Here is a 97,388-nt window from a genome sequence, read left to right as displayed (position 1 = left end):
CGCCCGGAGTCATTCCGGGCGCCCCCACTCACGTAGCGGCAGGTGTCGTCAGACCCGGACCTCGACCGTGCGGGCCAGCCGGTCGTGCAGGCCGCGGCCGTCGCGGTCCCAGATCAGCGCGGGGATCGCGACGCACAGCAGCACCGAGCGCAGCAGCACCCGCAGCGGGCTGACCCGGCCGGTGCCCAGCTCCACGACGCGCAGCCCGAAGATCCGCTTGCCGGGGGTGAAGCCGAGGGTGCCGACGGTCAGGACGCTCAGGGCGAAGAAGATGAGCAGCGCCCAGTTCGAGGTGGCCTGTCCATAGCCGTCGGTGAGCAGGCCGTATGCGATCAGCAGACACAGCGCCCAGTCGACGACCAGCGCGCCGAGCCGCCGTCCGGGACCGGCGATCGAGCCCGGCCCCTCCTGTGGCAGGCCGAGGTCCTTGCCCCGGTAGCCGAAGTCGGCGCCCGCGTCCTCCATGGCCGCGCGGGGCCCGGACAGCCATGATCCGATTGCTTGCCTCTTGTCCACGCGTACACGGTACTGCGCACGTTTCGGACCGGTGTCGGCCGGGGTGGGACGGTACTACGGTGGAAGGAGGCCGGTTAACTTCTGCGAAACAAATGGGTCACGCCCGAGAAACCACCCGTCCCTAGGGTCGGGTGCAGCGTGTGCCACCCGCACTGGCCGCACGAACGATCTACCACCCCGGCGGGACGGTCGGGAGTAGGAGGAGCTGGATGTTCCAGAACGCCGACGAGGCCAAGAAGTTCATCGCGGACGAGGACGTCAAGTTCGTCGACGTCCGCTTCTGCGACCTGCCGGGCGTGATGCAGCACTTCACGATCCCGGCCTCGGCCTTCGACCCGGCCGAGGAGCTGGCCTTCGACGGCTCCTCGATCCGCGGCTTCCAGGCCATCCACGAGTCGGACATGGCACTGCGCGCCGACCTGTCGACCGCGCGGGTGGACCCGTTCCGCCGGGACAAGACGGTCAACATCAACTTCTTCATCCACGACCCGATCACGGGCGAGCAGTACTCTCGCGACCCGCGGAACGTGGCGAAGAAGGCCGAGGCGTACCTCGCCTCCACCGGCATCGCCGACACCGCGTTCTTCGGCCCCGAGGCCGAGTTCTACGTGTTCGACTCGGTCCGCTTCGCCACCGGCGCGAACGAGTCCTTCTACCACATCGACTCCGAGGCCGGCGCCTGGAACACCGGTGCGGTGGAGAACAACCGCGGCTACAAGGTCCGCTACAAGGGCGGTTACTTCCCGGTCCCGCCGGTCGACCACTTCGCCGACCTGCGCGCCGAGATCTCCCTGGAGCTGGAGCGGTCCGGTCTCCAGCTGGAGCGCCAGCACCACGAGGTGGGCACGGCCGGCCAGGCGGAGATCAACTACAAGTACAACACGCTGCTCGCCGCCGCCGACGACCTCCAGCTCTTCAAGTACATCGTGAAGAACGTGGCCTGGAAGAACGGCAAGACGGCGACCTTCATGCCGAAGCCGATCTTCGGTGACAACGGCTCGGGCATGCACGTCCACCAGTCGCTGTGGAGCAACGGCGACCCGCTGTTCTACGACGAGCAGGGCTACGCGGGCCTCTCCGACACCGCCCGCTACTACATCGGCGGCATCCTCAAGCACGCCCCGTCGCTGCTGGCCTTCACCAACCCGACGGTGAACTCCTACCACCGTCTGGTGCCGGGCTTCGAGGCGCCGATCAACCTGGTGTACTCGCAGCGCAACCGCTCCGCCGCGATGCGCATCCCGATCACCGGTTCGAACCCGAAGGCCAAGCGCGTCGAGTTCCGCGCGCCGGACTCCTCCGGCAACCCGTACCTGGCCTTCTCCGCGCTGCTCATGGCGGGCCTGGACGGCATCAAGAACAAGATCGAGCCGGCCGAGCCGATCGACAAGGACCTCTACGAGCTGGCGCCCGACGAGCACGCGAGCGTGGCCCAGGTCCCGACCTCGCTGGGCGCGGTCCTGGACCGCCTGGAGGCCGACCACGAGTTCCTGCTCCAGGGCGACGTCTTCACGTCCGACCTGATCGAGACGTGGATCGACCTCAAGCGCACCAACGAGATCGCCCCGCTCCAGCTGCGTCCGCACCCGCACGAGTTCGAGCTGTACTTCGACGTGTGACCGGACCCCGCCTGCTCCAGGCGGCGATCCAGGCGTGACCCTTTCGGCGCCCCCGTCCCCGGTTTCCGGCGGCGGGGGCGTCGTCGTAGGGTGCCTGGCACTGTTGTTCGAGATACGGGGAGAGACGGGGATGGCCGAACAGGACGGACAGGAACGTGAGTTCGACCTGAGATGGGCGGCCGAGGCCGAGCACAAGGAGCCGTCCGCGCGGGCCCGGATGCTCGCCGCGCGCTGGAAGGAGAATCCGCCCGGACCGGTTCCGTTCCGGGCCGATCCGGGTCCGGTGCGGCGCGGGCGGCGGTCTTCGTGGGCGTCGACGGCCGTGGTGCTGGGGTGTGTCGCCGCGGTGATCCTGCTGCTCGGGTACGTCAATTTCCGGGCACCGTACTGATCGATTTTGCCGTTCTCGGGGCTGGTTTTGCCGCCTTCTGAACTGATCGCGACCTGTTCGCGGGGTGGCCCGGGTGCACACTGGACAGCGGGACGAGTGCCTGACTGCGGGGTGGTGCAGATGCCCAGTCGGTTCCGGAGCGACCGGCGGTTGACCGTGCGCATGGGGCTCACGCTGTTCCTGCTCGGACTGCTGTACGTGGCCTTCGTGGCCGCGCTGATCGCGCTGCTGAAGTCCTGGGTGCTGGTCGTGGTGATCGCGGCGCTGGTGCTCGGGGCGCAGTACTGGTTCTCCGACCGGATCGCGCTGTTCGCGATGCGCGGGCGGGTGGTGGAGCGGGACGAGTATCCGGAGCTGCACGGGGTGGTCGACCGGCTGAGCGCGCTGGCCGACCTGCCGAAGCCGGTGGTCGCCGTGTCGGACATGGACATGCCGAACGCGTTCGCGACCGGGCGGACCGCGGACCACGCGGTGGTGTGCGTGACCTCCGGGCTGCTGCGGCGGCTGGAGCCGGCCGAGCTGGAGGGCGTGCTCGCGCACGAGCTGTCGCACGTGGCGCACAAGGACGTCGCGGTGATGACGGTCGCCTCGTTCCTCGGCGTGATCGCCGGGCTGATCGTCCGGTTCGCGTTCTACTCGCAGCTGTTCGGCGGGCGGCGGGACCAGAACACGGCGGTGGTGCTGGCCGGGGTGATGGGGGTGTCGGCGGCGGTGTACGCGCTCAGCTTCCTGCTGATCCGGACGCTGTCCCGGTACCGGGAGCTGGCGGCGGACCGGTCGGCGGCGCTGCTCACCGGGCGGCCCTCGGCGCTGGCGGCGGCGCTCACCAAGGTCTCCGGCGACATCGCCCGCATCCCGACCAGGGATCTGCGGACCGCGCAGGCGTTCAACGCCTTCTACTTCACCCCGGCGCTCGGGTCGAAGCCCGGTCTGTCGCGGTTCTTCGCCACCCACCCGAGCCTGGCGGAGCGGCTGGCGCAACTGGGCCGGATCTCCGCCGAGCTGGGTGGGCCGACGCCGCCCGGAGGGGCCTGAGCATGGGGCTGCTGGACATCCTGCTCGGCCGTACCAAACCGGTCGCGCCCGACCTGGACCGGCTGTTCGCGCTGCCGTCGGCGGCGGTGACCCTCCAGGCCGCGACCGGGTTCGCGCCGACCGGGCAGGGCGCGGTGTGCTTCGCCACCGTGGAGGGCGCGGCGTTCGAGCAGACGCACCGCGAGGTGCGGGCGCTGCTGGCCGCGGACGCCGGCCGCGCGGGTCCGCCGGTGGACCTGCGCCGGGACGAGTACGGCTACTCCTGGCTGGTCTCCGAGCGCTCCCCCGAGCAGCTGCCGGACCTGGTGAACGACCTGCACGCGGTGAACACTTCGATGGAGGTCAACGGGTTCGGCCCGCAGCTGCTGTGCTCGCTGGCGGGCTTCGGGCATCCGGACGGGCGGCGGCTGGCGCTGGTCTACCTCTACAAGCGCGGCACGTTCTACCCGTTCGCGCCGCTGCCCGGTGCGGGGCAGCGGCGCGACAACCCGCTGGAGCTGCGGGTGCGGGCGGTGCTGGGCGGGGAGCTGCCCGTCGAGCGGGAGCTCGGCCGGTGGTTCCCCCTGTGGGGCGCGCCCGGCCTGTGACCGGACGCGGTCGCTCACTTGCCCTTGCTCCGGCCCGCGCTCTTGTGCCGCTCCTGCCGGCGGCTCTCGAGCGGACGCTCGCGGCGGTACCGGCGCTCCCAGCGGGCCTGCTGGTCACGGCGGTCCCGGTAGGCCTGGTACGAGGAGGGCGAACCGCCCCCGCCGGCGCTGCCGCCGGAGGGTGTCGTGGACGTCCCCCTCCGGCCGCCCGCCTGGCTCACGTACAGGATGAGCAGCGCGACGGCGGCCAGCCACCAGACCGGGTTGTCGAATCCCAGAACCACCAGGACGACGGTCCCGGACAGCACGAGGGTGGCCATCACCTGCCTCCAGGGGGTTGGTCGGGTAAACGCCGCCGTTCGCGGCGCGCGTCCAGACTAGGGATCCGGCCACCCGGTGTGCATGCGCATTTCGGGGTTTTGTGACAAGGGACCGGTTGTCAGTGGGGTGCGGGAGGATGGCAGGGACGGGAGCCGACCGGAGGGAGCCGGGCATGGGCGGGGGACGGTACATCGGGGTGGCCGAACGGCGGGCCCGGCTGGGGCTGCGGCACCGGCTCACGGCCGCGGCGCGGGCGCACGGCCCGGTCGAGGTCGCGGACTCGCTGGTGGCGCTGCACGGCACCGACCCGGCGACGGTGCACCTGGCGGTGGGCGCGCGGCTGGCGGACCCGTCCGGCACGGTGCGGCTGACCGAGCGGGCGCTGTACGAGGACCGTGCGCTGGTGCGGATGCACGGCATGCGGCACACGGTGTTCGTCTTCCCGGCGGACCTCACGGCGGTGGTGCACGCCTCCACGGGGCTGACCGTCGCCGCCCGGGAGCGGGCCGCGCTGCTGAAGCACATGGCGGTGGCCGGGGCGCCGGACGCGGTCTGGCTGAAGGAGGTCGAGGACGCGGCGCTGGCCGCGCTGGCCCGGCGCGGCCAGGCGACGGCGGCCGAACTGGCCGAGGACGAGCCCCGGTTGAAGGAGCGGTTCGTATACGCGGCCGGGAAGCGCTACGAGGGCGTGCACACCGTCTCCACCCGGCTGCTGAAGGTGCTCGGCGTGGAGGGCAAGGTGGTGCGGGGGCGGCCGCTGGGGTCGTGGACGTCGAGCCAGTTCCGCTGGGCCGTCGCCCCCGCCCACCCCGAGCTGGAACCGGCCGCCGCGCAGGCCGGGTTGCTGCGCCGCTGGCTCACCGCGTGCGGTCCGGCCACCGAGGCGGACCTGAAGTGGTGGACGGGGTGGCGGGTGACGGAGGTGCGGCGGGCGCTCGCCGCGATCGGGGCGGAGGAGGTGTCGCTGGACGAGGGGACCGGCCGCGGCACGGGGTACGTGGCCGAGGGCGACGCCGGTCCGGTGGCCGACCCCGGCCGGCCCTGGGCCGCGCTGCTGCCCGGTCTGGACCCGACGGCGATGGGCTGGCAGCAGCGGGACTGGTATCTCGCGCCCGAGCTGCGCCCGGCGCTGTTCGACGGCAGCGGCAACGTGGGGCCGACGGTGTGGTGGAACGGCCGGGTGATCGGCGGCTGGGCCCAGCGCCCGGACGGCGAGATCGTCTGGCGCGTCCTCGACGGTTCGGGGGTGGGGCGCGAGGCGGAGGCGGCGATCGCGGCGGAGGCGGAGCGACTGCGCGGCTGGGTGGGCACGACGCGGGTGACGCCTAGATTCCGGACTCCGCTGGAGAAGGAGTTGGCGGGGTGATCTCGCCGGTGACGGCTGCCGGCTTCCTGCGACTCCTGCGACTCCTGCGACTCCTGCGACTCCTGCGAGGTGATCTTGCCAGTGATGGCGGCTGGCTTCCTGCGTCGCCGGCGGGGTGCTCTTGCCCCTTCGGGGCCCGCGTCGCCTACTCGATTCGGAGCCGGGGGACGGCCTCGCCGGTAACGGCCGCCGGCGGGCCCGCGTCGGCCCATCTGTCCGGAGCCGACAGGGCGCCCCCGGCGGCGGCAGCAGCGGGTGGCCCACGTCGCCTACTGGGGCCCCGAGCCGGCGGGGCCGCCCCGCCCGTGCCGGCCCTGCCCACCCGGGCCGGCCGCTCGGTCTCGGGCCGGGGGGCTGACCCCGGGGGCGGGTTCGTGGGCTGACCCCGGCGGCGGCCGTCCGGGGGCGGTGGGCTGATCCCGGGGGCGGCCGCCAGGGGTCGGTGGCTACTCGGTGCGGGCGGCGGCGGGCGGCGCACCGGCGCCGGGGCCCTCGTGGATCGAGGGTCCCGGTGTCGGTGCCGGGCTCAGCGGTGGTAGCGCATGAACGCGCGCACCATGTGGCAGGTGGTGTCCGACGGCGGGTGGACGCCGATCAGCTGCGCCGCCGTACGGATCCGGTCGTCGCGGGCCTGGTTCGGCAGGTACACACCGGAGTCGAGCAGGGCGATGGCGAGCCGCATCGCCTTGAGCCGGCGGTTGTGCGTGATGTACCACTCGCGGGGGCGGCCCGCGGGCAGCGGGCTCTTCTCGACGGGGTCGTACGGCAGATCGAGCTGGACGGGCCGCTTGGCGGTCGACTGGGTGGGCAACGGCTTGCGGGCCGGCTTCGGCTTCGACGTGGGCTTCGACTTCGGCTTCACTGCGGCAGCGGGCACGGGCATCCTCCTGTCGCGATCAGGGTCGCGCACGGGGGCTTCGGCACCCCCGGCAACACCCTCGAACACTGCTTCTATTCTACTGCTCGGCACTGACAAAACCCCCTGGCCAGCAGGGCTTTAGGGGGTGCAGGGACAGGTGGGGAAGACGGGTTTGCGGAGCCCTCCGGCTACCGTGACGGCATGGAGATCTGGATCAACCCGGCCTGTTCGAAGTGCCGCAGCGCGATCGGCCTGCTCGACGCGGAGGGGGCCGAGTACACCGTCCGCCGTTACCTGGAGGACGTACCGAGCGCGGCCGAGATCCGCGACGTCCTGGCCCGCCTCGGTCTCGAACCCTGGGACATCACCCGCACCCAGGAGGCGGCCGCGAAGGAACTCGGGCTGGCGGAGTGGCCCCGCGACGCCGCGGCCCGGGACCGCTGGATCGCGGCGCTGGCCGCGCGTCCCAAGCTGATCCAGCGGCCGATCATCACCGCGGACGACGGCACGGCGGTCGTCGCCCGCACCGACGAGGCGGTCCGGACCGCGATCTCCCGCTAGCCGGGGCCGTCCGGGGTGCCGGCGGCCACCGGCACCCCGGACGGGCAAGTCGGACGGCAACCACCGGAACCCCCCGAACCGGGCAGACGACAGCGACCACCCTTCCCGGCGGCCGAGACGGGCAGCGGCCACCGTCCCCCGGCGGCCGAGACGGACAGCGGCCACCGTCCCCCGGCGGCCGAGACGGACAGCGCCCGGTGGTGGTGGCGCCTCGGCCTCGGATGCTCAGGTCAGGAAGTCGGTGAGGCGGTCGGTCAGTTCGGCCGGGGCGGCCTGCGGCAGGGCGTGGTGCGAGACGGCCGGGAGGACGGCCGTCGTCACCCGGGGCAGCAGCGCCTGGGCGCGGGCCGTCACCTCGGCCGGGTCGTGGGTCCGGCCGGCCCCCGCCGCCAGCAGCAGAACCGGCGTCTCCAGGCCGCGCAGCGCGTCCGGCGCCGGGCGCGGGCCGGTCACCGGACGGCGGGCGGGGAACCCGGCGCCGGCCTCCTGGAGCGCGAGCCAGTCGGCGTCGAGCGGGACGCCCCCGGTCTCCCACTCCAGGAAGGCCCGGACTCGGCGCGGTGTGGGCCGCAGCAGCATCGGCAGGGCGTGCAGCAGGTACGCCGCCCGGAACCCGGTGAAGCACTGGGTCGGGTCCAGCAGGACCAGGCGGCGCACCCGGCCGGGTACGGCCCGCAGGGCGTAGTGCAGCGCGATCCAGGCGCCGTAGGAGTGGCCGCCCAGGCCGGTCTCCGTGACCCCGAGTCCGTCGAGCAGCGCGTCCAGCCAGGCCGTCAGGTCGGCGACCGTACCCAGCGGGCGGTCGGCGGCGACCGTGCTGCGGCCCGGGGCGCCGATCAGGTCGACGGCGTACAGACGGTGGCCGCGGCCGAGGCGGGCGGCCTGCGCGTACCAGGACGCCGAGGTCGCTCCCCCGCCGCCGGGCAGCAGGACCAGCGGCGGGGCGTCGGCCGACCCGCACGCGGTGACGTGCGTCGCGCCGAACGGCGTGGGCACGGTCAGCGTCTCGCGCCCGGCCGGCCACTTGGCCATGACCTTGTCGTAGGCGGCGAGGAAGCCGTCGAGGTCGTACGGATGACTCGTGCGGGCGGAAGATCCAGCGGAAGACCCGGCAGAAGACCCAGTGGAAGACACGAAAGAAGACGCCCCCTATTATCTCGTTGAGCGAGATACTTGTCCGGCGAGATGATAGCGGAGGTGCGGCGCATGACCGGTGCGGGGCGGGAGGAGCCGGCCGGGATGGAGACCGTCCATCTGCTGCGCGCGGTGGTCGTCGAACTCGGCTCGCACAGCGCCCGGTTCGCCCGGGACAACGGCATGCACCCCACCGACGTACGCGCGCTGATCGCCCTGCTGGACGCGGCCCGCGCGGGCCGGGAGACCACCGCCGGACAGCTCGGCGCCGCGCTCGGACTGAACTCGGCGGGCACCACGGCGCTGGTCGACCGGCTGGAGCGGGCCGGTCACGTGCGCCGGGTGCGCGGCGCGCGGGACCGCCGCAAGGTCACCGTCGAGGTGGACGAGCGGGCGGTGGCCCTCGGCACCGCCCACTTCGGCCCGCTGATCGGCCGGACGGTGGAGCTGCTGCGAGGGTACGACGAGCGGGAACTGGCCGCGATCAAGAGCTTCCTGACCGGCGTACGGGACGCGGCGGCCGGACCCTGACGCACCCGGCGGGGTTCCGTTCGAGGCACACCCGGCGGCGTCACGTACCCGGGCCGCGCCCTCACACCGTGAATCCCGCCACACCACCCCCAGGTAACACGGGGTTCACAAACGGGCAATGGCCGGGAAATCGCCCGTTGACAAGCTGCCGGGCATCACCCGCGGCGCTCCGGTGCAGTAGCGCCGCAGCACCCGCAAGTGCGCCCAGACCCACCCCGAAGGATGTGTCCCCGTGACCTTCAAGGCCGAGTACATCTGGATCGACGGCACCGCGCCGACGGCCAAGCTCCGTTCCAAGACGAAGATCATCACGGGCACGCCCGGCGGCCTCGACGCGCTGCCGATCTGGGGCTTCGACGGGTCCTCGACCAACCAGGCCGAGGGCCACTCCTCGGACTGCGTGCTCAAGCCGGTCTTCACCTGCCCGGACCCGATCCGCGGCGGCGACGACGTGCTCGTGCTGTGCGAGGTCCTGGACACCGACATGACCCCGCACGCGACCAACACCCGCGCCGCGCTGGCCGAGGTCGCCGAGCGGTACGCCGCGCAGGAGCCGATCTTCGGCATCGAGCAGGAGTACACCTTCTTCAAGGACGGCTACCCGCTCGGCTTCCCCAAGGGCGGCTTCCCGGCCCCCCAGGGCGGCTACTACTGCGGTGTCGGCGCCGACGAGATCTTCGGCCGCGACGTCGTCGAGGCGCACCTGGAGAACTGCCTGAAGGCGGGCCTGGCCATCTCCGGCATCAACGCCGAAGTGATGCCCGGCCAGTGGGAGTTCCAGGTCGGCCCGGTCTCCCCGCTGGAGGTCTCCGACCACCTGTGGGTGGCCCGCTGGCTGCTCTACCGCACCGCCGAGGACTTCGACGTGGCCGCCACCCTCGACCCCAAGCCGGTCAAGGGCGACTGGAACGGCGCGGGCGCGCACACCAACTTCTCCACCAAGGCGATGCGCGAGGGCTACGACGCGATCGTGACCGCCGCCGAGTCGCTCGGCGAGGGCTCCAAGCCGCTGGACCACGTCAAGAACTACGGCGCCGGCATCGACGACCGCCTCACCGGCCTGCACGAGACCGCCCCGTGGAACGAGTACAGCTACGGCGTCTCCGACCGCGGCGCCTCGGTCCGCATCCCGTGGCAGGTCGAGAAGGACGGCAAGGGCTACATCGAGGACCGCCGTCCCAACGCCAACGTCGACCCGTACGTGGTGACCCGGCTGCTCGTCGACACCTGCTGCGCGGCGCTGGAGAAGGCCGGCCAGGTCTGACCGGTCCCGTGCCCGACCGCTCCCAGGGGCGTCCACCGTCGCGGTGGGCGCCCCTTCGGTGGTTCAATGGAGACATGGCCAGCCTCCAGAAGCACCACGCGCCGGGTCGCCACGACCTGGAGCCCTTCTGGCCTTCCCGTCAGCACCACGACTTCGACCGGGTGTGTTGTCGCGCGTCCCTCGCGCGGGCCCTGTGAAGCCGTAACCCGGCCTTCCGAGCCGTACTTCCGGTCTTCGAGCCGTATTTCCGGTCTTCGAGCCGTATTTCCGGCCTGCGGCCCGCGCGCACGACGTACGTCCGCGACGCGCGCCACCACGAACTCGCGCCCGTCGCCCTTTCCGACGAACCCTCGCGCGAAAGAGCTGACCTCTCATGGCGACCACCTCACCCTCCCTCGCTTCCGTCCCGAACGGCTCCCGGTACCGGCTGCGGGCCGTCGACCGGGACGAGACGATCGACGTCGCGGCGCTGCTGCCGCCCGGCGCCACCTGGCTGCCCGCCCCGCCGCACACCCTGCCCGCGCTGCCGGGCCGGCCGCCGATGGTCGGGTACCTGGTGCTGGTCCCGGCCGACCGGCAGCCGCCGTTCCCGGCACCGGGCCACCCGGACCACGACCCCGCACACGACCCCGACCCCGACCCGGAGACCGCCGCGGAGACCGCCACGGACGGCGCCCTGGTCCGCGTCGACCCCGCGCGCCGCACCGCCACCGTGGCCGGCCGCCGGCTCGATCTGACGTACCTGGAGTTCGAGCTGCTCGCCCACCTCGTCGCCCACCCGCACCGGGTGCACACCCGGGACCAGTTGGTCTCCACGGTGTGGGGGTACGGCCACGTCGGCGACGGCCGTACCGTCGACGTGCACGTCGCCCGGCTGCGCCGCAAGCTCGGCGCCGAACACCGCGGCGCCATCCAGACCGTCCGCCGCGTCGGCTACAAGTACACGCCCCCGACCGCGCGTTGAAGCACGGCGGTCCCGGACCGGGGGTGTACCTGGCACCACCCCCGGCCGGGGGCCCGGCCCAGTGACCGGGCGCGGCCGGCTCGGCCAGACTGCCGGTATGACCACAGCAACGGAGTACGGCGGGCAGCGGAGCAAGGTGTACGGGGCCGGGCGGGCCGCGGCGCGGGGACTGGCACTGGCGCTGATCGCGCTCCCCGGGTCGGTGCTGTGCTTCGTGCTGACCGCGGTGTCCCTCGCGCTGATCCCGGTCGGCGTCGGCCTGGTCACCACCCCCCACGTGCTGGCCGGGGTGCGGACGTACGCGAACCGGCGCCGGGTGCTGGCCGCCGAGTGGGGCGGGGTGCGCGTCCCGCCCGCCTACCGGCCGCTGCCGCCCGGCGCGAACCCGTGGACCCGCACCGTCGCGCTGCTGCGCGACCCGGCGACCTGGCGGGACCTGCGCTGGCTGCCGGTGGACATGACGGCGGGCTTCGTCACCGCGCTGCTGCCGGCCGCGCTGTTCCTCTACCCGCTGGAGGGGCTCGCGCTCGCGGCCGGGCTGTGGCGGGTCTTCCCCGACGGGTACTGGTACGGGTTCGTGCCGGTGGCCGGACAGGCGTCCGCGTTCGGCGCCGGGGCGCTCGCCCTCGCCCTGCTGCTGCTCGGCCACTTCTGCGCCGCGCGCCTGCTGGGCGCCCACTTCCTGCTGACCCGGGCGGTCCTCGGCTCCGACCAGGAGGCGCTGGCCGAACGGGTCCGGGTGCTGACCGAGACCCGGCGCGACGCGGTCGACACCTCCGCCGCCGAACTGCGCCGCATCGAACGGGACCTGCACGACGGGGCGCAGGCCCGGCTGGTCGCGATGGGCATGGACCTGGGCACCGTCGAGGCGCTGCTCGACACCGACCCCGAGCAGGCCCGTGAGCTGCTGGCCCGGACCCGCCGATCCTCCGTCGACGCCCTCGGCGAACTGCGCGACCTGGTACGCGGCATCCACCCGCCGGTGCTGGCCGAACGCGGCCTGGGCGACGCGGTGCGGGCCCTGGCGCTGCGGCTGCCGGTCGCCACCGAGGTCGGCGTGGAGCTGCCGGGGCGGGCCGAGGCACCGGTGGAGTCGGCCGCGTACTTCGCGGTGAGCGAGCTGCTCACCAACGCCGTCAAGCACTCCGGCGCCGACCGGATCTGGGTCGACCTGCACCACACGGACGGCTTCCTGCGGATGACGGTCACCGACAACGGCAAGGGCGGCGCGGCGCTCGGCGCGGGGTCCGGGCTGCGCGGCGTGGAGCGGCGGCTCGCTGCCTTCGACGGTGTCCTGGCCGTCAGCTCCCCGGCGGGCGGCCCCACCCTGGTCACCCTGGAGCTGCCGTGCGCGTTGTCCTAGCCGAAGACCTGTTCCTGCTGCGCGACGGCCTGGTCCGGCTCCTTCAGGCGTACGGCTTCGAGATCGCGGCGGCGGTCGAGAGCGGCCCCGAGCTGACCCGGGCGCTGGCCGAACTCGACCCGGACGTCGCCGTGGTCGACGTACGCCTGCCGCCCACGCACACCGACGAGGGGCTCCAGTGCGCGCTGGCCGCCCGCCGCGCCCGGCCCGGACTGCCGGTACTGGTCCTCTCGCAGCACGTGGAGCAGCTCTACGCCCGGGAGCTGCTGGCGGACGGGACCGGCGGGGTCGGCTATCTGCTGAAGGACCGGGTGTTCGACGCGGCGCAGTTCACGGACGCGGTACGGCAGGTGGCGGCCGGGGGTACGGCGATGGATCCGCAGGTCATCCAGCAGTTGCTCAGCCGGCGGGCGGCCGACGCGGGGCCGCTGTCGCGGCTGACGCCCCGGGAGCGGGAGGTGCTGGAGCTGATGGCGCAGGGCCGGACCAACGCGGCCATCGCGGGCCGGCTGGTGGTCACCGAGCGGGCGGTCGCCAAGCACACCGCCAACATCTTCGCCAAGCTCGGCCTGGAGGTCTCCGACGACGACAACCGGCGGGTCCTGGCGGTACTGGCGTTCCTCGACCACGATCACTGACCTCGCCCGTGCCGGTATTTCCTGGGACGGCTGAACACCCGTGGGACGCCCTGCGTATGGAAGGGCGCCGCTTCACTCCTGTCGGGCGCCTCGATGCCCCGCAAGGAAGCCAAGAGGAGTCTCATGGGACGCAATACAAGAAAACGCCGTATGCCGCTGGCCACCAAGGTCATGGCCGGGACAGCGGCCCTGGCACTCGGTGGGGGCGGGCTGGTCTGGGCCAACTTCTACGCCTCGGCGCACGAGAAGAACAGCGGTCACAACCGGACGCGGGCCGCGGCCGCCCAGGTCGCCACCATCAAGTGCCCGGACGTCGGCCAGAAACTGCGCAACGTGCCGAGGGGGGCGCGCGCCGGTGTCGACAAGGAACTGGCCCGGCTCGACCAGCAGATCACTGAGGCGTACGCCCGCCTCGCCGCCACCCGCCAGGCCCAGGAGGGCGACCCCGGCTATGTGCAGAACGCGATCCTCGGGCCGCTGAAGTCCAAGCGGACCGCGGCGCTGGACCGGATCGGCACCAACATCCGCCGGGGCGGCGGCAACGCCCCCGGCGGACTCGGCCGGTTCGCCGGCTGCAAGGGCATGAACGCCGACCAGCCGGACGACAACGGCGGCGGCCAGGGCGGCGGCGGCCAGACCGAGGACCCGGAGGAGAGCCAGGACCCGGCGGAGACCCAGGATCCCGGCGAGGGCCAGGACCCCGGTGACAACGGCAACGGCGCGGCCGGCCCGGTCGCCGACGACTTCGTCGACATCACCACCGTGGAGCCGAACGGCATCCAGGGCCCGAACGGCCTCGCCGCCAACGGGGACACCGGCTCCACCGGCACCTTCACCACCGCCTGCGGGGTCAACGAGAACGACCTGCACAACAGCGACAACCTGATCGTCGCCCCGGGCGTGGACAACGGCGCCCACCACACCCACGACTACGTCGGCAACCAGGACAACGACGCCTTCTCCAGCGACGACGACCTGGCCGCCGCCGACACCTCGTGCCAGAACCAGGGCGACAAATCGACCTACTACTGGCCGGTGCTGCGGCTCCAGGACGGCACCGCGGAGTTCGACGCCGGCGACCTGGGCGGTGGCGCCGAAGGGAACGTCGGCACGATCCTCAAGGCCCAGCAGGCCGAGATCAAGTTCGTCGGCAACAAGCAGGGCGACGTCGTGGCGATGCCGAAGTTCCTGCGCGTCATCACCGGCGACGCCAAGGCGTTCACCAACGGTCTGGCCAACGCCAACACGGCGTGGAGCTGCACCGGCTTCGAGGACCGCCAGCTGACCGACAAGTACCCGCTGTGCCCGGACGACAGCCAGGTGGTGCGCACGGCCAACTTCCAGAGCTGCTGGGACGGCCAGAACATCGACAGCGCCAACCACCGCGACCACGTCGCCTTCGTCCAGGCCGACGGCAGCTGCCCGAGCGGCTTCCAGGCCATCCCGCAGCTCCAGGTCCGCCTGGTGTACGACGTGCCCACCCCGACCGTGGAGAACGGGCAGGTGCAGAACCCGTACGCGGTGGACGGCTTCCCGGAGCAGTTGCACAAGCCGATCACCGACCACAACGACTTCATCAACGTCATGGACGAGGACCTGATGAACGAGGTCGTGCGGTGCGTCAACAGCGGCGAGGACTGCGAATAGCGGCTCCTCCGCCCTGCGCGGGCCGGTGGCGGGTTCCCCCGTCACCGGCCCGCCCGGCGTTCAGTCCCCGTGTCCGGTGTGCCCGGCAGCGTGTCCGCCGTGGCTCGCGCCCTGCTCCAGGGTGCCGCCGAGGGCGGCGCGCAGGCCGGCCACCACGTCCTGGTGGCCGACCGCCACCCACTTGCGGCCGACGAGGTAGTAACCGCCGTAGTCCTTGGCCGTGTTGATCCACTCCCGCTGGCCGCGGTCGGTGGCGAAGGTGGCGAGGACGTACCGCTCCTCGCCCTGCTCGCAGATGGCCTGCCGGATCTCGTCGGCGTCGGTCTGGAGATCGGGTTCGCAGCGCGCCTCGGCGGCCAGGTGCTCCAGGCTCCCCGTCGCCGTCGGTGGCACGGCCGCCGCGTCGTCCGTGCCTTCGCCACAGCCGGCCAGCGCCAGCAGCGCCACCGCTCCGGCGCACGCGAGCACCGGTCGTCGGGTCAGCCTCATGTGTTCCTCCGGTCCCTTCCGGCGACATGCCGCACGGAGCCCCCGGCCGGGGCTCTCGCCATCGGTACGGCCGCACGGCCCGAAGTACTCAAGGGGCGCGGGCGACTTCGTGCGGGGGTGGGGCCATGAACGCCGACTGGGACGACCGCACCACCGCCGCCTGGGCCGCCTTCGACGCCGACCCCGGCCAGGACCCGGCCGCCTTCCGCGCGGTGATCGAGGCGCTGGTGTGCGAACTGCCCGCGGACAGCCCGCTGGTCCCGTTCGAGCGGGCCTGCGCCTGGGACTCGACCGGCCACTCCGACCGGGCGGTAGCGCTGTACCGGGAGGCACTGGCCGGCGGCCTGAGCGAGCTGAGCCCCTACCGGGGCCGCCGGGCGAAGATCCAGCTGTCCAGCTCGCTGCGGAACACCGGCCGGGCGGCGGCGGCCGTGGCGCTGCTGACCCCCGAACTGGACGCTCCCCACGACGAGTTGAACGACGCGGTACGGGCCGTCCTGGCCCTGTGCCTGTCCGCCCTGGGCCGCGACCGCGAGGGCCTGGCGCTGGTACTGGGCGCCCTCGCCCCCCATCTGCCGCGCTACCGCCGCTCGATGGCGAACTACGCGCGACAGCTCACGGAGCCGGCGGCCCCGTAGCCCCTCCGGCCCCCGGTGATCCGGTGCCCCGGTGACCATCCGCCGGATCGCTCGTTGCGCTGGGTGTGCCGTCACAGGATCTCGCCCCGCGCCCCGCACCGTCCGCCGACGACCCGGTCGTCGGCGTCGAACAGGCCGAGGCCGCGCTCGTCGAGCACTATCCCCGGCTGGTCCGGCTCGCCTACCTGGTGCTGCCGCCCGGCCTGAACCGCACCCGGCGGGTCCTGACCGCGCACGCCCTGGTCCAGCGCGCGCTGCCGCGCGGCCGTACCGCGGCCCCCGCGATCCCGGCGCAGGCCGACGGCCGGGCCGGCGACCCCGGGTACGCCCTGGTCCGGCTGCGGGTGGTGACCACGGCGCTGGCCGCGGGCCGGCCACTGCGCCGCCGGGCCTGGCCCAGCCGCTCCCAGCTGCCGCCACTGCTCCCCCGGGTCTGGGGCCTGCGGGTCTTCCCGCGCCCCGGCGGCGCCGACGAACTCGCCCTGGACCGGGCCCTGTCCGCGCTCACCGGCCCGGGCCGGGCCGCGTACACCCTGCGCGGTCTGGAGGGACTGTCCGACCCCGAGGTACGGCAGGTGCTCACCGACTCGGACGTGACCGACCCGTCGGCGGCCCTCACCGAGGCCGACTCGGTCCCGGCCGGCCCGGAGCGGCACGCGCTGCTCTCCTCCCCCGAGTTCGACCCCTGTTCCCTCCAGGCCCGGCCGACCGATCTGATGCGGCGCCGGCAGCGGCTGCGGGTCGCGCTGGCCGCCGGCGCGGTGCTGGCGGCGGGCGGGGCGCTGCTCGCCCTGCCCGGTGCCGGCTGGGGCCCGGACGGCGCCGCCGCCCCGCCGTACGCGCAGAACGAGTCGGCGCGGGCCGCCCTCGACCCCGCCCGGCTGACCACGGTCTCCGCCACCGCCTGGCGGACCTCCGCCCGCACCGACTTCTCGGTGTGGCCGGCGCGCGGCGACCGCACCGGCGACCGCGCCCTGCTGCGCCGCGCCCTGGCCGTCTGGGCCCGCCCCGGCGCGAAGGTACGCGTCTCCGCCACGCCGGGCACCCCCACCGGCGGCCCGGCCGGCCCGCCCCAACTCCTCTACGCCGGCACCGTGGACGCCGCCCGGGTGGTGATCCTCCACGACGGTCTGCGCGTCGTCCGCTACGCCGAGCCGAAGGACGGCACCGCCGGCGCCGCCCTCGACCTGGCGCGCACCGACGCGGCCGGACGGGACGCGGCGACCGCGGTGGTGCTGGGCCGGGCGGACGGCAACGTGCGCTATCTGACCGCGCCCTGGGTGACGAAGGCCGCCGAGCGGGACCTGACCGAGCCGGACTCCGGCGCGCGCGGTCTGGCCCTGACCGACGGTGTGACCGCACCGCTGGCCAGCCCGGTCCAGCGGCCCGGCGACTGCGGCTCCTGGACCGCCCTGGAGCTGACCGACGACGCCACCACCCGGCTGCTCAGCGACCTGGGCGAACTGGTCCCGGCCCGCCTCACCACCGGCCGGCCCGGCGCCGAGCGGGACGTGTCCGACGCGAAGGCGCGCGGCGCCTGGTCGCCGTACGCCTGCTCGCTGGGGACGGTGCGCGGGCAGGGGGTGCGGGCGGTGAACGCCTGGGAGTTCGCCGCGCAGCCGCTGCCGCACGCGACCGGGACGGCGACGTGGGTGTGCACCCGGGCGGAGACCTGGCGGGGTACCGGGGCGCGGGTGCTGGCCCAGTTCCACACGCCGGGCGGCCGGTACGGGACGGTCGTGGCGAAGGCCCAGGACGTCCCGGCGTGCGGCGAGCGCGCGCCGCAGGTGCTGGCCGGGGTGCTGTGGAAGTCGGCGAAGCACGGCTGGTACCTGCTCTCCGCCGGCAGCGACGACCTGACCTCGGTCCGGGCGTCGGGCGGCATCGACGCCGAGGCCGAGGGCCACGTACTGGAGACCGAGGCGGAGCAGGGGGCGCATGCCGAGCTGACGGGCACGCTGGAGGACGGCCGGACGGTGAAGGGGCTGCGCTAGGGCCTGTTCGCGAACGTGGCGCTTTGCTGACAACCACGTCAACAAGTCTTGCCGCAGGGGTTCCCCGATCCCCTACCCGTCAGTACATTGACGCAATGTCCAACAAGCGGATGACGATGACGGTCATGGCCGCCGCGGCCGGTGCCGGTGCCGCGCTGCTGCTGCGGCGCCGGGTACGGAAAGCACCCACCGCCGCGCCGGCCCCGAAGCCCGCCCCCGCGGCCGGTGAACTGCCCCTGCTGGTCACGGCGCACGAGCGGATCGCCGCCGGGGTGGCGCTGCTGCGCCTGGAGGGGCACGATCTGCCCCGCTGGACCCCCGGGGCCCACCTCGACCTGGTCCTGCCGTCCGGGCTGGTACGGCAGTACTCGCTGTGCGGCGACCCGGAGGACACCTCCTCCTACACGGTGGCCACCCGGCTGGTGGCGGACGGGCGCGGCGGCTCGCGCGAGGTGCACGAGCAGGTGCAGGAGGGCACCGAACTGCGGGTGCGCGGGCCCCGGAACCGCTTCCCGCTGGTCGAGGCGGCCTCGTACGTGTTCGTGGCGGGCGGGATCGGCATCACCCCGCTGCTGCCGATGGTGCGGTCGCTGCCCGAGGGGACCAAGTGGCGGCTGCTGTACGGCGGCCGGTCGCGGGCCGCGATGCCGTTCCTGGAGGAACTGGCCAAGCTGGACCCGGACGGCGACCGGATCACGGTGGTCGCCGAGGACGAGGCGGGACTCCCCGACCTCGACGCGTTCCTCACCGGCCTGCCCGAGGACACCGAGGTCTACTGCTGCGGCCCCGAGCCGATGATGGCGGCCGTCGCCGAGCGGATGCCGCCCGGCCGGGTCCCGCACCTGGAACGGTTCGCGCCACGCGGCGCGGCGGGCGGCGCCGGGGAGTTCGAGGTGGAGCTGCGCCGCAGCGGCCAGGTCCTGACGGTGGGCCCCGACACCTCGATCCTGACCGCCGTGCGCGCGGAGCTGCCGCGCACCCCCTACTCCTGCGAGCAGGGCTGGTGCGGGACCTGCCAACAGCGGGTGCTGGCGGGGGAGATCGACCACCGGGACGAGCTGCTGACGGACGCGGAGCGCGGTGACTCGATGTTGATCTGTGTCTCGCGCGCCCGAGGTGAGCGACTCGTGCTGGACATGTGAACACCGCTGTCCGGTCCGGCCCGTATCTCGGCCGGATCCGATCGGTAAGGTGTTCGTATGACTACCGGGGTACGCCGCAGGATGGGCGTGGAGGAGCGGCGGCAGCAGTTGATCGGGGTCGCCCTCGAACTCTTCAGCCGCCGCTCTCCCGACGAGGTCTCGATCGACGAGATAGCGTCGGCCGCGGGCATCTCGCGCCCGCTCGTCTACCACTACTTCCCCGGCAAACTCAGCCTGTACGAGGCCGCGTTGCGACGCGCCGCCGATGACCTGGCGGGCCGGTTCACGGAACCGCCCGAGGGCCCGCTGGGCGCCCGGCTGCTGCGGGTGATGGGCCGCTTCTTCGACTTCGTGGCGGAACACGGTCCGGGCTTCTCGGCCCTGATGCGCGGCGGCCCGGCCGCCCCCACGGGCGCGGCCTGCGCCATGACCACCGCGTCGAGCACCAACGCCCTGATCGACTCGGTACGGCAGGCCGCGTACGAGCAGATCATCGCCCACCTGCGGGTCCCCGAGCCCCCCGCCCGGCTGGAACTGGTGGTCCGGTCCTGGATCTCGCTGGCCGAGTCGACGGCGCTGCTGTGGCTGGACGGGCGGCGGGTGCCGCGGGCCGAACTGGAGGTGCAGCTCGTCCACGACTTCGGCGCCCTGCTGGCGGTGAGCGCCGTCCACGACGAGGCGACGGCCGCGCTGCTGCGCCGCGTCCTGGAGAGCGAGCCGGCCGACGGCCCGTTCGCGGAACTCGTCGGCCGGCTGGCCGGGCTGATCGCCTAGAGCCTGTCGTCCGACCAGGTCAGGCTCTAGACCACGGCCTTCTGGTAGGACGCGTCCAGCTCCCGCACCTCGGCGGACAGGTGCAGGGTGTCCCCGGTCGTCGACCGCGCGTGCTTGCGCAGCAGTTCCACGACCCGTTCGGTGAGCAGCGCCTTGGTCTCCTCGGTGCGTCCCGGGAGCAGGGCGATCGTGACGTTCACGATGGCGTGGTGCTCGCGCTCGCCGCCGACCACCTCGTCCTCGGTGCGCAGCACCCGGGTCTTGCACGCCTCCGGACGGGCCGCCGCCGTCTCGACGACCACCGTGTGCAGGTCGAGCGCGAACTCCGCCCAGTCGACGTGGTCGAGGCCCGGGGAACGCTCGACGGTGATCTGCGGCATGGGTGCTCCTGTTCTGGCGTACGGGACAGGAGCACCCTAACCGCAGGACCGGTCAGCCGGCCCGGGTGAAGACGGCCACCGTGCGGGCCGGGACGGTGAAGGTGCCCGCGGCGTAGGTGGCGTCCTTCACCACCGCGTCCGACCCGGCCGCCTGCACCGGGTGCAGGCGGTAGTCGGTGCCGGCCGCCGCGTCGATCCGCTGGTCCTGGGTGTCCGGGGTGGCGTTGAAGACCACGACGAGGTCACCGAGGGTCATGGTGAGCACGCCCGGGGTCTCGGCCGTACCGGACAGCGGGAAGGCGAGGCGGGACTGGACCTGCTCGGTGGAGGCGAGGGAGAAGTCCGCCTCCGTCGTACGGATGGTCAGCAGGTCCCGGTAGGCCGCCGAGGTGCCCTCGATCCCCGGGCAGCCGACCCGGACCGAGCTGAGCAGCGGTCCGGCGTACGGCCACTTGGACTCGTTGTCGGCGGCCATCGGCAGGCCGCGGCCGAAGCCGTTGCCGTCGGCGCAGTTCCAGTGGATGGCGTTGAACCAGTCGCCGCTGTCGTAGGAGTTGCGGTCCAGCGACTTGGAGCGCAGCAGGTCGGTGCCGGCCTGGGAGAGCGCCGGGCCCTGCGAGAGGGCGGCGGTGGCCAGCGCGAGGATTTGCATCCGGGCCCGGTCGTCGGCCGAGGTGCCGGCCGGCAGTTTGTAGGTGAGGGCGTCGAACAGGGACTCGTTGTCGTGCGCGTCGGCGTAGGCGAGGGCGTCGCCGGGGGCCGCCGCGTAGCCGGCGGGGGCGCCGTTGTAGTCGACGTCGGAGCCCTTGACCTGCTCGCCGGCGGTGTCGGTGAAGGTGTAGTCGGCCAGGTTGCCGGTCAGACCGACCTTGATCAGGTCCTGGTAGTGCAGGAGGCGGGCCTTCTGCTCGGCCGGGGTGCCGTTCGCCGCCGAGCCGTTGGGGTCGGTGTACAGACCGGAGGCGAAGCCCTGCACGCCCGGGTCCTCGTCGAAGGGTCCGCCGCCGCGTACGGCGTCGCGGGCCCGGTCGGAGAAGGTGGCGATGCCGGTGCCGGCCATGTTCGCCTGCGTGGCCTGTACGAAGCGGGCGTCGTCGGCGACCTCGCCGAAGTTCCAGCCCTCGCCGTACAGGATGATCTTCTTGCCGTCCACGCCGTCCTCGGCGAGGGTGAGCGCGTCGAGGGCCTCGCGGACCGCCAGGATGTTGGCCTTGGGGTGGTGGCCCATGAGGTCGAAGCGGAAGCCGTCGACCTTGTACTGCTTGGCCCAGGTGACGATCGAGTCGACGACGAGCTTGCCCATCATGGCGTTCTCGGTGGCGGTGCCCGCACAGCACGTGCTGTTCGCCACCGAGCCGTCGGCGAGCAGCCGCTGATAGTAGCCGGGCACGATCCGGTCCAGGACGCTCGTCCCGGCCTGCCCACTGGCCGCCGTGTGGTTGTAGACGACGTCCATGACGACCCGCAGCCCGTCCTCGTTCAGCGCCTTGACCATCTCGCGGAACTCGACGGTCCGGGCCGTGCCGTCCGGGTCGGTGGCGTAGGAGCCCTCGGGGACCGTGTAGTGGTACGGGTCGTACCCCCAGTTGTAGGCGTCCCGCGCGGCGGCCTTCGCCACGCACTCCTGCTGCTTCGCCGAGTCGGCGGGCAGGGCGGCGAGGTCGCAGTCGACGGTGGCCTGGTCGGCGGTCCGCTCCGGGATCGTCGCGATGTCGAAGACGGGCAGGAGGTGCACGTACGAGGTGCCGGCCTTCGCCAACTCGCGCAAGTGCTTCGAGCCGTCGCTGTCCTGGTCGGTGAAGGCCAGGTAGGTGCCGGGGTCCGAGGCCGTCCGGTCCGCGACGGAGAAGTCCCGGACGTGCAGTTCCTGGATCTGGGCGTCGCGCAGGGCGACGGCCTTCGGCTTCGTGTACGTGGTCCAGTCGGCGGGGGCCAGGGACTTGTCGGCGAGGTCGACGACGAGGCTGCGCTTCGAGTCGGCGGTGAGGGCGACGGAGTACGGGTCGGTCACCTTGTTGGTGACGACCGCGCCCGCGTCGGGTGCCCAGACCGTCACGGCGTACCGGTAGGGCTTGTGCTGCCAGGACTTGGGGCCGGTGACGGACCAGACGCCGGTCCGGTCGTCCCGGTGCATGCGGGCGGTGCCGCCGCCGATCTCGAGGGAGACGTGCTGGGCCGTCGGGGCCCAGACGGAGAGGGTGGGGCGGCCCTCGCGGTCGAAGACCGGACCGAGGTCCGCGTCGGTGGCCTCGGGGTAGAGGTCGTCGAGGGCGCCGGCGATCTGTACCCCGGTCGCCGCGAGCACCGCCCCGTTGGCGGCCAGCTGCGAGGCGACGACCTGGCCACGCAGGGCCTCGCGGACCCGGCCCTGGTCACGGGGGTCGACGGACCAGGCGGTGTACTCCTTCAGGTGCGGGTACTTCGCCTGCTGGGCGTCGGTGAGGGTGGTTTTGGTCAGCCGGAGCCAGCGCTCGTCGGTGCTGGTCAGCACGCCGCCCTCGGCCTTGAGGGAGCCGGTGGCGGAGTAGCGGAGCTGGGTGGAGGCGGCGGCGTCCGAGCCGGTCCAGGCGACGGTGTTCCGGTCGATCCAGACCGCCTTGGACGTGGTCAGGTCGACGGCCGCGGCCGAGCCGGCCGGCTGCGGCAGCAGGTACTTCTCCGCGCCGCCCATCAGCCACACCTCGTGGCCGTTGGCCGTGAGGTCCAGGGTCTGGTCGGTGGGGAGGTCCTTCTCGTCGCCGTTGTGCAGGATGTAGCTGAGGCTGGTGGCACCCTCGGTGAGCGGTACCTCGTAGACCGCGCCATAGGAGTCAGTGTCCACCGGCTGAAGGGGCTTCGACCAGTCGGTGGGGTTCGCGGCGCCGGACCAGACGTGCAGTCCCCAGCCGGCGTAGTCGCCGTCGGCGCGGTGGTAGTGGAGTACGGCCTTGGTGGTGTCCTGGGCCGGGTAGTCCGGCCGTTCGGTGATGACCTTCTCCTCGCCCTGCTTGATCCACACCTCGCCGGTCGCCGTGACGTCGATGGTGCGGTCGGCGGCGACGTCCTTGGTGCCGTCCTTGTCGACGACGAGGAAGGAGACGTTCGAGGCGCCCGGCTTCAGCTTGACGTAGGCGAAGGCGCCGTAGGCGTCCCGGCCGGTGAAGGGGTGGCCGGCCGGCCAGGTGGTCGCCTCGCCGTCGGACAGGTCGCCCCAGGCGTACAGGTTCCAGTCGGCGTAGTTCCCGTCCGGGCGCTGGTAGTGGACGATCGCGTAGTCCCGGGAGGCGGCGGTGGGGACCTCCGCGGCGGGCGGGGTGCCGGTGGTGGAGGCGGCCGTCGCGCTCGCGGTGCGGCCGGCCGAGTCGACGACGACCGCCTTGTAGCGCAGGGCGGTACCGGCCGGGGTGTCCGCGTCGATGGTGTCGGTGACCCGGTAGGGGGCGTGGTCGGCGGAGCCGAGGGTGCGCCACTGGCCGTCGCCGGTCTGGGCGGCGAAGACGACCCGGTTCAGCTGACCGCCGGTGACGTCCGCCGTCAGCTCCACGGTGCCGGTGGCGCCGGGGTCGGGGGCGGTGAGGGTGACGGTGGGCTTGGTGGCGGGGGCGGCGAGCTTGCCGGTGGCCTTCAGGACGACGGCGGAACCGGCCGGGACGGTGACGGTGAGCTTGTTGTCGGCGTCGGTGCGGGCGGTGGCGTCGGTGCCGTAGACGCCCCGGAAGGACATCCGGGGGGAGCCGGTGGCGAAGGTGGCCGTCTTCTCCCGCGCCGCGTTGTTGAAGGCGACGACGTACTCGGTGCCGGTGCCGGGGTCCGTGCGGGACACCGCGTAGACACCGGCGCCCTCGGCCGCGTACCGCTCGGTCTGGACGCCGTCGGTGAGCGCCGGGTTGGCCTTCCGGAGCTTGGCGAGGGCGCTGATCTGCCGGTAGAGCGGGGCGCTGGTGTCGTAGGCGTCCTCGGCGTGGGTGCGGTCGGTGCCGAGCTGGTCGTCGTCGAGGTAGTCGGCGGTGCGGGAGGCGAACATCGGCTGGCGGGCGTCCTTGTCGCCGCCCGCCCCGGTGAAGCCCTGCTCGTCGCCGTAGTAGACGACCGGGTTGCCGCGGCTGAGGAACATCAGCTCGTTGGCGAGCTTCGCCTTCCTCAGCAGTTCGGCGTCGGTGGCGTCGGGGTCGTCCTGCTTGAGGAAGGAGCCGATCCGGCCCATGTCGTGGTTGCCGAGGAAGGTGACCTGTTCGTAGGCGTTGGCCTTGTCGGTCGTGTACGCGTAGTCGTCGGCGAAGACCGAGGCGAGCTTCTGGGCGCTGCCGCCCTGCGAGGCGTAGGCGCGGGCGGCGTCCTGGAAGGGGAAGTCGAGGGTGGCGTCGAGGCGGCCCTCGGTGACGTACGGGGCGGTGACGGAGGTGTCGGCGGAGTAGACCTCGCCGAACATGAAGAAGTCGTCCCGGCCCCGCTTGGCGGCGTAGGCGTCGAGCGCGGTGGCCCACTGGGTCCAGAACTCCATGTCGACGTGTTTCACGGTGTCGATCCGGAAGCCGTCGATGTCGAAGTCCCGCACCCAGCGCTGGTAGATCTTCTCCATGCCGCTGACCACCTCGGGACGCTCGGTCCACAGGTCGTCCAGGCCGTTGAAGTCGCCGTACTCGGCGGACTCGCCGGCCCAGGTGGAGTCGCCGCGGTTGTGGTACATCGTGGGGTCGTTGAGCCAGGCGGGGACCTTGGCGTCGCTGGTGACCTGGGGCGTGTACGGGAAGGAGTCGGCGTCGACGGCGGGGAAGTCCGCGGAGGTGTCGGCGTCGTCGAAGGGCTCGCCGTCCTCCGTCAGGTACGGGAACGCGCCCTTGGAGAGGTAGCCGTAGGACTTCTCCGCGTAGTCGACGACGTCGGCGGTGTGGTTGGTGATGACGTCGAAGAAGACCTTCATGCCCTTGGCGTGCGCCTTGGCGATGAGGGTCTCCAGGTCCTTGTTGGTGCCGAAGTGCGGGTCGACCTGGGTGAAGTCGGTGATCCAGTAACCGTGGTAGCCGGCGGAGGCTCCCCCAGTGCTTAATGCCTGGGAGGTACCCCCGGCTCCCGTGCCCTGCACGGGACGGTTCTTGAAGATCGGCGCCATCCAGATGGCGGTGGTGCCCAGGTCCTTGATGTAGTCGAGCTTCCGGGTCAGGCCCTTGAGATCGCCGCCCTGGTAGAAGCCCTTGTCGGTGGGGTCGTAGCCGGTGGCCAGGCGGGAGCCGGTGAGGCCGCCCTTGTCGTTGCCGGTGTCACCGTTGGCGAAACGGTCCGGCAGGACGAAGTAGAACTGCTCGCGGGTGAGGTCGTTGCGGGCCGCCGTCTTTACGAGCTTCGCGTCCGACGGGGGCGGCGGCGGACTCGCGGCGGTGGCGGCGAGGGGCTGGACCAGCGTCGCCACGAGGGCGGCGACGGTGAGGGCCGCGACCCGCCGGGCACGGGTGGTGGTGCGGCGCCTGCTCGGCGCCGGGCGTCTCGGTATCACCGGTGGAACTCCTTGCTGCTGGCGGCTCGTTCACGGGTCCGACCCCGGCGAGACGGTAGCGCCGCCGCAAGGCTTGCAGCAAGGGCCGTGAAAGTAACGGAAAGACATTTCACGGCCCTTGCGTCGGAGGGGTGCTCAGCAGCTGGACTTACCGGCGTACAGAGCCAGCGCGGTGTTGGCGCCCAGGGTGGCGGTGAACTGGCCGGAGCCGTTCACGCTCACCGTCGTACCGCTCTGGACGTCGCAGTACGTCCCGGCGGGCAGGGAGGTCTGGTAGGTCCGGGACAGCGAGCCGCTCTCGTGGTTGAGGGCGACGAAGCCCTTGGCGCCCCGGCCGAAGGCGATGGCGTCGCCCCCGTTGTCCCACCAGTTGGTGACCGACTCGCCGCGCACGGCGTTGCGGAACGCCACCATCGACTTGATCTCCGGCCAGGCGTGCTGGCACTTCCAGCCGTCCTGCCAGCAGGCGTTCACCGTGCCGCCGCCCGGCGGCCCGGCGTCCGTGCTGGACCACTCGTAGCCGGAGTTGACGTCCGGGGCACCGTAGGGCCAGGCCAGCATGAAGACGTTGGCGAGGGTGTAGTTGGCGCCGTCCTTGTAGTTGAGGGTGGAGCCGCCCCGCTCGGTGTCGTGGTTGTCGACGAAGACACCGGAGACGGAGCTGCTCATGTACCCCCAGCCCTCGCCGTAGTTCTTCAGGTAGGCGAGGTTCTCGTTGTTGAAGACCCGCTTGAGGTCGTAGGCGTACCGGAACTCCTGCACGTCCCCGTTGCCGGTGTACTCGGTGGGCTGGACGGCCTCGCCGGCGCCGTAGATGACCTCCTGCTTCCAGTACACGGACGGGTTGCTGAGCCGGGACTTGATGTTGGCGAGGTCGGCGGCCGGGATGTGCTTGGCGGCGTCGATCCGGAAGCCGTCCACGCCGAGGGAGAGCAGGTCGTTGAGGTACCCGGCGATGGCGCCGCGCACATAGCTCTCGCCGGTGTCGAGGTCGGCGAGGCCGACCAGTTCGCAGTTCTGGACGTTGGCGCGGTCGGCGTAGTTGCTGATCTGCGCGGTGCAGTCGTCGAAGTCGGCCGCCGAGTACAGCCCGGGGTAGTCGTACTTCGTGTACGCCGAGCCGCCGGTGCCGGTGCCGCTGCCCGCGGACATGTGGTTGACGACCGCGTCGGCGACCACCTTCACACCGGCCGCGTGGCAGGTGTTCACCATGGACTGGAAGGCGGCCCGGTCCCCGAGCCGGCCGGCGATCTTGTAACTGACGGGCTGGTACGAGGTCCACCACTGGGACCCCTGTATGTGCTCGGCGGGCGGGGAGACCTGCACATAGCCGTAGCCGGCCGGGCCGAGGGTGTTCGTGCACTCCTTGGCGACCGAGGCGAAGCTCCACTCGAAGAGGACGGCGGTGACGTCCTTGGTGCCGGGGGGCGACGCCTGGGCCGGAGTGGACGGGTTCATGACAAGGGCGGCCGCGGTGAGCGCGGCGGCGCCGAGGAGGAGGGATTTGCGTGCCATGTGGGGGCCCTTCTTCGTTGAAGGCTCTTGCTGCAAGGTTTCTGAAACCTTGCGGTGACGCAGATGTTAAGGGCCCGCCGCCGGAAAGGGCAGTGCTCGGGCGGAAGTTGCGGCGGGATTTCAGTCCGTGCCGTCGCCGAGGCGCCGTGCCAGCCCGATCAGGTCGTCGAGCCGCAGCACACGCCCGCCGAAACCCGGCAGCGGCACATGCAGCGGCTCGGTCCAGCGGGCGGGGATCGCGGCCGGCCCGTGGACGGCTCCGGCCAGTCCGCCCGTCACCGCGGCGACGGTGTCCGTGTCACCGCCGAGGTCGATCGCCGCGCGGACCACCGCCACGAAGCCGGAGGTGGTGTGCACCGCCCAGACGGCCGACCCCAGGCAGGGCCAGACGGCACCGTTGAACTCGGTCGCCTCGTCGGGGTGCCAGCCGGGGTCCAGGACGGTGGCGTAGCGCGGGCGGTGGTCGGGGTGGACCAGGGCCAACGCCTCGGGAACGGCGGCGAGCGGGTCGCCGCCCGCCAGGGCCTGCCGGACCAGTTCGTGGTAGACGGCGGTGCCTTCCCAGGCGGCGCGGTCGCCGTGGGTGAGGGCGGCGATGCGCCGGGCGGCGTCCATGGTGGCCGCCTGCCCGGCCCGCGCGAAGTACACGGCGGAGGTGGCCGCCCGCATGAGCGCGCCGTTGCCCGCCGCGCGCTGGTTGACCCGGAAGTGCGCCGCCGCGGCCGTGTCCCAGGGCATGCCGTTGGTCAGCACGTCCTCGGTCTGGAGCCCGATGTCCTTGGGGTCGGCCGCCGCCCAGCGCCGGAAGCGGTCGAAGACGTCCGGCAGGTCGAGCCCGCCGCGCGCCAGCAGCGACTCCCCCACCAGGACGGCCATCTGCGTGTCGTCGGTGGCCTCCCCGGGGTCCCAGCCACCGCCGCCGCACATCTCGCCGGCCCCCGGCTCGGGGAACCGCCCGGAGAAGGCACCCGCGGGGCCGAACTCGAACGGGGCGCCCAGCGCGTCGCCCACCGCCGCGCCCACGACGGTCGCGACCGCCCGCTCCCCTGCTGTCACCGTCTCCCCTGATCTCACCGTCAGATCGTAGGCCGAAGGGCCCGCCGCCCCGCGAGGAGCGACGGGCCCCGGACCGGGCAGGCCGCGAGGAGCGACGGGCCCGCGACCGGGCAGGCCGTCAGGCCCGGGTCCACCACACCGTGGTGTCCGCCGGCACCTTCGCCTCGCCGTCCGCCTCGGTCACCTCGCCGCTGGCCAGCAGCACCCGCCCGTGCACCGGCACCGTGACCGACTCACCGGTGGTGTTGGCCACGCAGACGAACTCGCCGCGCCGGAAGGCCAGTACGCCCTCCGGGGCGCGCAGCCACTCCACCGCGTCGCCCGCGCCCAGGTCGGGCTGTGCGCGGCGGACGGCCAGGGCCGCGCGGTACAGCTCCAGGGTGGAGCCGGCCACCCCGGTCTGCGCCTCGACGCTCAGCTCGCCCCAGCCGGCCGGCTGCGGCAGCCAGCTCCCGCCGTCCCCGAAGCCGTACGACGATCCGGTACGGGTCCACGGGATCGGCACCCGGCAGCCGTCGCGGAAACCGTCCTGGCCGGCGCCCCGGAAGTAGGCGGGGTCCTGGCGCACCTCGTCGGGCAGGTCGGTGACGTCCGGGAGGCCGAGTTCCTCGCCCTGGTAGACGTACGCCGAACCGGGCAGCGCCAGCATCAGCAGGGTGGCGGCGCGGGCCCGGCGCAGGCCCAGTGCGCGGTCGCCGGGCAGCCGGATCTGCGTACCCAGCCCGGCCGGGTTGGCGAAGCGGGTGGTGTGCCGGGTGACGTCGTGGTTGGAGAGGACCCAGGTGGAGGGGGCGCCGACCGGGCGCATCGCCTCCAGGGTGCGGTCGATGACGCCGCGCAGTTCCTCGGCGTCCCAATGGGTGCTCAGGTACTGGAAGTTGAACGCCTGGTGCAGCTCGTCCGGGCGGACGTAGTGGGCGGTGCGCTCGACCGTCGGCGTCCACGCCTCCGCGACGAAGATGCGTTCGCCGGAGTACTCGTCGAGGATCAGGCGCCACTGGCGGTACACCTCGTGCACGCCGTCCTGGTCGAAGAACGGCATGACATCGTTGCCCAGCAGTTTCAGCTGCTCGTGGTTCCCCAGGTCGGGCAGGCCCGCCGCCTTCACCAGGCCGTGCGCGACGTCGATGCGGAAGCCGTCGACGCCGATGTCCAGCCAGAAGCGCAGGATCGAGCGGAACTCGTCGCCGACCGCCGGGTGCTCCCAGTTGAAGTCGGGCTGCTCGGGGGCGAACAGGTGCAGGTACCACTCGCCGTCCGGGACCCGGGTCCAGGCCGGGCCGCCGAAGATGGACTCCCAGTCGTTGGGCGGCAGTTCGCCGTGCTCGCCCTTGCCGGGGCGGAAGTGGTAGCGGTCCCGCAGCGGGGAGCCGGGGCCCTCGGCGAGGGCCCGCTTGAACCACTCGTGCTGGTCGGAGGAGTGGTTCGGCACCAGGTCGACGATGATCCGCAGGCCCAGCTGGTGGGCGTCGCGGATCAGCGCGTCGGCGTCCAGCAGGGTGCCGAACATGGGGTCGACGGCCCGGTAGTCGGCCACGTCGTAGCCGCCGTCGGCCTGCGGCGAGGCGTAGAAGGGGCTGAGCCACACCGCGTCCACCCCGAGGTCGCGGAGGTAGGGCAGACGGGTGCGGACGCCTTCCAGGTCGCCCATGCCGTCACCGTTGCTGTCGGCGAAGCTGCGCGGATACACCTGGTAGATGACGGCGTCCCGCCACCAGTCGCGGCGCCGGGCGACGGTGGCGACGGCCGATGCGGTCCGGGAAGTGGGGGCCTGGGCTGCGGAGTGCTGCTGGCTCATGTCGTCCTTGGGGCGTGACGGGAACAGGGAAGCGTGGGCGGGGGACGGAAGGAGGCGGTCGCGGGGCTGCGGGGTCGGATGGGCACCGCGACCGCCACCAGTAGGTGGGGCCCGTAGGCCAAGGCCCGCAGGAGGGGCAGCGGGCTCAGCCCTTGGTGCCGCCCGCCGTGAGGCCGGTGACCAGGTTCTTCTGCACGAGGTAGAAGAAGCCGGACACGGGTATGGCGATCAGCACGGCGGTCGCGGCCATCAGGTTGCGCTGCGCGTCGTGCTCGCTGACGAAGCTCTGCAGCCCGACCGCGAAGGTGTACTTGGTGTCGGACAGCATGAACGTCGAGGCGAACGCGACCTCGCCGAAGGCCGTGATGAAGCTGTAGAAGCCGGCCACCGCGAGGCCCGGCCGGGCCAGCGGCAGGATCAGCCGGAAGAAGGTGCCGAACGGCGACAGCCCGTCGACCCGCCCCGCCTCGTCGATCTCGAACGGGATGGTGTCGAAGTACCCCTTGAGCAGCCAGGCGCAGTACGGCACCGCGGTCGAGCAGTAGACCAGGACCAGGCCGAGATAGCTGTCGATCAGCTGGAGCTCGGACAGGATCTGGTACATCGGCACGATGAGCACGGCGATGGGGAACATCTGCGTCAGCAGCAGCACCCACATCAGCTTCCGGTAACCGGGGAACCGCATCCGGGAGACGGCGTACCCGGTGGTCGCGGCGACCATCACGCCGATGACCGTGGTGCCCAGCGAGACGATCAGCGAACTCTTCAGCCACTCCCAGAAGTTGGTGTTCTGGAGGACGAACGAGTAGTTGTCGAACGTCATCTTCCCCCAGATCTCGCCGGGGTGCAGATAGTCGTCCTTGTCCGGGCCGAGGGACAGGAAGACCAGCCAGGCGATGGGGAACAGGGCGATCAGCGAGGCGACGATCAGGACGCCGTGCGAGGCGAGGGCGTTGCCCGCACCGCGCCGGCCGCGCCGCGCCGTGCCGCGCGGGGCGTCGGCCTGCTCCGCCGGACCGGTCGCCGGGGTGACGGTGGTGGTGGTCATGGTGGATGCCTCAGATCGCGAGCTGCTGGTCATCGCGGTTCAGCCAGCGGCGGTAGAAGGAGGTGAAGACGATCAGGACGGCCAGCAGCAGGATGCCGTAGGCGGCGGACTGCGCGAACTCGCGCGGCTGCTGCCCGAAGCCGAGCTGGTAGGCCCAGGTGACCAGGATCTGCGCGTCCGGCGCGGTGTTGCCGAACAGCAGGAAGATGATGGCGAACTGGTTGAAGGTCCAGATGATGCCCAGCAGCACCACCGTCGAACTGACCGACCTGAGCCCCGGCAGCGTCACGTGCCGGAACCGCTGCCAGGCGTTCGCGCCGTCCATCTCGGCGGCCTCGTACAGCGAGGCGTCGATCGACTGGAGCCCGCCGAGCAGCGAGACCATCATGAACGGCACCCCGCACCAGGTGTTGACCATGATGGCGGCGAACCGCTGCCAGAAGGTGTCCTCCAGCCACAGCGGCGTCGGCAGGTGCAGTGCCTCCAGCGCGCTGTTGATGATCCCGCTGTCCGCGAGCATGAACCGCCAGCCGAACACGGTCACGAAGGTCGGCACGGCCCAGGGCAGCACCAGGATCAGCCGGTAGAAGGTGCGCCCGCGCAGGTGCTTCTGGTTGAGCAGCAGGGCCAGGCCCAGGCCGATGCAGTAGTGCAGGGTGACACAGGCGGCCGTCCACACCACCGTCCAGACGAAGTGCGACCAGAAGCGGTCGTAGGCCGTCTCGCCCCACAGGATGTCGGCGTAGTTGTCGAGCCCGACGAACTTGTAGGTGGCCTCGATCTCGTTGACGCCGATGGTGCGCGCCGAGTTGAGGCTGTCGGCGTCGGTGAGGGTGAGGTAGAAGCCGTAGGCCAGCGGGTACAGCACCAGGACGCCGAGCACGACGACGACCGGGGCGATCATGGCGTAGGCGTACCAGTGTTTCTGGTATCCGTATCTCAGACGCGTGCCCCAGCCGGGGCGCGGCGCCTGGTCACCGCGGCGCCTGCCGGTGGCGCGGTCGATGGTGACTGTCATGGTTCGACAACCTTCTCGGAATCCTGCGGATCAAGCGGATCAAGGGGTTCGGCACCTGGGCCGGTGACCGCCGGGTCCCCGTTCCCCCCTGGGACGGGTGGTCCGGCGGTCACCCGGGCTCACTTGCTGAAGTCGGGCACCAGCTTGGTGAACGCGGTCTCGGCGTCGCCCAGCCCCTCGTCCAGGGACTTCTTGCCGCTGGCGATCAGCGGCAGTTCGTCGTCGAGCGGGGTCCACAGGGAGCTGTACTCGGGCAGCGCCGGGCGCGGCTGGGCGGCGGCCAGCACCCCCTGGTAGCCGGCGATGCCCGGGTCGGCCTTCACCTCGTCCGTGTAGGCGTCGTCGCGCGTCGGCAGCGTGGAGTTCTTCAGCGCGACGGTCTCCTGCGACTTCGCGGAGGTCATGAAGTTGACGAACTTCAGCGCGGCCGCCTGGTGCGCCTGGTCGGAGCCGGCGTACACGGACAGGTTGTGCCCGCCGGTCGGCGCCCCCGCCTTGCCCGTCGACCCGGCCGGGACGGTGGCGATCCCCAGGTTGCTCTTGTCCTTGAAGGCGGAGCCCTTGTAGAAGTTGGTGATCTCCCAGGGACCTTCGATGATCGAGGCGACCTCGCCGTTGACGAAGGCGTCCTGCTTGTGCGCGTAGGCGTCGGCGGTGGTGTCGGCCTTGCCCAGGCCCTTGCCGTCGAACAGCCCCAGCCAGGTCTGGTACGCCTTCTTCGCCGCCGCCGAGGCGATGGTGATCTTCTTGCCCGCGGCGTCCACGGTGTCGGTGCCCTCGCCGTACAGGAACGGCTGGCCGTAGTACCCGGCGGTCGAGCCGAGGTACCCGTCGACGCCGGTCTTCGCCTTGATCGTGGCGGCGGCCTGCTTCAGGTCGTCCCAGGTCTTCGGCGCCTCGACCCCGGCCTTGTCGAACAGCTCCTTGTTGTACACGAGCGCGAGGGTGTCGGTGACCAGCGGAACGCCGTACGTCTTGCCCTCGTACTGGGCCTGCTCGATCAGGCTGCTCTGGAACTCGTCCTGGTCGGCGAGGGCCTCGGTGCCGTCCAGCGGCAGGAAGAAGCCCTTCTTGGCGAAGGCGGGCGTCCACCCGACCTCGGCGCGCAGCACATCGGGCGCGCCCTTGCTGCCGGCGGCGGTGTCGAACTTGTTCTGCGCCTGGTCGAAGGGGACGTTGACGAAGTTGACCTTGATGTCCTTGTTGGCCGCCTCGAACTCCTTGACCAGGGCCTGGTACGTCGGCGCCTCGTTGGTCGCGTTGGAGGTGTCCCAGTAGGTGATGGTCACCGGTCCGTCGGCCGAGTCGCCGCTGTCGCTCCCGCCGCAGGCCGTCGCCGCGAGGGCGAGGGACGCCACCAGCGCGGTGGCCGCTATGCCACGCCGCATGAGTTCTCCTTGAGGGTGAAAGCCCGGGTACGCAGGGGCGGTCCCGTCCGCCGCCCCTGTCGACTTGCCGACCGCGCCATCGCCGCCGCCGGGCGACGAGAACGTAACAGCGCTGAAAGCGTTTCGAAAGACCTTGCAGAAAAAAAGTGCAAGAAGTCTCCGACGTTATGCGGGTGTGACCTGCCGGCGACCGTCATGAGACGCTTGTTTGCGGGGGTCGACCGCTCAGCGGCCGGTTGTGCAAGACTCTGCAAGTTCTTGCCGTCAACATCTTGAGGGAGCGCGATGACGCAGCAGCCCGCGCGGGGGCGTCCGACAAGTCGCCCACGGCGACCGATCGGTGGGCAAGCGGCGCACCGCCCGGTACAGTCCACCCCTGTGACCACACGGCTTGCCGACATCGCCGCCCAGGCGGGGGTGAGCGAGGCGACCGTCAGCCGCGTCCTCAACGGCAAGCCGGGCGTCGCCGCCACCACCCGTCAGTCCGTACTCGCCGCGCTGGACGTCCTCGGCTACGAGCGCCCGGTACGCCTGCGCCAGCGCAGCGAGGGCCTGGTCGGCCTGATCACGCCGGAACTGGAGAACCCGATCTTCCCGGCCCTGGCCCAGGTCATCGGCCAGGCCCTGACCCGGCAGGGCTACACCCCGGTGCTCGCCACCCAGACCCCCGGCGGCTCCACCGAGGACGAGCTGACGGAGATGCTGGTCGACCGCGGCGTGGCCGGCATCATCTACGTCTCGGGCCTGCACGCCGACACCAACGCGGACATGCAGCGCTACGAACGGCTGCGCGCGCAGGGCGTGCCCTTCGTCCTGGTGGACGGCTTCTCCCCGAAGGTGCAGGCGCCGTTCATCTCGCCCGACGACCGCGCCGCGATGAACCTGGCCGTCACGCACCTGGCCTCCCTCGGCCACACCCGCATCGGCCTGGCGCTCGGCCCCAAGCGCTTCGTCCCGGTGCAGCGCAAGATCGAGGGCTTCATCCGGGCCGTACAGGACCTGCTGGACCTCCCGCCCGCCCAGATCGAGTCCGAACTCGTCCAGCACTCCCTCTACACCCTGGAGGGCGGCCAGGCCGCCGCCCTCGCCCTGATCGAACGGGACTGCACCGCCGTGGTCTGCGCCAGCGACATGATGGCGCTGGGCGCGATACGGGCGGCCCGGCAGCGCGGCCTGGACGTCCCGAAGGACATCTCGGTCGTCGGCTTCGACGACTCCCCGCTGATCGCCTTCACCGACCCGCCGCTGACCACGGTCCGCAAACCGGTCCCGGCGATGGGCCAGGCCGCGGTACGTACGCTGCTGGAGGAGATCGGCGGGACCCCGGCCCCGCACAGCGAGTTCGTGTTCATGCCGGAGCTGGTGGTCCGCGGCTCGACGGCCTCGGCGCCCCAGGGCCGCCGGCGCGACTGACTCCTTCTCAAGGGGGAGCGGGCACCCTCCGACCGTCGTAGAACATGCGTCCAGAACCCGACGGAGGGATGATCGGTCCAAGAGGGCTTTTCTGGCAGACTCTGTGCCTATGGGTGACACGACCGTGACGACGACGGAAGGCCGCGAAGAGGCCGTTCCGCAGCCGGTCACGGCCCCGGCCCGGCCCGGTCGCCGCAGCCGCCCGCGCACCCCGCGCCGGCCCCGCCTGTGGTTCGAGATCCTGCTGATCGCGCTCAGTTACTGGACGTACTCACTGGTCCGCAACGCGGTACCCGAACAACGCGGTCAGGCCCTGCGCAACGCCGACTGGATCTGGCGCCTGGAACACCAACTCGGCATCGCCGTCGAGCAGTCGGTCAACCACGCCGTGAACTCGGTGACTTGGCTGATCGTGGGCATGAACTACTACTACGCCACCCTGCACTTCGTGATCACCCTCGCCGTGCTGGTCTGGCTCTTCCGCAGCCACCCCGGCCGGTACGCGGCGACCCGGCTGGCCCTCTTCGCGACCACGGGCGTCGCGCTGGCCGGCTACTACCTGTACCCCCTCGCCCCGCCCCGCCTGATGAACGGCGGCGGCTTCATAGACACCGTCATGGTCCACCAGACATGGGGCTCGATGGCGTCCGGCGACCTGAAGAACATGTCCAACCAGTACGCCGCGATGCCGTCCATGCACATCGGGTGGTCACTGTGGTGCGGCCTGACGATCTTCGCCCTCGCCTCGGTGCCGTGGGTGCGGGTCCTGGGCCTGCTCTACCCGGCACTCACCCTGATCGTCATCGTCGCGACGGCCAACCACTTCTGGCTGGACGCGGTGGGAGGTGTGCTGTGCCTGTGCTTCGGATTCCTGGTGGCTTCGGCGTGGTACGGGAAGGTGCCGTACGCGCTGCCGCGGGTGCCGGGGGTTGTACGGGGCGCGGTGACTGTTCCGGCGCCGGGGGGTGGCGCGGCCCGGCGCTGACGGGGTGCCGCCGCGCCCACCCGTGCCGCCCCTGGGGGTACCTCCCAGGCCGTTCAGGCACTGGGGGAGGCACGACTGCCCGCGGTGATGCGGCCTGCACTCGCCGGCCGGGCGGAGTGGGCTGTGGGGGTGTGGCGCAGTCCGCCGCTTAGCTAGGCGCGAGGGACGGGACGGTCGGCCGACGGAAGCCCGCCCGTCCCGCGGCGGACTCGCCACACCCCCACACCCCCACACCCCCACACCCCCGACCCACCCCACACCTGCCGCGTCCCACCCACCCCGTCACGCCCCGTAGAACAACGCCTCCACCACCCCCCGAGCCCGCCGAGCCGACCGCCGATACGCGTCCAGCATGTCCCCGGCATGCCCGTCCCCGTACCCCAGATACCGCCCCACCGCCGCCAGTTCCCGGCTCTCGCTAGGGAACGTGTCCCCGGCCCGCCCCCGCACCAGCATCACCGCGTTCCGCACCCGCGTCGCCAGCACCCACGCCTCGTCCAGGATCCGCGCGTCCTCCTCCCCCACCAGCCCCGCCTCGCGCGCGGCGACCAGCGCCGCCCGGGTCCGCGTGGTCCGCAGCCCCGCCACCTCGTGCCCGTGCCGCAACTGCGCCAACTGCACGGTCCACTCCACGTCCGCGAGCCCTCCCGGCCCCAGCTTCACGTGCAGTTTCGGATCCGCGCCGCGAGGCATCCGCTCCGACTCCATCCGCGCCTTCAGCCGCCGGATCTCCCGCACCGCGTCCTCGCCCAGCCCCGCCCGCGGATACCGCAGCGGATCGACCAGATCGAGGAACCGCCGCCCCAGCTCCGCGTCCCCCGCCACCACCTCCGCCCGCAGCAGCGCGTGCGACTCCCACACCAGCGACCAGCGCCGGTAGTAGGCCGCGTACGACCCGAGCGTCCGCACCATCGGCCCCGACTTCCCCTCCGGCCGCAGGTCCGCGTCCACGATCAGCGGCGGATCGGCGCTCGACACCTGCAGCAGCCGTCGCATCTCCGTGACCACCCGGTTCGCGGCCTCCCCGGCCTCCCGCTCCCCGACCCCGTCCCGGGGCTCGTGCACGAACAGCACGTCCGCGTCCGACCCGTAACCCAGCTCGTGCCCCCCGAACCGCCCCATCCCGATGATCGCGAACCGGGTCGGCAGCTCATCGCCCCAGCCCTCCCGCACCACCGCCCGCAGGGTCCCCGCCAGCGTCGCCGCCGTCAGGTCCGACACCGCCGCCCCCACCCGGTCCACCAACGCCCCGGGATCGGCCACCACCGGCTGCGCCTCCGTCCCGTACGACGCCACGATGTCCGCCGCCGCCGTCCGGAACAGCTCCCGCCGCCGTACCCCGCGCGCCGCCGTCACCCCCTGCACGGCCCCCTCGGCCCGCCCGACCGCCGCGAGGATCTCCGCCTCCAACTGCTCCCGCCCGCGCGGCGCGAGCCCGCCCCCGTCGCCCTCCCCGAGCAGCGCCACCGCCTCCGGCGCCCGCATCAGCAGGTCGGGGGCGAGCCGCCCGGCCGACAGCACCCGCGCGAGGTTCTCCGCCGCCGCGCCCTCGTCCCGCAGCAGCCGCAGGTACCAGGGCGTGTTCCCGAGCGCGTCCGACACCTTCCGGAAGTTCAGCAGCCCCGTGTCCGGGTCGGCCGAGTCCGCGAACCACCCCAGCAGCACCGGCAGCAGCGTCCGCTGGATCGCCGCCTTGCGGGTCACCCCGGACGCCAGCGCCTCCAGATGCCGCAAGGCGGCCGCCGGATCGGCGTACCCGAGCGCCACCAGCCGCTCCCGCGCCGCCTCCGCGCTCAGCCGCGCCTCGCCCGGCGCCAGCGCGGCCACCGCGTCGAGCAGCGGCCGGTAGAACAGTTTCTCGTGCAGCCGCCGCACCACCGCCGCGTGCCGCCGCCACTCCCGCAGCAGCGAGCCGACCGGTTCGGTGCGCAGTCCCAGCGACCGCCCGATGCGCCGCAGGTCGGCCTCGTCCTCGGGCACCAGATGGGTCCGCCGCAGCCGGTACAGCTGGATGCGGTGCTCCAGGGACCGCAGGAACCGGTACGCCTCGTCCAGCTGAGCCGCGTCCACCCGCCCCACGTACCCGCCCGCCGCCAGCGCGTTGAGCGCGTCCAGCGTCGTACCGCTGCGCAGCGACGCATCAGCTCGCCCGTGCACCAGCTGGAGCAGCTGCACCGCGAACTCGACGTCCCGCAGCCCGCCCGGCCCCAGCTTGATCTGCCGGTCGACCTCGGCGACGGGGATGTTCTCCACCACCCTGCGCCGCATCTGCTGCACGTCCGCGACGAAGTTCTCCCGCTCGGCGGCCTGCCACACCAGCGGCTGGAGCGCGGCGACGTACTCCTGTCCCAGCGCGAGGTCGCCGGCCACCGGCCGGGCCTTGAGCAGCGCCTGGAACTCCCAGGTCTTGGCCCACCGCTGGTAGTACGCGACATGGCTGCTGAGCGTCCGCACCAGCGGCCCGTTGCGCCCCTCGGGCCGCAGATTGGCGTCGACGGGCCAGATCGACCCCTCCACCGTGGTCTCCGAGCAGACCCGCATCAGATGCGAGGCGAGCCGCGTGGCCGCCCGCACCGCCGCCGTCTCGTCGGCCCCCTCGACCGGTTCGCCGACGAAGATGACGTCGACGTCGGACACGTAGTTCAGTTCGTGGCCCCCGCACTTGCCCATCGCGATCACCGCCAGCCGGCACAGCGCGGCGTCCGCGGGCGCGGCCTCGGCGGCGATCCGCAGGGCGGCCCGCAGCGTGGCGGTGGCGAGGTCGGCCAGTTCCGCGGCGGTCTCCGCGACGTCGATCGTGCCGCACACGTCCCGGGCGGCCAGCGACAGCAGACAGCGCCGGTAGGCGACTCGCAGCGCGACCGGGTCGGCGGCCCCGCCGAGGCACTCCTCGAACTCCGCCACCCCCGGGTGCAGGTCCCGCGGCTCGTACGTCACCAGCGCCCGCCAGTCCCCGGTGTGCCGGGCGAGGTGGTCGCCGAGCGCCTCGGAGGCGCCCAGCACGCCGAGCAGCCGGTCGCGCAGCGGCTTGGACGCGGTCAGCGTGTCGAGCAGTTCGCGGCGCGCGGCGGGCGCGGGCTGCGCCTCCAGCAGCCGCACCAGGCCGAGCAGCGCGAGGTCGGGGTCGGCGGTGGCACCGAAGGCGTCGAGCAGCACCGGGTCGTTGCGTACGGGGGTCAGCTCGGCGCTGTCCAGCAGCCGCTCGGCGGCGGAGGCGTCCGTGAAGCCGTGCCGCAGCAGCCGTGTGAAGGTACTGCTCCTGCGTCCCGGCGCCGTCATCCCGGCCTCCTGTCGGTCGAGGTCGTCCTGGATCAAGGTCGTCCTGGCCAGAGCCTAACCGGACACCTCGCCCACGGGGTGGCGCCCGGCGCGGCCATCCGCTTGGCTGGACCCCAGCCACCGAAGGGAACCGCACCATGGACATGACCCTCGAAGTGATCCCGCTGCCGGTCAGCGACATCGACCGGGCCCGGGACTTCTACCGGGACAAGGTCGGCTTCCACGTCGACGTCGACCAGGAGGTCCTGCCGGGGATGCGGATCGTGCAGCTCACGCCGCCGGGCTCGGGCTGTTCGCTCGCGCTGGGCGACAGCGTCTGGGAGCTGACCGGCGGCGAACCCCCCGCCCCGGGCACCTACCAGGGGCTCCAGCTCTGCGTCGCCGACATCAAGGCGGCGCACGCGGAACTGACCGCGCGGGGACTGGAGGTCTCGGAACCCGTCCAGTACTCGCCGGACGACGGGGCGACGTTCATGTACTTCAAGGACCCGGACGGGAACGGGTGGTCGGTGCAGGAGTACCGGCGGCGGGCCACGGAGCCGTTGCACGCGCTGTTGGTGAAGCGGGCGGCGCGGCAGTAGGGGGGATCTGAGCGTTGCCGGGTGCGGGTGGGTGGGGGCTGGTAGCGCAGTTCCCCGCGCCCCTGACGCCCCTCTCCGCACCCGGCGCGACACGCTCAGGCCGTCTCCCGCCACCCGCTGGTGATCGGCAGCCGGCGGTCCTTGCCGAAGCCCTTCGGGGAGATCTTCGTGCCCGGCGGGTACTGGCGCCGCTTGTACTCCGCGGTGTCGACCATCCGCAGCGTCCTGGTCACCAGTTCCCGGTCGTACCCGGCGGCGACGATCTCGTCCGCGCCCCGGTCCCGGTCGACGTACAGCTCCAGGATCGCGTCGAGCACCGGATAGTCCGGCAGCGAGTCGGTGTCGACCTGCCCCGGCCGCAGCTCGGCGCTGGGCGGCTTGGTGATCGAGTTCTCCGGGACGGGCGGGGTCTGCCCGCGCTCGCGCGCCGCGCGGTTGCGCCACTCGGCCAGCCGGAAGACGGACGTCTTGTACACGTCCTTGATCGGCCCGTAGGCGCCCACCGAGTCGCCGTACAGCGTCGAGTAACCGACCGCCAGCTCCGACTTGTTGCCGGGGGCCAGCACGATGTGGCCCTCCTGGTTGGAGATCGCCATCAGGGCGGTGCCGCGCAGCCGGGACTGGAGGTTCTCCTCGGCGAGGCCGGTCAGCCCGAGCGCCCCCATGTACGCCTCGAACATCGGCTCGATGGGCACGGTCCGGTAGTTGAGGCCGGTGCGCCGGGCCAGTTCCGCCGCGTCGTCCCTGGAGTGCTGGGAGGAGTACTTCGACGGCATCGAGACGCCGTACACGTTCGCCGCGCCGACCGCGTCGCACGCGATGGCCGCGACCAGCGCGGAGTCGATGCCGCCGGACAGCCCGATCAGCACGGAGCGGAACCCGTTCTTCGCGACGTACGCCCGCAGTCCCACCACGAGCGCCGAGTAGACCTCCTCGTCGTCGTCGAGCCGGTCCGCGTGCCCGCCGGCCGCCCAGTCGCCGTCCGAGGGAGCCGGCGGCTCCTCGCTCAGCACCACCCGCTCGATGCGCAGCCCGTCGTCGACCACCCCGGCCGGCGCCCGGTCCACCGGCGCCGCGGCCGGCAGGTCGAGGTCGACCACCACGCACCCCTCGGTGAACTGCGGGGCCCGGGCGAGGACCGCCCCGTCCCGGTCCACCACGATGGAGTCGCCATCGAAGACCAGTTCGTCCTGGCCGCCGGTCATCGCCAGGTAGGCGGTGGTGCAGCCGGCCTCCTGGGCGCGCTTGCGGACCAGTTCGAGGCGGGTGTCGTCCTTGTCGCGCTCGTAGGGCGAGGCGTTGATGGAGAGCAGCAGCCCGGCCCCCGCCGAGCGCGCGGCCGGGACGCGGCCGCCGTCCTGCCAGAGGTCCTCGCAGATGGCGAGGGCGACGTCGACGCCGCCGACCCGCAGCACCGGCATGGTGTCGCCGGGCACGAAGTAGCGGAACTCGTCGAAGACGCCGTAGTTCGGCAGGTGGTGCTTGGCGTAGGTCAGCACCACCTCGCCGCGGTGCAGGACCGCGCCCGCGTTCTGCGGCGCGCCGGCCGGCTGGCCGTACCTGGGCCGGTCGGTCGGGCAGCGGTCGAGGTAGCCGACGATCACCGGCAGCCCGCCGAGCCCCTCGTCGGCGAGCCGGGCGGCCAGCGCGCGCAGGGCGGCCCGGGAGGCGGCCACGAAGGACGACCGCAGCGCGAGGTCCTCCACCGGGTAGCCGGTCAGCACCATCTCCGGGAACGCCACCAGGTGGGCGCCCTGCTCGGCGCTGTGCCGGGTCCAGCGCAGCACCGATTCGGCGTTCGACGCGAGGTCACCGACGGTGGAGTCGATCTGATTGAGGGCGAGTCGTAGTCGAGGCACCCGGCCAGTGTAATCGTCAATCAGACACAATGGGGGGTCTCCCGACCCAGGAATGGCCCGATCGAACACCTGGCCTCTACGCTGCGGGGAGAGCATGAAAACCGCCGGAGCGACGCAGAACCCGTACGTACGGTGTTCAGCCCCGGGCCGCCCGCCCGATCAAGGTCGGCAACGCGGACGAAACGGTGCTGTGGTGGGATGCTCAGGTGCCCGACCGCCTCCTTCGGTACCCGAGACGGTGTCGGAGACAGGCGGCCTGACCAGCAAGGATGGGGAAGCGGAAGATGGACAAGCAGCAGGAGTTCGTGATCCGGACGCTCGAGGAGCGCGACATCCGGTTCGTGCGCCTGTGGTTCACGGACGTGCTGGGCTTCCTGAAGTCCGTCGCCGTGGCCCCCGCCGAGCTGGAGCAGGCCTTCGACGAGGGCATCGGCTTCGACGGCTCCGCGATCGAGGGCTTCGCCCGGGTCTACGAGTCCGACATGATCGCCAAGCCGGACCCGTCGACGTTCCAGGTGCTGCCGTGGCGCGCGGAGGCCCCCGGCACCGCCCGGATGTTCTGCGACATCCTGATGCCGGACGGCTCGCCGTCCTTCGCGGACCCGCGCTACGTCCTCAAGCGCGCCCTGAACCGGGCCTCCGACTCGGGCTTCACCTTCTACACCCACCCGGAGATCGAGTTCTTCCTCCTGAAGAACAAGCCGGTGGACGGCTCGGTCCCCACGCCCGCCGACAACTCGGGCTACTTCGACCACACCCCGCAGAACATCGGCATGGACTTCCGCCGCCAGGCGATCACCATGCTGGAGTCGATGGGCATCTCGGTGGAGTTCTCGCACCACGAGGGCGCCCCCGGCCAGCAGGAGATCGACCTGCGCTACGCCGACGCGCTGTCCACGGCCGACAACATCATGACGTTCCGCCTGGTGATGAAGCAGGTGGCGCTGGAGCAGGGCGTGCAGGCCACGTTCATGCCGAAGCCGTTCTCCGAGCACCCCGGCTCCGGCATGCACACCCACCTCTCCCTCTTCGAGGGCGACCGCAACGCGTTCTACGAGTCGGGCTCCGAGTACCAGCTGTCCAAGGTGGGCCGCTCCTTCATCGCCGGCCTGCTGCGGCACGCCGCCGAGATCTCCGCGGTCACCAACCAGTGGGTGAACTCCTACAAGCGCATCTGGGGCGGCACCGAGCGCACGGCGGGCGCCGGCGGCGAGGCCCCGTCCTACATCTGCTGGGGCCACAACAACCGCTCGGCGCTGGTCCGCGTGCCGATGTACAAGCCCGGCAAGACCGGCTCGGCCCGGGTCGAGGTCCGCTCCATCGACTCCGGCGCCAACCCGTACCTGACCTACGCCGTCCTGCTGGCCGCCGGCCTGAAGGGCATCGAGGAGGGCTACGAGCTGCCGCCGGGCGCGGAGGACGACGTCTGGGCCCTCTCCGACGCCGAACGCCGCGCCCTGGGCATCGAACCCCTCCCCCAGAACCTCGGCGAGGCCCTGACCCTGATGGAACGCAGCGACCTGGTCGCCGAGACCCTCGGTGAGCACGTCTTCGACTTCTTCCTGCGCAACAAGCGCCAGGAGTGGGAGGAGTACCGCTCCGAGGTCACCGCGTTCGAGCTGCGGAAGAACCTGCCGGTGCTGTGACGCACAGGCCGAAGCGGATCTCCCGCTGATCCGCCTGCCGGGGCCGACGGTGATGGACCGTCGGCCCCGTTCGAGGTTGATCCCGATGTCTCCGAGCCGACCACCTGACACAGTGTGAGAGTCAAGAAGCTGTTCGGCGAGCGCAGGACAGCGCGGACGCGGGCGCGTACGGGGGATCGACAGAAATGAGCAATGGCTCCTGGCCCAGCACTATCACGGTCTCTGCTGCAGCCTTAATACTTGTACCGACCTTCTTCGCGTTACAGACGGCCAACTTACTGCAGCATATCTCGAAATCCCCACCGTGGGCCGAGGGGAAATACTTCCCGCTACTGCCTTTCAAACCTCATCCCGATGAGCGCTTCCACAGGAAGAGGAACCGGAAGGCGACAGCCGTCAGCCGCATGCACAGGAGCCCTCTGCGTACGTCACGTGAGAAGCTGCTGAGCGAGAGCATGCGAGCGGAGCAGGTCAGGCAGGCGCAACGAGGTTTCACCTACGGTTCCGCGCTCGCCATCCTGATGGCGGGCGCGGTGGAAGCGATCTACCTCGCAGTCCGCATCCCCGTCGAGGCCGGACTGACACCAGCAGTAGTGCGGACCAGCTCTTTCTATCTAGCCGTCACACTGGCGGCCGGAGTATCCGTTCAGCAAATCCAGAACTACAACAGAAAATGGCGCGAACAGAGAGCAGACCTCTCAGCCGTCGATTCCTGCCTGGACCTGCTCGGCCTCTGCGGTGAAGCCTCCCGAGGGACAATCGGACCGCTGAGCATATCCACAGAGGTAGCTCACCTGTGCGATCACCTCGGAATTTTCGCAACAGCCAATCGGTATCTTCCCGACCCGACCATGAGAGCTTCCGTGGAAGCGCATGTGGCACGTGTGCAGCGGGAATTGGTGCGCCGCTCGGAGGACTGCCTGTCCGGCGGAAATGCCGCTATGGGCGGGCTGGTGGAGGCGGTCGGCACCGTCCTGGACCGCTTGATCGAACAGCGATGGCTCGGCCTGCTCGATCTTCCGGCCTCGGATCCACCGACGAGCGTCTCCCAGTCGCCTCGTACTCATATCGACAAGCGCGATGTGCTGATCATTATGGGTGGCGCCCTCGCCGCATCCGTCGGGCTCGGGGCGGCGGCGTCCATGGGTGTACCGCTGGCCGCCGCAGTACCCGCCGCACTGTTCTTCCTACTGGGCCCGGCAACGTTGTGGGGGAGCAAACGTCTCGGCGCGTCCCCCCGGAACATGCTGGACTCCCTGCGGACACCGGTGTCGGATGCCGGCCAGCCCGATCCTGCCCAGCCGGACACCAGGCCGGACACGTCGGGCCGCGATTGATCCGTCGGCACGTACCGCCCGCCGGTGGCTGTCGGCGCCATAGGGGATCCTGGGTCCCATGGACCTGGAGGACCTCAAACGCCTGCGCCGGGCCCGGGACGTCATGGACCGTGACTACGCCGACCCGCTGGACGTCCCGGCGCTGGCGCGGGTCGCGCTGATGTCGCCGGGGCACTTCTCGCGCAGTTTCCGGGCCGCGTACGGGGAGACGCCGTACAGCTATCTGATGACCCGGCGCGTCGAGCGGGCCAAGGCGCTGCTGCGGCGCGGGGACCTGAGCGTGACGGAGGTCTGCTTCGCGGTGGGCTGTACGTCGCTGGGGTCGTTCAGCACCCGTTTCGCGGAGCTGGTCGGCGAGTCGCCGAGCGCGTACAAGGCGCGGGACCACGAGCCGGGGGCGCCGATCCCGGCCTGTGTCGCCAAGGTCCGTACCCGACCGGTCAGGAATGGAGAAGCGCCGGGCGCCGCCGGATCGTAGCGTCGGGGGCATGGACATCAGACTCGCGCAGTGTTTCATCGCCGTCGACGACCACGACAAGGCGCTCGCCTTCTACCGGGACGTCCTCGGCTTCCAGGTCCGCAACGACGTCGCCTTCGAGGGGATGCGCTGGGTGACGGTGGCCCCGGCCGGGCAGCCGGACGTGGAGATCGTCCTCGAACCGCCGCTCGCCGACCCGATGGCCCCCGAGGCCGACCGCAGGGCGATGGCGGAGCTGCTGGCCAAGGGCATGCTGCGGGGCGTCATCTTCGCCACCGACGACGTGGACGCGACGTTCGAACGCATCCGGGCGGCCGGCGGCGAGGTGCTCCAGGAGCCGATCGACCAGCCGTACGGCGTCCGGGACTGCGCCTTCCGGGACCCGGCGGGCAACATGCTCCGCTTCAACCAGCCGCGCCGGGGCCAGTAGCGGTCCACTGGAAGAGTACGTGCCGGGAGGCCCGCCCGCGTTAGGGTCTCCCGGCTCGCACGACTCACTCGCACACGCAGCGCACGGGGAGACGACGCACATGGTCACGCACGCCGCCGACAGCCACGATCTGATCCGGGTCCACGGGGCCCGCGAGAACAACCTCAAGGACATCAGCATCGAGATACCGAAACGCCGGCTGACGGTGTTCACCGGCGTCTCCGGGTCGGGCAAGAGCTCGCTGGTGTTCGACACGGTCGCGGCCGAGTCGCAACGGCTGATCAACGAGACGTACAGCGCGTTCGTGCAGGGGTTCATGCCGACGCTGGCCCGCCCTGAGGTCGACGTCCTGGACGGACTGACCACCGCCATCATCGTCGACCAGTCCCGGCTCGGCGCCGACCCGCGCTCCACGGTCGGCACGGTCACCGACACCAACGCGATGCTCCGCATCCTCTTCAGCCGGCTCGCCGAACCGCGTGTCGGCCCGCCCGGCGCGTACTCCTTCAACGTGGCCTCGGTGTCGGCCAGCGGCGGCCTCACCGTCGACCGGGGCGCGGACAGGTCGAAGACGGAGAAGGTGACCTTCTCGCGCACCGGCGGCATGTGCGTGCACTGCGAGGGCCGGGGCACGGTCTCCGACATCGACCTCTCCCAGCTCTACGACGACTCCAAGTCGATCAGCGAGGGCGCGCTGACGATCCCCGGGTACAGCGTGGACGGCTGGTACGGCCGGATCTACCGGGGCTGCGGCTTCTTCGACCCGGACAAGCCGATCGCGAAGTTCACCAAGAAGGAACGGCACGCGCTGCTGTACCAGGAGCCCACCAAGATCAAGGTGGAGGGCATCAACCTCACCTACGAGGGCCTGATCCCGAAGATCCAGAAGTCGATGCTGTCGAAGGACGTCGACTCGCTCCAGCCGCACATCCGCGCCTTCGTGCTGCGGGCGACGACGACCGGCGTCTGTCCCGACTGCGCGGGCACCCGGCTCAGCCCGGCGGTCCGGGCGTCGAAGATCGACGGCGTCTCGATCGCGGACGCCTGCGCGAAGGAGATCCGCGACCTCGCCGAGTGGGTGCGGGGGCTGACGGACCCCTCGGTGGCTCCGCTGCTGACCGCCCTCCAGCACTCCCTGGACTCCTTCACCGAGATCGGCCTCGGCTACCTCTCCCTGGACCGCCCCGCGGGCACGCTGTCCGGCGGCGAGGCGCAGCGCGTGAAGATGATCCGGCACCTGGGTTCGTCCCTCACGGATGTCACGTACGTCTTCGACGAACCGACCGTCGGCCTGCACCCGCACGACATCCAGCGGATGAACGACCTGCTGCTGCGGCTGCGCGACAAGGGCAACACGGTACTGGTCGTCGAGCACAAGCCGGAGACGATCGCCATCGCCGACCACGTGATCGACCTCGGGCCGGGCGCGGGCACCGGCGGCGGCACGGTCTGCTTCGAGGGGACGGTGGAGGGGCTCCGGGCCAGTGGCACCCGCACCGGCCGGCACCTCGACGACCGGGCGGCCGTGAAGGAGTCGGTGCGCGAGGCGCGGGGCGTGCTGGAGATCCGCGGCGCCCGCGCCCACAACCTGCGCGAGGTCGACGTGGACATCCCGCTCGGGGTGCTGTGCGTGGTCACGGGGGTCGCCGGTTCCGGCAAGAGCTCCCTGGTCCACGGCTCGATCCGGTCCGACGAGGGTGTGGTCTCCGTCGACCAGAGCCCGATCCGCGGCTCCCGCCGCAGCAACCCGGCCACGTACACCGGCCTGCTCGACCCGATCCGCAAGGCGTTCGCCAAGGCCAACGGGGTCAAGCCGGCCCTGTTCAGCGCCAACTCCGAGGGCGCCTGCCCCAACTGCAACGGCGCCGGTGTCGTCTACACCGACCTCGGCATGATGGCCGGCATCTCCACCACCTGCGAGGAGTGCGAGGGCCGCCGCTACGACGCGTCGGTGCTGGTGCACCACCTCGGCGGCCGGGACATCGCCGAGGTGCTGGCGCTGCCGGTGGCCGAGGCGCTGGAGTTCTTCGGTGCGGGCGAGGCCCGCACCCCCGCCGCGCACAAGATCCTGGCCCGCCTCGCCGACGTGGGCCTCGGCTACCTCACCCTCGGCCAGCCGCTCACCACCCTGTCCGGCGGCGAACGGCAGCGGCTGAAGCTGGCGGTGCACATGGCGGAGAAGGGCGGCGTCTACGTGCTGGACGAGCCGACGTCGGGCCTCCATCTGGCCGACGTCGAGCAACTCCTCGCCCTGCTCGACCGCCTGGTCGACGCCGGCAAGTCGGTCATCGTGGTGGAGCACCACCAGGCGGTCATGGCGCACGCGGACTGGATCATCGACCTGGGCCCCGGCGCGGGCCACGACGGCGGCCGGATCGTCTTCGAGGGAACCCCGGCGGACCTGGTGGCGGAGCGGTCCACGGTGACGGGGGAGCACTTGGCAGCGTATGTCGGGGCGTGAGCCCTGACCCGTTGCCGGTGGCTCACCGGCCGGTGCCCTCGGGCAGAATCCCGGCGGCGACGGCGGCGCTGCGGCGAACAGTCGCGATCTGCCGGGCGGGCTCGCGAGCCTCCGCCAGGTCGGTGATGACGTCGGCCCGGTCTTCCAGGGTACGCAGCCGGGCCGCGAGATCCGGGTCCCGTTCCAAGGCGGCCTCCACTGCCTGCGCCTCGGTGGCCGCTCGCGCCCGCCACGTGGACTTGGCACGTGCTGGCGTTTCCGTGCCGCCCACGTCCCGCAGCGTCGTTTCGATCTCGTCGTCGTCGAGCACGGGCCCTTCGAGGGCCGGGAAGTCCGGGTCACCGACGCCGCACGTGTCGCTGTGGGGCGCGAGCGCGTACTCCGCCCACACCGTCTTGCCCGGTCCGTCCGGGCGTGGGTGCCAGTCCCAGCGGGCGGCCAGGTGCGCCACGAGGAGCAGTCCGCGCCCGGTCTCGTCGTCACCGCCGACGTCCGCGGCGCGGCGCGGGGGGCGTTCGGCGCGGGTGTCGGTGACCTCGACGCGTACGATGCGGCCGGCGGCCGTCGCGTGGAGCCGGAGGCGGAAGTCCCGGCCGGGGACGTGGCCGTGCCGGACGGCGTTGGTGGTCAGCTCGGCGACGATCAGGACGAGGTCGTCGTGGGGGCGGGTGCCGTACGGGATGCCCCACGCGTCCAGCCGGACGGCTGTCAGACGGCGGGCGAGGCGGGCACCCCGGGGCGTCGAGGTGAAGCGCATCTCGAAGGTGGCGCCGGTGGAGCTGTCGGTTTGGGTCATCACACCGACCACGGTGCCGATGGTCGCGTAGCGTGACCAGTGGTGACGTACCGACGTCGATTCGCTGTACGCGCGGTACGGCCACGGGTACGCGGCGCGCGGCGTGACGCCGCCCCTGCGACAGGCGTTGGGCCGAGGAGGCGGTGGTCGGGTTGACGGAACATACGGATGTGGATGCCCTTCCCGAGGAGGGCGCGGGGAAAGGCGTGGTCTGCGCCTTCGGGAAGAACCTGAAGACGCTGCGGCTGCGAGCCGGCCTCGATCGCGAGGAGTTCGGCAGACGGATCGGCTACGCCGCGTCCACGGTGGCGTCGTACGAGCAGGGCCGGCGGATCCCGTCGCCCCGGACGATCGATCGCGCGGACGAGGTGGTCGGGGCGGACGGGCTGTTGAGCAACTGGAAGGAGGAGATGGAGAAGGCTCAGTATCCGGGGTTCTTCCAGGGGATGGCGCAACTGGAGAAGGAGGCCATTGAGCTGCTCGCCTACGACACGCATATGGTCAAGGGCCTGCTCCAAACCGAGGAGTACATGAGGGCCCTGCTTGCTATGCGCCGCCCGCCTCTCGACCAGGACACGATCGAGCAGCGCGTAGCCGCACGGCTGGCTCGGCGGGACATCTTCGACCGGCGCCCCTCACCGCTGTTGAGTTTCGTGATGGATGAGGCAGTGCTCCGGCACCGGTACGGCGGCAAGGATGTGCTGCGGGGCGAACTGGAGCACCTACTGCTGTTCGGCCAGAAACGGAACGTCGAGATCCAGGTCATGCCGCTTGAGTGTGAGGACAACGCAGGCGTGAACGGACCGTTCACAGTCGTCACCCGCAAGGATGGCAAAAGGTTCGTGTACTTCGAGAACCACTCGTCCAGCGCCCTCGATACCGACCCGGAACAGACGGCCCTCGCCGCCGCCCGTTATGGGATCATCCGATCACAGGCTCTCACTCCGCGAGAGTCAACGGAGTTCATCGAAGGGTTGCTGCGATCGCTATGAACAACGCCGAGTCCTCGACCGTCGCCTCCGGTCTCACCTGGTCCAAGAGCAGCTACAGCGGAACCGAGGGCGGCGACTGCGTAGAGGTAGCCGCCGGTACGACCGCCATACACATCCGCGACTCCAAGGACGTCACCGGCCCCGTCCTCACCGTGTCGCCCAAGAGCTGGTCGGAGTTCGTCCGGGGCTCGCGATGACCACCGCATCCGGCCTCACCTGGCGCAAGAGCAGCTACAGCGGAACCGAGGGCGGTCAGTGTGTGGAGACCGCCCTTGGCGCCGCCGCCGTATACGTCCGCGACTCCAAGAACACCCCCGGCCCCGTCCTCACGCTGTCCCGTGAGGCGTGGGCGGGGTTCGTCGAGTTGGTCTGACGCGCGTACGGCCACCCCAGAGCCCCACCCGCCCACGTCCGGACCGGTGGGGCTCTCGTCACTCCGCATAGACGGTGATGAACTGCTGGGCCAGCAGCAGCGCCAGTGAACCCCCCCTGAAGCAGAAGGCGCCCTTCGGCCGCGGCCCGGGAGATCTTCGGCCAGGAACAGGTGGATGCGGGCGGTGGAGTCCAGGGTGATGGCGTACGAGCCGAGGGGTTGCCGGGCTCGGGCGCCTGGAGCGTAGCCGCCTACTCCGACAGCCAGGCCGCGAACGGTACGGTCAGCACGGTCGGGTGAGCGATACCCCGTCCGTGGGACTGCCAGGGGTCGCCGCTGTCACCGGTGCAGTGACCGTGGGGAACGTGGGTGGCGGAAACGTTGATGAACAGGAACAGTGGCCGGTCGGCGTACCGGTCGGCAACGGTCAGGACGTCGTCGACCTGGTGGCGGGTGGAGTCGGGCTCCGGGGAGCAGAAGTCCGGCCGCCAGTGATCCTCGTCGAACATGTCGGGCAGCACCGCCCCGAGAGGCGTCTCCCGCGAGAAGTAGGTCACCCCGCCGATGCACACAGTGCGGTAGCCATGTCGCGCGAGCCCAGTAAGGGGGCCGCAGCTGAGGGAGCCGCCGACGTCGTGCCCTGTTCGAATGGTCGCGTTGGCCTGCGCGATCAAACGGGGCCGCTGAGAACCGGTCGGTGCGGCGGCGGCCGGCGTTCGATGAGTCATCGCACCGGCTGCGGAACGGAATGCGCTTCGCTACGGGGCATCACGCTGTGGGGTCCTCGCCGATCCGGAGCTCGTCCACCCATTCCTGGGCAGCCGCGAGGTTGGGAGCGGTGCCGACCGGCTCGTACGCGAATCCGCTCCATTCCTCCAGGGCGCGCGGCTCATCGGGCCGGAGGTGACCAGCGCCGCCGTGCACCGGCCGGTGGCGTCGGTAAATGTCCATCGGCGGGCGACGCCGCTTGTCGTACGCGGCGAACGGGTTGTCGGCGTCCACGCGCGGGACGGCGCGCGACGGTTGGTTCGACGGTCCGGGTCGACTGTGCTTGCCCATGCCTTGATGCTCTCAGGCCGCGATCGTGGTCGGCCTGGCGGCGGCGAGGTCCTTCGCTCGGGTCCGTACGTCGTCGACCGCGGCGGTCTCGTACGGGCGGGCCGCGTCGTCGAGCGCCTGATGGGCTGCGGCGGCAGCTTGCTCCGGCTCGCCCTCGTGGAAAAGTGCGGCGGCGGTCGGCCAGGGCGGCACCCACGCCGTCGAGGCGCTGTTCCGGCTCCTCGACCAGTACCCACGCCGACGCCGGACGGGAGACCGCACGGGCAGGGCGACCGGCGCAGCCCTCAGCGCCGTACCGCCTCCGCCCGCTCCGGAACATGTCCCGCGACCACGCGCCCGGCACCCGGTGCCACCGTCCGGCGGTCCACCGCCCACGCCGCCCCCGCGACGAGCAGGCCGAGGACGGCCAGCGCGGCACCGGCCAGCGCCGGAGACGTGACGCCGAGGCCCGCCGTCAGGGCGAGGCCGCCGATCCAGGCGCCGCCCGCGTTGGCCAGGTTGAAGGCGGCCTGGTTGGCGGAGGAGGCCAGGGACGGGGCCGCCGACGCCTTCTCCATGACCATCAGCTGGAGCGGGGAGCTGGTGACGAAGGCCGTGGCGCCGAGGAGCAGCACCGCCGCCGCGGCCGTGACCTGCGTGCGCATCAGGAGCGGGAACAGGGCCAGGATGACGACCAGCGAGGCCAGGCCCGCGATCAGCGTGCCGCGCAGGGAGCGGTCGGCCAGGCGGCCGCCCAGCAGGTTGCCGGCCGTCGCGCCGACGCCGAACAAGGCCAGCAGCAGCGTCACGCTGGTGTCGGCGTACCCGGCGGCGTCGGTGAGCATCGGCGTGATGTAGCTGTACGCCGAGAACAGCGCGCCGAAGCCCGCGACGGTCGTGCCGAGGGCCAGCCAGACGGGGACGGAGCGCAACGCGGCCAGCTCGCCGCGCAGGCCGCCGGCCGACGGGGCGGCGGCGTTCTCGCGCGGGATGAGCAGCAGCAGCGCCGCCATCGCGGCCACACCGATCGCGCTGACGCCGAGGAAGGTCGCCCGCCAGCCGAGGGCCTGGCCCATCGCGGTGGCCGCCGGGACGCCGATGATGTTGGCGACGGTCAGGCCGAGGAACATCAGGGAGACCGAGCGGGCCTTGCGTTCCGGCGCGACCATGCCGGTGGCGACCACCGCGCCGACGCCGAAGAAGGCGCCGTGCGGCAGACCGCTGAGGAAGCGGGCGGCGAGGAGGGAGCCCTCGCCGGGGGCCGCGGCGGACAGGGCGTTGCCGATGACGAACAGGGCCATCAGGCCGATCAGGACGGTGCGGCGGGGCATGCGGGCGGTCAGTGCCGCGAGCAGCGGGGCGCCGACGACGACACCGAGGGCGTAGGCCGAGACCAGGTGACCGGCGGCGGGCAGGGAGATGCCGAGGTCGTCCGCGACGTCGGGCAGCAGGCCCATCATCACGAACTCGGTGGTGCCGATGCCGAAGGCGCCCACGGCGAGGGCGAGCAGGGCCAGGGGCATGAAGGGGTCACCTTTCGAGAGCGCGGAACATTATGTTCCTGTACGGAACAAAGTCTCTCAGGAGGAGTATTCCGCGAGGTGACGGGCGAGTTTCGGGAAGCGGTCGGAGAAGGGGTGACCTGGACTTTCAGGACGCCGATGTGTCGACCTTCACACGGGCCGCCACCGGCAGGTGGTCGCTGCCCGTCGCCGGCAGGGTCCAGCTGCGCTCCGGCTCGACACCGCGCACCAGGATCTGGTCGATCCGGGCCATCGGGAACGCCGCCGGCCAGCTGAAGCCGAAGCCGTCGCCGGCCGCGCCCTGCGTGGAGCGCAGCTGCGAGCTGACCGCGTTCAGCGCCCGGTCGTTCATCGTGCCGTTCAGGTCGCCGAGCAGGACGACCTTCGCCAGCTTCTCCCCCTCTATGGCCGCCCCGAGCGCGTCGGCGCTGCGGTCGCGCTGGCGGGCCGTGAACCCGGCCGCCAGCTTCACCCGGACCGACGGGAGGTGGGCGACGTAGAAGGCGACCTGGCCGGCCGGGGTGGTGACGGTGGCGCGCATCGCTCGGGTCCAGCCCAGTTTGATGTCGACGGGCTGCACGTCGCTCATCGGATACTTGCTCCACAGGCCGACGGTGCCGACGACCTCGTGGTGCCGGTACACCGACTTCAGCGCCTTCTCGTACGTCGGCACCTTCGACGCCTGCAACTCCTCCAGCGCCAGCACGTCCGCGCCCGAGGCGGCGACCGCGCGGGCGGTGCCGGCCGGGTCGGCGTTGTCGGCGTTGACGTTGTGGGTGGCCACCGTCAGGTCGCCGCCGCCGTGCGACTTGGTGGTGAGCAGACCACCGAACAGGTTGGCCCAGACGATCACCGGTACCAGGAGCGCGATCAGGGCCGTCGCCGACTTGCGGACCAGCGCGATCAGCAGCAGGACCGGGATCAGCAGGCCGAACCACGGCAGGAAGGTCTCGGTCAGACTGCCCAGGTTGCCGATCGCGTTCGGAATGCGCGCGTGCCCGGCCAGCACACCGGCCAGCAGGACGGCCACCACGGCGGTCACGATGCCCCGGCGCCAGATCCGGCGGTCCCCGCGCCAGCCCCTGGTCAGCCGGTCCAGCAGGCTCCGCAGCCGGGTCTCGCCGCGCTCCGGTCCGGAGCCGCCGTTGTCCGTCTCCGTCACGTGAACCTGCTGCGCCATACCCTCGTCGCCTCACTGACTGCTGTGCCTACGGTCACCCCGTGCGACAAACCCTAGGGGATGAACCGTGCCCTTCCCGCCCTCCCGCGAGGGCCGTACGGGCAGGGGGACGTGCACGCGGGGGCGCGCGGTTCCGATCGGGCGCCCGGTCTACCCAGTCGGTGCGGGGCCCCTAGCCGTCCCCCGGCACGAGGTGCCACCATGGAGGTGATCCGGGGACGCCGTCAGGGCGCCTCGAGATGACATGAAGGAGCCGTTGCCATGACGCAGCTCTCGGCTGCCCAGAACGCACCGAACCCGAACCGGCCCTCCGACGGCAGCGGCAAGGCGCTGTACGGGGGCAAGAGCACCCGCCGCATCACCGTCCGGGACATCGCGCTGGCCAAGGAGCGCGGCGAGAAGTGGCCCATGCTCACCGCGTACGACGCGATGACCGCGTCGGTGTTCGACGAGGCCGGCATCCCGGTCATGCTGGTCGGCGACTCGGCGGGCAACTGTCACCTGGGGTACGACACCACCGTCCCCGTCACCCTCGACGAGATGACCATGCTGTCGGCCGCGGTGGTGCGCGGTACCAGCCGGGCGCTGATCGTCGCCGACCTGCCGTTCGGCTCGTACCAGGAGGGCCCGGTGCAGGCGCTGCGCTCGGCCACCCGGCTGGTCAAGGAGGCGGGCGCGGGGGCCGTGAAGCTGGAGGGCGGTGAGCGGTCGCACGAGCAGATCCGGCTGCTCGTCGAGTCCGGCATCCCGGTGATGGCGCACATCGGTCTGACCCCGCAGTCCGTGAACGCCATGGGCTACCGGGTGCAGGGGCGCGGCGAGGAGGCGGCCCAGCAGCTGCTGCGGGACGCGAAGGCCGTGCAGGACGCGGGCGCCTTCGCGGTCGTCCTGGAGCTGGTGCCGGCCGAGCTGGCCGCCGAGGTGACCCGGACGCTGCACATCCCGACCGTCGGCATCGGCGCGGGCCCCGAGACGGACGCCCAGGTGCTGGTGTGGACCGACATGCTCGGGCTGACCGGCGGGCGGATGCCGAAGTTCGTGAAGAAGTACGCCGACCTGCGCGGCGTCATGGGCGACGCGGCGAAGGCGTTCGCCGAGGACGTGGTTGGCGGAACGTTCCCGCAGGAGGAGCACTCCGTCCACTGAGGCACCGAGAAGCCATCGCGGTACGACGCCGGGCCCCGCCGATCTTCCCCCGTCGGCGGGGCCCCGCCAGGCCGGCCGCCGATTCCGGGCGGGTGTCGGCGATATATCGGCGGTCTGTCGGTGCGGCCTGGCACCGTCGTCGGCATGAAGCGAATCGACAACCGCCGGGGCGGCGCGCGCCCCGCTGTCCGGGTCCGGGGGCTGGTCAAGCACTACGGCGAGACCAAGGCGCTGGACGGGGTCGACCTGGACGTCCGCGAAGGCACCGTGCGGGGCGTGCTCGGGCCGAACGGCGCCGGCAAGACCACACTGGTGCGCATCCTGTCCACCCTGCTCGCCCCGACCTCCGGCGAGGCCACCGTCGCCGGGTACGACGTGCTGCGCCAGCCCCGGCAACTGCGCCGGGTGATAGGTCTGACCGGCCAGTACGCCTCCGTCGACGAGAAGCTCCCCGGCTGGGAGAACCTGTACCTGATCGGGCGGCTCCTTGACCTGTCCCGCAAGGACGCCCGCACCCGGGCCGACGAACTGCTGGAGCGGTTCTCGCTCACCGACGCCGCCAAGCGGCCCGCGAGCACCTACTCCGGCGGCATGCGGCGCCGCCTGGACCTGGCGGCCTCGATGATCGGGCGGCCCCAGGTGCTGTTCCTGGACGAGCCGACGACCGGCCTGGACCCGCGGACCCGCAACGAGGTGTGGGACGAGGTCAAGGCGATGGTCGGGGACGGCGTGACGGTCCTGCTGACCACCCAGTACATGGAGGAGGCCGAGCAGCTCGCCTCGGAGCTGACCGTCGTGGACCGTGGCAAGGTCATCGCGAACGGCGGCATCGAGGAGCTGAAGGCGAAGGTCGGCGGCCGCACCCTGCGGGTGAAGCCGGCCGACCCGGCCGAACTGCGCCCGCTGGCCGCCTTCCTGGACGAGCTGGGCATCACCGGTCTGGCCTCCTCCACCGTGGACGCCGAGCGCGGCGCCGTGCTGGTGCCGATCCTCAGCGACGAGCAGCTGACCGCCGTGGTCGGCGCGGTCACCGCGCGCGGCATCACGCTCGCCGCCGTCACCACCGAACTGCCCAGCCTGGACGAGGTGTTCCTGTCCCTCACCGGCCACCGCGCCAGTGCCCCGCAGGACCCGACGCCCGCCACCGAGACCCGCGAGGAGGCCGCCGTATGAGCGCCGCCGCCCCTGTCACCACGGCCGACGCGCGTATCCCGCTGCGCGGCCACCTGCGCCACACCGGAGCCCTGATCCGCCGCAATCTGCTGTGGATCAGACAGGACCCGGAGTCGATGTTCGACGCGCTGCTGATGCCGATCGTCTTCACCCTGCTGTTCGTGTACGTCTTCGGCGGCTCGATCGGACAGGCGCTGGGCGGCGGACAGGACGGGTACGTCCAGTACGTCATCCCCGGCATGATCGCGATGATGAGCATGACGCTGTCGCAGGGCGTCGGCACCGGGTTCAGCCAGGACTTCAACTCCGGGGTGATGGACCGGTTCCGGTCGCTGCCGATCGGGCGCGGCTCGGTGCTGTTCGCGAAGATCTCGGTGGAGCTGGTGCGGATGCTGTTCGCCACCGCCGTGCTGATGATCGTCGCCGTGCTGGTCGGTTTCCACATCGAGCACTGGGGCGGGCTGTTCGCGGCCGTCGGACTGTCCGCCGCGTTCGCCTCGTCGATCATGTGGGTGTTCCTCACCCTCGGCGTGGTCCTGAAGAACGCGCAGTCCGTGCAGGCGATGGGCTTCCTGGTGCTGTTCCCGCTCCAGTTCGGCTCGTCGATCTTCGCGCCGACCCAGTCGATGCCGGGCTGGCTCCAGGCGTTCACCGACTACAACCCGCTGTCCACGCTCGCCGACGCGGCGCGCGGACTGATGGTGGGCGGCCCGGTCGCGCACGACCTGTGGATCACCCTGGGCTGGTCGGCGGCGATCACGGTGGTGATGGCGCCGGTCGCGATCCACAAGTTCCGCACCAAGAGCTGAGCCGGGTGGGTCAGACGAGGGCCGCGGCCTCCTCCAGAGCGAGGCCGCGGCCTTCGGCGTACGCCGCCGCGTACGCCTCCTCGCCCAGCGCGGCCCGGGTGTCGCGGACCGCCTGGGCCCGCGCGACCCGCTCCATCACGTCGTCGACATGGCCGGACGGCAGCGCCTCGGCGGCGGCCCCGAGGCACCGGGCGGCGTCCCGGGCCCGGCGCCCGCCGTCGACCCGGGCCAGCGAGAGCGCGGCGACCACCAGGTAGGCGCCGTGCATCTGCGGGGCGATCATCGCGGACACCGGGTCGCCGGCCCGCGCCAGCGCCTCCCTGACCTTCACCAGCGCGTCGTCGTAGCGCTCCTCCAGCGCGTCGATCCAGGACTCGGCGCCGAGCAGGAAGGCGTCGAAGACGACGAAGCTCGCGATCGCGGCGTCCTGGCGCAGCGCCCGCAGTTGTGCGCGGGCCTCGGCGACCCGGCCGGTGGAGCCGAGCCAGCGGGCCAGGAACAGCCGGGCGGCGGGCATGGCGCCGTTGTGCGTGCCGGTCTGGGTACGGTCGATCACCTCGCGCAGCAGGCGCTCGCCCCGCTCGGCCTCGCCCGCCTCCACCAGCGAGCTGCCCAGCCGGGCTTCGAGGACGTCCACCTGGGCGTGCGCGTCGAGGCGTTCGGCGTACTCGGCGGCGGCCGCGTAGTCGGCGGCGGCGCCCGCGAAGTCGCCGGTGCGCTCGCGGGCCTCGGCGCGGGCGGAGAGCGCCTCGGCGATGCCCCAGCCGTCGCCGAGCCGCCGGTAGATCTCCAGCGCCTCGTCGGCGTCGCGGCCCGCCTCGCTCGCCCGGTCGACGCGGTTGGCCAGCAGGTTGGCCCGCATCTGGAGGGCGCCGGCCAGCTCCCACTCGAAGCCCGGGTGGTCGCGGCAGGTGTCGACGGTGGCGTTCATGATGGCGCGCAGCCGGGGCAGGTCGCCGGAGAGCAGCACGGCGTAGAACCAGATCATGCCGGGGCTGCGGCAGGTCTGCGGCAGGCCCGGCTGGTAGGTGTCCGCGATGTTGCGGAGTCGTTCCTGCGCCTCGAGGGTCTGCCAGGCGTTCAGTTCGGTGTCCATGCAGGCGAGGTGGGCCAGGTGGACACCGCGCCGGGATTCGGCGAGCAGTTCGCCGGTCAGCGGGGGCGGGCTGTCCGTCAGCCGTTCCCAGACCGGGGCGGCGGGCCGGACCGGGGCGGCGAACGGGTCCGGCCCCAGCGCCATCACCTCGCTGCTCCAGGTGCGGGCCTCGATCCGCAGGTCGCGCAGTTGCCAGTACCAGACCAGCGACAGCACCAGACAGAGCGCCTCCTGCTCGTCGCGTTCGGCGACGGCGTGCCGCAGCGCGGTGCGGATGTTCTCGTACTCCAGCTCAAGACGCCGGGCGGCGGCGATCTGGCCGGGGCCGCGCAGCGACGGGTCGGTGGTGCGGGCGAGTTCGCGGTAGTACGTCAGGTGGGCGCGTTCGGCGGCGGCGCGGCGGCCGGCCTCGTCGAGCCGCTCGCCGGCGTACTCGGCGACGGTCTCCAGCAGCCGGTAGCGCATCTCGCCGCCCTCCTCGGCGGGCGCGGCGACGACCAGCGACTTGTCGACCAGGGAGCCGAGCGCGTCCAGCGCGGCGGGGCCGCAGACCGCCTCGGCGGCGGCCAGGTCGCAGCCGCCGGCGAACACCGACAGGCGGCGCAGCACGTCCCGTTCCGCCTCGTCCAGCAGCTCCCAGGACCAGTCGACCACCGCGCGCAGGGTCTGCTGGCGGGGCAGCACGGTGCGGCTGCCGGAGGTGAGCAGGCGGAAGCGGTCGTCGAGCCGGTCGGCGATCTGCCGGGGGGTGAGGACGCGGAGCCGGGCGGCGGCCAGTTCGATGGCGAGCGGCAGGCCGTCCAGGCGACGGCAGATCTCGGCGCAGGCGGCCGCGGTGTCGGCGTCGGCGTCGGTCCGGAAACCCGGGCGGGCGGCGTTGCCCCGGTCGGCGAGGAGTTCCAGCGCGGACGGCTCGGGCAGCGGTTCCACCGGCCGCAGCAGTTCGCCCGGCACGCCGAGGGGTTCCCGGCTGGTGGCGAGGACGGTCACGCCGGGGCAGCGGGCGAGGAGTTCCTCGGTGAGCCGGGCGGCGGCGTCGACGAGGTGCTCGCAGTTGTCGAGGACGAGCAGCATCCGGCGCCGGGCGCAGTGCTCGACGAGGCGTTCGACGGCGGTGGTCCGCCGGTCGGCGGCGGCCCGCAGCTCCTCGGCGCCGGCCCCGTAGAGCACGGTCTCGCGGGCGCCCACGGCGGTCAGTACCGCCTCGGGTACGGCGGCGGGGTCGTCGACCGGGGCGAGTTCGGCGAGCCAGGCGCCGTCCCGGGCGGTGTCCCCGGCGGCCTCGGCGGCCTCCAGGGAGAGCCGGGTCTTGCCGGAACCGCCGGGTCCCAGCAGGGTGACCAGCCGGGTGCCGGTCAGGTCGGCCCGGAGCGTCTCTATGTCGCCGTCCCGGCCGACGAAGGAGGTCAGGCGGGCCCGGAGGTTGCCACGGGGGCGGGGGGTGGGGCGGGGGGTGGCTGAGGGGGGCGGGGTGGTGGAGGGGTGGGGGGCGGCCTGGGGGGCGGTGGCGGGTCGGGGCGTGCCGGGGTGCTGCGGATCGGTCGGATGCTGCGGGCCGGCCGGATGCTGAGGGCCGGCCGGGTGCTGCGGGCCGGCCGGATGCTGTGGACCGGTCAGGTGCTGCGGGCCGGCCGGATGCTGTGGACCGGTCAGGTGCTGCGGGCCGGCCGGATGCTGTGGACCGGTCAGGTGCTGCGGGCCGGCCGGATGCCGCGGGCCGGCCGGATGCCGAGGGCCGCCGCTGGTGTCGCCGGCCGGCCGGGCGGGTTCGGTGCGGAGCAGTTCGGCGTGCAGTCCGCGCAGTTCCGGGCCCGGGTCCGTGCCGAGCCGCTGGGCGAGCAGCCGGCGTACGTCCTCGTAGGCGGCCAGCGCCGCCGCCGTGCGGCCGGTGTCGCGCAGGGCGCGCAGCCGCAGCGCCTGGAGGGGCTCGTCCAGCGGGTGGGCGTCGCACAGGGCGGTCAGCTCGGGCAGCGACCGCTCGGCCGCGCCGAGCCGCAGCGCGGCGGTGTGCCGGGCGCGCAGCACGTCCAGCCGCCGGGTCTCCCAGCGGGCCGCCTCGGCGGTGCGGTCGGGCAGGTCGGCCAGGACCGGGTCGCGCCACAGGGCGAGCGCGTCGTCGAGGACACCGGCCGCCTTCTCCGCGTCGCCGTCGGCCAGCGCGCGGGCGCCCTCGCCGGCCAGCCGCTCGAAACGGTGCAGGTCCACGTCGTCGGGGGCGGCGGTGAGCCGGTAGCCGCCGTCGGCGGAGGCGACCGCGGCCGCGCCGAGCGCCCGGCGCAGCCGGCCGACCAGCGCCTGGAGGGCGCCGGGGGCGTCGGCGGGCAGGTCGCCGTTCCACACCTCCTCGACCAGCAGGCCGGGCGGTACGGTCCGGCCGGCCCGCAGCGCGAGCACGGTCAGCAGCGCGCGCAGCCGCGCCCCGCCGACCGGGACGGGGCTGCCGTCGGGGCGGATTGCCTGGGTGGTGCCGAGGATGCGGTAGCGCACGGGGTCCATTGTCCCCGGGGACGCACCGGCGCCGCCTCCGGGTTTACCGGACCCGGAACCTGCGGCCGTCCGCGTGACGTTCTCCTCACATCACCGGTACGGTCGGCCCTTCCGTCGCCGTCTGAATCTTGGGAGTCCCGCCGTCATGACCACCGCCCCCGCCCGCCGAAGTGAGCGGCGCATCTCTCCCGTCTTCCTCGGGATCGTCGCCGTCACCGCGGTCACCGGCTGGGCCACCTGGACCGGGTTCGCCGAGCAGCCGGGCGTCGCGGTGTTCCTGTTCGTGACGGCCGCCTGGATCGTCTCGCTGTGCCTGCACGAGTACGCGCACGCCCGCACCGCCCTGCACAGCGGCGACATCTCGGTCGGCGCGAAGGGCTACCTCACGCTGAACCCGGCGAAGTACACCCACGCGCTGCTGAGCATCGTGCTGCCGGTGCTGTTCGTCATCATGGGCGGGATCGGGCTGCCGGGCGGCGCGGTCTTCATCGAGCGCGGCCGGATCCGGGGCCGGTGGCGGCACAGCCTCATCTCGGCGGCCGGTCCGCTGACGAACGTGCTGTTCGCCGTCGTGTGCACCGCCCCGTTCTGGCTGGACGCGCTGGACGGCGTACCGCGCGACTTCCGGCTGGCCCTGGCCTTCCTGGCGCTGCTCCAGGTCACGGCGGCGATCCTGAACTTCCTGCCGGTGCCGGGCCTGGACGGCTACGGGGTGGTCGAGCCCTGGCTGTCGTACCACGTGCGGCGGCAGCTGGAGCCGTTCGCGCAGTTCGGGCTGCTGTTCGTGTTCGCGCTGCTGTGGATCCCGGCGCTGAACGGCGTGTTCTTCGACGCGATCGACGCGGTGCTGCGGTGGCTGGGGATCAGCGACTTCGACACGTACTGCGGTTTCGAGCTGTACCGGTTCTGGCAGACCGACGAGCTGTGCTCGATGGTTTCGTGAGTCAGGCGCGGCGGCGCTTGAGGTAGTACCAGCACATGTTGGAGGACAGGCCCGCCAGCAGTACCCAGACCACCCCGACCAGGACCACGCCCTGGACGAAGGAGACGACGGCCGCGACGACGGCGAGCACGCAGACGGTCAGGGCGTAGCGGGCGAGGCGGGGCATGAGGTCGGCTCCTGTCGGGGACACGGGTCGGGGGACACGGTCGGCATGACTGATGCCCACCAGTGTCCCCCATCGCCTCATACGTCCGTGACGCGGAGTCCCGCGTGCGCCTTGTAGCGGCGGTTGACGGAGATCAGGTTGGCGACCAGCGACTCGACCTGGTGGGCGTTGCGCAGCCGCCCGGCGAACACGCCGCGCATGCCGGTGATGCGGCCGGCCAGCGCCTGCACGGTCTCCACGTCGGCGCGGGCCTCGCCGAGCACCATCACGTCGGTGTCGATGGCCTCGATGCCGGGGTCTTTCAGGAGTACCGCGGACAGGTGGTGGAAGGCGGCGGTGACCCGGCTGTCGGGGAGCAGGGCGGCGGCCTGTTCGGCGGCGCTGCCCTCCTCGGGCTTGAGGGCGTAGGCGCCCTTCTTGTCGAAGCCGAGCGGGTTGACGCAGTCCACCACGAGCTTGCCGGACAGTTCCGCGCGCAGGGCGGTGAGGGTGTCGCCGTGTCCCTCCCAGGGCACGGCGACGATCACCACGTCGCTGCGGCGGGCGGTCTCGGCGTTGTCGGCGCCCTCGACGCCCAGGCCGATCTCCTCGGCGGCGGCCCGCGCGCGCTCGGCGGCGCGGGAGCCGACGATCACCTTCTGGCCGGCCCGGGCGAGGCGGTAGGCGAGGCCCTTGCCCTGCGGCCCGGTCCCGCCGATGACGCCGACGACCAGGCCGGATACGTCGGGGAGGTTCCAGGGGTCCTTGCCGGGGGCCTGCTGTGCGCCCTGTGCGGCGTTGTCGGTAGAGGTCATGGCCCCGACTCTATGCGGGCCCGCCGGCGGACACGGTGAGCCGCCGGAAGGTGATCGTCTCGTACGGTCCGCCGTCCCCGGTCTCGTAGAGCAGGCCCACCGAGCGGGCGTCGAGGCGGACCAGGTCGGAGTAGGCGGCGGGGCGGTCGTCGAGGGTGTGGGCCGGACGCCAGGTCGCCCCGGCGTCGGTGGAGACGCGCAGGGTCATCCGGGCCCGGCCGGCGGGGTCGGCGGGGCCGGAGAACAGCAGCGGGCCGCTCGCGCCGAGCTGGAGGACGCTGCCCTGGCAGACCGGGCCGGCGAGGTGTGGCTGCGGGCGGAAGGGGGCGGTGAGGGTCCGGCCGCCGTCCTCGGAGGACGCGTCGGCGCGCGGGGCGGGCGACGGGGACATGGTGCGGGCGTTGAGGTAGAGGCGGCCGTCGGGGAGTTCGGCGGCGGTGGACTCGTTGGCGGCGATGCGAGCGGTGGTGCCGTCGCCGTCGTCGACGTAGCCGAGCGACCAGGTGCGGCCGGCGTCGTCGCTGAGCAGGCAGTGACCGCCGTCGGGGCCGTTGTCGGGGCCGTTGTCGGGGCCGTTGTCGGACAGGGAGTGGTTGGCGGGGACGACGACGCGGCCGGAGCGGAGCTGGAGGGCGTGGCCGGGGCCGGTGGCGTACCAGCGCCACTCGGGGCGTTTCACGTCGGCGGTGATCTCGGTGGACGGGGACCAGGTGAGTCCGTCGTCGTCGCTGTGCGTCACCCAGACCCGGCGGCCGTCCTCGGCGCTCACCTCGCCGCGGCGGATGGCGGCCTCGGTGGCGTGTCCGGCGTTGCGGACGTGGACGAGGAGGACCCGGCCGGTGCGCAGGACGACCGGGGCGGGGTTGCCGGCGAGGTCGGCGCCGTTGTCGGCGGCGACGACGAGGGGGCCCCAGGTGCGGCCGTCGTCGGTGGAGCGTTTGACGACGACGCGGATGGTGCCGTGGTCGGCCTGGCCGGCGGCGCGGGCCTCGCAGAACGCGAGGACCGTGCCGGTGGGGGTGCGGACGGTGGCGGGGATGCGGAAGCTGGCGTGGCCGTCCTCGCCGGCGCGGAAGGGGACGGAGGGGGTGCCCTCCGGGCGGGTGCCGGGGCCTGCGGCGGTCATGGGGGCTCCTGTCTCGTGGGCGGCTGCGGATGCGTCGTGGCTGGTCGCGCAGTTCCCCGCGCCCCTGAAAGCCTGCGGCTGCGCCGCGCTTTCCCGGGGAGGCGCCGCGCGAAGCGCGCGTCTCAGGGGCGCGGGGAACTGCGCGACCAGCCCACCACTACCCGCAGCCGCCCCACCACAGCCCCCGCCGCCCCTTGGGCGTCAGCCGTCCTCCTTGCCGCCCGCCGACGCGTCGTGCCACTTGGGATCGTTCTCCCACTGAAGGTTCCGATCCCGCGCCGTCCGCATCGCCGATTCCGCCTCCGCCCGCGACGCGTAGGGACCGAACCGGTCCTTGGCCGGGCACTCCGGCCCCTCCTCGACCTTCTGATGCTGAAGGCAGTAGTACCACTCGCCCGGTTTTCCGACCGTGCGCTTCTTGAACAGGGCCATGACCGGCTCCTTCCGCCAGATGTAGCGTGGGACATGGTCTCGTATGCCCGCTGGTTAGACTCGCTGACATGTCTGGCCAGTCGCTGCTCGTACCAGGGGAGCTGTCTCCCACCCGTTCCGTACCCGGAAACATCCGCCGGCCCGAGTACGTCGGCAAGCCCGCACCGACGCCGTACACCGGCCCGGAGGTGCAGACGCCCGAGACGATCGAGGCGATGCGGGTGGCCGGGCGGATCGCCGCGCGGGCGATGGCTCAGGCGGCGAAGCTGATCGCGCCGGGCGTCACCACCGACGAACTGGACCGGGTGGCGCACGCGTACATGTGCGACCACGGCGCCTACCCCTCGACGCTCGGCTACCGCGGCTTCCCCAAGTCGCTGTGCACCAGCGTCAACGAGGTGATCTGCCACGGCATCCCGGACTCGACCGTGCTGCGCGACGGCGACATCGTCAACCTGGACGTGACGGCGTACATCGGCGGGGTGCACGGCGACAACAACGCCACCTACCTGGTCGGGGACGTGGACGAGGAGAGCCGGCTGCTGGTCGAGCGGACCCGGGAGTCGCTGAACCGCGCGATCAAGGCGGTCCGGCCGGGCCGCCAGATCAACATCATCGGCCGGGTCATCGAGTCGTACGCGAAGCGGTTCGGGTACGGCGTGGTGCGGGACTTCACCGGGCACGGGATCAACTCCTCGTTCCACTCCGGGCTGATCGTGCCGCACTACGACAGCCCGCACGCGACCACCGTGATCCGCCCCGGAATGACCTTCACCATCGAGCCGATGCTGACGCTGGGCACGCACGAGTACGACCTGTGGGACGACGGCTGGACGGTGGTGACCAAGGATCGCAGGCGGACCGCCCAGTTCGAGCACACCCTCGTCGTCACGGACACCGGCGCGGAGATCCTCACGCTGCCGTAGTACCCGCCGGACACCTGCCGCAGACCCGCTCTCTCCGGAGGGCGGGTCTTTTCGCGCGCCGCTGGGTACGCTTTACCGACAGGACGTCGGCAACCTATTGACTTAGGTAAGCCTAACCATAGAAGATCGGGTGCATGGACTCCTTCTCGACGCTCATCCGCACCGCCTCCCACGCGCAGCATGTGGAGGCCGAGACCTCGACGTTCATGAGCGACCTGCTCGGCGGCCGGCTCGGCGTGGCCGCCTACGCGCGGTACACCGAGCAGCTGTGGTTCGTGTACGAGGCGCTGGAGGCCGCCGCCGGGCGGCTCGCGGCCGATCCGGTGGCCGGGCCGTTCATCCGGCCGGAGCTGCTGCGGCTGCCCTCGCTGGAGCGGGACCTGGCGCATCTGCGGGGCGCGGACTGGCGGACCGGGCTGGCCCCGCTGCCGGCCACCGAGGAGTACGCGGCCCGGGTGCGGGAGTGCGCCGAGCAGTGGCCGGCGGGGTACGTCGCCCATCACTACACGCGCTATCTGGGCGACCTCTCCGGCGGCCAGATCATCCGCGACAAGGCCGAGCGGACCTGGGGTTTCGCGAAGAAGGGCGACGGGGTCCGGTTCTACGTCTTCGAGGAGCTCGGCAACCCGGCCGCGTTCAAGCGCGCGTACCGGGAGCTGCTGGACGGCATCCGGGCCGACGAGCTGGAGCGGCAGCGGATCGTGGCCGAGTGCAAGCGGGCGTTCGCGCTGAACACGGCGGTCTTCCGGGCACTGGGCGAGGAGTTCCCGCTCAGCGCGTGACGAGAGGGAGTGAGACGAGAGGGAGTGAGGGGGCGCCGGGCCGGGGCGGTGCTCCGCTCCGGCGCCCCTGTTCAGGGATTCAGCAGGTTTCGCGGACGTACTCGTCGCTGTCGGGGGTCGAGACGTCGTAGTCGCGCTTGACGATGCTGAGCGTGTCGCCCCAGCCGGCGCAGGCGGTGGCCATGCCCTCGTCGTCGTACTCGATGACGATGACGTGGTCGTCGAAGTAGTCGGTGTAGGAGTCGCACTCCTCCCACTTGCCGCACTCCTCCGCCACCGCGAAGTCCAGGCCGTTGGCCTCACGGTTCTCGGCCAGTTCGGCGGTGTTCTTCTGGGCGATCGCCAGGCCGGCCGCGTGCGCGCGGTCCGCGAGCAGCCGGATCAGCGCCTGCGCCTGGGAGGCGTCGAGCAGGTCGCCGAACCGGTCGTAGGTGTCGTAGTTGTCCGGCTCGACGGCCTGGTAGCCCTTGGCCGCGCAGTCGTCGATCCAGCCACCGACCTTCTCGGCGATGGCCTTGCGGTTGGCCGCGGTGGTGATGTCCAGGACGGCCTCGCCATCCCACTCGTCGTCGTAGACGACATTGCCGTCGGCGTCCTTGAGCAGCAGGTCCTTCCACTCGTCGGTGGCGCCGGGCTGGGTCTGGAAGGCGTTGACGTAACAGATGTTGTACAGGCCGCTGACCGGGGCGTCCTCGTGGTCGCGGGTGACCACCTGCACCCCGCTGGGCGGGGTGTACGCGCCGCCGATCTGGTAGTCGAAGCCGGCGCCGGCGGGCGGCAGGGTGACGGCGGCCGTGGCGGCGGTGGCACCGAGCGGCGCGCTCACCACGACGGCCAGCGCGGCGGTGGCCGCGCCGGCCATGATCAGGGACCTGCGGGTCTTGCGGGGGGTCAGGGAATGACGGCTCATACGTCGTCGAGCTCCATGGAGTTGCGGGTACGTCCCCGCCTCGGACGCCGATGGCGGTCCTGGCGACTCGGTCCGGGCTGTGGGTTGGGGCCAATTACCGGCTGGGCGTACCTCTTTCGCCGATCGATGGGGTCGGCGTGGCCCGAGTAAATCGATCACCTGTTGCCCTGTCAAGAACGGGGGGTGACGGGCAGTCAGCGTTCCAGCAACACCCGTCCGCCGATCTCCACCCAGCCGTCCGGCTGCGGTGCCGTAAGGAGCTGCGATCCCGCGCCCTGGGTGATGTTGAGGGCCCGGCCCAGCCGGTCGGTGAGCAGCAGGGCCGCGGCTCCCGTCGCCTCGTCCTCGTCGATGCCGTCGTCCCGGCCGGGGAAGGCCCGGGCCCGGACCCGGCCGGCCGCCTCGTCCTCCCAGGCCCAGGCGTAGATCCACTCCCCCTTGGGCGGCACCGGCAGGTCGTCGACCTCGGCGGGGGCGGCGTACTGGCGCAGGGTGCGCGGCGGGGCCCACTCGGCGCGCGCCTCGATCCAGCTGAACTCCCCGTCCTGCCGGGCGCCCAGCACTCCGGCCGGGGTGACCAGTTCGGGCACGTCCAGCAGCCAGGCGGTGCCGACGCAGGGGTGGCCGGCGAAGGGCAGCCGCAGGGTGGGGGTGTAGATGTCGACGACGCCGCGCTCGGGGTCGTCGACGAACACGGTCTCGCTGAAGCCGAGCTTGCCGGCGAGGGCCTGCCGGTCCGCCGGGTCCGGCAGCACGGAACCCTCCCGGACGACGCCGAGTTCGTTGCCGTAGCCGCCGTTCGCCGCGCAGAAGACGCGCAGCACGTCGTAGTCAGTCACGGGAGCATTGAAACACCGGGGGACGCCCGGGACTTCGGTGGCGGCGGCCTGCGCGGACCGGGTCGCGGTGCTGCGGGCCGGTCGCCTCGCGGCCGGCGGTCCGCCCGGCGAGGTGTTCCGCGACGGCCTGCTGTCCGAGGTCTACGACCAGCCCGTGGAGGTACTCCCGCACCCGCGCGCCGGCGCCGTCCTGGTCACCCCGCGCCGCGACCCGTGACCGTCCGCCCCTTGGGCGGAAACCGTAACCGCCTCCCGGCGTCCGCGCCGCGCCGGGCACCGGTAGGGTTCGCCTCCGGGAAGGGGAGGGTGAAGGAACCTGATGAGCAGGCTTGACCGGAGCGTCCTGACAGGGGCCGCCGTCGTCGCTCTGTCGTTGACGGCGAGCGGGTGCGTGGTGGTGCACGGCGAGCGCGAGGTGCTGCCCGGGGCCACCCGCGCGGAAGCCGCCGAGGCCCTGAAGGAGTTCACCGCCGCGTACAACAAGGCCGACAAGGCGTACGACGGTTCCCTGGACGCCGAGTACACCACCGGCGCCCTCGCCGACATCGACTCGGCCCGGCTGAAGGCCGGCAAGGCCAACAGCCCCGACGGCAATCCGTCGCACACCCCGCTGAAGCTGTCCGACGCCAAGTTCACGATCCCCGAGAAGGCCGGCTGGCCGCGCTGGTTCCTGGCCGACGCCCGCGGCAACAAGGGCGGTGACGTGCGCTGGCTGCTGGTGTTCACCCGGGACGGCCTGGACGAGACCTGGCAGGCGGCGTACCTGACCCTCGTCTCTCCCGACGACGTGCCCGAGTTCAAGACCGACCAGGACGGCTGGGCGGAGGCCGTGTCCGCCAACAGCGCCCAACTGGCCGTCAGCCCTGCCAAGTTGAGCAAGGGCTACACGGGCTACCTCCAGGACGGCGCGGACGCCTTCGCGGCCGGCCCGAACACCAGCGCCTGGCGGGCCCAGCGCGAGACGCAGGCGAGCCGGCCGGGACTGGCCACGCAGTACATCGACGAACCGCTGACGGACGGCGACTACGCGCCGCTGGCGCTGCGCACCAAGGACGGCGGGGCGCTGGTGTTCTTCACCACCCGGCACTTCGAGAAGCAGACCGCCGCGCGCGGCGCGTCGGTGCCCACGCCGAACCGGGACGTACTGGCGCTGACCGACGGGGAGATCAAGCAGACGCTGACGATGGAGTTCGTCTCCAACGAGGTCGCCCTCGACCCGGCGGCGGACTCCGCCGACGACGAGGTGACGATCCTGGGCCGGGTCCAGGGCCTGACCTCGGCCAAGGGCGAGTAGAGCCGGGACGAGCAGAGCCGGGGCGAGCAGGTCAGCGGTGCAGCGGCCAGGCGGTGCCCGCCGCCTGGCCGGCGTCGCCGCCGGCGTGCCGGGCGCACGCGTCGGTGAGCGCCTCCAGCAGGGTGAGCGGGTCCGGCAGCGGATGCTCGGGACCGCGGACCCAGTGCACACCGTGGTCGCCGGGGAGCCGGGCGGGCGGGACCAGGACGTAGGAGCCGCGGCAGTGCCAGCGCAGGCCCGGGTGTTCGTCCGTGGTGTCGGGGTGGCAGTCCAGCTCGCACGGCCACCACTCGTCCTCGTCCTCGGGGGTGCCGCGGGTGAGGGTGAAGAAGAGCATCCGGCCGTCGTCGCTCTCGGCGACCGGGCCGACCTCGACGCCGGTGCCCAGCAGGCGGTCCAGCGCCTCGCGGCCGGCCTGGAGGGGGACGTCGAGGACGTCGTGCACCATGCCGGTGGCGGTGATGAAGTTGGCCCCCGGCTGGTGCCGGGCCCAGCGCTCGATCTGCGCGCGGTCGGTCGTGGACTGGGTCTGCCAGGCGAACGAGACGGGGTGCCGGGCGGGGGTGGGGCAGCCCACCCGGTCGCAGGAGCAGCGGTACCCGGCCGGGTGGGCGGCGGGCGCGAGCGGCAGTCCGGCCGCGGCGGCGGCGAGCAGCAGGGTCTCCCGGCCGCCCTCGTCGGCGGCGGGTTTCGGGCGGCGTCCGCGCAACCACTGGGAGAGCCTGCCCTGTAGGCCGCTACGGCCGCCGAACTCCGCGCTCATCTATCCCCTCGCCTCGCCGTCGTGCGCATCAGCATGCCCCATGGTCGCACCATTCCGTGCGTCGGGGGTCGGGAAGGGACAAAGTTCCCAGGTCAGCAGGGTCCGGCCAGCAGGGTCCGGCCAGCAGGGTCCGGGCAGCAGGGTCCGGTCAGCGCGGGGCGAGACCGTTCAGGGCGTAGTCGACCAGGGTGTCGGTGTACTCGTGGGAGAACGGCGCCGTGTGCTGGAGCCAGCGCTGCGCGAGCGGCGAGACGAACAGCTCCAGGGCGATGCGCGGATCGATCTCCGGGCGGACCCGGCCGGCCCGCTGCGCCGCCCGCAGCCGGTCGACGTAGAGCTGGAGCGAGGGCTGGAGCAGCTTGGCGACCACGGCCCGGCCCAGTTCCTCGTTCACCACGCCCTCGGCGGCCAGGGCCCGGGCGGGGAGGTCGAACCGGGGGTCGCGCAGTCCGTCGACGGTGGCCCGCAGCACGGCCTTGAGGTCGGCGGCGAGGTCGCCGGTATCCGGGAGCGCGGGCGGCTCCGGCCCGTCACCGAGGTCGAGGAACGCCTCCAGCAGGACGTCCGCCTTGGAGGACCACCAGCGGTAGATGGTCTGCTTTCCGACGCCGGCCCGGGCGGCGATGCCCTCGATGGTGGTCCTCGGGTAGCCGACCTCGCCGACCAGCGCGAGGGCGGCGTCGTAGATGGCCCGGCGGGACTTCTCGCTGCGGCGTCGGGGGGTGGGCGCGGGGACGGGGGCGGCTGCGGGCATGGGCCGAATCTACCAGGGTGGCAAGACGGTGCGTCTCGTCACACGGGCGGCCAGGGGTCTCCCCAGTCGGTGTCCCGGGCCGCCCGGTACAGGTCGCCGTGGCGTTTGGTGACGGTGGCGCGGCGCAGCGCCGGTTCGGTCTCGCACAGGTCGAGCAGGACCTGTCCCTTGCGCAGCTGCGGGCGCCGGACCACGCGGGCGGCGGCCGGGTCGGCCGGCCGCCGGGTGGCGGCGACGTAGGCGAACTTCTCGTCCTCGTAGGCGAGCGAGCCGCCCTTGACCTGGCGGTGCAGGGAGGAGCGGCTGACCCGGGCCGAGAAATGGCACCAGTCGGTGCCGGGGGCGATGGGGCAGGCGGCGCTGTGCGGGCAGGGGGCGGCGATCCGGAACCCGGCGGCGATCAGCCGGTCGCGGGCCTCGATGGTCCGGGCGTAGCCGTCGGGGGTGCCGGGTTCGACGATCACGACGGCGGACGCGGCGGCCGCGGCGGCGTCGACGAGGGCGGTGCGGTCGGCGGCGGCCAGCTCGTTGAGAACGTAGGAGACGGTGACGAGGTCGGTGGGTTCCAGGGTGAGCGCCGCTGTGATCCGCGCGCGCTGCCAGCGTACGGCGGTCAGGGCGGGGTCGGCGGCGGCGATCTCCCGGCCGAGCGCGAGGGCGGGCTCGGCCCAGTCGAGCACGGTCGAGCCGCGCCGCCCGTCCCAGGTGGCGCCGACGGCCCAGGTGGCCGCGCCGGTGCCGCCGCCGAGGTCGGTGTGGGTGGCGGGGGCCCAGCCGGGCACGGCCGCCGCGAACGCGGCCAGCGCCGAGCGCACCGCCTCGAAGGTGGCGGGCATCCGGTAGGCGGCGTAGGCGGCCACGTCGGCGCGGTCGCGCAGGATGGGCGCGTCGGTCGGGGTGGCCCCGCGGTAGGTGGCGATCAGCCGCTCCACGGCCCGCGCGGCCTGCCGCGGCGGCAGCCCGTCGAGCAGCCCGGCGAGGGCGGTGCGCAGGGTGTCGGCGGTGGCGTCGGCGGAGGCAGCGGGGGCGGGGGCGTTCACCCCGCGATTCTAAAGGTGAACAGTGGCCACCGATCTGCGCACCTTCCGCTCGTCCGAGCGGGCCGATGACAGGGACGACGGCACTGTTCACCGTTCCCAGCACCACACCGGTTCACCTCCGCGCACGCACCGCTCACCTGAGCAGGCCGAGGACGGTCGGGGCGCCGGCGTTCACCGGCCCCGCACGGCCCGCGCCACCTCCGTCGCCACCGCCGCCCGGGGCCGGCTGTCCGGTGGCCGGCGGCAGGGGTGGACCGTGTTGGCGAGCAGCACCACGAAGGTGTCGGTGGCCCGGTCGAGGATCAGGCTGGTCCCGGTGAAGCCGGTGTGGCCGGCCGCCCCGTGCCCGGCCAGTTCCCCCATGAACCAGGGCTGGTCGAGGGCGAAGCCCAGGCCCGGCGGGGTGAGCAGCAGTTCCACGAAGTCGGGGCCGAGGATGCGGGCCGGCCCGTAGGAGCCGCCGGCCAGCAGCGCCCGGCAGAACACCGCCAGGTCCCGGGCGGTCGAGAACAGCCCGGCGTGCCCGGCCACCCCGCCCAGCGCCCAGGCGTTCTCGTCGTGCACGACCCCCCGCAGCATCCCGCGGTCCGCCTTGGCCCACGGCCGCCGCTGGTCCTCCGTGGCCGCCGCCCCCGGGCACGGCCCGAAGCAGGTGGCCGTCATGCCCAGCGGCCGGGTGATGCCCTCGTGGACCAGGACGTCCAGCGCCCGGCCGGTGATCCGCTCCAGGACCTGCTGGAGCAGCAGCATGTTCAGATCGGAGTAGCGGTACGTGCCGGCCGCCCCGACCGGCGCCTCGGCGCGCAGCCGGGCCAGGCGTTCGGCGTCGTCGGCGCAGGCGTACAGCGGCAGTTCGGGGCGCAGCCCGGAGGTGTGGGTGAGCAGTTGGCGCACCGTGAGGCGGTGCGCGGCGGCGGCGCGGAAGTCCGGCAGGTACCCGCCGACCTCGGCGTCGATGCCGAGCGTGCCCCGCTCGATCTGCTGCACGGCGGCGACCGCGGTGAACAGCTTGGTGAGGGAGGCCAGGTCGAAGGGGGTGCCGGGGGTCGCCGGCACCCGGGCGGCGGCCGGCAGTTCCACCCCGGCGCCGCCACGGGGGTCGTACGCCGCGTAGCGCACGGCCCAGCCCGCCGCCTCCTCGACGGCGAGCACCGGCCCCCGCCCGACGGCCAGCACCGCCCCGGCCGCCCACGGGCGGTCGCCGGCGGTGAGGCCGTGGACCACCGCGGCCAGCCGACGCAGCCGGTCCGGGTCCAGTCCGGCCCGTTCCGGCTCGTCGCTGCGCAGTCTCGGTGCGCTCAGCTGTCCGCTCCCTCCGCGACCGCGACGGCGTCGCCCGCCTTCCAGGGTCGGCACATTCCCACGAAGCACCCCGCCGCCACCAGCGCCGCGCCCAGTTGGACGACGGCCATGGGCAGCGCGGTGTCCTCCCCGGCCACGCCGACCAGCGGCGAGGCGACCGCGCCGACCAGGAAGGAGGACGTGCCGAGCAGCGCGGAGGCGGATCCGGCGGCGCGGCGGACCCGCAGCAGGCCCAGCGCCTGGGTGTTGGGCAGGGTGATGCCCGTCGCGGACATCAGCACGAACAGCGCGGCGGCGACCGGCGCGAGCCCCACGTCGCCGAAGACGCCCAGGGTCATCAGCAGCAGCGCCGTCGCGGCGGCGACGACGACCGCGAGGCCCACGGCCAGCACCCGCTCCAGCGGGACCCGGCCGACGAGCACCTTGCCGTTGAGCTGGCCGGCCAGCACCAGGCCGACCGAGTTGAGGCCGAACAGCAGGCTGAACGTCTGCGGGGAGGCGCCGTAGATCTCCTGGACGACGAACGGGGAGGCGGAGATGTAGGCGAACAGCGCGGCGAAGGCGAACCCGCCCGCCAGCATGTACCCGGTGAACGCCCGGTCGGCGAGGTGGCCGCGCATCGACCGCAGCGCCTCGCCGACCCCGCCGCCGTGCCGTTCGGTGGCCGGCAGCGTCTCCGGCAGCCGGGCCCAGACGGCGGCGCCGAGCACCAGCCCGACGCCGGTGAGCACGGCGAACACGCCCCGCCAGTCGGTGAACCGCAGCACCTGGCCGCCGATCAGCGGCGCGGCGACCGGTGCCACCCCGGAGACGAGCATCAGGGTGGAGAAGAACCGGGCCATGGCGGCGCCGTCGTACAGATCGCGGACGACGGCCCGGGCGATGACGATGCCGGCCGCGCCCGCGAGTCCCTGCGCCAGCCGGAAGGCGACGAGGAGTTCGACGTTCGGCGCCACCGCGCACAGGGCGGTGGCGACGACGTAGCCGGCGAGGCCGGCCAGCAGCGGGCGGCGGCGGCCCAGCCGGTCGCTCAGCGGTCCGACGACGAGCTGGCCGAGGGCCATGCCGGCCAGGCAGGCGGTCAGCGTGAGCTGCACGGTCGCGGCGGGCGCGTGCAGCGACCCGGTGACCTCGGGCAGGGCGGGCAGGTACATGTCCATCGACAGCGCGCCGATGGCGGTCATGGCGCCGAGGACGAACGTGACGACCAGGCCGGCGGGCGGGCGGACGGCCGCCGCCGGCTCCTTCGGCCGCTGTGCCGCGCGTGTGCTGGACGCCCCTGGCTCCGGCATGTGGCCCTCCCCCTTCGGCAGACGCGCCACCTATGCTCTCAGCTCGAACGATCAGTTCGTACGACAATTGCGTGAGGGTGGGGCAGCAGTGGCCGAACAGAAGGTGCGCTGGGGAGTTCTGGCGACCGGCGGGATGGCGGCGACGTTCACGGCGGATCTGGTGGATCTGCCGGACGCGGAGGTGGTGGCGGTGGCGTCGCGGACCGAGGCGGCGGCGAAGACGTTCGCGGAGCGGTTCGGGATCGCGCGGGCGTACGGCGGCTGGGAGGCGCTGGCGCAGGACGAGGACATCGACGTGGTGTACGTCGCCACCCCGCACGCGGCGCACCGCGCGGCGGCCGGTCTCTGCCTGGAGGCGGGCCGGGGCGTGCTGTGCGAGAAGCCGTTCACGCTGAACGCCCGGGAGGCGGCGGAACTGGTCGCCCTCGCCCGGGACCGCGGCAGTTTCCTGATGGAAGCCATGTGGATGTACTGCAACCCGCTGGTCCGCCGGCTGAAGGCACTGGTCGACGACGGCGCGATCGGCGAAGTGCGCACGATCCAGGCCGACTTCGGGCTGGCCGGCCCGTTCCCGCCGGCGCACCGGCTGCGCGACCCGGCACAGGGCGGCGGTGCGCTGCTCGACCTCGGCGTCTACCCGGTCTCCTTCGCGCAGTTGCTGCTCGGGGAGCCGGCGGGGGTGACGGCGAGCGCGACGCTCTCCGAGGAGGGCGTCGACCTCCAGACCGGCGCGCTGCTCTCCTGGGAGAACGGCGCGCTCGGCGCGCTGCACTGCTCCATCGTCGGCGGGACCGCCAACTCCGCCTCGATCACCGGCTCGACCGGCCGCATCGACGTACCGTACGGCTTCTTCTTCCCCACCCACTTCGTGCTGCACCGGGACGGCCGTGATCCCGAGGAGTTCACGGCCGACCCGGCCGACGGGCCGCGGGCCAGCCTGAAGCACGAGGCCCGGGAGGTGATGCGGGCGCTGCGCGCCGGGGAGACCGAGTCCCCGCTGCTGCCGCTGGACGGCACCCTGGCGGTGATGCGGACGCTGGACGCGATCCGGGACCGGGTCGGGGTCCGTTACCCGGGCGAGGATCTCCATGAGCGGAGGAGTGGGGTCCGCGGTATTGCGGCCGGTAGCTGACTTGTGCTCAACTCTCCTTCACCGAAGCTCCACACTCGGAGCGCCGGTGGGCAGTTGTCTGCCACGGACCATCCCGAGGGGGGATGAGAGCAGCCGTTCCGCGGTACCGGCAGGGGGTGGCCCGCGAGTCCTCGCGAGGTGCGCACCGGTACGCGGGACGGCTGCCGTACGGCCGCCCGGCGCGGGCGTCAGCGCCCCAGGATCCGTTCGACCTCGGCCGTCTCCGCCTCGCCCAAAGGTCCCTTCGCCATCGCGCCCGCGTTCTCCTCGGCCTGCGCGACCGAGCGGAACCCGGGGATCGGGACGGTGCGCGGGCCGCGCGCCCACAGCCAGGCCAGGGCGCCCTGGGTGAGCGTACGGCCGTCGCCGGTGAGCACCTCGCGCAGCGCCTCGACCCGGGCCAGCCACTCGGGGTCGGCGCCGCCGCCGTCCCCGAACCCCGGCAGCCAGGCGGGCGGGGCGCTGCGGATGTCCCCCGCCGCCGGGGTCCGGCCGCCGCCGTGCCGGCCGGTGAGCAGCCCCATGGCGAGCGGACTGCGGATGACGCCCACCAGGTCCGCCGTCTCGCACAGGGCGTGCATCTCGGGGGCGTCCTGGAGCACGTTGGCCCGGTACTGCACGGCCGCGCAGTGCCGGCCGGCCGCGAACACGGCGGCCCGCTCGGGATCGTCGGTGGACCAGCCGTACGCCCGCACCAGCCCTTCCTGCACGAACTCCTCGCAGGCGTCGCGCAGTTCGGCGGCCCGGCGCGGACCGACGTCACCGAGGTGGAGCTGGTAGAGGTCGACGTGGTCGGTGCCGAGGCGGGTCAGGGAGGCGGTCAGCGCGCGGCGGGCGTACTCCGGTGTGTCGTCGGCGCCGGTGAGGGTGCGGGTGCGCTCGTCGAAGAGGTGGCCCCACTTGGTGGCGACGGTCACCTCGGCCCGGCGGCGGCCCAGGGCCCGGCCCAGCAGCCGTTCGCTGTGCCCGGTGCCGTAGACGTCCGCCGTGTCGAAGAAGGTGACGCCGAGGTCGAGGGCGCGGCGCACCGCCCGTACCGACTCCTCGTCGTCGGTCTTCCCCCAGCCGAGCGGCTGCCCGGCGGTGTCCCACCACTCCCCGGCGATCGCCCAGCACCCGAACCCGAGCACCCTGTCGCTGCTTTCACGGATCTTCTGCATGGCCGGGACGCTAGGAGTTGAAGCGCGCGCGAAGGCAAGCCCCGCGCCGGGGGAGGTGTTACGCCTGCCCGGTCTCGAACCGGGAGATCTTCCCGTCCGCGCCGACGGTGAACGCCCAGCGGGTGCGCATCTCGCCCCAGGTGTCGTTGCGGTGGCGGGCGACGAGCGCCCGGCCGCCCCGCGCCTCCCGGTCGACCTCCAGGTGCCCGTGGGAGGAGAAGATCTCCCGGTCGATCCAGTCGTCGAGGTCCCGGTCGGCCCCGTCGTCGGACATGGTGGCGTCGGGTGCGAGCAGCGCGAGGAAGGCCTCGCGGTCGTGGGCGTTCACCGCGGCGACGAAGGCACGGACGGCCGGGTCGCTCAGTCGGGTCGGCTGAATGGTCATGGCGGCAGCCTCACACCGCCCGCCGGGCCCCGCCACCCGAACGGCACTCGCGACGGGCCCGCCCACCCCGTGTGGTGCGACGGTGGGAGACGTGTGCGAAGCCGACCTGAGGGAGCCACCATGACCTGCTGCTACGACCGGCGTGACCTCGGCCTGCTGCTGCTCCGGCTGGGGACCGGCGGAGTGCTGGCCGCGCACGGCGCGCAGAAGCTGCTCGGCTGGTTCGGGGGCGGCGGGATCGAGGGCACCGGGCAGGCCATGGAGTCCATGGGCTATGTGCCGGGCAAGGTGAACGCGACGCTGGCGGGGGCGGCGGAGGCGGGCGGCGGACTCCTGCTGGCGATGGGCCTGGCCACCCCGGCCGCGGGCGCGGCGGCGGCCGGCGCGATGGCGGGCGCGGCGGCCGTGCACGCCCCGAACGGCTTCTTCGCGCAGGAGGGCGGCTACGAGTACGCCGCGTCCCTGGGCCTGACGGCGGCCGGCCTCGCGGTCACCGGACCGGGCCGCCTCTCCCTCGACGCGGCCCTCGGGCACACGGTCAACCGGAACTGGATGGTGCCGGTGGCGTTCGCGGTGACGGCCGCGGCGACCGCGGTGGTGGTCGGCGGCCGCAACCGCCGGGTCCGGAACGCGGCGGCCGCCGAGCAGGAACCCTTGTTCGACTGACGGGACATGGCAGGCTGCGGACATGGCAGGCTGCCCGGCATGGACGACGAGCGCACCGACCTGTTCCCCGTCATCGACGACCTGTGGCAGTGGCTGGAATCGGCCCAGCCCGAGACCGCCGGCCGCGAGGGCCTGCTGCTGCGCCTGCTGAAGCTGTCGGAGGAGGTCGGTGAGGTCGCCGAGGCGGTGATCGGCGCGACCGGCCAGAACCCGCGCAAGGGCGTCACCCACACCTGGGCGGACGTCGAGGCGGAACTGTGCGACGTGGTCATCACGGCCCTGGTGACCCTGCGCACCCTGACCCCCGAGGCGCCGGAGGTGTTCGGACGGCATCTGGCACGGGTGGCGGCGCGGTCGCGCGGCACCCGGTGAGGCCCGAGGTCACGGCCCCCGGTGAGGCCCGAGGCCACGGCCCCGGCCTCAGTCGCCGGCCCCGGGCAGCACCTCGCCGGCCGGACCGCCGTCCTCGGTCCAGTCGCCCTCCGGGCCCAGCGGCCGGCCCTCCCACTGGAGCACCCGCCAGCCCGCGCCGGGCGAACCGTCGAGGACGACGACACCGGTGTTCCCCAGCGGGTGCGCCGCCGCGTACGCCACGTCGACGTTGGCCGCCCGCGCGGCCACCCACGTCCGGATCATCGCCCCGTGGCTGACCATGGCCACCGTCCCGGCGCCGGACTCCGCCACCTCGGACTCCGCCGCCACGGACTCCGCTGCCACGGACTCCGCCGCCTCGGCGACGACGGCGTCGAAGCGGCCCAGCGCCGCCACCCCGTCCTCACCTCCGGGCAAGCGCCGGCCGGTGTCCCCCGCGGACCAGGCGAAGGCGGTGGCGAGGTAGCGGGCGGCGGCCTCGTCGTCGCCCCGCATCTCCAACTCCCCCGCGGCCACCTCCCGCAGCCCGTCGCGGACCCGCGGCGCCAGCCCGGTGGCGGCGGCCAGCGGCGCGGCGGTCAGCTGGGTGCGCACCAGCGTGGAAACGTACAGCACGTCGATCCGCTCCTTGGCCAGCGCCCCCGGCAACGCCGCGGCCTGCTCCTGCCCCAGCGGCGTCAGCCCCGGCCCCGGCGCCGCGGTGTCCAGCAGATGCTTGAGATTGGACGGGGTCTGACCATGGCGGATGAGCAGCAGACGCATACGGGAACCTCCGGAGGCGGACCACAGGGCGGCGGAACGATCCCTTCCACTCTGCCACCGTCGGCCCCCGGCCCCGCCCACGGTGCTGACAGCACGCGGCGGCGTCTATACATTGCTCGCACCGCACCATCGGCCCGTGCCACCCCTCTGGAGGGCTCATGCGCAGGCGCGTCCTGGGGTTCGCCGCAGCGATGATCACGCTGGCCGGTGTCATGGGGTGCGGTTCGTCCTCGTCTCCCCAGGACGGCGAGTCGTCCGGTACGACCCGGGTGCGGGTCGGCGTCATCCCGATCGTCGACGTGGCCCCGCTCTACCTCGGGCAGAAGAAGGGCTTCTTCGCCGACCGCGGCATCGATGTGCGGGCCGTGCCGGCCCAGGGCGGCGCGGCGATCGTGCCGAGTATGCTGAGCGGCCAGTTCCAGTTCGGGTTCAGCAACACGACGTCGCTGATGATCGCCCAGGTCAAGGGCGTACCGGTGCGGTCGGTCGCCAACAGCGCGGCCTCCAACGGCAAGGTGGGCGGCGACGTCACCTGCGTGGGCGTCGCCGAGGACAGCCCGGTCAGGTCGGCGAAGGACCTGGCCGGACGCACCGTGGCCGTCAACGCGCTCCAGAACATCGGCGACACCACGGTCCGGGAGGCGGTCCGCGCGGACGGCGGCGACCCGTCCGAGGTCGAGTTCGTCGAGATCCCCTTCGACCAGATGCCGGCCGCGCTGGCCGACGGCCGGGTGGACGCCGCGTGGATGGGCGAACCGGCCCAGACGATCGCCAAGTCCCAGGGCGCCCGGGTGATCGCGTCCCCGTTCGCGCAGACGGACCCGGCCCTGACGGTGGCGACGTACTTCACCTCCGCCGAGCTCCAGCGGCAGAAACCGGAGCTGGTGAAGAACTTCGGCGCGGCGATGACCGAGTCCCTGCGCTACGCCTCCGCCCACCCCGACGAGGCCCGCCAGATCCTCACCGAGTACACGAAGATCAGCCCCGAGGTCAGGCAGAACCTCATCCTCCCCGCCTGGCCGGCGAAGGCGGACCTGCCGTCCCTGGAGAAGCTGGCGGCGCTCAGCGAGGCGGACGGCCTGTTCGGCGAGCACGGGAAGAAGCTGGATCTGGACGCCCTGTTCGGCTGACCGGCATGGCCGCGCCTCGCCCGGGCACGTGGAAGTCACGTCTCACGTCGAGGAGTTCCGCCATGATGATCGTCGGCATAGTCGCCGTGTGTGTCGTGCTCGCCGTCCTCGCCTTCCTCCTGCCGCGCCTGTCGCACCACCCGCAGCGCGGCACCCAGCGCACGCTCGACGTCGGCTCACGAACCGGCGGCAAGGCCCCCGGCCTGCTCGGCCGCGTCTTCAGCAAGCCCTTCCGCAGCAGCTCCAGGGCGGTCGGCCGCAGCGGCTCGGCGGGCCGCCGGGCCCGCGGCCGCATGCCGTTCTGACGCCGGGCAAGGACTCTCCCGCCCGCCACGCCGCCCCGGAAGGAAACGAATGACCGACACCCAGTACGTACCGGACACCGCGGACGGCACCCGCACCGGCCGGGCCGCCGGTGAGCGGGCCGTGCGGATCCGGCGCCGGCTGGAGCGGCTGATCGGCATCGCGGCCACCGAGGGAAACGAGCTGGTCGCCCTGCGCAACGGCGACGAGATCTTCCCCGCCATGCTCGACGCCATCCGGTCCGCCGAGCACACGGTGGACCTGATGACCTTCGTGTACTGGAAGGGCGCCGTCGCCCGCGAGTTCGCGCACGCGCTGGCGCAGCGGGCCCGGGGCGGGGTCCGGGTACGGCTGCTGCTGGACGGCTTCGGCAGCCGGCTGATCGACAAGGACCTGCTGGCGGAGATGCGCCGCTCGGGCGTACAGGTGGCCTGGTTCCGCAAGCCGCTGTACCTGTCGCCCCTCAAGCAGAACCACCGCTGCCACCGCAAGGTGCTGGTGGTGGACGAGCGGACGGCCTTCACCGGCGGCGTGGGCATCGCCGAGGAGTGGTGCGGTGACGCCCGCGGCCCGCACGAGTGGCGGGACACCCATGTGCGGGTGCGCGGACCGGCCGTGGACGGCATCGCGGCGGCGTTCGCGCAGAACTGGGCCGAGTGCCACGACGAGCTCTTCGACGACCGCGACCGGTTCACCGGCCACCGCCCGCAAGGTGACGCGGTGGTGCAGGTGGTGCGCGGATCGGCCAGTTTCGGCTGGCAGGACATGCAGACCCTGCTCCGGGTCATGATCGAGTCGGCCGAGGAGCGGTTCCGGCTGGCCACCGCCTACTTCTCGCCGGACGCCTACTTCATCGAGCTGCTGTGCGCCGCCGCCCGGCGCGGCGTGGAGGTGGAGATCCTGCTCCCCGGCCCGCACACCGACAAACGGGTCTGCCAACTGGCCGGTCAGCACCATTACGAGGACCTGCTGGCCTGCGGAGTCAAGCTCCACCAGTACCAGCCGACGATGCTGCACACGAAGGTCATCACCGTGGACCGCGCGGCGGCACTGGTCGGCTCGACCAACTTCAACCGGCGCTCCCTGGCCCACGACGAGGAAGTCATGCTCGCCGTCCTGGACGAGGAGTTCACCGCGACCCTCGACGCCCACTTCGACGCCGACCGGGCGGCGAGCCGGTCCATCCAACCCGGCCGCTGGAGAAGACGCTCTCCTCTCCAACGCGCCCGCGAGTACGCGGTCCAGCCGATCCGCCGCTACCTGTGACGGCACGACGGCCAACCCCAACTCCCCTCCCCCACGGGCGTATTGACGTACCCAGAGGGCACTCGGGTCGGAAAGCCGGCCCCGTCGCGTGGTGGCCGGCAGCGACGGAGGAGATGGGGTCTCGTATGCGCAGCAGGGGGACGAAAACCACGAAAACCACCGCGATCACGATTGCCGCGCTGCTGGGAAGCGCCGTCCTCGCCGGATGCGGTGCGGACGGTGAGCCCAACGCACGGGAAGGCAGCGCGTCGGCCAGCGCGAGCAGCAGCCCGGGCGCCCAGGAACCGGGCACGGCGGAGGTACGGGCGGCCTACCACAAGACGGCCGAGGCCGAGTCGGCGCGGACGACGATCGACATGGAACTCGCCGCCGGGGACCGGACGGTCACGACCGAGGGCGAGGGCGTCATCGACCTGGCCGAGGGCGAGAGCGTCATGACCATCACCGCCGAGGACACGGCCATCGAGCAGCGCGTGGTCGACCAGGTCCTCTACCAGAAGGTCCCCGGCCGGCAGGCGTCGGCCGGCAAGCCCTGGATCAGCGTCGATCTGGAGAAGGTCGCCGCCCAGCAGGGCCTGAGCACCCAGGGGATCGGCGACCCGGCGCAGACCGCCGCCTACGCGAAGGCGATCACCGACCAGGACGTCACCGAGGTCGGCCCCGAGCAGGTCGGCGGCGTCGACACCACGCACTACAAGGTCTCCGTGGACGTCTCCCGGCTGCCGGCCGGCGATCTGCTGGCCGGGCAGCTCGGCCCGACACTGCCGATGCAGGTGTGGCTCGACGACGAGGGCCGGCTGCGCCGCCAGCAGATCGACATCACCGTCGAGTCCCCGGCGTCGGCATCCGCGAAGGCCGGCGGCGCGTCCCCGGCGCAACTGAAAATGAGCACGGTGATGACCTTCTCGGACTTCGGCACCGAGGCCGACGCCAAGGCCCCACCGGCCACCCAGGTGACCGACGTGACCGACCAGGCACTCGATGGCACCCAGGGGCGGGGCTGAGCCAGTCCTCCTGGGAGCTTCGCGCTCTCAGGGAGATGCCCACGTCCGTGCCTGGTCGTCCGATTCAGCCGTCGTACTGAAAGCGCGTCGGCTCCTCGAGCACCGAGCGGGCACTGCCGAAGTCCGCTAACCGGGCCGCCACCGTGGCCACGGCGAGGCGTTCTGGGAGGGCGGCGGAGAACTTCAGGCCCCGTACGGCCCGACGGTCCACGTCGGGCAGGACCAGCTTCTCACCGACGTCGTCGCGGGCCGCGCGCCAGTCGGCCGGTGTGAGGTTCTCGCGCAGACGCAGCCAGCTGTCGGTGCAGGTAGGCCGCCTTGGAGCGGTGCCCATCGAGCGAGGACTTGATGAGCGCCAGCGCCTCGTCGAAGTTCTCCAGCAGCCGCTCGGTGACGACGTAGTCCGCGAGCGCGTTCCGGGCGCCCTCGGAGGTCGTCGCCTCGGCGAGGGACAGCACGAAGTCCGATGTGGAGATGGACTTCTTGATGTCGATGACATCGCGGAGCAGGGGCGGCTGCTGTGCCTTTACCGGTCACGCTCTCCATCTGGTGGTTTTCCGCCACCGCTCGTTCTCGATCGTGCGCGGGACGTCCGCTACCGGTCCGACCGCCGGGCAGGCGCGCTTACTCCCCCTCTGGGCTGTATACCTGCCTCCGCCCCGATCGATCAACCGGCGGTCTGCGCATCAAGGACCATGGGGACCGAATCAGGACTCCCGGCAACATCTCACTCTCCGACTCGTACGAGAAAGTCGTACCGTCGCAGTACCATGTTCCGGTACCACCAGGAGAGAGGGTGCCGCAGATGACCATAAGCGCCAGCGAGGCCCGCAAGGACCTCTTCCCGCTCATCAAGCGCGTCAACGACGATCACGCCCCGGTGCGCATCAGCTCCAGGAACGGCGACGCGGTGCTGATGTCCGCCGAGGACTACGACTCCTGGCAGGAGACCGTCTACCTGCTGCGTTCCCCCGCAAACGCACGCGCCCTCATGGAGGCCGTCGCACGGGACAGAGCCGGCGAGACCGTGGTCACCAGGAGCCTGACCGAACTGGAAGAGCTGGCGGGTGACGGGTGAGAAGCGTCCACTTCGACCCGGCCGGATGGGAGGACTTCCTGTTCTGGCTCAGCTCGGACCGCGCCATGGCCCGCAGGATCACCCGGCTGATCGGAGAGATCCAGCGCACCCCCTTCGCCGGGATCGGCAAACCGGAACCACTGAAGGGCGACCTGTCCGGCTACTGGTCACGCCGTATCGACGACGAGCACCGGCTCGTCCACCGGGTGGACGAGAAGGAAGTCAAGATCCTCAAGGCCCGCTACCACTACTGAGACCGCCGTTCCCGTCACTGCGTCCGCCTGACCGGTACGTGTCCAGCAGCCGCCGGCCCGCGACCGTGAAGGGGTGCTCAGGCCCCAGACCGCGTTCCCGCCGGGCGACGACGTCGGTCATCAGCCCGATCGCCTCGTCCCGATGGCCGAGCGCGGCCCGGGTCCGGGAGAACAGCTGCCGGGCCGCGAGTACCAGGGGGTACTCCGGCCCGAAGCGCCGCTCGTATGCCTCGGCGACCAGCCGGATCTCGCTGTCGGCCTCGTCGAACCGGCCCAGGAGGTACAGCGCCCACGCATGGTTGTGCCGGGCGCCCAGTGTCACCGTGTGCTCGGGGCCGAGCAGCCGATCGCACTCCGCGGGCAGCGAGAGCAGCGCACCGTCCTCCTCGGTGACCACCTCGGCCGCGGGCAGCATCTCCAGCAGACTGGCACGGGCCCGGAGGGTCAGCGGATGCGCGGGCCCCAGGGCCGAGCGCCGGCCGACGGCCGTGGCCCTGAGCAACGCGACCGACTCCTCCCGCCTCCCGAGGTTGGCCAGCACGAGCTGAAGTCCGTAGGACGTGTCCAGGGTGTCGGGGTCGTCGGCTCCCGACAGGTCTTCCTGAGTGGTACGGACCCGACGCAGCAGTGCCTCCGCCTGCGCGAACCTGCCCAGCCGGAACAGTGCCCGTCCGCTCCGGGAACGGATGGCCAGAACCATACGGTTGTCCGCGCCGAGCCTGCGCTGCCCGAGTTCCGCCGCGGTCCGTGCCGTCTCCCAGGCCGAGAGGTAGTCACCGGTCCGGTGCAGGGCGACCGACAGCCGCGTCGCGACGGCCAGGGCGTCGGCTGCGGCCGACAGCTCGCCGACGTGCCGCAGCAGGGCCAGCACGTGCGGCACCAGCAGCCGCAGTCGCGGCTCGTGCGGTCCGGCGTCGGGCACGGCGGGCACGGCCGCGTCGAGGAGCCGGACGGCCACCGTGTCGAGAGCGGGCGCCAGTTCGGCAGGGGTCGCCGCGCAGACGCTGTCGAGCAGGACGCCGTGGCTCTGCACGCACCGCAGGCCGACGACATCGACCAGCTCCGACAGCGACTGGTCGAGCAGGGCCCGCAGCGCCGTCTCGGTACGGGCCCGGGGAAGGACACCGCCGATGCCGTCGTGGTTGAGCAGGACCAGCGGCAAGGGCTCGGCGGCGAACCGGGCCAGCAGTCTGAGCAGGACCACCGCTTCGGGCAGCCCGCGGGCCTCGAACGTGTCGAGGGTCAGCTGCCAGGTCAGGCCGACCAGGTGCCGCGGGTCCGCTTCGGACAGCGCGTCGGCTCCGCGGTCTATCAACTGGACCCGTTCGTCTCCGTCCAGTTGATGCCCGTAGGCGTCCATCGTCCAGGGGTCGAGCACTTGGTGGGAGAGGAAGCCCCCAGCCAGGGTGAGGGCGAGCGGCAGCCGCCCGAGCCGGTCCGCGATCCGCGCCGCCTGCTCCGTCGTACCGCTGTGCGGGGCGAGGTCGCGCAGCACGAGCGCGGCGTCCTCTCGCGGCAGGACACCGATGTGCTGAAGCTCGGCCCCCGGCCACCAGCGGGCCGCCGCCCGGCGAGTGGTCACCACCACGATGCCGCGCGGGCTGCTGCGCAGCCAGCTGCCGTCGCGCAGGATCTCCGGCTCGTCGGCGTTGTCCAGAACCAGCAACCACGGCTCGGCGGAGCGGTCGAGGTACCGCCAGACGAGGTCGGCGGCGGGACGGAGACCGTTGCGGGCGGCCAGCAGCTCACCGTCACTCGCCCCCCGGTCGGCGGCCACCGCGAGCATGCCGCCGCGCAGGCTCGCCCGGTCGGCGGCGTTGACCCACAGGGCGGTCCGCTCCTGCCCGCCGGCCACCTCCTGGAAGAGAGCGCACGCGACCGCCGTCTTGCCGGAGCCACCCATGCCGTACAGCACATAGACCTCGCCACCCTGCCCCTGAGCGACGCTCACCCGCAGACGTGCCATCACCTCGCTGCGGTCCCGCAGTACGGCGGGAGGCCGCCCCACCGCCGGGCGGCGCACCGAGTCCGGACCGCTGGGCCCGGGGCCGTCACCGCCGTGATGGTGGTGTTCGTGATGTTCGTGGTGCTCGTTGATGTGCTGGTCACCGGATGACTGGAAGACCCGTCCACGGTCCTCGGCGTGACCGTCCATCCCACCCGTCGTCATCGCTCTGCGATGCGCTGGTCTCGTCCCGCTTGATAAACGCGGGCCTGGCCGGAAGCGGTGGCGTGCTGGGTGATCTCGATCTGCCGGGCGGCCGAGCCGCCGGGGTCGAGTTCGTCCAGCAGCCGGCGCAGTTCCGCGACGGCGTCGGGTCGGGCGACGATCAGCCGCCGCACGAAACCCTGCCATTGCAGGCGCAGTTCGTCGAGTGTCTGCTGATCCTGGGCCGTCACAGCAGCCAGCACGTCCTCACGGCCCGCCTCCAACTCGGCGACCACGGCCTCCGCCCGCTCGGGCTGCATCCGACGCCAGAGCTGCGCGAATCCGTCGCGCGTGCGCTGCCAGGCGTCCGCTGCCATCAAGGTGACCAAGGTGGTTCCCGCGCTCTGTGCGAGCGAGGTCACAGCCGGGTCCACAGTCGCCCTCCGTTCACTCGATTTGCCGCCCGCACCGCAGAAGAAACGTGCCTGTCAGGCATTAGCATGATTTTCTTTCCAATCAATATCATCTTATCTCTGCGCAACATGAGACATGAAGGAGCCAGTCTTCGCCAATACCCTAGCGGGCCGGGTCCGACACATGGCCAGGGCAGCCAGTTGCGGGCTACAGTAGAGCCTCCCGATCAATCGAGGGGGCGATGAACATGGTCAGGCCGTGGGAAGCCGATCCGGACGCGCATTTCAAAAGGCGTTTGGGAAAAACACCCCAGGAACTCGGGAACACAACGGGAACTCCTGAATGTCCCGACATCTGGGAACTCACCAACGGGGACATCGCTGTCATCGGCCGCGACCTGACCGCATCGCTCGGCGCGAGCCTCCCCGAGGGGGTCTCGATCGGCTCGGACGAACGCCTCGTGGTCATCCCCAGGAACATGCTCATCGCGGCGAAACCGGACATCCCCAGTGTTTGACTCTTTCTACACCGGCACCGGCGAGCGCCTGGACCGCCCCACGTACCACGCGGATCTCGGCCGGATCTACACCAGTGGCATCGGCTTCCTGAACAAGCTGGAACGCGGCCAGCACTTCGCGGAGCGCGGCTTCGCCAGCTGGGAGGCGTTCGCCGAGGGCGACTGGGAGAGAGCGGTGCGTCTGGCCGACGAGGGCCGCGAGGAGCACGCACAGGAACTCCGCCGGGCCAGCCAGCTCGGAATTTCCCACCGTCGCCTACGCGTGGTGGAATTCCCGGTCACGCCGTATGTGCAGTGGGAGTTGTTCGTCCTGCGTGTGCGTGTGGAGGTGGGCGATGACATCACGGTTCTCGACGCCCGGGTGATCGCGGACGTCGAGGAAAGTCACCAAGTGCCGGAAGTGGTCGTTCTCGGCGACGCGGTGATGTACGAGGTCGTTTACGACGACGATGGAAACGCGGACGGAGCCAAGCGGTACACCGATCGGTCGCTGATCCGGGAAACGAACATGGGCTTCGACGCGCTTTATGAGCGCGGTGAGAATTTTCAAGCATTCTTCGAGCGGGAGATCGCCTCCCTGGCGCCGCCCCGAGTTTCCGGTGCTCCGACAGGTTCTCGCGGCTCGCGGTGATCACCGCTGCGGTAGCGGTTGCGCTGTCAGGACTGAGGCTTCTCCAGCTCGCCGGCAACAGCGTCAGAGAACGACTCGTGTTCTTCTACGACTTCACCCTCGAGTACATCGTCATCAGACACTCGATGTGACGGTTCAGCCAGTGGCAGGCCGGCGAGGTGCTTCTTGAGCCTCTTGGCCATCGGCAGGTAGGTCGCGAGGGTGAGTCCGCCGGAGACGGCGGCTCCTACGAGAGGGATGGCTTTCGAGACGGTCGTCGCGAAGGACTGCGTCGTCATCCTGACACCGAGGTAACCCGCGACTCTCTTCACCAGGGGGTAGACAACCCCATGCGTGAGTGCCTTCTGGGGCAGCTTCTTGGCAACCTGCTCCGCCATCAACCCCGCAACTTTCCCTACCGCGACGTTCGCCGACTTGGTGCCGAACATTACGCCGAAGAACAGCGTGAGCACGCCCTTCGTCGCGTCATCGACGTCATCGCCCTCACCGGAGAACAGATCGGGCCAGCTGTAGAGGTAGGCGAGCTTCTGCGAGATACGCAGCATGTGGCCGACGTACTGTGCCGTGTCGGCCGGCACCGTGGCGGGAAGGGCGAGGATGCCGGGTATCCCGGCGGCGGCCGAGAGGGCACTGACCTTGGCCGTCTCGTAGCGGATGGAGTCGTTGGCCACCTTGTCGAGGACCTTGGTACTGATGCCCGCCGCAGCGGGAGTCTCCTCCACCGCCCTGCGGATGTCGTCCTCCGAGCAGTGCCGAGCCAGCGCACTGCGGAGGTACGCCTCCCGCTGGATGCGCACGCCCGGAAGCTTCGCCGCCGCCAACAGCAGCGTGAAGAAACGCGATTCGGGGTTCTTGACCTCTTTACCCTGCTTCATGGCAGGAACCTACCGGAGCGCGGACCTACGCAGGGCCCTCGGCGCCGGCCGAGGACCCTGCCCCGGTCAGCGGGCCGCGAACCCGACGAACGCGGTCCACGCCGTGGGCTGCACGGTGAGTGCGGCGTGGGCCGTGTCCTTCGAGTCACGGACGTGCACGCGGCCGCTGCCGGGGGTGGCGGCGACCTCTATGCATTCGCCGCCCGAGCCTGTGCTGTAACTGCTCTTGAACCAGGCCGACTCAGGAACCGGCTTTACGAGCTTCTGGGCGTTCATCTCTCTCCAAGCAACTTCTCGATGAGGGTCAGCGACTCGCGCGGAGTGAGCGCCTGGGCCCGGAGGATGCCGTACTGCTCCTCGATCTCCCGGACCTGCCTCCGCTCCGTGTAGAGACGGCTGTCCTTGTACGCCTCCACGTAGGCGATCCTCTGCCCATCGTGCGTCTCGATCAAGGTGAAGGGACCCTCCAGCCCAGCGTGCTCGTCCCGCTCGATCGGCATCACCTGGATCTCCACGTTTCGCCGCTGTCCGTGCAACAGGACTTGCTCCAACTGGCCTTGCATCACGGCGCGTCCGCCAAGCGGGCGCCGTAGAACGAACTGTTCGATGACAAAGCTGACAGTGGGCAGAAGCGGCCCAGAAAAGATCTCCTGACGCGCCAGGCGAGCCGCCACCCTCTGATTGATGATCTCCTCGTCCAGCAGAGGGCGCCACATGGAGAACACCGCCCGCGCGTACTCTTCCGTCTGGAGGAGCCCTGGTACAGCCTTGGTCGCGTACACGTGCAGGGCCGCCGCCTTGGCCTCCAACCGCGCCGCGTCGCGAAAGAACGCCGGATACTGAGCCCGAGCCACCTCCTTCTTGCTCGCCTTCAACACCCCGCACGCTTCCAGCACCTCATCGGCCCGGTCGATGAACTTCGGCGGCGGGATACGTCTGCCCTGTTCGAACGACGCGATCGTGGAGGCCGAGTACCCGGTCAGGGCACCCAGCCTCGCCCGGTCCATGCCCGCCCGCTCCCGGAACAGCTTCAACTGCCGCCCGAACACGCACAGAATGCCCGTCCCGAACTCGTACTCCGGCTGCTGAACCTCGTCGTCCACGCCGCAACTCCTCCCGTACGACCCTCACCGTCACTGGACGCACCTCGCGTACAGACGCACCGGCGACGTGTACAGCCCGCACCCGTCAACGCATCGCCGCTGTTCAACGCTACTCGCTGTCCGCGACCGTTTACTCCATGAAGTCAGCATCTCCCCCGAACGGGCATCCGCCACAGCCCCGCTTCTCAGCGCGCACCTTCACCATGCGCTTCACCTCGACACCCCGCGGTGCCCGCCTCGCCCGCCGACTGGTCTCACACCGCCTGGCCGACTGGGGCCACCCGTACCCGACCCCGGTCAACGAAACGCTCACCCTCATCACGGCGGAACTGACCGCCAACGCCGTGCAGCACGGCCACGTCCCCGGCCGGGACTTCCAGTTGCACCTCACTCTGACCGAGGACGTCGTCCGCGTCGAGGTGACGGACACCCGCGCGGACTCCCAGCCCCCGCCCACTGCTACGACCCCCGACACCACGTCCGAGTCCGGCCGCGGCCTCCTCCTCGTCACCGCCCTCGCGGACGACTGGGGCGTCGTGCCCCGCCCGGCTGCCCCTGGCAAGACGGTGTGGGCCGAGCTGTCGTTGTGGCGGAACTGAGTCGCCGGTCAGCCGCCTTGATAGATCGCGGTGCACAGCAGCGTGGCGCCGTCGTCCACCAGGGCGGCCCAGTAACGCGTCTGGTCGCCTGCCGCTCGACGGCAGTTGTTCGCGTCGGCGCCCGCCGGAGCCCGGTAGACACCGGTGATCTGCATGATCTGGTTGTACGGGGCGGGCACCGGCGCGCGTCGGCAGTCCACGGCCGTCAGCAGGGCGAGGGGGATCGAGTCGCCGGACTGCTGACCGAGCAGGCAGTAGGTGGCGTGGTAGATGCGGCTGAGGCAGAGCTTCGTGGTGTCGCCGGTGGTGGCGGACCGGTAGCTCCAGTACGTCTTGCCGGGGCTGATGGGGCAGTCCGTGTCGGTGGCGGTCACCTGGACCTGCGCCTGCTCGCCGGCGCAGGACACCGGGTCCGGCGGAACGTCCACGTTCCAGTCGACGCGGATGGTGCCCCCGCGGCCGGTGTCGTAGACCGCGAGGCAGTCACCGGCCGAGAGGGCCTTGAACGACTCCTCGGTGGGATCCGAAGGGGGCGTCGGCGGGTCGGAAACGGGTTCGGGATCAGGCTCGGACCCGCCGGTACGCCCCTCCCCGGCGTCAGGCTCGTCGGGGACCTGGGCAGCCGACGAAGGCGTGTACGGGGTCGGGCTGGAACTGGACGGAGGCGAGTCGGTCAACAGTTCCTTCAGCTCCGACGCGTCGCTCACGCCCAGCCAGACCAGAATCGACAGCACGGACGCGATCCCGCCGAACAGCGTCCACCACTTGGCAGCGGCATGATCCTCGGATGCGCCTGCCACACTGCCCTCCCCCCGCCGAGGCCCAGGCGATATTAACCACTTCGGCGCCGCCAGGAGTCGCATACCCGGTATCCCGCCCCTGCTGGGCGGCGGACGAGTCGGGCTGTACCCGGGGGACTTCCCGTGTCAGTTCTTCTCGCAGGCGATGTCCTGTGCGGGACGTTCGCCCGTGAGGAGGAACTCGGTCACGATGTCGTTGGCGCACTTGTTGTCCAGGTACTTGTACGCGAGGTGCCCACCCTGATCGGCTGTCACCATGCGGGCCCGGTCTCCGAGGGCCGCACGCATGTCGCGTGCACCCGACAGCGGTGTCGCGTTGTCGCGCAGGTTCTGGAGCATGAGTACGTTCGAGGGGCCGTTGTCGGTGATCTTGACAGGGGCCTCGACGGGCTCGGACGGCCAGAACGCACAGGGCGTGATGTCGGCCCCGGCGGCGCCGAACATGGGGAATCGCTTGCGATCCTCTTCCACGTTCCGCGCGTATGTCGCGATGTCCTCCGGCCAGTCGGAGTCGTTGCAGATGACGTGCATCTGACTGGCCAGGTAGTTGTCCGACGGAATCCCGGAGGATTCGGCCGTCGCCTCCCCCTCCGCGTCGCCCGACGGCTTGGGTACCGGCTTGCCGGTGTCGAGCGCCTTCCATATCGCGGCGAGGTTCGGGAGTTCGCTGTCGTAGTAGAAGCTGCTGAACGTCACCTGGCGGAAAGCCTGGCCCGTGTAGCCTTCCGGACTGGGCTTCGCGTCCAGTTCTTCGGCGAGTTCGAAGTACTTCTCCTCAACGGCTTCCGGGGTGTCCCCCAGACCGTACTTCTCGTTCTGGGCGGCGGCGAACTTCGCGAAGTCCGGGAACCGATTCTGGAAACCCTCGCCGAACTTCCGTACGAACGCCTCATCCCAGCCGCCGGGCCCCGTGACGCTGTCGAGGAAGAAGCGGTCGCTTCGCTTCGGGAACATGGTGGTGTAGACGGAACCGAGGTAGGTGCCGTAGGAGATCCCGTAGTAGGAGATCTTGGACTCGCCGAGCGCTTCGCGGACCCGGTCCAGGTCGCGCGCGGTGTTCGCGGTGGTGATGTAGGGCAGGATGCCGGCGGTCTTGGACTTGGCGCACTTCGCCGCGACGGCTCGCACCCGCTTGGCCTCAGCGGCGACATCGGTCTTGTCGCGGGCGTACGTGGGTATGTTGCTCGGGTGCTCCGTCAGTTCGAGTCCGCAGGTGACCGGCGTGCTGTGGCCTACGCCCCGGGGGTCGACCCCGATGACGTCGTAGGTGTCGAGGACGCTCTGGGGGACGCCGAGCTTCTTCAGGGTGGCCGGCATGGCGAGCGTCTGTCCACCGGGGCCGCCGCTGTTGGTCAGCAGCACGCCATGACGCTTGTCGGGGTTCTTGCTCGCCAGACGTGAGATGGCTATATCGATCTTCTTGCCCCCGGGTTCCCGATAGTCGAGGGGAACCTTCAGCGTGGCGCACTCGACTCCCGGTGCGGCGACGTCTTTCGGGCACTCGCCCCATTGGAGGTCTTCTTCACCCGCGTCGGCCGACGCGCACCCTGTCAGGGACAGCGTCCCCAGCAGAGCGGCAGCGAGTGCGGAAGTGAGGGGTTTCCTCATAGTGGCCCTCTCTTTTGATGTGGAGTCGGACTGGTTGCTCGTGGGGTCTGCGGGAACCATGTGGTCGCCTCGACTGCGGCACGAGGCGGGGCTCACCGCTCAGCCGCCTCCGGTGACCTGGTTCGACAGGTAGGTGTCGTGCAGTGCTTTGCGCAGGCCGGGAAGGGCGTCGTCGACACGTGCGGTGAGCGTCGTGAACGCTTCCTTGTGCGCGCGCCTTTCCGTGCGGGTGAAGACGCTGTTCATCTCCACCTCGGCGGCGAACACCGCGGTGACCGCGTCGGGCAGGGGAAGCCGCGCGGCCCGGTCGGCCCCGCTCAGCACGGTGTCGCGCAGTTCGTCCCGCAGCGCCACCACCGGACCGGTGTCGTCCAGGGTGACGCGGTCGACGGGGAGCACACCGAGGCGCTTGTGGCGGCGCACCGTGATCGTGCCGGTCGCGGCGAGTTGGTCGCGGACAGGTTCTTGCGCGGTGTGCGCCTTGTGGTGGACGAGTGGGAGCCAGCGCCGGGGTTTGTCCGGGGGCACGTCGTTCCAGACGTCGGCCAGAAAGGGGTCCGACGGCGGCTGACCGGGAGAACGGACGATCTTGCCGCTCACGGTGGTGAGCTTGCCGTCGAGGGTGAGTTCGGCGAGCGCCGCGGCGCGCAGCACGGCGCCGCGCCCGTTGTGGTCGGCCAGCTCGAACTTTCCCTTGTCGAAGGAGTAGCAGAGCAGGAAGAGGCGTTGGGCCAGGGTCTGGGTCACGGTTCTCCTCGGGTCAGGCACGATCGGCGAGCTGTTGTGGCGCGGGGGCCTTCAGCCGCTTGGCGGAGAGGCGGCCGGCCCACAGGACGGTCAGGAGGGCCAGGGCGAGCAGCGGATAGCCCATCAGGATGCGCATGACGGCCAGCCAGCCGGTGCGGTCGTCGTCGTAGAGGTACTGCCAGACGATGCTGCGGGCCGCGAAAACGGCCGTCAGGGTGAGCGTGGCGATGTCGTAGGCGCGGCGGGAGGGCTTGTCGCGCAGCCAGGCGGTTCCGGTGCCGTTGAGCGCGCCCCAGACGATGCCGGCCAGCGGGCGACGCACGAGGACCGAGACCAGAAAGACCAGAGTGAGCGCGATGTTGCTCCAGATGCCCGTCAGGAAGAAGCCTCTGGCCGAGCCCGTCTTCCACGCGACGAACGAGGCGACCGCGACCCCGAACAGGCCCGACAGCGCCGGCTGCAGCGACTCCTTGCGGACCAGGCGCGCCACCGAGATCGCCAGGGCGACGCCTACCGCGGTGCAGATGGCGGGAACCAGCCCGAGAGCGGAGTTGGCCAGGACGAAGGCCACGATCGGCAGGGCCATGTAGACCAGGCCCGTCATGCCGCCCATCTGTTCCAGTGGCGTCTGCTTCGGCGGCGGGTGCGCAGGGCCGTCGGAGTTGGTGGCCGTGGGTTGTTGACTCACTGCATGTCCGTGCTCAGTCATGTGCGATCAACTCACAGGTAGCTGTTCGAATGGGTGGGGGGGGGGAAGCAGAGGCATGCTGTCGCCATTTGCGCTGGACGGCTTATTGCCCCGGTCGCTCAGCGAAGCGATTTCCCTCGCCCTGAAGATTCATTCCAGGATTCCCATGGCGCATGGTTCCGGCGTCGGTCACCGAGGGCGCACCATGCCCCGGCACTCCTGACTCGATGCCACGAAAGTGCAGGTCAAGGCTGGTCGGGGGGCGTCGGGGGGGCTACGTCCGCGACCACATCCGATGACGAATGCGGCGCTTGCCATCAAATGACGCAGTCATTGATTCACGTTGCCCGCAAACCTTTCGTGCCCGCGTCGGCGATCATTTACAGGACACCATTCTAAGGCTTTTAGGCGAACATCACCGACGCGAAGACCCTCGACTGCGTGTACCCGTCACCGGCGCGCACGGGCGGTGTTTGCGGTGTTTTCAACCACTGCCGGAAGAGGCGAGCGGCTACCTCCTTGACCGTGGCGCCGGTGGCGCACAGCTCGTCCGCGGTCCGTCGGGCGAACGCGTCGATGCCGGACGCGGACAACGACGCGCGTGCAGTGCGCCTCCACGTGTGTGACGGCCTGCCGGTAGTGGTCCTCGTCTCCGGTGACCGCCCTCGCGTGCAGGCCGCGATGCCAAGGCCCGAGTGGAAGTCGGTGTGCGCAGCGGCCGTCGAGCAGCGGTCAGCGCGGCCGGGCGGTGACCCAGTCCGAGGTGAAGCCGCAGGGGCGGCAGACGAGTCGGGCTGTACGCCGGGTTCTGTTCCGGAAGGTCCTCGCGGACCGTCCGGCGACGGCCATCCATCTAGGACCGGCGTTGCCACCGGCCTCCAGCGGTCTACCCGCGGACTCGGGCGGGCCGCCCTCGATCGTCCGCGCAGAGGCACCTGTATTCCTACAGGTGCCCCCTTCTTGACCTTGCTCCGGGTGGGGTTTACCTAGCTGCCCAGGTCGCCCTGGGCACTGGTGGTCTCTTACACCACCGTTTCACCCTTACCGAGGACCGAAGTCTCCGGCGGTCTGCTTTCTGTGGCACTGTCCCGCGGGTCACCCCGGGTGGCCGTTAGCCATCACCCTGCCCTGTGGAGCCCGGACGTTCCTCGGGAAGCCCCGTAAGGGACTCCACGCGGCCGCCCGCCCGGCTCGTCTGCCGTGTCGACCATGGTACCGGGCCGGACGTCAGAGGAAGTCCGCGGTGTCCAGGTCGAAGGCGAAGGGGTCGGGGAGCGGGAGCAGCTTGCCGAGGGAGCGTGTGCAGTGGTCCCGGTAGTCGTCCCGGTGATCGACCCGCTCCGGGTCACTGAACAGCGTGATCGACGAGTCCTCCCGGTCGACGAGGAGGTAGAGCGGGATGCCGCCGCGCCCCTCCTTCGGTCGCTCGCCAGAGTGAGACATCGGAGGATCACCTGTCGCCGGGATCGGGAACCGTTCCCTCGATCGTGACACACAGCCGGGCCGTAACCTGGTCGGCAGTTCGATCGAAGGAGTACATGTGCTGGTCCTGCTGCCGCCGTCCGAGGGGAAGGCGTCGTCCGGGCGGGGTGCCCCGCTGAAGCCGGAGTCGCTGTCGCTGCCGGGGCTCGCCGGGGCGCGGGCCGCCGTGCTCGACGAGTTGGTCGAGTTGTGCGCCGGGGACGAGGAGAAGGCCCGGGACGTGCTCGGGCTGAGTGAGGGGCTGCGCGGTGAGGTCGGGAAGAACGCCGGGCTGCGGACGGCCGGGGCCCGGCCCGCCGGGGAGATCTACACCGGGGTGCTGTACGACGCTCTGGATCTGGGGTCGCTAACGGCGGACGCCAAGCGGCGGGCGGCGCGGTCCTTGCTCGTGTTCTCCGGGTTGTGGGGTGCGGTCCGGGTGACCGACCGAATTCCCTCCTACCGGTGCTCGATGGGGGTGCGGCTGCCGGGGCTCGGGGCGCTCGCCGGGCACTGGCGGGCGCCGATGGCCGAGGTGCTGCCCGCGGCCGCCGGTGACGGGCTGGTGCTGGACCTGCGGTCGGCGGCGTACGCGGCGGCCTGGAAGCCCAGGGGTGAGGTGGCCGGGCGGACGGCGACCGTGCGGGTGCTGCACGCGCCCACCCGCAAGGTGGTCAGCCACTTCAACAAGGCGACCAAGGGGCGGATCGTGCGGAGTCTGCTGGCGGAGGGGGTCGCGCCCGCCGACCCGGCCGGGCTGGTGGAAGCGCTGCGGGACCTCGGGTACGTGGTGGAGGCGGCGGCGCCCGGGCGGGCGGGGCGGGCCTGGGCGCTGGATGTGCTGGTGGACACGGTCCACTGAATGCCAGCAGTTCATTGCAGTATGCGCAATGGGCTTTGCGCATGTTGTCGTGCGCGGGCACGATGAGCCCATGACCTCCGCCTCCGTCGCCGCCTCCGACCCCGACTCCGCGCCTTCCGTGCTTGATCTCGCTCCCGTCGTTCCCGTCGTGGTCGTCGAGGACGTCGCCGATGCCGTGCCGTTGGCTCGGGCGCTGGTGGCGGGTGGGCTGCCCGCCATCGAGGTCACCCTGCGGACGCCGGCCGCGCTCGACGCGATCCGGGCGGTCGCCGAGGAGGTGCCGGAGGCGGTCGTGGGCGCGGGGACGGTCATTGCGGCCGGACAGGTCGAGGCGGTCGTGGCGGCCGGGGCGCGGTTCCTGGTCAGCCCGGGGTGGACGGACGCGCTGCTGGCGGCGATGCGGGCGTCCGGGGTGCCGTTCCTGCCGGGGGTGTCGACCACGTCGGAGGTGGTGGCGCTGCTGGAGCGCGGGGTGCGGGAGATGAAGTTCTTCCCCGCCGAGGCGGCGGGCGGCACCGCCTATCTCAAGGCGCTGGCCTCGCCCTTGCCGCAGGCGCGGTTCTGCCCGACCGGCGGGATCACCCTCGCCTCCGCCCCCGGCTACCTCTCCCTGCCCAACGTCGGCTGCGTCGGCGGGAGTTGGATGCTGCCCGCGGACGCGGTCGCCGGGCGGGACTGGGCGCGGGTGGCGGCGCTGGCCCGGGAGGCGGCGGGGCTCGGCCGCTCAGCGCAGGTGTGAGGTGTCGTTGAAGAGCCGGACGCTGGCGCCGCCGTCGGCGTAGTAGGCCACCGCCGACAGGGAGGCCGCCGACAGTTCCATCCGGAACAGGGCCTCGGGCGGGGCGCCGAGGGCGAGTTGTACGAACGTCTTGATCGGCGTCACGTGGGAGACCAGCAGGACCGTACGGCCCGCGTACGCCGCGACCAGTTTGTCGCGGGTGGCGGCGATCCGGGCGCCGGTCGTGGCGAAGGACTCGCCGCCGCCGGTGGGTTCGGCCTGCGGGGAGGCGAGCCAGGCGTTCAGGTCGTCCGGCCAGCGGTCCCGTACTTCGCCGAAGGTCAGACCCTCCCAGGCGCCGAAGTCGGTCTCGCGCAGGCCCTCCTCCACGGTGACGTCCAGGCCCAGCCGGGCGGCGACGATCGCGGCGGTCTCCCGGGTGCGGGCCAGCGGGGAGGTGACGACCGCCTCGACCGTGCCGCGCCGGGCGAACGAGGCGGCGGCCTTCTCGGCCTGTCCGCGGCCGACGTCCGACAGCGCCGGATCGCTGCCGCCGCTGCCCGAGAAACGCTTCTGCGGGGTGAGCGGGGTCTCGCCGTGCCGGAGCAGTACGAAGGTGGCGGGGGCGCCCAGGTCCGGGGGCCCCCAGCCGGGGGCGGCGGAGGCGGCGGAGCCGGCGGAGCCGGCGGGGACGGCGGAGCCGGCGGGGACGGCGGAGGCGGCGGAGGCGGCGGGGACGGCGGAGGCGGCGGA

General features: G+C 72.0%; 93 protein-coding genes, 1 other RNA gene and 5 pseudogenes. 49 read left to right on the top strand and 50 right to left on the bottom strand.

Annotation, left to right across the window (positions count from 1 at the left end; all coding sequences use genetic code 11):
* Window positions 1-48 precede the first annotated feature (48 nt).
* Window positions 49-516 (bottom strand): RDD family protein, encoded by a 468-nt coding sequence (locus tag ACTT8P_RS10445; RefSeq protein WP_442831280.1) that lies wholly within the window; start codon window positions 514-516, stop codon window positions 49-51.
* Window positions 517-725: 209 nt separating this feature from the next.
* On the opposite strand from ACTT8P_RS10445, the gene glnA (ACTT8P_RS10440) reads away from it, so the two are divergent.
* The 4 genes from glnA (ACTT8P_RS10440) to pspAB all read left to right on the top strand — a co-directional run bounded on the left by glnA (ACTT8P_RS10440) (window position 726) and on the right by pspAB (window position 4,148).
* The gene (gene glnA, locus ACTT8P_RS10440) at window positions 726-2,135 is read left to right on the top strand and encodes a type I glutamate--ammonia ligase (protein WP_442831279.1); all 1,410 of its coding nucleotides are present in this window, start codon (window positions 726-728) and stop codon (window positions 2,133-2,135) included.
* 130 nt (window positions 2,136-2,265) lie between these two features.
* A complete protein-coding gene (locus ACTT8P_RS10435) occupies window positions 2,266-2,526 on the top strand; it encodes an SCO2583/SCO2584 N-terminal domain-containing protein (protein ID WP_442831278.1) in 261 nt (86 codons plus the stop codon).
* Window positions 2,527-2,646: 120 nt separating this feature from the next.
* Window positions 2,647-3,561, top strand: coding sequence for a zinc metalloprotease HtpX (gene htpX / locus ACTT8P_RS10430; protein WP_442831277.1), 915 nt, complete (start codon window positions 2,647-2,649; stop codon window positions 3,559-3,561).
* A gap of 2 nt (window positions 3,562-3,563) precedes the next feature.
* On the top strand, window positions 3,564-4,148 hold the full coding sequence (pspAB, locus tag ACTT8P_RS10425) for a PspA-associated protein PspAB (protein WP_442831276.1): 585 nt from the start codon (window positions 3,564-3,566) through the stop codon (window positions 4,146-4,148).
* Window positions 4,149-4,162: 14 nt separating this feature from the next.
* On the opposite strand, the gene ACTT8P_RS10420 is transcribed toward pspAB, so the two are convergent.
* Window positions 4,163-4,468 carry a hypothetical protein gene (locus tag ACTT8P_RS10420; protein WP_442831275.1) on the bottom strand — a complete coding sequence of 102 codons (306 nt, stop codon included), beginning with the start codon at window positions 4,466-4,468 and terminating at the stop codon, window positions 4,163-4,165.
* Between the two features lie 173 nt (window positions 4,469-4,641).
* Here ACTT8P_RS10420 and ACTT8P_RS10415 point away from each other — a divergent pair, with 173 nt between their 5' ends.
* A complete protein-coding gene (locus ACTT8P_RS10415) occupies window positions 4,642-5,835 on the top strand; it encodes a winged helix DNA-binding domain-containing protein (RefSeq protein ID WP_442831274.1) in 1,194 nt (397 codons plus the stop codon).
* A 526-nt stretch (window positions 5,836-6,361) separates the two neighbouring features.
* On the opposite strand, the gene ACTT8P_RS10410 is transcribed toward ACTT8P_RS10415, so the two are convergent.
* On the bottom strand, window positions 6,362-6,712 hold the full coding sequence (locus tag ACTT8P_RS10410) for a hypothetical protein (protein ID WP_442831273.1): 351 nt from the start codon (window positions 6,710-6,712) through the stop codon (window positions 6,362-6,364).
* A gap of 183 nt (window positions 6,713-6,895) precedes the next feature.
* On the opposite strand from ACTT8P_RS10410, the gene ACTT8P_RS10405 reads away from it, so the two are divergent.
* Window positions 6,896-7,255, top strand: a complete 360-nt coding sequence (locus ACTT8P_RS10405) for an arsenate reductase family protein (RefSeq protein ID WP_442831272.1) — start codon at window positions 6,896-6,898, stop codon at window positions 7,253-7,255.
* A 225-nt stretch (window positions 7,256-7,480) separates the two neighbouring features.
* Here ACTT8P_RS10405 and ACTT8P_RS10400 read toward each other — a convergent pair whose 3' ends face one another.
* Window positions 7,481-8,287, bottom strand: coding sequence for an alpha/beta fold hydrolase (locus ACTT8P_RS10400; protein ID WP_442831271.1), 807 nt, complete (start codon window positions 8,285-8,287; stop codon window positions 7,481-7,483).
* Between the two features lie 174 nt (window positions 8,288-8,461).
* Between ACTT8P_RS10400 and ACTT8P_RS10395 the strand changes: the two genes are divergently transcribed.
* From ACTT8P_RS10395 to ACTT8P_RS10370, 6 genes are all read left to right on the top strand, one after another.
* Window positions 8,462-8,920 (top strand): MarR family winged helix-turn-helix transcriptional regulator, encoded by a 459-nt coding sequence (locus ACTT8P_RS10395; protein ID WP_442831270.1) that lies wholly within the window; start codon window positions 8,462-8,464, stop codon window positions 8,918-8,920.
* Window positions 8,921-9,152: 232 nt separating this feature from the next.
* Complete coding sequence (gene glnII, locus ACTT8P_RS10390; RefSeq protein WP_442831269.1) at window positions 9,153-10,184, top strand: glutamine synthetase; 1,032 nt, start codon at window positions 9,153-9,155, stop codon at window positions 10,182-10,184.
* A gap of 373 nt (window positions 10,185-10,557) precedes the next feature.
* Window positions 10,558-11,148 (top strand): winged helix-turn-helix domain-containing protein, encoded by a 591-nt coding sequence (locus ACTT8P_RS10385; RefSeq protein ID WP_442831268.1) that lies wholly within the window; start codon window positions 10,558-10,560, stop codon window positions 11,146-11,148.
* A 97-nt stretch (window positions 11,149-11,245) separates the two neighbouring features.
* Window positions 11,246-12,511 (top strand): sensor histidine kinase, encoded by a 1,266-nt coding sequence (locus ACTT8P_RS10380; RefSeq protein WP_442831267.1) that lies wholly within the window; start codon window positions 11,246-11,248, stop codon window positions 12,509-12,511.
* Complete coding sequence (locus tag ACTT8P_RS10375; RefSeq protein ID WP_442831266.1) at window positions 12,496-13,149, top strand: LuxR C-terminal-related transcriptional regulator; 654 nt, start codon at window positions 12,496-12,498, stop codon at window positions 13,147-13,149. Before ACTT8P_RS10380 ends, ACTT8P_RS10375 begins: the two co-directional genes overlap by 16 nt.
* 123 nt (window positions 13,150-13,272) lie before the next feature.
* Window positions 13,273-14,796, top strand: a complete 1,524-nt coding sequence (locus ACTT8P_RS10370; RefSeq protein WP_442831265.1) for a DUF1996 domain-containing protein — start codon at window positions 13,273-13,275, stop codon at window positions 14,794-14,796.
* A gap of 60 nt (window positions 14,797-14,856) precedes the next feature.
* On the opposite strand, the gene ACTT8P_RS10365 is transcribed toward ACTT8P_RS10370, so the two are convergent.
* Window positions 14,857-15,285 carry a hypothetical protein gene (locus ACTT8P_RS10365; protein ID WP_442831264.1) on the bottom strand — a complete coding sequence of 143 codons (429 nt, stop codon included), beginning with the start codon at window positions 15,283-15,285 and terminating at the stop codon, window positions 14,857-14,859.
* Between the two features lie 125 nt (window positions 15,286-15,410).
* Here ACTT8P_RS10365 and ACTT8P_RS10360 point away from each other — a divergent pair, with 125 nt between their 5' ends.
* The 4 genes from ACTT8P_RS10360 to ACTT8P_RS10345 all read left to right on the top strand — a co-directional run bounded on the left by ACTT8P_RS10360 (window position 15,411) and on the right by ACTT8P_RS10345 (window position 19,833).
* A complete protein-coding gene (locus ACTT8P_RS10360; RefSeq protein WP_442831263.1) occupies window positions 15,411-15,923 on the top strand; it encodes a tetratricopeptide repeat protein in 513 nt (170 codons plus the stop codon).
* Window positions 15,924-15,988: 65 nt separating this feature from the next.
* The gene (locus ACTT8P_RS10355; protein ID WP_442831262.1) at window positions 15,989-17,917 is read left to right on the top strand and encodes a hypothetical protein; all 1,929 of its coding nucleotides are present in this window, start codon (window positions 15,989-15,991) and stop codon (window positions 17,915-17,917) included.
* A 95-nt stretch (window positions 17,918-18,012) separates the two neighbouring features.
* Window positions 18,013-19,059 carry a PDR/VanB family oxidoreductase gene (locus ACTT8P_RS10350; protein WP_442831261.1) on the top strand — a complete coding sequence of 349 codons (1,047 nt, stop codon included), beginning with the start codon at window positions 18,013-18,015 and terminating at the stop codon, window positions 19,057-19,059.
* Window positions 19,060-19,116: 57 nt separating this feature from the next.
* Entirely contained in the window at window positions 19,117-19,833 is a 717-nt protein-coding gene (locus ACTT8P_RS10345; protein WP_442831260.1) for a TetR/AcrR family transcriptional regulator, read from the top strand.
* 26 nt (window positions 19,834-19,859) lie between these two features.
* Here ACTT8P_RS10345 and ACTT8P_RS10340 read toward each other — a convergent pair whose 3' ends face one another.
* The 8 genes from ACTT8P_RS10340 to ACTT8P_RS10305 all read right to left on the bottom strand — a co-directional run bounded on the left by ACTT8P_RS10340 (window position 19,860) and on the right by ACTT8P_RS10305 (window position 33,506).
* A complete protein-coding gene (locus ACTT8P_RS10340; protein WP_442831259.1) occupies window positions 19,860-20,213 on the bottom strand; it encodes a 5-carboxymethyl-2-hydroxymuconate Delta-isomerase in 354 nt (117 codons plus the stop codon).
* A gap of 52 nt (window positions 20,214-20,265) precedes the next feature.
* A complete protein-coding gene (gene pulA, locus ACTT8P_RS10335; protein ID WP_442831258.1) occupies window positions 20,266-25,683 on the bottom strand; it encodes a pullulanase-type alpha-1,6-glucosidase in 5,418 nt (1,805 codons plus the stop codon).
* A 135-nt stretch (window positions 25,684-25,818) separates the two neighbouring features.
* Complete coding sequence (locus ACTT8P_RS10330; RefSeq protein WP_442831257.1) at window positions 25,819-27,198, bottom strand: alpha-amylase; 1,380 nt, start codon at window positions 27,196-27,198, stop codon at window positions 25,819-25,821.
* 120 nt (window positions 27,199-27,318) lie between these two features.
* Window positions 27,319-28,272: an ADP-ribosylglycohydrolase family protein gene (locus ACTT8P_RS10325; RefSeq protein WP_442831256.1), complete on the bottom strand. Its 954-nt coding sequence runs from the start codon at window positions 28,270-28,272 to the stop codon at window positions 27,319-27,321.
* A gap of 100 nt (window positions 28,273-28,372) precedes the next feature.
* Window positions 28,373-30,052 carry a glycoside hydrolase family 13 protein gene (locus ACTT8P_RS10320; RefSeq protein ID WP_442831255.1) on the bottom strand — a complete coding sequence of 560 codons (1,680 nt, stop codon included), beginning with the start codon at window positions 30,050-30,052 and terminating at the stop codon, window positions 28,373-28,375.
* 145 nt (window positions 30,053-30,197) lie between these two features.
* Entirely contained in the window at window positions 30,198-31,100 is a 903-nt protein-coding gene (locus tag ACTT8P_RS10315) for a sugar ABC transporter permease (protein WP_442831254.1), read from the bottom strand.
* Between the two features lie 10 nt (window positions 31,101-31,110).
* Window positions 31,111-32,118: a carbohydrate ABC transporter permease gene (locus tag ACTT8P_RS10310; protein ID WP_442831253.1), complete on the bottom strand. Its 1,008-nt coding sequence runs from the start codon at window positions 32,116-32,118 to the stop codon at window positions 31,111-31,113.
* A 119-nt stretch (window positions 32,119-32,237) separates the two neighbouring features.
* The gene (locus tag ACTT8P_RS10305; protein WP_442831252.1) at window positions 32,238-33,506 is read right to left on the bottom strand and encodes an extracellular solute-binding protein; all 1,269 of its coding nucleotides are present in this window, start codon (window positions 33,504-33,506) and stop codon (window positions 32,238-32,240) included.
* A gap of 378 nt (window positions 33,507-33,884) precedes the next feature.
* On the opposite strand from ACTT8P_RS10305, the gene ACTT8P_RS10300 reads away from it, so the two are divergent.
* Window positions 33,885-34,919 (top strand): LacI family DNA-binding transcriptional regulator, encoded by a 1,035-nt coding sequence (locus ACTT8P_RS10300; protein WP_442831251.1) that lies wholly within the window; start codon window positions 33,885-33,887, stop codon window positions 34,917-34,919.
* Window positions 34,920-35,028: 109 nt separating this feature from the next.
* Window positions 35,029-35,904 carry a phosphatase PAP2 family protein gene (locus ACTT8P_RS10295; RefSeq protein ID WP_442831250.1) on the top strand — a complete coding sequence of 292 codons (876 nt, stop codon included), beginning with the start codon at window positions 35,029-35,031 and terminating at the stop codon, window positions 35,902-35,904.
* Window positions 35,905-36,186: 282 nt separating this feature from the next.
* On the opposite strand, the gene ACTT8P_RS10290 is transcribed toward ACTT8P_RS10295, so the two are convergent.
* Window positions 36,187-39,183: a bifunctional [glutamine synthetase] adenylyltransferase/[glutamine synthetase]-adenylyl-L-tyrosine phosphorylase gene (locus tag ACTT8P_RS10290; RefSeq protein WP_442831249.1), complete on the bottom strand. Its 2,997-nt coding sequence runs from the start codon at window positions 39,181-39,183 to the stop codon at window positions 36,187-36,189.
* A 137-nt stretch (window positions 39,184-39,320) separates the two neighbouring features.
* Between ACTT8P_RS10290 and ACTT8P_RS10285 the strand changes: the two genes are divergently transcribed.
* The gene (locus tag ACTT8P_RS10285; RefSeq protein ID WP_442831248.1) at window positions 39,321-39,764 is read left to right on the top strand and encodes a VOC family protein; all 444 of its coding nucleotides are present in this window, start codon (window positions 39,321-39,323) and stop codon (window positions 39,762-39,764) included.
* Window positions 39,765-39,859: 95 nt separating this feature from the next.
* On the opposite strand, the gene ACTT8P_RS10280 is transcribed toward ACTT8P_RS10285, so the two are convergent.
* Window positions 39,860-41,623, bottom strand: a complete 1,764-nt coding sequence (locus tag ACTT8P_RS10280) for an NAD+ synthase (RefSeq protein WP_442831247.1) — start codon at window positions 41,621-41,623, stop codon at window positions 39,860-39,862.
* Window positions 41,624-41,907: 284 nt separating this feature from the next.
* On the opposite strand from ACTT8P_RS10280, the gene glnA (ACTT8P_RS10275) reads away from it, so the two are divergent.
* The 5 genes from glnA (ACTT8P_RS10275) (at window position 41,908) to ACTT8P_RS10255 (ending at window position 47,975) form a co-directional block, all read left to right on the top strand.
* Window positions 41,908-43,269, top strand: coding sequence for a type I glutamate--ammonia ligase (gene glnA / locus ACTT8P_RS10275; protein WP_442831246.1), 1,362 nt, complete (start codon window positions 41,908-41,910; stop codon window positions 43,267-43,269).
* A 185-nt stretch (window positions 43,270-43,454) separates the two neighbouring features.
* Entirely contained in the window at window positions 43,455-44,606 is a 1,152-nt protein-coding gene (locus ACTT8P_RS10270) for a hypothetical protein (protein WP_442831245.1), read from the top strand.
* 58 nt (window positions 44,607-44,664) lie between these two features.
* Window positions 44,665-45,084, top strand: coding sequence for a helix-turn-helix transcriptional regulator (locus tag ACTT8P_RS10265; protein ID WP_442831244.1), 420 nt, complete (start codon window positions 44,665-44,667; stop codon window positions 45,082-45,084).
* Between the two features lie 10 nt (window positions 45,085-45,094).
* Window positions 45,095-45,514: a VOC family protein gene (locus ACTT8P_RS10260; protein WP_442831243.1), complete on the top strand. Its 420-nt coding sequence runs from the start codon at window positions 45,095-45,097 to the stop codon at window positions 45,512-45,514.
* A gap of 100 nt (window positions 45,515-45,614) precedes the next feature.
* Entirely contained in the window at window positions 45,615-47,975 is a 2,361-nt protein-coding gene (locus tag ACTT8P_RS10255; protein WP_442831242.1) for an ATP-binding cassette domain-containing protein, read from the top strand.
* A gap of 370 nt (window positions 47,976-48,345) precedes the next feature.
* Here ACTT8P_RS10255 and ACTT8P_RS10250 read toward each other — a convergent pair.
* Window positions 48,346-48,771 (bottom strand): annotated as a pseudogene (locus tag ACTT8P_RS10250) (ATP-binding protein); the annotation flags it as partial.
* A gap of 170 nt (window positions 48,772-48,941) precedes the next feature.
* Between ACTT8P_RS10250 and ACTT8P_RS10245 the strand changes: the two are divergent.
* Genes ACTT8P_RS10245 through ACTT8P_RS10235 form a run of 3 tightly spaced genes read left to right on the top strand, consistent with a single transcriptional unit; the run spans window position 48,942 to window position 50,136 of the window.
* Window positions 48,942-49,763: a helix-turn-helix domain-containing protein gene (locus ACTT8P_RS10245; RefSeq protein WP_442831241.1), complete on the top strand. Its 822-nt coding sequence runs from the start codon at window positions 48,942-48,944 to the stop codon at window positions 49,761-49,763.
* Window positions 49,760-49,960, top strand: a complete 201-nt coding sequence (locus tag ACTT8P_RS10240) for a DUF397 domain-containing protein (RefSeq protein ID WP_442831240.1) — start codon at window positions 49,760-49,762, stop codon at window positions 49,958-49,960. The genes ACTT8P_RS10245 and ACTT8P_RS10240 overlap by 4 nt, the downstream gene beginning before the upstream one ends.
* Complete coding sequence (locus ACTT8P_RS10235; protein ID WP_442831239.1) at window positions 49,957-50,136, top strand: DUF397 domain-containing protein; 180 nt, start codon at window positions 49,957-49,959, stop codon at window positions 50,134-50,136. Before ACTT8P_RS10240 ends, ACTT8P_RS10235 begins: the two co-directional genes overlap by 4 nt.
* Window positions 50,137-50,387: 251 nt before the next feature.
* Here the strand turns inward: ACTT8P_RS10235 and ACTT8P_RS10230 are convergent, their stop codons facing one another.
* The 5 genes from ACTT8P_RS10230 to ACTT8P_RS10210 form a co-directional block, all read right to left on the bottom strand.
* Window positions 50,388-50,693, bottom strand: a complete 306-nt coding sequence (locus tag ACTT8P_RS10230) for a hypothetical protein (RefSeq protein ID WP_442831238.1) — start codon at window positions 50,691-50,693, stop codon at window positions 50,388-50,390.
* 211 nt (window positions 50,694-50,904) lie between these two features.
* Window positions 50,905-51,195 carry a DUF6087 family protein gene (locus tag ACTT8P_RS10225; protein ID WP_442831237.1) on the bottom strand — a complete coding sequence of 97 codons (291 nt, stop codon included), beginning with the start codon at window positions 51,193-51,195 and terminating at the stop codon, window positions 50,905-50,907.
* 12 nt (window positions 51,196-51,207) lie between these two features.
* On the bottom strand, window positions 51,208-51,387 hold the full coding sequence (locus ACTT8P_RS10220) for a hypothetical protein (RefSeq protein ID WP_442831236.1): 180 nt from the start codon (window positions 51,385-51,387) through the stop codon (window positions 51,208-51,210).
* Between the two features lie 92 nt (window positions 51,388-51,479).
* On the bottom strand, window positions 51,480-52,697 hold the full coding sequence (locus tag ACTT8P_RS10215; protein ID WP_442831235.1) for an MFS transporter: 1,218 nt from the start codon (window positions 52,695-52,697) through the stop codon (window positions 51,480-51,482).
* Window positions 52,698-52,824: 127 nt separating this feature from the next.
* Window positions 52,825-53,877 carry an endonuclease/exonuclease/phosphatase family protein gene (locus ACTT8P_RS10210; RefSeq protein WP_442831234.1) on the bottom strand — a complete coding sequence of 351 codons (1,053 nt, stop codon included), beginning with the start codon at window positions 53,875-53,877 and terminating at the stop codon, window positions 52,825-52,827.
* A 261-nt stretch (window positions 53,878-54,138) separates the two neighbouring features.
* Between ACTT8P_RS10210 and panB the strand changes: the two genes are divergently transcribed.
* The 3 genes from panB to ACTT8P_RS10195 all read left to right on the top strand — a co-directional run bounded on the left by panB (window position 54,139) and on the right by ACTT8P_RS10195 (window position 57,005).
* A complete protein-coding gene (panB, locus tag ACTT8P_RS10205) occupies window positions 54,139-55,023 on the top strand; it encodes a 3-methyl-2-oxobutanoate hydroxymethyltransferase (protein WP_442831233.1) in 885 nt (294 codons plus the stop codon).
* Between the two features lie 144 nt (window positions 55,024-55,167).
* The gene (locus ACTT8P_RS10200; protein WP_442831232.1) at window positions 55,168-56,196 is read left to right on the top strand and encodes an ATP-binding cassette domain-containing protein; all 1,029 of its coding nucleotides are present in this window, start codon (window positions 55,168-55,170) and stop codon (window positions 56,194-56,196) included.
* Window positions 56,193-57,005, top strand: a complete 813-nt coding sequence (locus tag ACTT8P_RS10195) for an ABC transporter permease (RefSeq protein ID WP_442831231.1) — start codon at window positions 56,193-56,195, stop codon at window positions 57,003-57,005. The genes ACTT8P_RS10200 and ACTT8P_RS10195 overlap by 4 nt, the downstream gene beginning before the upstream one ends.
* 10 nt (window positions 57,006-57,015) lie before the next feature.
* Here the strand turns inward: ACTT8P_RS10195 and ACTT8P_RS10190 are convergent, their stop codons facing one another.
* Window positions 57,016-60,597, bottom strand: a complete 3,582-nt coding sequence (locus tag ACTT8P_RS10190) for an AfsR/SARP family transcriptional regulator (protein WP_442831230.1) — start codon at window positions 60,595-60,597, stop codon at window positions 57,016-57,018.
* A gap of 136 nt (window positions 60,598-60,733) precedes the next feature.
* Here ACTT8P_RS10190 and ACTT8P_RS10185 point away from each other — a divergent pair, with 136 nt between their 5' ends.
* Window positions 60,734-61,531, top strand: coding sequence for a site-2 protease family protein (locus tag ACTT8P_RS10185; protein WP_442831229.1), 798 nt, complete (start codon window positions 60,734-60,736; stop codon window positions 61,529-61,531).
* A gap of 1 nt (window position 61,532) precedes the next feature.
* On the opposite strand, the gene ACTT8P_RS10180 is transcribed toward ACTT8P_RS10185, so the two are convergent.
* From ACTT8P_RS10180 to ACTT8P_RS10165, 4 genes are all read right to left on the bottom strand, one after another.
* Window positions 61,533-61,697, bottom strand: a complete 165-nt coding sequence (locus tag ACTT8P_RS10180; protein WP_442831228.1) for a hypothetical protein — start codon at window positions 61,695-61,697, stop codon at window positions 61,533-61,535.
* Between the two features lie 77 nt (window positions 61,698-61,774).
* Window positions 61,775-62,491: an NADPH-dependent F420 reductase gene (npdG, locus tag ACTT8P_RS10175; RefSeq protein WP_442831227.1), complete on the bottom strand. Its 717-nt coding sequence runs from the start codon at window positions 62,489-62,491 to the stop codon at window positions 61,775-61,777.
* Between the two features lie 10 nt (window positions 62,492-62,501).
* A complete protein-coding gene (locus tag ACTT8P_RS10170) occupies window positions 62,502-63,617 on the bottom strand; it encodes a sialidase family protein (RefSeq protein WP_442831226.1) in 1,116 nt (371 codons plus the stop codon).
* Window positions 63,618-63,818: 201 nt separating this feature from the next.
* The gene (locus ACTT8P_RS10165) at window positions 63,819-64,049 is read right to left on the bottom strand and encodes a hypothetical protein (RefSeq protein ID WP_442831225.1); all 231 of its coding nucleotides are present in this window, start codon (window positions 64,047-64,049) and stop codon (window positions 63,819-63,821) included.
* Between the two features lie 68 nt (window positions 64,050-64,117).
* On the opposite strand from ACTT8P_RS10165, the gene map reads away from it, so the two are divergent.
* Both map and ACTT8P_RS10155 read left to right on the top strand, forming a co-directional pair.
* Complete coding sequence (map, locus tag ACTT8P_RS10160; protein ID WP_442831224.1) at window positions 64,118-64,975, top strand: type I methionyl aminopeptidase; 858 nt, start codon at window positions 64,118-64,120, stop codon at window positions 64,973-64,975.
* A gap of 134 nt (window positions 64,976-65,109) precedes the next feature.
* A complete protein-coding gene (locus tag ACTT8P_RS10155) occupies window positions 65,110-65,757 on the top strand; it encodes a heme oxygenase (biliverdin-producing) (RefSeq protein WP_442831223.1) in 648 nt (215 codons plus the stop codon).
* A gap of 79 nt (window positions 65,758-65,836) precedes the next feature.
* On the opposite strand, the gene ACTT8P_RS10150 is transcribed toward ACTT8P_RS10155, so the two are convergent.
* Together ACTT8P_RS10150 and ACTT8P_RS10145 are read right to left on the bottom strand one after the other, a co-directional pair.
* On the bottom strand, window positions 65,837-66,667 hold the full coding sequence (locus tag ACTT8P_RS10150; protein WP_442831222.1) for an endo alpha-1,4 polygalactosaminidase: 831 nt from the start codon (window positions 66,665-66,667) through the stop codon (window positions 65,837-65,839).
* A 194-nt stretch (window positions 66,668-66,861) separates the two neighbouring features.
* Window positions 66,862-67,506 carry a PhzF family phenazine biosynthesis protein gene (locus tag ACTT8P_RS10145; protein ID WP_442831221.1) on the bottom strand — a complete coding sequence of 215 codons (645 nt, stop codon included), beginning with the start codon at window positions 67,504-67,506 and terminating at the stop codon, window positions 66,862-66,864.
* A 37-nt stretch (window positions 67,507-67,543) separates the two neighbouring features.
* On the opposite strand from ACTT8P_RS10145, the pseudogene ACTT8P_RS10140 reads away from it, so the two are divergent.
* Both ACTT8P_RS10140 and ACTT8P_RS10135 read left to right on the top strand, forming a co-directional pair.
* Window positions 67,544-67,723: pseudogene (locus ACTT8P_RS10140) on the top strand (hemin ABC transporter ATP-binding protein); the annotation flags it as partial.
* Window positions 67,724-67,825: 102 nt separating this feature from the next.
* Window positions 67,826-68,800, top strand: a complete 975-nt coding sequence (locus tag ACTT8P_RS10135) for a hypothetical protein (protein WP_442831220.1) — start codon at window positions 67,826-67,828, stop codon at window positions 68,798-68,800.
* A gap of 31 nt (window positions 68,801-68,831) precedes the next feature.
* Here ACTT8P_RS10135 and ACTT8P_RS10130 read toward each other — a convergent pair whose 3' ends face one another.
* The 5 genes from ACTT8P_RS10130 to ACTT8P_RS10110 form a co-directional block, all read right to left on the bottom strand.
* Window positions 68,832-69,563, bottom strand: a complete 732-nt coding sequence (locus tag ACTT8P_RS10130; RefSeq protein ID WP_442831219.1) for a bifunctional DNA primase/polymerase — start codon at window positions 69,561-69,563, stop codon at window positions 68,832-68,834.
* 148 nt (window positions 69,564-69,711) lie between these two features.
* Window positions 69,712-70,317, bottom strand: coding sequence for a TetR/AcrR family transcriptional regulator (locus ACTT8P_RS10125; protein ID WP_442831218.1), 606 nt, complete (start codon window positions 70,315-70,317; stop codon window positions 69,712-69,714).
* A 38-nt stretch (window positions 70,318-70,355) separates the two neighbouring features.
* On the bottom strand, window positions 70,356-71,357 hold the full coding sequence (locus ACTT8P_RS10120) for a small ribosomal subunit Rsm22 family protein (protein ID WP_442831217.1): 1,002 nt from the start codon (window positions 71,355-71,357) through the stop codon (window positions 70,356-70,358).
* Between the two features lie 171 nt (window positions 71,358-71,528).
* Complete coding sequence (locus ACTT8P_RS10115; RefSeq protein ID WP_442831216.1) at window positions 71,529-72,713, bottom strand: serine hydrolase domain-containing protein; 1,185 nt, start codon at window positions 72,711-72,713, stop codon at window positions 71,529-71,531.
* A complete protein-coding gene (locus ACTT8P_RS10110) occupies window positions 72,656-73,951 on the bottom strand; it encodes a multidrug effflux MFS transporter (RefSeq protein ID WP_442831215.1) in 1,296 nt (431 codons plus the stop codon). The genes ACTT8P_RS10115 and ACTT8P_RS10110 overlap by 58 nt, the downstream gene beginning before the upstream one ends.
* An 88-nt stretch (window positions 73,952-74,039) precedes the next feature.
* Here ACTT8P_RS10110 and ACTT8P_RS10105 point away from each other — a divergent pair, with 88 nt between their 5' ends.
* The gene (locus ACTT8P_RS10105; RefSeq protein WP_442831214.1) at window positions 74,040-75,083 is read left to right on the top strand and encodes a Gfo/Idh/MocA family protein; all 1,044 of its coding nucleotides are present in this window, start codon (window positions 74,040-74,042) and stop codon (window positions 75,081-75,083) included.
* A gap of 188 nt (window positions 75,084-75,271) precedes the next feature.
* Here ACTT8P_RS10105 and ACTT8P_RS10100 read toward each other — a convergent pair whose 3' ends face one another.
* Window positions 75,272-76,243: an aldo/keto reductase gene (locus ACTT8P_RS10100; RefSeq protein ID WP_442831213.1), complete on the bottom strand. Its 972-nt coding sequence runs from the start codon at window positions 76,241-76,243 to the stop codon at window positions 75,272-75,274.
* 58 nt (window positions 76,244-76,301) lie between these two features.
* Window positions 76,302-76,628 (bottom strand): nuclear transport factor 2 family protein, encoded by a 327-nt coding sequence (locus ACTT8P_RS10095; protein ID WP_442831212.1) that lies wholly within the window; start codon window positions 76,626-76,628, stop codon window positions 76,302-76,304.
* A 120-nt stretch (window positions 76,629-76,748) separates the two neighbouring features.
* Here ACTT8P_RS10095 and ACTT8P_RS10090 point away from each other — a divergent pair, with 120 nt between their 5' ends.
* Both ACTT8P_RS10090 and ACTT8P_RS10085 read left to right on the top strand, forming a co-directional pair.
* Window positions 76,749-77,294, top strand: coding sequence for a DoxX family protein (locus ACTT8P_RS10090; protein ID WP_442831211.1), 546 nt, complete (start codon window positions 76,749-76,751; stop codon window positions 77,292-77,294).
* Window positions 77,295-77,333: 39 nt separating this feature from the next.
* A complete protein-coding gene (locus ACTT8P_RS10085; RefSeq protein WP_442831210.1) occupies window positions 77,334-77,666 on the top strand; it encodes a MazG-like family protein in 333 nt (110 codons plus the stop codon).
* A gap of 48 nt (window positions 77,667-77,714) precedes the next feature.
* Here ACTT8P_RS10085 and ACTT8P_RS10080 read toward each other — a convergent pair whose 3' ends face one another.
* Window positions 77,715-78,428, bottom strand: coding sequence for a histidine phosphatase family protein (locus ACTT8P_RS10080; protein ID WP_442831209.1), 714 nt, complete (start codon window positions 78,426-78,428; stop codon window positions 77,715-77,717).
* A gap of 158 nt (window positions 78,429-78,586) precedes the next feature.
* Between ACTT8P_RS10080 and ACTT8P_RS10075 the strand changes: the two genes are divergently transcribed.
* From ACTT8P_RS10075 to ACTT8P_RS10060, 4 genes are all read left to right on the top strand, one after another.
* Window positions 78,587-79,558, top strand: a complete 972-nt coding sequence (locus ACTT8P_RS10075) for an ABC transporter substrate-binding protein (RefSeq protein WP_442831208.1) — start codon at window positions 78,587-78,589, stop codon at window positions 79,556-79,558.
* 62 nt (window positions 79,559-79,620) lie between these two features.
* Window positions 79,621-79,863 carry a DUF6411 family protein gene (locus tag ACTT8P_RS10070; RefSeq protein ID WP_442831207.1) on the top strand — a complete coding sequence of 81 codons (243 nt, stop codon included), beginning with the start codon at window positions 79,621-79,623 and terminating at the stop codon, window positions 79,861-79,863.
* 49 nt (window positions 79,864-79,912) lie between these two features.
* Window positions 79,913-81,127, top strand: coding sequence for a phospholipase D-like domain-containing protein (locus ACTT8P_RS10065; RefSeq protein ID WP_442831206.1), 1,215 nt, complete (start codon window positions 79,913-79,915; stop codon window positions 81,125-81,127).
* Between the two features lie 125 nt (window positions 81,128-81,252).
* A complete protein-coding gene (locus ACTT8P_RS10060; RefSeq protein WP_442831205.1) occupies window positions 81,253-82,131 on the top strand; it encodes a hypothetical protein in 879 nt (292 codons plus the stop codon).
* A 64-nt stretch (window positions 82,132-82,195) separates the two neighbouring features.
* Here the strand turns inward: ACTT8P_RS10060 and ACTT8P_RS10055 are convergent.
* Together ACTT8P_RS10055 and ACTT8P_RS10050 are read right to left on the bottom strand one after the other, a co-directional pair.
* Window positions 82,196-82,435: pseudogene (locus tag ACTT8P_RS10055) on the bottom strand (DEAD/DEAH box helicase); the annotation flags it as partial.
* A pseudogene (locus ACTT8P_RS10050) lies at window positions 82,434-82,640 on the bottom strand (hypothetical protein); the annotation flags it as partial. The pseudogenes ACTT8P_RS10050 and ACTT8P_RS10055, both read right to left, overlap by 2 nt.
* Before the next feature lie 296 nt (window positions 82,641-82,936).
* On the opposite strand from ACTT8P_RS10050, the gene ACTT8P_RS10045 reads away from it, so the two are divergent.
* Entirely contained in the window at window positions 82,937-83,209 is a 273-nt protein-coding gene (locus ACTT8P_RS10045) for a type II toxin-antitoxin system Phd/YefM family antitoxin (RefSeq protein WP_442831204.1), read from the top strand.
* Entirely contained in the window at window positions 83,206-83,463 is a 258-nt protein-coding gene (locus ACTT8P_RS10040) for a Txe/YoeB family addiction module toxin (RefSeq protein WP_442831203.1), read from the top strand. Before ACTT8P_RS10045 ends, ACTT8P_RS10040 begins: the two co-directional genes overlap by 4 nt.
* On the opposite strand, the gene ACTT8P_RS10035 is transcribed toward ACTT8P_RS10040, so the two are convergent.
* Together ACTT8P_RS10035 and ACTT8P_RS10030 are read right to left on the bottom strand one after the other, a co-directional pair.
* Window positions 83,441-85,633: a tetratricopeptide repeat protein gene (locus ACTT8P_RS10035; protein WP_442831202.1), complete on the bottom strand. Its 2,193-nt coding sequence runs from the start codon at window positions 85,631-85,633 to the stop codon at window positions 83,441-83,443. The genes ACTT8P_RS10040 and ACTT8P_RS10035 overlap by 23 nt on opposite strands.
* The gene (locus ACTT8P_RS10030; RefSeq protein WP_442831201.1) at window positions 85,630-86,046 is read right to left on the bottom strand and encodes a hypothetical protein; all 417 of its coding nucleotides are present in this window, start codon (window positions 86,044-86,046) and stop codon (window positions 85,630-85,632) included. Before ACTT8P_RS10030 ends, ACTT8P_RS10035 begins: the two co-directional genes overlap by 4 nt.
* 227 nt (window positions 86,047-86,273) lie before the next feature.
* On the opposite strand from ACTT8P_RS10030, the gene ACTT8P_RS10025 reads away from it, so the two are divergent.
* A complete protein-coding gene (locus tag ACTT8P_RS10025) occupies window positions 86,274-86,543 on the top strand; it encodes a hypothetical protein (RefSeq protein ID WP_442831281.1) in 270 nt (89 codons plus the stop codon).
* Window positions 86,536-87,174, top strand: a complete 639-nt coding sequence (locus tag ACTT8P_RS10020; RefSeq protein ID WP_442831200.1) for a DUF6879 family protein — start codon at window positions 86,536-86,538, stop codon at window positions 87,172-87,174. Before ACTT8P_RS10025 ends, ACTT8P_RS10020 begins: the two co-directional genes overlap by 8 nt.
* A gap of 26 nt (window positions 87,175-87,200) precedes the next feature.
* Here ACTT8P_RS10020 and ACTT8P_RS10015 read toward each other — a convergent pair whose 3' ends face one another.
* The 3 genes from ACTT8P_RS10015 to ACTT8P_RS10005 form a co-directional block, all read right to left on the bottom strand.
* Window positions 87,201-88,049 (bottom strand): hypothetical protein, encoded by an 849-nt coding sequence (locus tag ACTT8P_RS10015; RefSeq protein ID WP_442831199.1) that lies wholly within the window; start codon window positions 88,047-88,049, stop codon window positions 87,201-87,203.
* 66 nt (window positions 88,050-88,115) lie between these two features.
* Window positions 88,116-88,325 (bottom strand): DUF397 domain-containing protein, encoded by a 210-nt coding sequence (locus tag ACTT8P_RS10010; RefSeq protein WP_442831198.1) that lies wholly within the window; start codon window positions 88,323-88,325, stop codon window positions 88,116-88,118.
* A complete protein-coding gene (locus tag ACTT8P_RS10005) occupies window positions 88,322-89,152 on the bottom strand; it encodes a helix-turn-helix domain-containing protein (RefSeq protein WP_442831197.1) in 831 nt (276 codons plus the stop codon). The genes ACTT8P_RS10010 and ACTT8P_RS10005 overlap by 4 nt, the downstream gene beginning before the upstream one ends.
* Before the next feature lie 137 nt (window positions 89,153-89,289).
* On the opposite strand from ACTT8P_RS10005, the gene ACTT8P_RS10000 reads away from it, so the two are divergent.
* Window positions 89,290-89,751, top strand: a complete 462-nt coding sequence (locus ACTT8P_RS10000) for an ATP-binding protein (protein ID WP_442831196.1) — start codon at window positions 89,290-89,292, stop codon at window positions 89,749-89,751.
* Window positions 89,752-89,759: 8 nt separating this feature from the next.
* Here the strand turns inward: ACTT8P_RS10000 and ACTT8P_RS09995 are convergent, their stop codons facing one another.
* From ACTT8P_RS09995 to ACTT8P_RS09970, 6 genes and pseudogenes are all read right to left on the bottom strand, one after another.
* The gene (locus ACTT8P_RS09995; protein ID WP_442831195.1) at window positions 89,760-90,551 is read right to left on the bottom strand and encodes a hypothetical protein; all 792 of its coding nucleotides are present in this window, start codon (window positions 90,549-90,551) and stop codon (window positions 89,760-89,762) included.
* Window positions 90,552-90,677: 126 nt separating this feature from the next.
* Window positions 90,678-92,159, bottom strand: a complete 1,482-nt coding sequence (locus tag ACTT8P_RS09990) for an alpha/beta hydrolase (protein WP_442831194.1) — start codon at window positions 92,157-92,159, stop codon at window positions 90,678-90,680.
* Window positions 92,160-92,258: 99 nt separating this feature from the next.
* A complete protein-coding gene (locus ACTT8P_RS09985; protein WP_442831193.1) occupies window positions 92,259-92,906 on the bottom strand; it encodes a GOLPH3/VPS74 family protein in 648 nt (215 codons plus the stop codon).
* A 13-nt stretch (window positions 92,907-92,919) separates the two neighbouring features.
* Complete coding sequence (locus ACTT8P_RS09980; RefSeq protein ID WP_442831192.1) at window positions 92,920-93,594, bottom strand: DUF3159 domain-containing protein; 675 nt, start codon at window positions 93,592-93,594, stop codon at window positions 92,920-92,922.
* A gap of 781 nt (window positions 93,595-94,375) precedes the next feature.
* An RNA gene (gene rnpB / locus ACTT8P_RS09975) (RNase P RNA component class A) lies at window positions 94,376-94,788 on the bottom strand.
* A gap of 33 nt (window positions 94,789-94,821) precedes the next feature.
* Window positions 94,822-95,010 (bottom strand): annotated as a pseudogene (locus ACTT8P_RS09970) (Uma2 family endonuclease); the annotation flags it as partial.
* 124 nt (window positions 95,011-95,134) lie between these two features.
* Here ACTT8P_RS09970 and yaaA point away from each other — a divergent pair.
* Window positions 95,135-95,917: a peroxide stress protein YaaA gene (gene yaaA, locus ACTT8P_RS09965; RefSeq protein ID WP_442831191.1), complete on the top strand. Its 783-nt coding sequence runs from the start codon at window positions 95,135-95,137 to the stop codon at window positions 95,915-95,917.
* 70 nt (window positions 95,918-95,987) lie between these two features.
* On the top strand, window positions 95,988-96,656 hold the full coding sequence (gene eda / locus ACTT8P_RS09960; RefSeq protein ID WP_442831190.1) for a bifunctional 4-hydroxy-2-oxoglutarate aldolase/2-dehydro-3-deoxy-phosphogluconate aldolase: 669 nt from the start codon (window positions 95,988-95,990) through the stop codon (window positions 96,654-96,656).
* Here the strand turns inward: eda and ACTT8P_RS09955 are convergent.
* A partial coding sequence (locus ACTT8P_RS09955; protein ID WP_442831189.1) for a histidine phosphatase family protein occupies window positions 96,642-97,388 on the bottom strand: 747 nt, incomplete at its 5' end. The genes eda and ACTT8P_RS09955 overlap by 15 nt on opposite strands.

The sequence above is a fragment of the Streptomyces sp. JW3 genome (assembly GCF_052216785.1).
Taxonomy (GTDB): domain Bacteria; phylum Actinomycetota; class Actinomycetes; order Streptomycetales; family Streptomycetaceae; genus Streptomyces.
The sequence above is the reverse complement of the archived record's forward strand: the minus strand, read 5'-3'. Positions and strand labels throughout refer to the sequence as shown.

Excerpts from the sequence above, each read along its gene's own strand:
- glnA (WP_442831279.1), top strand. The coding sequence starts at position 726 with ATGTTCCAGAACGCCGACGAGGCCAAGAAGTTCATCGCGGACGAGGAC.
- ACTT8P_RS10435 (WP_442831278.1), top strand. The coding sequence starts at position 2,266 with ATGGCCGAACAGGACGGACAGGAACGTGAGTTCGACCTGAGATGGGCG.
- htpX (WP_442831277.1), top strand. The coding sequence starts at position 2,647 with ATGCCCAGTCGGTTCCGGAGCGACCGGCGGTTGACCGTGCGCATGGGG.
- pspAB (WP_442831276.1), top strand. The coding sequence starts at position 3,564 with ATGGGGCTGCTGGACATCCTGCTCGGCCGTACCAAACCGGTCGCGCCC.
- ACTT8P_RS10420 (WP_442831275.1), bottom strand. The coding sequence starts at position 4,468 with ATGGCCACCCTCGTGCTGTCCGGGACCGTCGTCCTGGTGGTTCTGGGA.
- ACTT8P_RS10415 (WP_442831274.1), top strand. The coding sequence starts at position 4,642 with ATGGGCGGGGGACGGTACATCGGGGTGGCCGAACGGCGGGCCCGGCTG.
- ACTT8P_RS10405 (WP_442831272.1), top strand. The coding sequence starts at position 6,896 with ATGGAGATCTGGATCAACCCGGCCTGTTCGAAGTGCCGCAGCGCGATC.
- ACTT8P_RS10400 (WP_442831271.1), bottom strand. The coding sequence starts at position 8,287 with ATGGCCAAGTGGCCGGCCGGGCGCGAGACGCTGACCGTGCCCACGCCG.
- ACTT8P_RS10395 (WP_442831270.1), top strand. The coding sequence starts at position 8,462 with ATGACCGGTGCGGGGCGGGAGGAGCCGGCCGGGATGGAGACCGTCCAT.
- ACTT8P_RS10385 (WP_442831268.1), top strand. The coding sequence starts at position 10,558 with ATGGCGACCACCTCACCCTCCCTCGCTTCCGTCCCGAACGGCTCCCGG.
- ACTT8P_RS10380 (WP_442831267.1), top strand. The coding sequence starts at position 11,246 with ATGACCACAGCAACGGAGTACGGCGGGCAGCGGAGCAAGGTGTACGGG.
- ACTT8P_RS10370 (WP_442831265.1), top strand. The coding sequence starts at position 13,273 with ATGGGACGCAATACAAGAAAACGCCGTATGCCGCTGGCCACCAAGGTC.
- ACTT8P_RS10365 (WP_442831264.1), bottom strand. The coding sequence starts at position 15,285 with ATGAGGCTGACCCGACGACCGGTGCTCGCGTGCGCCGGAGCGGTGGCG.
- ACTT8P_RS10360 (WP_442831263.1), top strand. The coding sequence starts at position 15,411 with ATGAACGCCGACTGGGACGACCGCACCACCGCCGCCTGGGCCGCCTTC.
- ACTT8P_RS10350 (WP_442831261.1), top strand. The coding sequence starts at position 18,013 with ATGTCCAACAAGCGGATGACGATGACGGTCATGGCCGCCGCGGCCGGT.
- ACTT8P_RS10345 (WP_442831260.1), top strand. The coding sequence starts at position 19,117 with ATGACTACCGGGGTACGCCGCAGGATGGGCGTGGAGGAGCGGCGGCAG.
- ACTT8P_RS10340 (WP_442831259.1), bottom strand. The coding sequence starts at position 20,213 with ATGCCGCAGATCACCGTCGAGCGTTCCCCGGGCCTCGACCACGTCGAC.
- ACTT8P_RS10330 (WP_442831257.1), bottom strand. The coding sequence starts at position 27,198 with ATGGCACGCAAATCCCTCCTCCTCGGCGCCGCCGCGCTCACCGCGGCC.
- ACTT8P_RS10320 (WP_442831255.1), bottom strand. The coding sequence starts at position 30,052 with ATGAGCCAGCAGCACTCCGCAGCCCAGGCCCCCACTTCCCGGACCGCA.
- ACTT8P_RS10315 (WP_442831254.1), bottom strand. The coding sequence starts at position 31,100 with ATGACCACCACCACCGTCACCCCGGCGACCGGTCCGGCGGAGCAGGCC.
- ACTT8P_RS10310 (WP_442831253.1), bottom strand. The coding sequence starts at position 32,118 with ATGACAGTCACCATCGACCGCGCCACCGGCAGGCGCCGCGGTGACCAG.
- ACTT8P_RS10305 (WP_442831252.1), bottom strand. The coding sequence starts at position 33,506 with ATGCGGCGTGGCATAGCGGCCACCGCGCTGGTGGCGTCCCTCGCCCTC.
- ACTT8P_RS10295 (WP_442831250.1), top strand. The coding sequence starts at position 35,029 with ATGGGTGACACGACCGTGACGACGACGGAAGGCCGCGAAGAGGCCGTT.
- ACTT8P_RS10290 (WP_442831249.1), bottom strand. The coding sequence starts at position 39,183 with ATGACGGCGCCGGGACGCAGGAGCAGTACCTTCACACGGCTGCTGCGG.
- ACTT8P_RS10285 (WP_442831248.1), top strand. The coding sequence starts at position 39,321 with ATGGACATGACCCTCGAAGTGATCCCGCTGCCGGTCAGCGACATCGAC.
- glnA (WP_442831246.1), top strand. The coding sequence starts at position 41,908 with ATGGACAAGCAGCAGGAGTTCGTGATCCGGACGCTCGAGGAGCGCGAC.
- ACTT8P_RS10270 (WP_442831245.1), top strand. The coding sequence starts at position 43,455 with ATGAGCAATGGCTCCTGGCCCAGCACTATCACGGTCTCTGCTGCAGCC.
- ACTT8P_RS10265 (WP_442831244.1), top strand. The coding sequence starts at position 44,665 with ATGGACCTGGAGGACCTCAAACGCCTGCGCCGGGCCCGGGACGTCATG.
- ACTT8P_RS10260 (WP_442831243.1), top strand. The coding sequence starts at position 45,095 with ATGGACATCAGACTCGCGCAGTGTTTCATCGCCGTCGACGACCACGAC.
- ACTT8P_RS10255 (WP_442831242.1), top strand. The coding sequence starts at position 45,615 with ATGGTCACGCACGCCGCCGACAGCCACGATCTGATCCGGGTCCACGGG.
- ACTT8P_RS10240 (WP_442831240.1), top strand. The coding sequence starts at position 49,760 with ATGAACAACGCCGAGTCCTCGACCGTCGCCTCCGGTCTCACCTGGTCC.
- ACTT8P_RS10235 (WP_442831239.1), top strand. The coding sequence starts at position 49,957 with ATGACCACCGCATCCGGCCTCACCTGGCGCAAGAGCAGCTACAGCGGA.
- ACTT8P_RS10225 (WP_442831237.1), bottom strand. The coding sequence starts at position 51,195 with ATGGGCAAGCACAGTCGACCCGGACCGTCGAACCAACCGTCGCGCGCC.
- ACTT8P_RS10215 (WP_442831235.1), bottom strand. The coding sequence starts at position 52,697 with ATGCCCCTGGCCCTGCTCGCCCTCGCCGTGGGCGCCTTCGGCATCGGC.
- ACTT8P_RS10210 (WP_442831234.1), bottom strand. The coding sequence starts at position 53,877 with ATGGCGCAGCAGGTTCACGTGACGGAGACGGACAACGGCGGCTCCGGA.
- panB (WP_442831233.1), top strand. The coding sequence starts at position 54,139 with ATGACGCAGCTCTCGGCTGCCCAGAACGCACCGAACCCGAACCGGCCC.
- ACTT8P_RS10200 (WP_442831232.1), top strand. The coding sequence starts at position 55,168 with ATGAAGCGAATCGACAACCGCCGGGGCGGCGCGCGCCCCGCTGTCCGG.
- ACTT8P_RS10195 (WP_442831231.1), top strand. The coding sequence starts at position 56,193 with ATGAGCGCCGCCGCCCCTGTCACCACGGCCGACGCGCGTATCCCGCTG.
- ACTT8P_RS10190 (WP_442831230.1), bottom strand. The coding sequence starts at position 60,597 with ATGGACCCCGTGCGCTACCGCATCCTCGGCACCACCCAGGCAATCCGC.
- ACTT8P_RS10185 (WP_442831229.1), top strand. The coding sequence starts at position 60,734 with ATGACCACCGCCCCCGCCCGCCGAAGTGAGCGGCGCATCTCTCCCGTC.
- ACTT8P_RS10180 (WP_442831228.1), bottom strand. The coding sequence starts at position 61,697 with ATGCCCCGCCTCGCCCGCTACGCCCTGACCGTCTGCGTGCTCGCCGTC.
- npdG (WP_442831227.1), bottom strand. The coding sequence starts at position 62,491 with ATGACCTCTACCGACAACGCCGCACAGGGCGCACAGCAGGCCCCCGGC.
- ACTT8P_RS10170 (WP_442831226.1), bottom strand. The coding sequence starts at position 63,617 with ATGACCGCCGCAGGCCCCGGCACCCGCCCGGAGGGCACCCCCTCCGTC.
- ACTT8P_RS10165 (WP_442831225.1), bottom strand. The coding sequence starts at position 64,049 with ATGGCCCTGTTCAAGAAGCGCACGGTCGGAAAACCGGGCGAGTGGTAC.
- map (WP_442831224.1), top strand. The coding sequence starts at position 64,118 with ATGTCTGGCCAGTCGCTGCTCGTACCAGGGGAGCTGTCTCCCACCCGT.
- ACTT8P_RS10155 (WP_442831223.1), top strand. The coding sequence starts at position 65,110 with ATGGACTCCTTCTCGACGCTCATCCGCACCGCCTCCCACGCGCAGCAT.
- ACTT8P_RS10150 (WP_442831222.1), bottom strand. The coding sequence starts at position 66,667 with ATGAGCCGTCATTCCCTGACCCCCCGCAAGACCCGCAGGTCCCTGATC.
- ACTT8P_RS10135 (WP_442831220.1), top strand. The coding sequence starts at position 67,826 with ATGAGCAGGCTTGACCGGAGCGTCCTGACAGGGGCCGCCGTCGTCGCT.
- ACTT8P_RS10130 (WP_442831219.1), bottom strand. The coding sequence starts at position 69,563 with ATGAGCGCGGAGTTCGGCGGCCGTAGCGGCCTACAGGGCAGGCTCTCC.
- ACTT8P_RS10125 (WP_442831218.1), bottom strand. The coding sequence starts at position 70,317 with ATGCCCGCAGCCGCCCCCGTCCCCGCGCCCACCCCCCGACGCCGCAGC.
- ACTT8P_RS10110 (WP_442831215.1), bottom strand. The coding sequence starts at position 73,951 with ATGCCGGAGCCAGGGGCGTCCAGCACACGCGCGGCACAGCGGCCGAAG.
- ACTT8P_RS10100 (WP_442831213.1), bottom strand. The coding sequence starts at position 76,243 with ATGCAGAAGATCCGTGAAAGCAGCGACAGGGTGCTCGGGTTCGGGTGC.
- ACTT8P_RS10095 (WP_442831212.1), bottom strand. The coding sequence starts at position 76,628 with ATGACCATTCAGCCGACCCGACTGAGCGACCCGGCCGTCCGTGCCTTC.
- ACTT8P_RS10090 (WP_442831211.1), top strand. The coding sequence starts at position 76,749 with ATGACCTGCTGCTACGACCGGCGTGACCTCGGCCTGCTGCTGCTCCGG.
- ACTT8P_RS10085 (WP_442831210.1), top strand. The coding sequence starts at position 77,334 with ATGGACGACGAGCGCACCGACCTGTTCCCCGTCATCGACGACCTGTGG.
- ACTT8P_RS10080 (WP_442831209.1), bottom strand. The coding sequence starts at position 78,428 with ATGCGTCTGCTGCTCATCCGCCATGGTCAGACCCCGTCCAATCTCAAG.
- ACTT8P_RS10075 (WP_442831208.1), top strand. The coding sequence starts at position 78,587 with ATGCGCAGGCGCGTCCTGGGGTTCGCCGCAGCGATGATCACGCTGGCC.
- ACTT8P_RS10070 (WP_442831207.1), top strand. The coding sequence starts at position 79,621 with ATGATGATCGTCGGCATAGTCGCCGTGTGTGTCGTGCTCGCCGTCCTC.
- ACTT8P_RS10065 (WP_442831206.1), top strand. The coding sequence starts at position 79,913 with ATGACCGACACCCAGTACGTACCGGACACCGCGGACGGCACCCGCACC.
- ACTT8P_RS10060 (WP_442831205.1), top strand. The coding sequence starts at position 81,253 with ATGCGCAGCAGGGGGACGAAAACCACGAAAACCACCGCGATCACGATT.
- ACTT8P_RS10045 (WP_442831204.1), top strand. The coding sequence starts at position 82,937 with ATGACCATAAGCGCCAGCGAGGCCCGCAAGGACCTCTTCCCGCTCATC.
- ACTT8P_RS10035 (WP_442831202.1), bottom strand. The coding sequence starts at position 85,633 with ATGACGACGGGTGGGATGGACGGTCACGCCGAGGACCGTGGACGGGTC.
- ACTT8P_RS10025 (WP_442831281.1), top strand. The coding sequence starts at position 86,274 with ATGGTCAGGCCGTGGGAAGCCGATCCGGACGCGCATTTCAAAAGGCGT.
- ACTT8P_RS10015 (WP_442831199.1), bottom strand. The coding sequence starts at position 88,049 with ATGAAGCAGGGTAAAGAGGTCAAGAACCCCGAATCGCGTTTCTTCACG.
- ACTT8P_RS10010 (WP_442831198.1), bottom strand. The coding sequence starts at position 88,325 with ATGAACGCCCAGAAGCTCGTAAAGCCGGTTCCTGAGTCGGCCTGGTTC.
- ACTT8P_RS10000 (WP_442831196.1), top strand. The coding sequence starts at position 89,290 with ATGAAGTCAGCATCTCCCCCGAACGGGCATCCGCCACAGCCCCGCTTC.
- ACTT8P_RS09990 (WP_442831194.1), bottom strand. The coding sequence starts at position 92,159 with ATGAGGAAACCCCTCACTTCCGCACTCGCTGCCGCTCTGCTGGGGACG.
- eda (WP_442831190.1), top strand. The coding sequence starts at position 95,988 with ATGACCTCCGCCTCCGTCGCCGCCTCCGACCCCGACTCCGCGCCTTCC.